The organism is Candidatus Electronema sp. JM, from assembly GCF_048287415.1.
Lineage (GTDB): Bacteria > Desulfobacterota > Desulfobulbia > Desulfobulbales > Desulfobulbaceae > Electronema.
In genome coordinates this window covers 1-90,285 of record NZ_JBLWEN010000012.1, presented here as the reverse complement: position 1 = coordinate 90,285, position 90,285 = coordinate 1, and the positions used below count along the sequence as shown (strand labels likewise).

The following is a 90,285-nucleotide window of genomic DNA, read 5'->3' as shown; positions in this document are numbered from 1 at the left end:
ACACAAAGATTTCCAGCACATATTCATGCTGTCACCTCGCATGGTTTTGAATTGAAGGTTTTTCTTTTTATCTTGGCTTACGGTATTGAAAAAACAATGTTATAGGTCACAACTTGGGTTATAATTAGGAGCAGGAGCGCGGCATGATCACCTTGCATCTTGACCAGCAGACCGAGCAGCTTCTGAGAAACACGGCGGAGCAGCTTGGACTGAGCAGATCGGAACTGATCCGGCAGAGTATCCTTGAGTATCTCAGCAGGCTCAGTCCGCCCAGCGCATGGGAGACCGGCCAGCATCTGTTCGGCAGATGCTCTAGTGGCTGCGGCGACCTGTCTGCCAGACGGAAGGAGCTGGTGAAGGAAAAAATCCGGGCCAAGTGGACATGCAACGAATCCTGATTGATTCAGGTCCGCTGATCGCCTTGTTCGATGCCTCAGACAAACACCATCAGGCATCGGTCAACTTTATCCGGGCAAACAAAAGTCGGCTTGTCACCACCTTGGCCTCTGTCACAGAAACCTTGCACATGCTCGATTTCAACCGGCAGGCCCAGCTTGATTTTTTGGAGTGGCTGCATAAAGGTGCTGTTGAAGTACAGAACATAGGCAACAGCGACTTTGGCCGCATCCGGGAGCTGACAGCCAAGTATCAAGACTTGCCGATGGATTTTGCCGACTCATGCCTTGTCTATCTTGCCGAAAAGCTCGGTCTTGATGCTGTTGCCACTGTAGACAGAGATTTCTCTGTCTACCGGATCAATGGCCGGAAAAAGTTCAAGATGGTTCTTTCATGAACAGCTCGTCTGAGACATCCGTAACGTCGTCAGGGAGATCCAGAATCAAGCCGGGAACGTCCATGACGAGACTCGGAACATCCAAAACCTCGTTTGGGACATCCCCGGACAGATCGCGGACGTGCCTACACCGCCTTGGAGGAATTGAAGTCAGCTTGCTATGATCAAAGAACTCGTCTCCGGCATCGGCGCGGCCTTCATTTTTCTGCTGTTTTTTGTGAACGGCGCGTTCTGGTGGCTGAGTCTGCTGCTGGGCATAGGCAGCTACGTCGGCATCCGCTTGCTCTTTCCGCCGGAGCACCGCAGGGTGCAGGCCGAGCTGCCGGAAGGCGTTTCGCAGGATGCGTTCAGGGAATACCTCGCTCAATGCAGGCTGGCCCTGTCCTTGGTGCGTGAGGACGCGGAAGCGATAAAAAATTTGCCGTTCAAAAGGACGGTGCTGCATCTTTGCGGGCTGGGCGACGAGCTGTTGGTCAATTTTATAAAAGAACCTCAAAATATGCGAGTTGCTCAAGCGTTGCCAGACCGCCTCCAACGGCTGCATGAGATTTTGACCGGCTATATTGACCTTGCCGACCAAAAAACTCAGTCACCGCAGACGGAGCGGGCCTTGGAGGCGACACAAAAAGCCGTCATCAAGGCGGTGGAAAAGTTTGAGCAGCTTCATCGCCGCCTGCTGGAAAACGACGCGATTGATCTCAGCACCAACGCGAAAACCTTCGACAACTTGCTTGACTTCGACTGAATTTGCAAGGAGGACTGTATGCAGAAATTTTTAGGATTGATTATCCTGCTGGCTGTGGCGGCTGTGGCGGCCTTCTTTATGTTCGGCAAGGAAAAGGTCGCCGAATTCAGCGGCGGCAAGCAAATTCCTGCTGAGAATTTGGTGACTGTGACCGGCCGGACCGGAAAAATTAATTTTATTCAATCCGACAAGGTGCAGCACTTCCTTGCCCGGCACGGACTGAAAGTGACCGTCAAAAAAATGGGCAGCGTGGAGATGGTGCAAGAAGTGGACAGCGATGATGACTTCCTCTGGCCAGCCAGCCAACTCAACGTGGAGCTGTTCAAAAATTCCAGCTCAGGTGCCAGACTCCAGCAGTCAGCAGAAATCTTCAATTCGCCTGTCGTGCTCTATTCATGGGACATAGTCACTGACGCGCTGATTAAGGCTGGGATAGTTCAGAACAAGGATGGGGTCTGCTACATCATTGACCTGCCGAAGCTGCTGGAGCATGTCATGGCCAAAACGCAGTGGAAGGACATTGGGTTGGCGCAGCTCTACGGCAGCATGATCATCCGCACCACGGACCCGGCCCGCAGCAATTCGGGCAATATGTTCGCCGCCTTGGCAGCCAACACCCTCAACGGCGGCGAAGTGGTGACGATGGAGAGCGTGGACAAGGTGCTGCCGAAGATCAAGGAATTTTATGCCCGGCTGGGCTATATGGAAAATTCCACCTCGGATTTGTTTAACAAATTCCTTCAGCAAGGCGTGGGAGCGTATCCGATGACTGTCGGCTATGAATATCAGCTGATTGAATATTCGCTCCAGCACAAAGAACATCTGCCCCTGCTCAAGTCCAAGGTGCGCATCCTCTATCCGGTGCCGACGGTCTGGGCCAGCCATCCGCTGCTTGCCCTGAACGACAAGGGCAAGAAATTGCTGGCCGCCCTGAAAGAGCCGGAACTTCAGAAATTGGCATGGGAGGAGCACGGCTTCCGCAGCGGCATGATGGGCGTGGAGAACGATCCGTCGGTGTTGGATGTGGTCGGCCTGCCCAAGAGCATAGATGCAGTCATGCCCATGCCGAGCGCGGCGGCAATGGACAAAATAACCAAGCAACTCAGCAGCTTTTAAACTGCATCCCGCTGACGCGGAGGATAGGACGATGACAGACAATTTGCCGGTTCTAAACCTGACAGACCAGAGAAGCAGCCTGCTTTGCAAGAAATTGGCGGAGAAGTCTCCGGCCAAGCTGCGGGCCGCGCAGGACATGGTGGCCAAGCTGGATTTCAGCCGCACGCAGGCCGTGCTGGCGTATGGCGTGAGCAGCCAGAAAGGGCTGGTGGATTTCACCGACTCGGTGTTGAGCAACATCCGTTCCGGCGAGGCCGGGCCTGCTGGTCAGCTCATGGCCGATTTGAAAGGAAAAATCCTTGATCTTGACGTGCGCGGTCTGCCGCAGAGCGCAGGCGGGGCCTTGAGCCGTTTTGTCGGTGCGCTGCCGGTCATCGGCGGCTGGCTGGCGGCGCAAGTGGACGCGGCCCGCGCCTTCATCCGCCGCTACGAGACCCTCAAGGTGCAGATCGACGACATCATCAGGAAGATGGAGGGGGAGAAGACCAATCAGATCACGCATCTCAACCGCTTGGATACGCTTTTTGAACGCAACAACGAGTACTTTGATCAGCTTGAGGTGATCATTGCCGCAGGCGAGCTGAAGATGATTGAGATGGAGGCGCAGTTCGAGCAGCAGCGGCAGAATCTGGCCGCCCAAAACGGCGTTGATGCCAAGGAGTTGCAGGATTTGAAAGACTTCGGCGACTGCATCCAGTCCTTGGATCGGCGGCTCTACAACCTCAAGCTGGCCCGCGCCTCAGCCACCACCTCCGGTCCGATCATCCGCGTGGCCCAGCAGGGTTCCAAGGCGATTGTCGAGATGATTCAAGATTCTATCCTGATGATGGTGCCGGAATGGAAGAAGCAGCTTGTCATCGCCATCTCGCTCTTTGACCAGAGGCGGGCGATGGCGATGGTCAATGAGACGCGCGAGATGACGAACAACCTGATGCTCTCCACTGCTGAAATGCTGGGCGAAACCCAGGCGGCGGTGAAGAAGGCGCAAGGAGAAGGCTTTGTCAAAGTCGAGACCTTGCAGCAGATGACCGACAAACTGATTCAGACCATCGATCAGGGCATCAAGATGGATGTTGAAAACCGGCAGAAGCGGGCCGAAGGCTTGCAGAAGCTCGCCGAGGCCGAAGAAAAGCTGAAGGCTGCGTTGAAGTCCGCCAGCGAGGCGGTTTTGACGGCGTGATGTGGCCGTGAAGTTTTGGGATATTATGCGGCCTGATTGAGACAAATCAATGCTGATGGTTTGTAAAAATCAATATACTATCTATTCAGGAAACACCTTCCCCGGATTGAGAATGCCGTTGGGATCGAAAAGCTGCTTCAGTCTGCGCATGAGGGCAAGCGTTGGCGGGTCAATCTCCAGCGGCAGGAATGCGGATTTGGTGATGCCGATGCCGTGCTCGCCGGAGAGCGTGCCGCCCAAGCTGAGGACAAAGCGGAAAAGCCGCTCCTTGGCCTCAAGGCCATTGCGATGTTCGTCGGGCTTGCTTTTGTCGAGCATGATGTTGACGTGAATGTTGCCGTCGCCCGCGTGGCCGAAGGTGAGGATGAGCAGCTTCAGCTCTGCGGCCAGCCGCTCGGTGAAGGCGACCAGATCGGGGATTTTTGAACGCGGCACCACCACATCTTCCGCGATTTTGTGTGGCCTGAGCGAGAGCACCGCTGGCGAGATCGAACGCCGGGCCAGCCACAGCTCCGCCGTCTCCTGCTCGTCCGTTGCCTGGCGGAGAACGCAATTGCCCTTGGCGTGAACAAAGGCGGCGAAGCGGGCCGCCTGCTGCGCCACCTCCTCCCTGCTGCCGTCGAATTCCACCAAAAGCAGTGCCGCGACATGTTCCGGCAGCGGCTGCTTCAGCCGGTCACGCACAGCGGCGATGGCGGTCTTGTCCATGTATTCCAAGGTGCAGGGCAACAGGCCAGCGGCGAGAATTTCCGCCACTAACTTGGTTGCTTCCGCCAGCGCGACGAAGTGCAGGAGAAAAGTGCGCTTCGCCTCCGGCAGCGGCAGCAGGCGCAGGATCAGCTTGGTGAAGACCGCCAGCGTGCCTTCCGAGCCGACCAGCAGCCGGGTCAGATCATAGCCGACCACGCCTTTTTCCGTGCGCACGCCGGTCTTGATGATCTCGCCGGTGGGCAGGACGGCCTCCAGACCGATGATGTAGTCGCGGGTCACGCCGTATTTGACCGCGCTGGGGCCGCCCGCGCATTCCGCCGCATTGCCGCCGATGGAGCAGAATTTCAGGCTGGCGGGATCAGGCGGATACATCAGGCCGCGCTTCTTCAGGGCCGCCTGCAGCTCGCCGGTGATCAGGCCCGGCTCAACCACGGCGATCATGTTGGCGGCATCAATCTCCAGAATTCGATTCATCCGGCTGAAGACGAGCACGAGACCGCCCGCTGTCGGCAAGGCACCGCCGGTCACGCCGCTGCCCGCGCCGCGCGGAATGACGGGAAAACGATGCTCGTTGGCCAAGCGCAGCACCGCCGCGATCTGTTCCGCCGTCTGCGGCAGGGCTGCCGCGTCCGGGAGAAAGCTCTGCCCGGTCGCGTCATAGCTGTAGCAGGCGCGGTCTTCCCAGCTTGTCAGCAGGCCGTCCGGGCCGAGAATGCGCCGAAGTTCTGTGATGAGCTTACTGTTCATTGCGTCCTGCTCATCCCGGCTGCGTACTGCCTGAATATATCAACTATCAGCCTCTCACCCGCATAATTACTTCAACCGTTTCTCCGCCAGCCAGATCAGCCCCAGCACGGGCAGGCCGAGCAGCGCAGTGGCCAAGAAGAAGCGTTCATAGCCCCAGGCTGTGACCATCGTACCGGAGTAGCCGCCGAGCAGCTTGGGCAGCAGAGTCATCAGCGAGCTGAAGAGCGCGTACTGCATGGCGGTGAAAGAGATGTTGGTCAGTCCGGCAAGGAAGGCGACGAAGGCGGCGGAGGCGATGCCCGCGCTGAGATTGTCTGCGGCGATGACGACGCAGAGCAGCGGCACGTTGGCCCCAGCGGCGGAGAGCAGGAGGAAAAGCAGATTGGTCAAACTGGAGAGGAGCGCGCCAAGAAAAAGAATGCGCAGCACCCCGTAGCGCACGGTCAGCGTGCCGCCGAGAAAGCCGCCGAGCAAAGTCATGATCAGGCCGAAGGTCTTGGTCACGCTGGCGATGACTTCTTTCGAAAAGCCGATATCCTGATAAAAAAGATTGGAGATCACGCCGAGCAGGATGTCAGAAATGCGGTACACGCCGATCAGGGCGAGGAGCAGGCAGGAGGTCTGGAGGCCGTAGCGGCGGAAGAAGTCCAGCACCGGGCTGATGTAGGTCTCGCTGATCATGCCGCTGTCGGCGAGATTGGCGCGGATGAGCAGGACAGCGGCGAGCAGGGCGTAGAACGCGGCAAGCAGCATACGGCCTGTCTCCGCCAGCGCGGACGAGAACGGAGCCAGCTCATTGCCAAGAGCGGTGCTGAAAAAGCCTTTGAACAGGCCGTTCAGCGTGGTCACCACCCCGCCGCTGAGGAAGAAAACCCCGGCGAAGACGGCAGCGGCGCAGATAAAAAGCAGCAGAAAGCGCAGATAATATTCTGCCGGATAATAGACATTTTTTTTATTGCCCGCCGGTTCCGGGATGAGCAGGGTTGTGGCCACTCCGGCGAGCATCACGGCGGCCATGATCAGATAGCTGGCCTGCCAGGCGGCGTAGTTGTAGGCGTTCATGTTCGTGCCGAACCACGCGGCGAGATACAGCGCGCCTGCCCCGGCGGCCAGCATTCCCAAGCGGTATCCGGCGATGTAGGCGGACGAGAGCAGGGCTTGCAGCTCCTGCTCGGCGCATTCAATCCGGTAGGCATCAATGACTATGTCCTGCGTGGCCGAGGAAAAACCGAGCAGCACAGCGGCAATGGCCATCATGGTCAGCGTGCGCCCACCCGCAGCGGGGTCGGTCATGGCCATCAGGCAGATGGAGCCGATCACTGCCAGCTGCGCCGCCAAGAGCCAGGCCCGCCGCCGCCCCAGCTTTTTGGTCAGGAAGGGCAGGGGGAGAGTGTCAACCAACGGCGCCCAGACGAATTTGAAGGAATAGGCCAAGGCCGCCCAGCTGAAATAGGTGACGGTGGAGCGGTCAACGCCCGCCTCGCGCAGCCAGAGCGAAAGGCTGGAAAAAATCAGCAGAATGGGCAGACCTGCTGACAAGCCGAAGAGGAGCATGGTCAGCACTCTGGGATGCAGCCAGGCCCGCATGGTCTCGCGCCAGCTTTTTTTCTTATCAGCAGTTCCGCTGCTCATAGTCTTGTTCCTTGCAGACAGCTATGTTATGCTGGGGGAAAACGGTCAGCCCCGTGCGCCTTCACAGCATCTTTTATAACACGCTGCCCAAAAAACTGCCATGAGTGAAACGCAGCCCACCTTGTCCGACAGCATCCGTTTTGGAGAACAGCTGATTGAGAGCGCAGCTCTGCCAGAACAGATTTTAAATCAGCTTTTCGCCGCGTTGCTGCTGACAGCGGCAGGCGTGTTCATCGGTGCGAATCTGCTGCTGCTTCATCTGCCGACTCTGTTCAGCTCGGCGTGGATTGCTTCGGCCTGCTTCGGCCTGCTGCTCCTGTTCTATATGCTCTCTCGGCAGACTGGCAGCCTGCTTTGGGGTGTCGTGCTGACCTGCGGAGCCGCCTGGCTCACGGTGTTCAGCCGACAACCTTGGCTGGTGCTCGTTGTGCGAGCCGCTTCCATTGGCTCTCTGCTGTATGCGCTGCGCTTTCTCCGAGTTGCCCGTCATGAGCTGCCGACACTTTTTTTAATGGCTGCCGCAGCCACAGCAGCCATCACCGGCATGGAGGCCTATACTTCTTTTGACATGCTGCCGCGTCTGCACAGTGGCGAACTGCATCAAGACACGTTGTTTCTTGCCAGCATCGCCGCGATGATTAAAAAATACGGTGTGGTCTCAACCGGCCTGCATGGTTTGGTGAACACGCCGTACCATGTTTTTTCTCATACGCTGATGGCCTGCATCAGCCTGCTTTCTGGTGCAAGCGTGCTTGAGACATATGGTGTGGCCAATCCGCTGCTGCTTGCCCCTCTGCTGATCTTCAGCGTCACTGCTTGCTGCGCCACCCTTGATCGTTCCCGCCATCTATCACTGCCTTTGTTGTGGGGGACAGTGGTCATGCTGCTGGCGGCGCTGCCGGTGCTGTTTGGCTGGTGGATGATTCTGCAACGACCATTTTTTATCTCGGAATCCTATGTTTTTTCGTTGAGTTTATTTTCTCTCAGCCTCATTTTGCTATACCAGCGGCAGCTCTTTTGGAGCGATATTTTACTGACAGTCATTCTGGCTGCGATGATCTCGAATGCTAAGGCTTCAACCGGCTTGTTTTTTGCAGGACTTTGGCTGTCGCGTCTTCTCTTTGTGCGCGGCAACAGCCTTTGGCGTGATGCAGCAGCAACGCTTGCCGCTGCTGCTGCCGCAGGCTGGGTCATGTTTGCTTCGGCGCAGGCTGTCGTTTCTGGGAAAGCAGTTGCTTTCAGTCTGTGTTCTTTCGTGCGACAATTCTCTCTCTTTGGCAGCCATCTTGATGCCGCCATTAACGCGCTGCACACGATTTCGATAAAGACAGCTTTGCTGGCAGCTGCAGCATTAATTAGTTTTTTCAGCTTCCATTTTCTCCTTTCTTGGACGGTGATAGGCATGACATCTCACCGCTTCGGCATGAAGGGTTTGCTGCGGACTCCTTTGGGCGTTTACTCGTCGGCAGCTCTTCTCGCCGGAGTGCTTGTTATTTGTATCTTGTGGTTCCCAGGAGGTTCGGCAGGCTATTTTTCCAATGTTGCCTTTTTCACCTCATTGCCGGGCGCAGCAGCGCTGCTGACCAAATGTATGCAGCGGCATATTCTTCCACAGAAAATGCTGTTCATCGCGCTGGCTGTCATCTGCTGCTTGGAATGGAATGGATTTTTGAAAACTGGCGGAGCATCGCATCGGCGATATACAGACGGCAGCCAGAACAGGCTGATCAGCCATCTGGTCGCGCTGCGTAACAGCTCACCAGCGCATATTGTCCTTCGAGCTGATGACGATGATTTGACGAATAATCCAGTGCAACGCTGCACAGCCCGCCCTTTTATTTTTCCAGCCGTATCAGAGCGGGCATGGACTGGCGTGCTGGAAAAAGGCTGCGCCTATGTCTATTACGGCTACGCTTCGTATGGCATCACGGATGAGCAGGCGACACTCAAAATTCCACCTGTGCTGCTGCCCGGCATGATTCTTCAAGACGAGAACATCAATAAAATTCCAGAATGAAATTACCCAGCATGACGAAAGAAACGCTTCCAGATATTCAGAATATGGGTGATTCACGAGGCATATCTATCAATAAAGTTGGCATCAAGAATTTTCGGCTGCCAGTTTATGTACAAGATCAGTCAAGTAAGGGCCAGCATACGGTTGCAAAATGCAGCATGTATGTCAACCTGCCGAGTGATTTCAAGGGGACGCACATGTCACGATTTGCAGAAATTCTCAATTCTGAGGAATTTGAGATCACCTTGCAGTCACTGAAGGGCACGCTGCGGAAAATGACGGAGCTGCTTCATGCCAGAGATGCTTATCTTGAATTTTCTTTTCGGTATTTTATTAAAAAAAATGCGCCAGTTTCCGGCATAGCCAGCATGATGGATTACAAGGTGACCTTGATTGGCGAGCTGGTTGATGGAAGATATGTTATTTTTGTTAAAACAGTTGTGCCAATCACCAGCCTGTGTCCCTGCTCAAAGGAAATATCGCAATATGGTGCGCACAATCAGCGTTCGTATGTCACGGTGACAGTGGAGCTGAAACGATTTGTTTGGATTGAGGAAATTATAAAAATTATTGAACAGGCTGGTTCGTGCGAGGTGTATGGCGTGCTCAAGCGGCCTGATGAGAAGTATGTGACCGAAAAGGCGTATGAAAATCCGAAGTTTGTTGAAGATATCGTTCGGGATGTCGCTGTCAAGCTCAATCAAGATGACCGCATTGCAGCTTATGAGATAGAGTCAGAAAATGTTGAGTCTATTCATAATCATTCTGCGATAGCAGTTATCACTCGTGATAAAAGAAAAATATAGGCAGTGATTGCGGATTTGCGGATAAAAACTCTGCATGAATTCGCAGGAGGGTGCAAATGGGCGATGAATTCCACAGCAAGGACGGCGAGCAGAACATCGCTCAAGGCGAGAACGCCATCGGCAAGCAGGAGAACGCCACGCAGCCGGTGAGCGGGGATGGCAACATCTTCTCCGGCACGGGCAATGTGACGGTGAACCAAGGCGTGCGGGTGAAGACGCGCACAGTACTGCTTGGTGCGGGACTGGCAGCCGTGCTGATGGGCGCAGGTCTTGCCGGGTGGCACTTCCTTGCGCCGAAGCCGCCGCCGGTGCAGCAGAACATCATCTCGGTCACAGGCAACAATCACGGTGAGCAGAATATTGCTGCGGGCACAGGAGCAATCGGCAAGCAGATCAACAACTACTCCGGCGGCTACAGCATCTCCTTAGACCTCTTTGAGAAGTATGTCAAAGAGCTGAATGTGACGGACACTGCCTTGGTCAGCTTCTTCAAGATCATGGAGAAGGCGCAGGTGCCGCGTGCGGACTTGGACAGCAAGCTGCGGGAGATTGCCGCTCAGTACAAGGAACTGCTGGTGCGGCTGGACAGCGTGAAGTCCGAAGACCCGCAGGTGGTGAAGCTGAAGAAGGAGGCTAAACAGGCTATCGAGGCAGGCGATTATGCCAAGGCAGAGGAGCTGCTGAACCAAGCAGAGGCACTTGACCTGAAGGCCATTGAGCAGATGGAGAAGACGGCCAAGCAGCGGCGCATCTCCGCTGCGGAGACCAATGCTGATCAAGCCAGTCTCCAGCGTATCCAGTTGCATTACGCCAAGGCTGCTGAGTATTGGCAGAAGGCAGCCGCCCTGCTGCCGGAGGAGAGCAAGAAGGAACGCTCGCTCTATCTGAGCAACGCAGGCTATGACCTGCACCGCATTGCCAAGTACAAGGAGGCACTGCCGCTGTTTGAGCAGAGCTTGGCTATAGACCAAGAGCTGGGAGAAAGGAAAGGCGAAGGCACGACGCTGAACAACATCAGCCAGATTTACAAGGCGCGGGGTGACTACCCCACTGCCCTGAAGTATCTGGAGCAGAGCCTGCGCATCAGGCAGGAGATTGGCGACAAGGCAGGCGAAGGCACGACGCTGAACAACATCAGCCAGATTTACGATGCGCGGGGCGACTACGCCACCGCCCTGAAGTATCTGGAGCAGAGCCTGCGCATCCACCGGGAGATTGGCGACAAGGCAGGCGAAGGCACGACGCTGAGTAACATCGGTGCAATCCATTATAGCAAAGGTGACTACGACCAAGCCCTTTCCTTATTTGAGCAGAGCGTGGCTATATTCCGTGAGGCGGGCAGCAAGGCGCAGGAAGGTGCGCTGCTGAACAACATCAGCCAGATTTACGATGCGCGGGGCGACTACGCTGCCGCCCTGAAGTATCTGGAGCAGAGCCTGCGCATCAGCCGTGAGATCGGCGATAAGGCACACGAAGGTGGAACGCTGAACAACATCAGCCAGATTTACGATGCGCGGGGCGACTACGCTGCCGCCCTGAAGCATCTGGAGCAGAGCCTGAGCATCAGACAGGAGATTGGCGACAAGGCAGGCGAAGGCACGACGCTGAACAACATCGCCGGAATATACCGAGCACGAGGCGACTACGCCACCGCCCTGAAGTATCTGGAGCAGAGCCTGCGCATCCGCCAAGAGATTGGCGACAAGGCAGGCGAAGCAGTGACGAGCTGGAATATCGGTATGCTCTACAAGAAGCAGGGCAACTTAGCCAAGGCAGAGCCATACTTTAGCCGCGCTGTGCAGCTTGAAGAGGAAATAGGCCACCCTGATTTAGAGAAAGACCGCAAAGCATTGGCAGCAGTTCGCGCCAAGCTGCGGGGAAACGCGGCGCGGCAATAATGGAATACAACACATGAGCGAAATACTCCCTGATCATCCCCAAAGCCGCCTGCATCGGCTCTTTGACCGCAACTTCCTCGACTACAGTGCCTACGTCATCCGCGAGCAGGCCATCCCGGACATAGACGACGGCCTCAAGCCATTGACAACGCTTGTCCGGGCAGGTATTACTGCACTGATGCAGCTATAGAGCAAAGAACAGGAGATCAGTTATGGACACAGCAACCATCTCACGGAAATACCAAGTGGTCATTCCGCAGCGGATCAGAAAGGCCCTGCGGCTGGCTCCCGGTCAGAAGATGCAGGTGATTCAGCACGGGAACAGGATAGAGCTGATTCCTGAGCAGGATATCCGGGAGCTGCGCGGCTTCCTGAAAGGCATCAGCACGGCATTCGAGCGGGAGGAGGACAGACTGTGAACCTGCTCGACTCCTCAGGCTGGCTGGAATACTTCGCTGACGGGCAGAACGCCGAGCATTTCGCGGAGCCGCTGGAGCATCTTGACGAGCTTGTTGTGCCGACTATCTGCCTGTACGAAGTCTTCAAAGTCGCGCTCAGAGAAGCAGGAGAGGCCAAAGCACTTCAAGCCGCAGCAATGATGCGGCGAGGAAAGGTGGTTGCGATCAGTGAAGATATAGCCATCAGGGCGGCGAAGATCAGCCATGAGCAGAAACTCCCCCTTGCTGACAGCATCATTCTGGCAACTGCGCAGGTTTATGAAGCTGTCATCTGGACACAAGATGCCCATTTCGAGGGCAAGCCGCAGGTGAAGTATTTCGCTAAATAAAGCGGCAGTCGTCCTCTACGCCCCACCCCAGCTCCCTAACCACCCACCGCCTCCGGGCTGAATGGACTGTTTCAGCATCGGAGAGGCAAAAAAACGCATGACTGACATCATTGTCCCTGAGCATCCCCAAAGCCGCCTGCACCGGCTCTTTGACCGCAACTTCCTCGACTACAGCGCCTACGTCATCCGCGAGCGGGCCATCCCGGACATAGACGACGGCCTGAAGCCGGTGCAGCGGCGCATCTTGCAGACCCTGCGCAACATGGACGACGGGCGGTATCACAAGGTGGCCAACGTGGTCGGTGAGACCATGAAGCTGCATCCGCACGGCGACCAGTCCATCTTCGCCGCGCTGGTCAATTTAGCCAACAAGGAGCTGCTGATAGACCGGCAGGGCAACTTCGGCAACGTCTTCACCGGCGACCAGGCCAGCGCGGCCCGCTATATCGAATGCCGCCTCACGCCGCTGGCCCGCGAGACGCTGTTCAATCCCGACCTGACCGCGTTCGTTGATTCCTATGATGGCAGGATGCAGGAGCCGGTGACGCTGCCTGCCAAGCTGCCGCTGCTGCTGCTGCTCGGTGCGGAGGGCATTGCTGTCGGCATGGCCACCAAGATCATGCCGCACAACTTCGGCGAGCTGCTGCAAGCGCAGATTGACTGTCTCGAAGGCAAGGACTTCACGCTCCTGCCGGATTTCCCCGGCGGCGGCATAGTGGATGCCTCGGACTACCAGAGCGGCAATGGCCGTCTGCGCTGCCGCGCCCGCATGGTGCTGAGTGACAAGACCATCACGATCACCGAGCTGCCCGCCACTCTCACCACTGAAAGCCTGATTGAGTCGGTGGAGCGGGCGGCCAAGGCGGGCAAGATCAAGATCGCTTCCATCAGCGACTACACCGCCGAGAAGGTGGAGATTGAAATCAAGCTGCCGCGCGGTGTGTATGCGGAAGAGGTGGTGGCCGCGCTCTATGCCTTCACCGACTGCGAACTGAGCGTCTCGCCCAGCTTGGTGCTGATCAAGGACAACATGCCCTGCATCATGGGCGTGGAGGAGGTGCTGCGCCACAACACCGACAAGCTGCGCCGCGACTTGGAGCAGGAGCTGCGCATCGAGCAGAGCCGCCTGCTTGACCGCCTGCACGCCGCGACCTTGGAGCAGATATTCATCGAGGAGCGGCTGTACAAGCAGATCGAGGAGGAAAGCAGCGCCAAGGCGGTGAGCGATGCCGTGCGCCATGCCCTGGAGCCGTTTGCGGCGCGGCTGATCCGCAAGCCCAGCAAAGAGGACATCGAACGCTTGCTCGACATCCGCATCAAGCGCATCTCGCGCTATGACATCAGCAAGCAGGAGAAGGAAATCCGCAGCATAGAACAGGCCATTGCTGCGATAGACAAGCACTTGCACGATGTGACCCTCTTCACCAAGAACTACCTGCGCGGCTTGTTAGACAAATACGGGGCGCAATACCCACGCCGCAGCGAGCTGAAGGCCTTTGATCAAGTGGACGCACGGGAGGCGGCTATCTCCAACCTGCTGGTGGTCTATGATCGGGCCAGCGGCTTCCTTGGCCATAAGGTGAGCAGCACCCAAGCGGAAATCGAAGTGCCCTGCTCGGATTTAGACCGCATCATGCTCATCTTCCGCGACGGCCTCTACAAGGTGATCCCGGTGCCGGACAAGCTCTTCATCGGCAGCGAGCTGCTCTGGGCAGGCGCGGTGCGGAAGCAGCTCGTCTTCAACCTGATCTACCGGGCCGGGGCTGTCAACCTCAGCTACATCAAACGCTTCCGAATGCCGAGCTTCATCCTCAACAAGGAATACCGTCTCTTCGAGGAGCATAAACGCTCGGTCATTCAGATGTTCGCCATAGGCGAGAGCGGCATTCGGGCGAGGGTGAGCCTAGCTCCTTCCGCACGGGCGCGCAGCAACACGCTGGAGCTGGACTTTGACGAGTGCCTGATCAAAGGCGAGGCGGCGCAGGGCAAGCGGGTCAGCGAGCGGGCTGTGCGCAAGGTGGCGGATATTACTGGGCAGCCGAAGCAGGAGCTGCCTGCCGCGCCGGTGCTGCCGGGGATTGCGCCATGAAAAACCGCATCATTGTGGTCGGTGCCGGTGCTGCCGGGCTGATGGCTGCTGGGCAGGCTGCGGCGAACGGCGCAGAGGTGGTGCTGCTGGAGAAAATGGCCCAGCCGGGCCGCAAGATACATATTTCTGGCAAGGGCCGCTGCAACCTGACCAACGTCGCTCCTCTGCTTGAGTTCCTTGCTCATTTTGGCAAGAACGGCAAATTCCTCCGCCAGTGCTTTCAGCAGTTCTTCAGCCCGGAACTGCTTCGTTTTTTTGAGGAGCACGGTTTGGAGACCGTCACGGAACGCGGCGGCAGAGTTTTTCCTGCCCAAGGCAGGGCAGGGGATGTGGTCGCGGTTTTCAAAGATTGGCTGGCTGGGCTGCCGGTTTCGCTGCGGCCTGCATCAGCGGTTGAGGGCCTGCTGCTTGAGCAAGGACAGATAGGCGGGGTGCTTTGCAACGGCCAGCCCGTGCAGGGCCGGGCGGTGATTCTTGCCGCAGGCGGTTCGTCGTATCCGGCCACTGGCTCCAGCGGCGACGGCTGCCGTCTGGCGGAAAGCGCAGGCCACAGCATTGTGCCGCTTCGTCCTGCATTAGTGCCGGTGGAGACTGGCGGTGGACTGGCGGCGCGGCTGGCCGGGCTGCATCTGCGCAATGTCGGCGTGCGGCTGCTGCTCAACGGCAAAAAGCGGGCGGATGCCTTTGGCGAACTGCTTTTCATGAAATACGGACTGTCCGGGCCGGTGATTCTCACCTTGAGCAGCCTGATGGTGGACGCGCTGCGGGCCGGTGACACGGTCAGCGTGGTGCTTGATCTCAAACCGGCCTTGGATGAACAGAAATTAGAGGCCCGCCTGCTTCGTGATTTTGCCGAGCGGCGCAAGGAGAGTATGGATTTGGTGCTGCGCGGCCTGCTGCCGGAGCAGATGGTGCCGGTTTGCTTGGAAGAAATTGGCCTAACGGCGGAACGGCTGGCTGGAGAAATCACAGCGGCGGAGCGCAAACGGCTGCGCGGCTGGCTGAAGGCCGTCACTCTGCCGGTCACAGGCTATCGCGGCTTCAAAGAGGCGATCATCACCGCAGGCGGGGTCAGTCTGGCTGAGGTTGATTCGCGCACCATGCAGTCGAAGCTGTGCAAGGGCCTGTATTTGGCGGGCGAGCTGCTTGATTTGCAGGCTGACACTGGCGGCTACAACCTGCAAGCCGCCTTTTCCACTGGCTGGTTAGCTGGGCGCAGCGCGGCAGAGCAGCTTCGGCATTCAGGAGGCAGTTGCTGACAACCAAATGCTTGTGACACTCCTTTGGCTCTGCTGGTGCGCCCTGCACAGCCTGCTGATTTCCAGCCCGGTCAATGCTTGGGCGCAGCGGAGCAGTTTGCGGCGCGGCACGTTCCGGCTGGCCTATTCGCTCTTTGCGGCCTGCACCCTGCTGCCGCTGCTCTGGCTGCAATGGAGCCTGCCGCAGCAGGTGATTTTTTCGTGGTCAGGCTGGCTGCGCCTGCCGCAGGCCCTGCTCCTGCTCTACGCGCTGCTCCTGCTGGTCGGCGGAATACAAGTTTATGATCTCAGTTATCTAATCGGCATCCGTCAATGGCGGAGCTGGCGGCAAGGAACCGAGCTGCCGCCGCTGCCGTTCACCTGCGGCGGGGTGCTGGCCTATGTCCGCCACCCGTGGTACAGCGCGGGCCTGCCCATCCTCTGGACCATCGGCCCGATCACCGATGCCAATCTTCCGGCCCGGCTCATCCTCACTCTGTATCTGCTGGTCGGCACGCTGTTGGAGGAACGTAAGCTCCGGCGCGAGCTGGGCGCGCCGTACCGCAGCTACTGCCGCCGTGTGCCGATGCTGTTTCCGTGGAAAAGCCTGAACAACCAGTGAACGCTCATGTCCCGCTTGCCGTATTTTTTCTCTTCCTCGTTGGGCAGAAAATACATCATGGCCCTGACCGGCCTGCTGCTTGGCGGCTTCCTTGTGGCGCACGCCGCAGGTAACAGTCTGATTTTCCACAGCCGGACTGCCTTCACCGCCTATGCTGACCACCTGCACTCGCTGGGATTGCTCCTGCCAGCCGCCGGACTGCTCCTGCTGGCGGTGTTTCTGCTGCATATTGTCACCGGCTTCAGCCTGGCTTTGCACAACTGGCGGGCCAAAGGCAGCCTGCGCCGCTCTGCCGCCGGATGGCGCGGCTGGCCCGCCCGGATGATGCCGTACAGCGGCGCGGCGGTGCTGGCTTTTATGCTGCTGCATCTTGCCACTGTCCGGTTTGCTGACCAGACCGTGCCTGTGGCGGAGCGGATCAGTCAGACGCTGACGGACCCGCTGCTGGCCGGATTGTATGCTGCCGGAATCGCGGCTCTCGGCCTGCACATCAGCCACGGCTTCTGGTCCTTGACGCAGAGCCTCGGCCTCAATCATCCCCGCTGGAACTGGCTGCTCAGAGCTGTCGGCTGTTTCTGCGGCAGCTTGAGCATCAGCGTGTTTGCCGGGATCATCCTGCTGCATTTTGCATAAGCAGGGGCGAAAAATTTTTCGCCCCTACATCAGGCCGCATACGCTGTTTTGCGGTACTCAGTCCCGCACCAATATTCACCGAAATACTCCTCCAGCAGCCAGCGCACACCGAGCAGCAGCAGGGATTTGTCGTCGCCAGAAGCAATGGCGCGGGACTCCATCGGCGCAAGCGGCTGCTTCAGCTTGATCCGGCCCGCAAGCAGCTCGCGGCGGAACATGTCCACGTTGTACAAGGCGAGGATGAACTGCTGCATCTGGGCGCGAGTTGGACGGAAGCCTGCCCGGACTTTGGGATGCTGAAGAAGCTGAAGGAGCTGGTCGTTGAAACGGTAGTATTCGGTCAGACCTTGGGACTGAAAATAAGCAGGCACGGACAGAGCGGCCCCAAAGGTGAAGCCCTTGCAGTGCGGCTCCCGAACCAGCACAAACTGCTCGCTCACGGTGCCATCCACCCGGCGCGAGGCCCCGCGTCCCGCAGGATAGGCGCGGCAGGCGGTGGGCCGGTCGTCATAAACGCGGCAGCCCTGCTCGCTGACAAAGACGCAGCTCGCTTTGCCGTCGTCCACCATAGTCAGAAAGCAGTGCGGAAAACGCATTCCCTCTTCCCATTCCACAATCACGTAACGGTCGAGAAAGGCGGCGGAATCCAGCTTGAGCCGTTTTTTCAGCCGCAGCACGTCATAAGGAGTGAGGACAAGATCAATCTGGCGGCAGCATTCGTTGAAGCAGGGCACTTCCGTGTGGCAGGAAAAGGTGAATTTCTCGCTGGCGGTCATCGGACGGCAGGGATCGGTCAGTGTGGCACTCATAGGTTTGCAAAAAGATAACGTTAAAAAAGGGGTGCTTGATGCAGGGGCGAAAAATTCTTCGCCCCTGCATCTTAATAGAATTTTCACCAAACCGGATGCAGCTTCAGCTCGGTACGTGCGCCGCAGGAAGCACTTTCTTCCAAGCGCACCCGCTCTGCCGGAATGCCCAGCTTGCTGACGACATGATCACGCACCACCTCAGCGCGGGCGCGGGCCAAATCGGTCAGGGCACTGTCTGGCAGCTCGTCCTGCGGCTGCGGCAGAGGCTGCAAATCAGGCCGGGCCTTGATTTCCGGCAGCAGGTCTTTGACGATCGGCAGACCAGCCTTGTTTAGGGTCATCTGGCGCAGCACCTCTTGGGCAAGGAGGCGATCCAGCTCCTGCTTCCGGCGGGCATTCTCCGCCTCAATCTTCTCATCGCCGCTTTTTTTGGCTTGAGCGAGCAGAGCCTTCCGGTCGGTTTCTTGATCATAGCAGCCTGTCACCGACCAGCCAAGATGCGGACGGCTGCTGAAGAGGGTGCGGAAACTGTCCATGCCTTCCATGAAATCCGGCAGCTTTTCTCCAGGGAGAAAGTCAATCCGCTCCGCCTTGGGCAGATTGGGCACCAGCTTTTCCAGCACCGTCCACGGCGGGGTGTCGCGCAATTTTTGCAGCATCTCCGCTGCGGCTGCGACAATGGCCTCGTCTGCGGCAGACAGGGGCAGAGCTTGCAGCGGCAGGGAAAAAGCACCGTCCTTGTCGGTCAGCACAGCCAAGGCAAGGGCGTAGTCTGACTTCGGCTGAGGTGTGAAGCCGGAAAAATCCAGCCGGTCATCTTTCGTCGAGACGGTGCGGCTGAGACGACCCCGGCTGCTGTCGAGGGCCAGCCGCTTGGCCAGCTCTTTGGCCGCGTTGTCTAAGGGCAGCCGCTCCACTGTCAGTTTGTCCAAGGCCGCGCCGCTCTTCTCCGCTGTGCCGCTGGCTGTGAACGGACTGCCGCTCATGGTGCCGTTGAAGGAAAATGTCGCTGCGGTTCCAGCTTTAACCGGTTTGATTTCTCCCTGCACCCCGCTGAAACTACTGCCGCCGCGCTGGAGGCTGCCGTTGCTGATCAGGCATTGATCCAAGGCGATGTTGGGCGGCGCAGCGAGGAGCGCGAACATGGCCGCAGGCAAACTGCCTTCAGCTCCGGTCAGCCGCAACTGTGGTTCGTGCATACGGAGCTGCTCGGCAGCGGCAGCAAAAGGGGAAAAGACGAACGCAGCCTTGTCCGCTGCGGCCTGCTGCCAGCTCAGGCTGTCGCCCCGGCTGCTGGCGGCGGCAACATTGTCGAGGCTCAGGCTGCCGCTGTAACGACCCTCTGGCAGGCGGAATTCCCCTTTGCCGCTCAGGCTGCCCTGTTTGATGGTCAGCTCATCGCGGAAAAGGCTGGCCGCTGCCTTGCCGAAAAGGCGGAGGTCAAGCCGTTCTGCTGTCAGGGCTGCGGTGCCGCCGCCATCCTTGCGAAGCTGGCCGTCGGCCTTGAGGCTGCCTTGCCCGACTGCTGCCGCAAAATGGAAGTTGTTCTGCGGCACTTGCGGCCCGTTTAGATCAGTGACACGCAGCTGCAAACCGGAAAGCGGCAGCAGGACGGAGCCAACTGGCAGCAAGGCCGATGAATTGCTGATGTCAACGCTGCTGGCTGACAAGCGGCTGCTGCCTGCCGCTGCTTTGAAGAAAAAGCCGGGCGCGTCCGCCGCAAAATCTCCCTGCTCAACTGTCAGCCTGCCGCAGCTCATGTTGCGGGCCAGGCCATTCAGGAAGCAGTCCGCGCCGCTGGCCGTCTTGCCGGAGAGCAGGGCCTCATCGCCGCGCTGAAGGCTGAAGTCGCGCACCGCCACAGTTCCGCCGGAAAGATGCAGTTTGGCTCCGCTGGCATCTGCGCTGAGACGGCCTGCGCCGCTGATCTCCGCGCTGCCCTTGCTGAAGTGCAGCTCATCGCCGAGATACGGATTGAGCAAGGCGGCCTCGGCATTGCGCAGGGTCAAGCTGCCAGCAAGGCTCAGGCCTGGCTCTTCTTTGGCCGCTGTGCCGTTGAGTTCGAGTTTGCCAAAAGCTCCTGCCGCAGCGGTCAAGCTGACTTGACCGGGCAGGCCGCTCAAGCTCATGTTCAGGCTGGACAGCGGCAGAATTGTCCCGCCCAGCAGCAGCCGAGCCGAGGCATTTTTCAGCTCGACAGCATTGGCGGCAACACGCAATTTTCCGGCAGGAGCCAAGAAAAAGCCGGTGTCAGCAAAGTCTGTGCCATCCAATGTGACCTTGGCGCAATTCATCCGCTGGCTGCTGTCGTCCAAGGCGCAGTCTGCGCCGCTAGCCGTCTTGCCGGAGAGCAAGGCCATGCCGCCGCGCTGGAGGTTGAAATCACGCACCGCCACAGTCCCGCCGCTGAGGTTCAGGGTCGGCCCGCTCAATTTGCAGGTGCCGCTGAGATCAGCATTCCCTTTGCTGAAGGCAAGTCCTTCGCCCAAATAGGCTTGCAGCAGGTCCGCGTCAACATTGCTCAGGTGCAGCGTGCCAGCAAGAGCCAAGCCTGCTTCTTCCCGCGCTGCCGTTCCACTCAACTCCACCGTGCCTGCGCCCGCCGCCGCTTTCAGGCTGATTTCGCCGGGCAGGCCGCTCAAGCTCATATTCAGATTGGCCAGCGGCAGCGCAGCACCGCCCAAGGGGAGCTTGGCGGCGGAATTTTTCAGCTCCACCGCCTTGGCCGCAATCCGCAGCGTCCCAGCAGGAGCCAAGAAAAAGCCGGAATCCGCAAAATCCGCGCCATCCAGCGTGATGCTGCCGCAGCTCATCCGTCGGCTGCCGCTGTCTAAGGCGCAGTCTGCGCCGGTGGCTATTTTACCCGCAAGCAGCGGGCGGCCTTCGCGCTGAAGAATGAAATCACGCAAGGCAATTGCGCCCCCGGACAGGCTCAAATTCTGCCCGTTCAGGGTGAAGTTGCCGCTCAGATCAGCACTGCCTTGGGTGATGCTGAGGCCCTCGCCGAGACAGGGCTGGAGGAATTCTGCTCCGCTGCTTCGCAGATTCAGTTTGCCGGAGAGCAATGGGCTGCCATCTTTGCCCGGAGCCGCTGTGCCGCTGAGGGACACTTTGCCTTTTTTGCCGACTGTTCCTTCCAAGCTGATCTGGCCGGGCTGCTGCTCTTTTGCCGCAGTCAGGCTCAGATTAAGGCCAGAGAGCGGCAGCATGGCCGGGCCGAAGGGTAGCTTGGCGGCAGAATTTTTCAGCTCCAGGCTGCCGCAGGCAAAGCGCAGTTTACTTTTCTTGCCGCTGGGCAGGAGCAGGCTGCTGTCAGCAAAATCTGCGCCGTCCAGCACTGCCGTGCCGCAGCTTATGCTTTTGGCTGCGCCGTCAAGAAGGCAGTCCGCGCCATGCAGCGACTTGGCCACCAGCAGCACATTTTTTTTCTGCTGCACCGCAAAATCCTGCACAACAACTGTGCCGCTATTGACCGTGACGAGCGGCCCGCCCTCCGCCTGCTGCTCCAGCCGCAGCTCGCCGCTGATGTCCGCGCTGCCTTTGCTGAAAGACAGGCTGTCCTCCGCGCTCAGATACGAACGGAGCATATCCGCCCGCATGTTCTGGAGCTTGAGGCTGCCGCTGAGATTGCCTGCTGGGGCCAGCGCGCCGTTGAAGGCTATTGAGCTGCTGCCGTTGAGGGCAGACAACGACAGAACAGAGGCCGCCGTCTCCTTGCTCAGTTCCGCCGCCTTGCTGTTCTGAAAGCCGGTCAGCTCGACCTGCACTGCTGTCCATTCTTTTTTGCCGCTTTTGGCCCGGCCATTGTTCAGGGACAGCTTGCGCACCGCCAAGCCAATCTGTTCTGGATTGAGCAGGGCAGCGGCTTTGACGGCCAGCTCTGTCCCATCAAGCAAGGCTTCTTGGCTGGGCGGCAAATCTAACTGCGACTGATCCAGCAACAGTTCCTCAACCGTCCAGAGCTTCTGCGCTGGATTAAAACGGACGATGACATGCGCGGTGGGCGCGGCTAATTTGAACGCCTGCTCAGGCCGCTCCTCATGATCAGCAGACTGAGCTACTAAACCGGAAAAGGTGACAGACCCGGTCACAGCCAGCCCTTTGCCCGCATCTTGCAGAATGATTTCCAGCACCGCGTCGGTCCGCTCCGCGCTCAAGGCCACGGTTTCAGCTAAACCCGGCACCAAGCCGAGATACTGCTGCGGATCAAGCTCATCCAGCTTGAGGGTGAGGCGGGTATCTTGACCGCTCGCTTGCTTGCCGCCGGTGAGTTGCAGCGGGCTGGAGTTGACCACCGCGCTCAGGGACGGCTCAAGCCCCTGTCCGGCAGGCGGCAGAACCAATTCAATATGCTCCAGCAGATGTTTTTTACCGCTGGGCTGATCAAAAAAATGCGCGGTGCTCCGGTGGAGCTGGAAGCCTGCAACCTTCAGCCAGTCTGGAAAATAGCTGAGTCCGCCGGAGAGCTTGGCCCCTGGCGGCAGCAGATTGAGGCTGCCGTCTGTGCGGCGGAGCAAATTGGCCCGCAGCCGGTCAACTTGAAGATCATCCAAAACTGCCTGCCCTTGCAGCAGCGCCAGCGGACGCAGCCGAGCGGCGGCAGACTCAATCCGAGCCAGCTCCGCTTCTTCCGGGTGGTCAGCAGCAGGGCCGATCGTGATCTCGTTCAAGCGCAGGTCAAAGCTGAAGGGCGACATGCTGGCTTGGCCAACAGTCACCGGCCTGCCTAACTGACGGCCCAGCCGCTCGGCCAGCGGCCCTTTGATGTAGCGCGGCAGGATGTACAATGCTCCTGCCAGCCATGCAAGCAAAAGTGCCGCCAGCAGCAGCGGCGGAATAAGCAGGAAAAGGCCGCGTCTGCCGCCAGCGCGAGGAGCTTTTTTCCGCTGCTCGGTTTTTTCCGGCGGCGGAGCAGCAGGCTTTGGCGGTTTGGCGGGCTTAGGCTCTGGCTGTGCGCTGCTGCGGGGACGCGGGCCGCTGTTTGGGCTGATCTGTATTTCACCAAAATCAGGCCGCTTCGGGGCAAGATGCTTTTTTTCGTCGGTCATAGTCTGCTGCGCTGAGTGCATGTCGGTCGGTGCAAGGAATTGTACCGCCTTGCCCAAAGAAATCAAGCGGCAGGAAGGCCCCGCTTCATGCGCTGACTCGCTCTGCAGCCCAAACCGCCAGCTTCTCCCGGAAGATTTTGGCATTATGCCGGATATCTACCGGAAAGGACGGATGAATCAGGAAGGTCTCAATCGCAGCAGTAAGCGGATGGGCAAGAGCCAGCTCGCGCAGTTCAGCAAAGAGCCGCCGCTCGTCCGGGGCCGCCTCGCGCAGCTCTACGATGAGTACCGGCTTCTGCTCGCCGACTTTGCCCACACCGACAAGGGCCGAGCGCAGCACCAGCGGGTGCTCGTTGAAGATCGCCTCGCAGCAAATGGTGTGCATCGGCCCGGCGGGCGTGAGCACACGGTGGGCCTTGCGGCCGCAGAACCAGAGTCTGCCCTGCCCGTCCATGTAGCCGACATCACCCATGCGGTGCCAGAAGCCGCCGCCGTCGCTGATCTTGGCTAACCGCGTCTCAGGCTCGTTGCCGTCATAGGCCCGCGTCACCACCGGCCCTTTGACCACGATTTCACCGATATGGCCCGCAGACAGCTCCTTTGCCGCGCTCCAGTCCGGCAGCGGCCCGTCTGTCACCTTGATGACCCGCACGCTCATGCCCGGCAGCGGCCTGCCCACGCAGGCACCTTTGCCGATGCGCGTCTGCGTCCATGTCTCGCGCAGAATCTCCTCGCCGGTGATGGAGACCGAAGGCAGGCTCTCGGTCGCGCCATACGGCGTATGGACAACGCCTCCTGCGGGCATGATGCTCTGCACGCGACTGATCAGCTCGCCGGAGACGGGCGCGCCTGCCATCAGCACTTTCCTGACCGGGAGAGTGATCTTCGCAGCAAGGCAGTGGCGGCTGACCACGTTCCAGATCGCCGGCGAGCCAAAGGAATAGGTCACCTGCCAGTCGAGCATGGAACGGACGAACTTGGCCGGGTCAACCTGCGCGGGCCGCGTGGGATCCATGTCCGGGATCACCGCCGCAGCGCCGAGGGCCGCAGCAAAGAGGCCGAAGAGCGGAAAGCCGGGCTGGTCGATGTCGCCAGGCCCGATGCCGTAATAGTCGCGTATCAGTCTGAGCTGATGGAAGAAGATGCCGTGGGTGTACTGCACGCCCTTTGGCGGCCCGGTCGAGCCGGTGGTGAAAATGACCGCCGCAAGCTCGTTCTCGGCGGTCACGGCGGGGCTGAAATCCGCGCTCATGCCCTTGCAGGCCGCTGTCAGCGTGCTGCCGCCGATGCCGAAAGAAGGCCCGACGCAGACGCGCCGCCGCACAGTTTTGAACGGCCCGGAGAAGATGCGCGAGAAGAGCTGCGCCGCCGGTATGCCGATCAGCGCCTCCGGTTTGACCGCGCCGATGCAGCGGAGCAGGTTGCGCCAGCCCATGCCCGGATCGATGAGGATCACCACCGCGCCGAGCTGGAAGAGGGCAAAGGTGAGGGCGATGAAGTCCATCGAGGGCCGGACCATGAGCATCACCCGCTGGCCGCGCTCCACGCCCTGCCCTTGCAAGGCATTGGCATAGCGGCAGCTTGTGGCCAGCAGCTCGCGGAAGCTCTGCTGCGTGTACTGCCCGTTCCGGCCCGTGACCAGCGCGAGCGCGTCAGGCCGCGCCGCCGCCGACTCATGCAGGGCCGCGCCAATGTTGCAGTTGGTCATGAATAGACACTATGTCGAATTTCAGGTTGCAATATTTTAAAATTTAAGGCCCAAAAAAGCAAACAGGCGAAGAGGACATAAAAATGACAAATTACACGGAACTTTCTGGGGAAACCAATAAATTCATTGCGATGACAGGACTGTTTGCTGACGAGTTCGATTCTCTTCATCTTTTTTTTCAAAAAAGATGAAGGGGAAAGCAAATTCTTCTTCTTTAGAAGAAGAAAGGGGAAATAAACACGATGTTTATAATAATTCTCCGATAAAATGCTCTGCTTGCATGATTTTGTTTATTTTAATATATAACAAAAATTGTGCCTGTAACATTGTTTTTTTTCAATGCCATAAGATAAAAGAAAAAATCTTCAATTTAAATCCACCATAGGTGACAGCATGAATATGCATTGTAAAACATTGCGCAATGACGCTGAATGCCAATTCGGTACATTTTCTGATAAACTTGACTCCATCTCCTGTAAATGACTCCTGTTTTCTTTTCGAATTATTCTTCCTGACAGGATTCAAGTGAATATATGACTGTTCAAGTTCATCTTCAACATTATAGGCATTATATGCTTTGGTCTCCATAAACGGCACTTCCGGCAGGAGATAATAGTGAACCGTGAGTTATCAATGAAATTAAAACGCTCATTATGATTATGAATAAATATCCATACAGATTCAGTTAAGTTCTCTATGCTTCTCGAGAACGACAATGCTCCCTTCAGAAAGGGAGTCCCACAGGGCGGCAGCTCCGGCATCATCTCTTTTTCCGACATGACATCTGGCTGCAAGACCTGTTCTCCTCCCGGCAGCAAGCCACATCCATGTGCCGTTCTCCTTGCTTCTGGCAAACGTCAGCATTTCGTCAGCCTCTATGAATATTTTCCATTTTCCTGACATCTGGAAAGTCTGCTTTATGACTTCATTGCGTTTTTTTAACATAGTCCTGGAGCCATCTTTTTGAGATTGAGACTGCTCCAGCAATTCCTGCCATGGATATTTTTTCAAAAAGAATCCTGTCAGCTATCCGCCATTCCGCATCAGAAATTTTTTCTTTCCATTTGCTGTGGAATCGTTTCTTACAATAGTTTCTTACAATATTCAAAGAGCCGCATTCCTGGCATTGAACAGCTTTCTTCTTCATAATTTTAAAAAATATCAAAATGATTTCAGCCCGCATCCGTTCCTTGCGGAAAACTGGCAACGGACATCAAAGCAAGACTGAGCCTTTCAGATATTATATTTATTTCATAATAAATTCAATATCTTTCTGAGAATCTTCAGCTTTATCACTCATAATTCACCACCCCCCCCTATGCTGGTGGGTGCTGCAAATCTGTTCAGGTTGCTCCGCCAGCACCTTGCCTTTCCTTGCTTGGCATCTTGACAGCCGATACTGCCTGCGGTAGCCTGTGCTTATGTCAGCGCAGACAAGCATCGTAAACGCAGAGCTTGCCACTGAGCAGCGGACGGCCAAAGCCGCGTTTAAAAGCATCCTTGACAGTGTGCCCGCCAAGCCGCCTTTGCTCGGCGATGAACTGCCGGAAAAGATGAATGACGAAAAAGCTGCTCAGACATGAGCAGCCTTCGCCAGCACCGCAGCGGCCCATTGATTGATGCTCTTGCCGCTGGCCTCGGCGGCAGCGGCCACTGCCGCGTGAATCTCTGCCGGAATTCTCAGCATCAGGTTGCCGGAATACGGCTTGCAAGGCACCTGCCCCAGCTCTTTGCAGGCGGCAAGGTAATTGTCCACCGCCTCGTGAAAAGCGGCCTCCAGTTCAGCGACCGATTCGCCGTGAAAGCCGACCACATCGCGGATGCCGATGATGCGCCCAGTGAAGATGCGGTCTTCGGCATCAAACTCCACCTTGGCGAAATAGCCTTTGTAGTTCAAGCTGCTGCTCATGGTTTCTCTCCCAATTTGGTCAGAAAATCGCGGGCATCTTTAATGCGGTAGCGCAAGGCCGCTTTGGCCGGATGAGGCCGGTGGAAATACGCCCTGATGCCGTCCCGCTCAAAGGTGACGCTGGAGCCTGCGCCCTCAATCTTTCGGCAGCCAAGAGCGATGAAGAGGGATTCAATTTTCTCCCATTCGATGTTGCCGTTGACTGGTTCTGCGAAAATGGCGGTCAAGGTCTTCTGGTGCTTGGCTTTCGTGCTTGAATGATAGCAGGCTGCAGCAGAGAATGCAATCAAGATATGATTGCAGAGCAATGCGCTGTCAGGAAACAGCAGCCTGCGCATTCCCTTTGCCTTCAACGCCGGAACGCCGTATAGTGGCAGCATCATGCGCATAACCTACCCACCCAACCTCCCCATCTCCGCCGCCAAGGATGCGATCATCCAGGCGGTTCAGCAGCATCAAGTCGTGGTTGTCGCGGGCGACACCGGCTCCGGCAAAACGACGCAATTGCCCAAGATGTGCCTGGAGGCAGGCCGGGCTGCTGGCAGGAGTCTGATCGGCTGCACCCAGCCCCGCCGCATTGCCGCCATTTCAGTGGCCGAGCGCGTGCAGGAGGAGCTGGCCGCGCCGGAGCTGGTCGGCTGCAAGATCCGCTTCAGCGACCGCACCGGCCCGCAGAACAAGATCAAGTTCATGACCGACGGCGTTTTGCTGGCCGAGACGCAGGGCGACCGCGACCTGCGCCGTTATGACACCCTGATCATTGACGAAGCGCATGAGCGCAGCCTGAACATAGACTTCCTCCTTGGCTACTTGCACCAAGTGCTGGCCCGCCGCAGCGATTTGAAGCTGATCATTTCATCCGCCACGATAGATACGGAGAAGTTCAGCAGGCATTTTGGCGATGCGCCGATAGTGCGGGTGGAGGGTCGCACCTATCCGGTCAGCATCGAATACTGTCCGCCGGGTTCTGCTTCTGAGGAAGATGATGAAGTCAAAGATGTCAGCGAATTAGTCATCGAGCAGGTGCGGCGGGTGATGAGCAGGCCGGGCGGCGACATTCTCGTTTTCATGCCCACCGAGCGTGACATCCTTGAAACCACGGATGCGCTCAAGAAGCAGCTTGAGGGCCAAGCGCTGGTATTGCCGCTCTTTGGCCGTCTGCAAGGCGGCGAGCAGCGGCGCATCTTTCTGCCCGCGCAGCAGCGCAAGATCATTGTCGCCACCAACGTGGCCGAGACCTCCATCACCGTGCCGGGCATCGAGACGGTGATAGACACCGGCCTGGCCCGCATCTCGCGCTACAGCCCGCGCTCCGGCACCACCAGCCTGCCGGTGGCGCGTGTTTCGCGGGCGAGCTGCGACCAGCGCAAAGGCCGCTGCGGGCGCGTCGGGCCGGGACGCTGCATCCGCCTTTACAGCGAGGAGGACTACCTCTCGCGGCCAGAGTTCACCCTGCCGGAGCTGCTGCGCTCCAACCTTGCCGAAGTCATCCTCCAGATGACCGCGCTGCACCTGCCGCCGCCCAGCCAGTTTCCTTTCCTTGATCCGCCCGCAGCGCAGTCAATCAGCGACGGCTACCGGACGCTGCGGGAATTGGGCGCGCTCACTTCTGAACACCGCCTGACCGAGCGCGGCAAGATCATGGCCCGGCTGCCGCTGGATCCGCGTATTTCCGGGATGATCATTGAGAGCGCGGACCTGGGTTCGCTGCGCGAGGTGAGCATCATCGCGGCGGCCTTGGCCATTCAAGACCCGCGCATCGTCCCGGCGGAGAAGAAGGAGAAGGCACGGCAGGTGCATTTGCAGTTCGCCGCGCCGGGGTCTGATCTGTTGACGCTGGTGAATTTGTGGGATGCCTGTAGGGGCGCAGCATGCTGCGCCCCTACATCCTCCGCACTTCGCCGCTTCTGCACCGCCAACTTCTGCTCCTGGCAGCGAATGCGGGAGTGGTTCGACATCCATGAGCAAATCCTGCGCATTATCAGCCAGCATGAGGAGTTTGCCCCAGCCTTGATGCGGATGAGCGCGGACGGGGCTGCGCCTGCCTCGCCGGAAGCGGTGCATCAGGCGGTCACTGCCGGTTTCCTGCGCAACATCGCCACGAAAAAGGAGAAGAACAGCTACCTCATCAGCGGCAACCGCGAGGCGGTGATTTTCCCCGGCTCCACCCTGTACAACAAGGGCGGCCAGTGGCTGGTGGCGACAGACTTTGTTCAGACTTCGCAGCTCTTTGCCCGCATGGCCGCGACCATAGACGTGGCCTGGCTGGAACGCCTCGGCGGTGACTTGTGCAAGCGGTCGTACTCTGACCCGCACTGGGAGAAGAAGGCCGGGCAGGTGGTCGCCCTTGAAAAGGTCTCGCTCTTCGGCCTGATCATCGCTGCCGACCGCAAGGTGAACTACGGGCGCATCAGCCAGCAGGCGGCTGAGGAGGCGCGGACCATCTTCATCCGCGACGCGCTGCTTGCTGGCGAGCTGGAAGGCGCGTATCCCTTTTTGCAGCACAATCTCGACTTGCTGCGGCGGCTGGAGGAGCTGGAGGAACGGCTGCGGCGGCGCGGAATGCTTGTTGACGAGCAGGCCCAATATGACTTCTACGAGCAGCGGCTTGGCCTGGTTTATGACCGCTTCACCCTCAACCGCTTTCTCCGCGACAAGGCCAGGCAGCCGGGCGCGGAGGCGGACGCTTTTCTGCGCATGAAAGAGGAGGATGTCTGCCGCAACCAGCCCGACAGCGAGGCGCTCTACCGCTTTCCTGAGACCCTGCACACGCCGCAGGGCCGCCTGAAGCTGCACTACTCCTTCCAGCCGGGGCAGGAGGACGACGGCGTGACCGTGGACATCCCCGCGTCCTGCTGCGCGGCCCTCTCGCCCGCGCTGTTTGAATGGCTGGTGCCGGGCCTGCTGCCGGAGAAGGTGCTTGCCTTGCTGCGCAGCCTGCCCAAGCGTCTGCGCCGCCAGCTTGTGCCGCTGCCGGACGCGGCGGATGCCATTTTGGACAGCCTCAGCGTCGGGCATGGCTCGCTCTATCCCGCCTTGGAGCAGGCGATACTCCGCCGCTTTCAGATGACCGTGACGCGGGCGGATTGGCAGCTCGACGCTTTGCCGCAGCATCTGCGGATGCGTTTCCGCTTGTGCGACGAGCAGGGACAGCCTGTGCTCTGCACGCGCAGTTTCCAAGAGCTGGCGCAGCAGTGCATCTTGCCGAAAACAGCCAGCGTGAAAGGCAACGCCCCGGCCAGCAGCGGCGCACATCTGCCATCAAGCAAGGGCCTCACGAGCTGGGAGTTTGACACGCCGCCCGCGCCCATGCCGGTTCATGACAGCCAGAAACGCATGACCGGGCTGCATCATCCTGCGCTTTTTCTTGAGGAAAAGAACGGCCAGCCGCAGAGCGTCGCACTCCGCTACATCCCTGACCCGGAGCAGGCGCGGCAGCTCAACCGCGCCGGGCTGCGCTTCCTCTTCGGACTCCAGTTTCCGGGCGATATTCCGGCGATAAGCAGGGAGTGCAAGGCGGCAGTGGCCGGGCAGACGGCTTCGTGGCTCTCGCTGGGCTTGAAGGGCGGTGCAGCAGCGGCCAACGAGCTGCTGCGTGCCGCTGTCCTTGACCGCTTGTTTCAGTTGGACAATTTAGATGGCCTGCCGAGCAAGGTGCAGTTTGCCGCCACGGTCGCCGCCCTGAAGGAGCAGGGATTGCTGCGGCAGGCACGTGCCCTGCTCAACCAGATTGTGGACTTGCTCGCAGTGCGGCGGCAGGTGCAGACCGTGCTGACGCAGAGCCGCCAGCGCAGCGGCAATCTTGGCGGCGGACATGTCCGTTTTGCCGAATATCAGCAGCTGCTTGAGGGCCTGATGCCGCAGGATTTCCTCGCCGCGCTGCCCTTGGCGGAGCTGGCCGAGCGCAAACGCTGGCTGCTTGCCCTGGCCAAGCGCATTGAGCGGGCCGAGCACGCTCCGCTGAAGGATGCTGAAAAAGCCAAGCGGGTGCAGCCGTTTCTCGAGCAGCTACGGCGGCTGACGCAGGAGAACAGCGGCCCGCGCTGCCCTCCCTGCCGCGAGGAGCTGGCCCTGTTCCGGCGCATGGTGGAAGAATTCAAGGTCTCGGTCTTTGCCCCGGAAATCGGCACCGCATTTCCCGTGTCAGAAAAACGGCTGGATGCGCAGAGGAAGCAGGTCGAGGAGGTGTGTCGGAGGGTGGAGTGAAACAATTTGTAGTTATGGATTATCGTCGTTATCAGCTTCTATAAAAGCCTTTACGCCAGCAATAACGACTTTTGCCGCAGGATGATCAATCATATTATCTAACGCTTCTTCTCCCATAGCTTTAAGTGCAGATTTAATTTTTAAAACCAAAAATTTGTTCCTTTTGATACGGTTAACAACAACTTCAGCCGCTTCTGTTACCAGCATCTGTCTTATTTCATGCGCTGGAGACCATATCCTGATCAATTTATTTCTATTGTTCTTTGATCGTGAACATAACTTGTTGATGCACACTGTATAATATCCATCGTATGGCTCAACTAATCCCGCTTTTTTATCAAAAGTGTACATCGCCTTGCCACATTCTGGGCAATTAGATGTTTTTTTAATATTCTTTTTTAATTTTTTTTCGTAGTTTTTATCCAAACATTCATAATACAGCCCTTTCTCCTCAGAATGTTTTCCTGGCCATGAACATGCTGGGTTGACGCATACTGTCCAGTAATTATCATACGGCTCGACAAAACCAAGGTCTTTATCAAAAGTATATGTTGGCTCGCCACATTCTGAACAAGGGATGGTTTCTCTGACTCTTTCCTTCAGCGTTGGCTCCTGCATTAGTTTTTGCCTTAAAATAGGAAGAAATATAGCTTCACTATTCAATGCGTAATTCATTTCATCATTAATAACAGTTAATTTTTCACAATTTCGGCAAAAAGTTGCGGAAATAACTTTCCACATTCAAGATTATTTCCAAGATATATTCCATTGCTCCCGCATATATTGCACTGCTGATCAGTATAACGTATCTCACCTCGTGGTTTGACTTGAAGGAGATTGTTCCCATTATTCATCATGACAGTGCAGCTATTTATAAACTCAAGCTGCCATCCTTCATATTTCATTTTCTCCTCCTATTGGGATATTTTACAGACAGAAAAGGTGCCTTAAATTAAGGCATCTATCCCCTTCCTGTCCATCAAATCCAGCAGCTTCCTCGATGCCCCGGCAGGCTTCTTCTGCCCCTGCTCCCATTTCCGCACCGTGGACAGACTGATATTGAAAATGCTGGCAAGGGCCGCTTGACTCAATTTAAATTTCTTCCTGAGCGAAACAATCTGCGCAGGGCTGTACTCCTGAACATCAAGCAGCAGCGATATTCTCTGTCGACAGACTTGCCAAAATTTTTTTGAATTGCCTTCAAGGCATGAAGCTCTCTTGCGACACAGTAGCATATATCTCTAAAAAAAACAATGTATCAATTGTGACTTATGTCTCTATTTCTCCCCAACAAATCCCTTGTTCTCGCCTCGGCCTCGCCCCGGCGCAGACAGTTCCTCAGCGACCTTGGCCTGCAATTCACTGTTGTTCCGGCGGAACTTGACGAAATCCCGATGCTTGGCGAAATGCCAGCCGCCTTTGCTCTACGTATGGCAGCGGAAAAGGCGGCAGCAGTCGCCCGGCTGCGCCCGGAAAGCTGGGTGCTCGGCGCGGACACCGTGGTGACGCTGGCGGGCGAAATCATCGGCAAGCCTGCGGATGCCGCCCATGCGCTGGAAATACTCCGCAAGCTCCGGGGCAGGACGCATGAGGTCATCACCGGCGTGGCCCTGAACTGCGTGCAGGAGCGCTGCGCGGAATGCGTCACTGAAACTACGCAGGTCACATTTGCCGATTTTTCTGATGCCGTTCTGGCAGCTTATGTCCGCACCGGCGAGCCGCTCGACAAGGCCGGAGCCTACGGCATTCAGGCGGGCGGCGCGTTTTTAGTCAATGCGCTGCGCGGCTCCTGCTCCAACGTCATCGGCCTACCGCTGCATCGTTGCATTGACCTGCTGCTCCGGCATGGTGTGATCAGCCCGCGACCGTAACGAGAAAAACGAGTTGGTCTTTTAAAAAAAGCATGTTATCCTTTTAGGCGAAGGCGCAGTGCCGCCTGTTCAGGCGCAAGACGACCATCCAACCGACACAGCCCTATGAACGCCACTTGGAAAGCAGCTGACTCTGACCCGACCGCTGAAGCAACAAACGCGTCTGCTGAACAGCCAAACGCGGACAAGCCTTGTCAGGAGGAGAACGGCAACAGCACTCTGCCGGAAACCATCTGCGCTTTGCTGGCGGAAAAAAATGGCCGTGAAGTTGATGCCATGCTGGAGCAGCTTGCTGCCGGGGTGCAGATCGGCAATCCGAGAATGCGGCTGAAGGCGGCCTGCTATCTGACCGACACCTTGGAGCTGCTCATTGCCCATCAGGAATGGCAGCGGATGGACAAACTCCTGCCTGCTGCGGAAACCGCTCTGAAGGCGGCGGTTGACAATGAGGTCGGCGCATGGCAGCTCATCACCGCTTTGTCCGCCTTTGCGGCGTATCAAATTGAAATGGGCCGCTACGCCTCCGCCCGGCGCGCCTTGCTCATCTTTGCCGCCGCTGACGCGATCCCTGCCGCTGCGGATAAACTGCGCGAGCGGACTGAGCAACTGGTCAGCGATCTGGCCACCCGGCCTCTGCTGGAGCTGCTGCTGGTTGAATACCTCTTTGATAAAGAGAAAGGGCATGATGCAGGACGGCTGTTCGCCGTGTTCGGCAGAGCGGCGGCGGAATTTCTCTTGGAGCCGCAAAATCTCAGGCAATGCCAGGATCAGGCGGATGCCCTGCTCAGGCTCTTCGGCGAGATCGGCCTGCCTGCGGAAAAAAGCCTCTGCCAGCTTCTCCGCCAGACTGCGGACTGGTATCTGATCCGCAACATCATTCGCCTATTGGGCGAAAAAGGCAGCTCCGCCTGCTTGGCTGAGGTGACTCCGTACCTTGAGCATGAGGACATCCGGGTCAAGGGCGAAGTGCTGCGGGCGGCCAGCCGGATTGACGCGCCGGGCAAAAAAGATTTCTTCCTCAAGGCCCTGAAATCCGTGCCGAGGCAGTTGGTTGAACTGGTGGTGACGCTGCTCGGCGACATCCCGGACAGCAGCCTTGTCGCGCCGCTGGCTGACCTGCTTGACGAGGCCGCGCAGATCAAAACTAAAACCGGCCTGAATTTGCAGACGGTGATCTGTCAAAGCCTTGGCAAAATCGGTTCGGTCAAGGCGGTGCCGACCTTGCGCAAAGTGATTGCCGCCAATGCGGGCGCGGCGGGCGGGCCGACGGAACAGCTCCTGCTGCGGACGGCGGAGCAGGCGATTCAGCTTATCAGCCACGGCGGCAAGCATAAACGCCCTGCTGCGCTCCTTTCGTCGGAAGTGCCGACCCAGAACAACCCCTTCGCGGCCCGCGAGGCAGGCATCATCCGCACCGCGATGTCCGGCGACCGGGCCACTGCCGCCCGCCAGCTTTTCGAGCTGATCAGCGAATGCGTGACAGAAGGCGATCTGCTGAACGCGGAACGGCTGCGCGAACGCTTCAGCGAGATCAATCCCAATGCCATCGCCGAAATTATTCAATCTGCCGAGCTGATTGAGGAAGCAAAAAGCGGCGTGCAGGTGCGCGGTTATCTCGACATCTGGTCCAACCTGCTGCATGAGCTGAGTTCCGAGGAGTTCAGCGCCATCTACCACGAGCTGGAAAACCGCTCCTTGGAGCCGGAAGAAATTCTTGTCCGCCAAGGCGAGCGCAACGACGAGCTGTTTTTCATCAATCACGGCACGCTGCGGGTTTTTTATAAAAAAAACGACCGCAAAATTTACATCAAGAGCCTCAGCGACGGCGATTTGGCGGGCGAAAATTTTTTCAGCACCTCAGTTTGGACCGTGAGCATCAGCGCGGTCACGGAAAGTCGAATTTCTATTCTCAAACGAGCCTGCTTTGAGCGCTGGAAGGAAGCCTATCCCGGCCTGGAGAATAAGCTGCGTGATTTTTACAATCGCAGCAACAATATCCGTGACCTGCTCCAGCGCAAAGGCCTCAACCGCCGCGCCTATGACCGCTACGCCTTATCGCGGAAAGTGGATTTTCAAGTCCTTGACACGCCGGGCAAACCCATCGGTCAGAAATTCAAAGGCAGGCTGGCGGATGTGTCGCGTGGCGGCCTGTCCATGGTCTTCCGCATGGCCCAGCAGAAGCACATCCGCGTCCTCTTAGGCCGCAACATGCAGATCACCATCCCTGTGATCGGCAATCCTCCAGAATTGAATGTGCAGGGACAGGTGCTGTCCATTCAGCCTGCGGATGAGGAAATGGGCGAGTATAAAATCAGCTTGGTCTTTGATGACGCGCTGGAGCAGGAAGAGTTGCAGACCGTGCTCGGTTAGGCCAACAGACGGCCACGCCATGCCCGTTGGCCTACAGGATAAGAAAACTCCAGCCAGTCGGCGAAAATTCCGGCCCGCAGGCCTTGACTGAGGTGTAGCTCGCTGCGGTTTCTGCCATTATGGGCCGCTTCAATGAGCAGAAGAATATGCTCATAATCAGCCCGGCTGCCGAGCCGCCACAGCAGCAGCTCGACCGTGCGCCGCTGCAAGGCGGGCGGCAGGAGGCGAAATGGCTGCCGCAGCAGGCGCAGCGTGCCGCCTTCTTCTTGAAGCACCTTTTCCGCCGCTTCAGCACTGAGTTCTTCCAGCAGAGCCTCGTCTGCCGCCAAACTGTCGGCGGTTTTCAGCAGGGCATTCCGTATGCCAGCGTCAAAATGCTGTTCCAAAAAAGGCAGCAGCTCGTGCCGCACCCGGTTGCGGAGAAACTTCCGGTCCTTGTTGGAGGAATCGAAACAGTGCGGAATGCCGCGGTGTTCCAGCCAATTGAGCAGCTCCTGCTTGCTGGTGCGCAGCAATGGGCGGATGAGCGTGCCGCTTCTCATGCTCATGCCCGCCAAACCCTTGCGACCGCTGCCCCGCAGCAGACGCAGCAGCACTTCCTCTGCCTGATCGTCGGCAGTATGGCCCAGCGCGATCAAGTCTAAACCGCAGGTACGGGCGGCTTCATGCAGAATTGCGTAGCGCAGCTCGCGGGCGGCATGTTCAATGGAAAGACCGTGTTCAGCGGCAAAAGGAGCGACCGCCGCCTGCCGGAGCAGGAACGGGATGCCTAACTGTTCTGCCGCTGCTGCGACCGTCTCTTGTTCCAGTGGAGTTTCCAGCGGGCGCAGGCCGTGGTCAATCCAAACCGCCGCCAGCTCAAGCTGCAAAGACGTTCTGGCCGCCGCCAGCAGATGGAGCAGAGCCATTGAATCCGGGCCGCCCGAAACCGCCACGGCAATGCCTGTTCCCGCTCGGACACCGCAAGGGCCGGTCAGCAGCCGCCGGAACTGCTGCTCCAGCCTCATCTGCCGCTGGGTGGCGGCGGCAGCATGACGGTCTCAAACCAGTAGGAATGCAGCCGTTTAACCGCCTCCATGTAGCCCTCAAAGCTGACCGGTTTGGCCACGTAGCTGTTGGCCCCGTATTTGTAGCACCGCTCCACGTCACGTGGATCCGACGAGGTGGTCATGACGATCACCGGAATGTCCTTCAGGTTGTCGTCGTGCTTCATTTCTTCCAAAACTTCGCGGCCATCGGTGCCGGGCAGGTTCAAATCCAGCAGCACCAAGGCCGGGCGCGGCGCAGCCCCAGCTTCAGCGAAGCGGCCACGCTGATGGAGAAAATCCAAAGCCTCGTCGCCGTCCCCGCAGCGGAAGACCCGGTTATGCAGCCCGCCTTTTTTAAAGGCCCTGAGCACGGTTTCATAATCCACCTCGCTGTCTTCAACCAGCAGAATGTCCTGGCCATCCTCAAGCTGCCCGCTCATGACATCGTCCTCCCGCCCCAGTATGATGCGCCGTCCTGCCAGAGCAAATGCTCCTCCTGCTCGCTCAGGGTGAAGAAAAAGACAGTGCCTTCTCCTTCCGCGCTTTCCAGCCAGATATGGCCGCCATGCCGCTCAATGATTTTTTTGACAATAGCCAAGCCTGCGCCCGTGCCGCCGCCGTATTTGCCGCTGCCGTGCAGCCGTTTGAACATGGTGAACACTTTGTCCGTGTGCTTGTCGCGGATGCCGATGCCGTTGTCGCAGACATAGAAAACCGTCTGGCCCGGATCGTTCCAGCGCTGCAGCACGCCGATTTCAATCCACTTGTCCGCTTTGTCGTTGTATTTGACAGCGTTGCTGATCAGATTGTAATACACCTCCCGCATCCGCACTGCGTCGCAGGTGACTGTAGGCAAGGGTTTGGGAATATGCACCTTGACCTTCTCCCGCTCTATGCTGACCATCAGGGTGTTCAGCACATCGTCAACAAGCTGATGCAGACTGACCGGGCGGTGAGCCAGCTCCAGCCTGCCCACCCGTGAAAAGGTCAGCAGATCGTCGGTGAGATTGGTCAGCCGTTCGGCCAAATCGCCGATAGTCTTCAGCTTGTCCCGGACTTCACCGCCGAACTGCGCTCCGTAGTCTTCCAGCAAAAAGGTGCTGTAACTCATGATGCCCCGCAGCGGTTCCTTGAGATCGTGCGAGGCGATGTAGGCGAAATCATCCAGCTCCTTGTTCGAGCGCACCAGCATTTCTGTGCGCTCGCGCAGAGATTCTTCCATTTCTTTGCGGGCTTGGATGTCCTCAATCACGGAGATGTAATATTTGGGTTTGCCCTGCTCGTCCCGCACCAGCGAAACGGTGTGGTTGACCCAAATCACCGCCCCATCTTTTCGGATATACTGCTTTTCCATCGAATAGGTGGTCAGTTCCGGGTTGCTGACCAGCTCCATCGCCTTGGCGAGACTCCGTTCCAAATCCGCCGGATGGGTGACATCCCGGATGTTCATCCGCAGCAGCTCCTCCGCAGTATAGCCAAGGATGCCGCACAGTTTGCGGTTGACCAGCAGCCAGCGGCCTGACGGCGCAGGCGCGACATGGCCGATGCCGACCGCCGCCTGCTCAAAGGTGGCTTGAAACGCCTCGTTGGCTTCACTTAAGGTGCGCTCAATCTGCTTGCGCTCGGTGATGTCCGCTGCGGCGGCCAGCACGCCGGTGATTTTGCCGCGCTTGTCCCGCAAGACCCGGCCTGACCATTCAACAACGCGCTCGCTGTCATCAATCCGGCGCAGCCGGAATTCTTTGCCGTCAACATGCTCCTGCGCGCCAGAGCACAGCAGATTGAGCGCCTGCTCCGCCGCCTGCTGATCCCCTGACTGGACGCAGTGCCCGGCCCAGAACAGCCCGGCCAGCCCTTCCTGCTCGCCGCCGAGGATTTCGCAGCCCTTGCGGTTGATGAGCTTGATTCTGCCGTTCTCATCCAAAACCGTGATCATCGTGCCAGCAATGTCGAGGTAGTTCTGCGCCCGCATCTTTTCCTCCTCCAGCCGGCTGAGGAAGGGGTTGAAGCGGAGCAGAACGAGCAGGCCAGCCAGCACGGTCAGCAGGGCTGCGCCGCAAGCCTGCGCGGCGGCATGAACGAGCGGCTTGCGCACTTCGGCAAGGTCAATCTTGGCCACCAAGCCGATGTTCATCTCCGGCACCCACTGATAGGCGGCCAGCACAGTCACGCCCCGATAGTCAGGCCCGGTCATGCTGCCGGTCTGGCCGACCAAGGCACGGCGCATCGGCGCGGCTAAAGGCGACTGCATGGGCACTGAAGCAGGCAGTGTTCCTTGCAGACGCTCCAGCCCTGGCCAAAAGATGATCTGACCCTGCTCTGATCGGCCAATAAGAAATTCACCGCTGTTCCCAAAACACTGTTTGTGCAGGTGGGCGTTGAACACACTGGTCAGCACGGTTTCTAAGGTGTCCTGCGGGCTGACTGCATTGAACCGTTCAGCGGCATGAAAAAATTCTTCAATCAGCACTGCATGGCTGTGCGTGATCTCTTCCAGCCGCTGCGTCTCAAGCCGCAGCGTGGTGCGGTAGATCAGGCAGACTGTCACGATGGCAAAGCCGCAAAGGGCCGCGCTCAAAACTGCTGCCGACAAAAACAATGTTTTCTGTTTGTCCGTCATGCCGAGCCTCCTCAGCTCTGGTGGCGGGCTACTTCAGTGAAGGTCAAGACCACCCCGTTCAGCTTGCTGTTTTTTGCGGACAGCGTTCGGGCGTTGACCGTGAGAAAATATTCCTGCCGCCCGGAGTTGCCCTTCAAGCGGATGACTAACGGCTCGCCTTTGTCTGCGTCCGTCCCGGCCAAACGGACAAAATCCGCCGCCTCGGAAAAGATGGTGCCGTCAAGGTCCGTGAAACTGAACTGGCGGGAGCAGAGCGGCAGCCCGACCAAGTCCTTGGCAGGCGCGCCGAACAGGACCGAGGCGACCTCGTTGGCGAAGCAGATGATGCCTTCTTCTGTCACCATCATGGTCGGCGCAGGGCTGGCGGCTAAAATTTGCTCCAAAATCTCGCTCGACTGGCGCAGGGCTTCCTCGGCCCGTTTCTGCCCGCTGACATCGACGATGGAAATCACCATGCCGCTGACTTCGTTGGTGTCATCAATATACGGAATAAACTGCACTAAATACCAGTTGTCCGCATCATGCCGCACCACCTTTTCCCGTTTTTTCCGCGTGCCGAGCAAGCTGTTGAATTCATGCTCCACATCGCCGAGCAGCGGCGCGGCCATGTCGCTGATCCAGCGGCCCACATCCTGCTCCATCAGGTTGATCACCCGGCAGACAGCCGGAGTATATTTGCGGATGCGGAGCTGGCGGTCAACAAAAATAAAGCCGATGTCGGCACTGCAAAACAGGTTGTCAATGTCGTTGTACAGCTCGGTCAGCTCCAGAATTTTGCTTTGATATTCGGTATTGACCGTGCTCAATTCCTCGTTGACCGAGTTTAGTTCCTCATTGGTGCTCTGCAATTCCTCGTTTGATGCCAGCAGTTCCTCGTTTGATGCCAGCAGCTCCTCATTTGAGGTTTGCAGCTGCTCGTTCGCAGCTTGCAGGCTTTCGCGGGTGAATTGAATCTCCCGCTCCAGATCAAGAACATGCCGCCGGATTTCTTCGTCCGCCTTTTTGATGCCGCCGTCTTCGCTCTGACTGCTGGCAGGCAGTTCCTCCAAAGCGATCAAAATGCGGTCATCCTCCGGCAGGAACACGGCCCGAAGCAGGCAACGGCAGCTGTGTTTGCCGCTGACCCGAATGCTGTCGTACACCACTTCGCCGTATTCCTCCTGCCGACACGCCCGGATCGCGCTGGTGACTGGCAGCATCAGCTCCGGGGCCAGCATCCGGCTCAGGGTCAGCGTGATCCGGCCCGGCTGCGGTTGGAGAAGCAGGTCAGTGCGGCCAAAAGTCTCAATAATCTCACCGCTCCTGCTGACCACCAAACAGGCCGAGGCCAGCCTGCTGATGACCCGCTGATAGTAGGCTTCGCGCAGCTCCAGTCTGCGGGCCAGATCAAGATGCCGCTGGCCGAGGCTGCTGTCTGGCGGCTGAATTTTTCCGGCTGGGGCAGCTTTGCGGATGCTGCGGATTTTGCTGGTCATCGGCAGATTGCCCCGGCCTGTGTGCCGGTAGATTTTGATCTGCCGGTCCATGGCAGTAAAGCATTCTGCCGCGTCCATCACCGTCTCGTTGCTGCCGAGAAAAAGAAAGCCGCCTTCTTTGACCGCAAAATGAAAAATGCTCAACACTTCCTTCTGCTGGGCTGGCAGCAGGTAGATGAGCAGATTGCGGCACACCGCCAGATCAAGGCGGGTGAAGGGCGGATCACTGAGGATGTTCTGCCGGGCAAAAATTACCAGTTCGCGGATATGCCGCCGGACGACAAAGCCGTTTTCAACCCGGCTGAAGTAGCGTTCCAGCAGCTCATGCGGCAGATCGGCCGCAATGCCGTCAGGATAGAAGCCTCGGGCCGCCTTTTCCACCGCGAGCTGGTCTAAATCGGTGGCAAAGACTTTGATCTTAATTTTCTTTTCTGCCAACCGGCGGGTCTGAAAATCATGCAACAGCATGGCGATGGTGTAGGCTTCCTCGCCAGTGGAGCAGCCTGCGTCCCATATCCGAATTTCCTCCCTCCCGTCCGCATTTTCAAAAATCAGCGGGATGATTTTTTCCCGAAAATATTCAAATTCGCGTCGGTCGCGGAAAAATTTGGTCACGCCGATCAGGAGATCGCGGCAAAGCAGGCTCACCTCGCTGGGCCGGGGGATTAGAAATTCGGCGTAATCATGCAGGCTGGCGCAGCGGGCCAGAGCCATTCTCCGGGTGATCCGGCGGATGACGGTGAAGGGCTTGTACTGGGTGAAATCAATGCTGGCTTGACTGCGCAGCAAGGCGACGATTCTGGTCAGGGCCGCTTCCTCGTCGGAAGAAACGGCATCTGTCCGCCGCCGGATAAAAGGATGGCGGATGTATTCGGCGATTTTGGCAGGCATTTCCGCTGCTGGGCAGATGTAATCGGCAAGGCCGGTGGCGGCGGCGCTGCCCGGCATTCCGTCAAAGCCTGCATCCGCCGGTTCCTGCACGAGAATCAGACCGCCGCCTTCACGGATTGACGGCAGGCCACGGCTGCCGTCGCTGCCCGTGCCGGAAAGGATGACCGCCACCGCTTTTTCTTTTCGGTCTTCGGCAAGGCTGCGGAAAAAATAATCTATCGGCAGGTGCATGCCACGCTGGCCAGCAAAATCATCCAGCAGCAGCTTGCCGTTGAAAAGATTAAGATGGGTCTGCGGCGGCTGGAGATAAATGCAGTTCGGCTCCGTCATCATGCCGTTTTCCGCAGCGAAGATCCGCATCACAGTGTGGCTGGCCAGCAGTTCGCCCATCATGCTCCGGCAGTTGGGCGAGAGATGCTGCACCACCACAAAGATCATGCCGCTGTCCGCTGGCATCTGGCTGAAAAAACGGATCAGGGCTTCCAAACCGCCTGCGGACGCGCCGATGCCGACCACATGGGTGTCGTGCGGCAGAGCGCCGCTTTGCAGAAAGGACAAGCTCTCCATGCCGTCCTCAGCCGCCGACCTGAATCTGCCGCTCGATAGCGCTGAAGAAATCCTCCAGCACCAGCGGCTTGCTGACATAATCATCCATGCCGGAGGACAGCATCCGCTCCCGGTCGCCGCGCAAGGCATGTGCGGTCATGGCGATCACCGGCAGATGGCCGCCGCTAGCCTTTTCGCGTTCCCGGATGATCCGAGTGGCTTCAAGTCCGTCCATTTCCGGCATTTCCACATCCATCAGCACCAGATCGTACCTGCCGCCTTCCAGATGGCGCAGGGCTTCTCTGCCGTTGGCGGCCTCCTCCACCTTCCAGCCGCGCTGCTCCAGCAGGTATTTCGCCAGCATCCGGTTGGCCTCGACATCATCCACCAGCAGCACCGCCAGCCGTTCGCCAGCCGCAGGCCGCCGGACAGCGAAGCCGCCGCAGCCGGACTTGACTGAAGACGTTGCTCTCTGCCGCGTGGCCGTAGGCAGCACTAAGGTGAAAAAGAAGCAGCTTCCTTTGCCGGGCGCGCTGTCCACCTCGATGATTCCGCCCATCAGATTGACTAATTGCATGGAGATGGACAGGCCGAGACCGGTGCCGCCTTTGTCTTTGCGCGACTGCTCAAAGGCTTCAAAAATTGCCGCCTGCTTGTCCTCCGGGATGCCGGGGCCGGAATCGCTGACCACAAAACGCACCCGCGCCGGATCAGGCGGCCCGGCAGGCAGTGGCTCCAGCAGCTCGACCGTGAAGACCACGCAGCCCTCGTCGGTGAATTTGACCGCGTTGCCCAGCAAGTTGACCAGCACTTGGCGGAGATGGCCAAGGTCGCCGAGCAGGTCCTGCTCCAGCCGTCCTTTCATGACGAAATGCAGGTACAGCCCTTTCTGTTCGGCAAGCACCAGTATTTCGTCGCAGATTGCCCTCATGCTCTCCTCAAGGCAGAACGGGACTGGCGACAGACTGAGTTTGCCCGCCTCAATCTTCGACAAATCAAGGATGTCGTTGATCAGGTCAAGCAGCCGTCCGGCGGAATTGCGGACGATGCCAAGGAAGCGCCGCTGCTCCTCGTTCAGGCTGGTTCTGAGGACTATGTCGGTCATGCCGAGAATGGCGTTCATCGGCGTTCTGATTTCGTGGCTCATGGCGGCAAGAAAACGGCTTTTGGCCCGATTGGCCTCCCGTGCCTCCTGCGCCAGCCGCTTGGCCTTGTTGGCAGCAGTCATCAAGGCCATATTGGCGTGCTCGGTGCGTTTTTTCGCCTGCCGCAGCTCTTCTTCCGCGTGTTTGCGCTCGCGGATGTCGCGGAGAATTTGCACGAGGAGCTGAGTTCCCTCAAATTCAATAATCGCTGTGCTGACTTCCACTGGAATAGAGATTTTCCCCTGCTGGGTGAAAATCGCCGTCTCAATCATCCCGCCGTTTTCCTCTGGCCGGGCGCAGAACTGCCGCACCCGCTCCGCCGAGAAGATGCCGTCCAAACGCGTTCCGATCAGGCTGCGCACTGGCATGTCCAACAGCAAGGCTGCCCGCTCGTTGGCCTCAACAATCAGGGTGCTGCCCACCTGACTGACTAAAATGGCATCGCTGGCGTGATTGAGGAGCAGTTGGTATTTGCGCTCAGAAACCTCCAGCTCGCCGGTGCGGAACTCAATCTGCTTGATCAGCTCGGCGCGGGAATTAAGCAGCACCTGCTCCGCCGCTTTTTCGGATTCAATATTCCGCAGCGAGCAGAGCAGAATTTTGCGGCCCTGATCGTAGTCATCAATCAAATCCATGCGCAGCCGCGCCCAAAACTGCTGTGCCGGAGTGATGCGGAGACGCACGTCAACTTGGGTGATTTTTTGCGCGCCGCTGATCACGGCCTGTCGGGCATCAGTATAGTCATTGAAGGTTTCCGGGCTGACAAAGGAATCCAGCGTCCGCTTGGCCAGCATCTGCCCGGAGAGGCCGAAATATTCTCTGGCCAATTCATTGAATTCACGAATTTGCCCTTCAGGGCTGAGGACAAGAAAGCCGATGGGCGCGTGCTGGAAGAGGTCTGTCAGATGCCGCCGGGAGTTTTCCAGCTCCACCTGCGTGCGGCGCAGCTCCTCATTCTGCATCTCCAGCTCAATGTGAAAAATGTTCAGTTCCTCAATCAGGCTTTTTACATCCGGGGTGCTGGCGACAGATTTCCGCTCCAAACAGGCAACAATTTCTTCAGCCCGCTGCCGCAGTTCGCTGCTGCGCACTGTTTCATTTTTGTTGGCAAAATGTTTCATCACGTTCCGGCGGATAGAGTGAAATAAAAAGTCGTGCCTTGGCCAAGCTCCGATTGCAAGGCGATCTGGCCGCCGTGCCGTTCAATCACCTGCCGGGCGATGGTCAGGCCCAGACCGGTGCCGCCCCCGTATTTGTCTTGGCCGTGCAGTCTTCTGAATATACCAAAGATTTTTTGAAAATGCTTCTCAGGAATGCCGATGCCGTTGTCCCGGATGAAAAAAACTGGCGCAGCGGCAAGCGGCGCGTCCGGCGGCAGCCTGCCGGGCGGATGCCAGCCGACGGTGATGATTTTCTCCGCCCGCTCGTTGTAGATGATGCCATTGCTGATCAAATTATGGAACACTTCGCGGACATACTCGGCATGACAGAGCAGTTCCGGCAATGGTTCAGGCCGCTCAATCCGCACCTTGTTCGCGCTGATCAGGTCGCGCAGGCTGTCCAATGCTTCATCCAGCAGCCGGTCAAGATTGACCGGACGCAGCTCCAAATCCAGCCGGGCGATGCGGGAATATTGGAGAATGCCAAGCACCTGCGCGTCGAGCCGCCGGGCCATCCGCATAATGCCGTCCAGCATTTCGCGACCGTCCGCATCAATCTTGTCGCGGTAATCCTCGGCAAGAAAATGGGCAAAATTGTGCATTCCCCGCAGCGGCTCGCGCAGGTCGTGCGAGATGCTGTAGGCGAATTCATTCAGCCGCTGATTGACCGCCTCCAGCTCGCTGTTTTTTCTCTCTAAATCATGCGTTCGGTCGCTCACCTGCTGTTCCAAGCCGCTTTTGATCTGCTCCAGCTCCATCTGCCTGCGGTTCAGTTCAAAAAAAAGCAGCCGCTGCGGCGTGGTGATGCCGGTGCGGATGAAGGCGCGAAAAACAAAATAGGTTGAGCCAAGGTTGAAGAGATGGCCAAGCATGTTGGCCGGGCCATTCACTTTGGTGTAAAAGATAAACATCAGACCGGCGGCGATGGTGAGCAAAAGGGCTGTGAACAGCAAGCGCAGCACACCTCGGTCCATCTGTTCCCGTCTGTTCCACGTCAGCAGCGCAGAAGAAGCAAGCAGGAAGGCCGCAGTGATCTCACCGGTCTTTTTGAACAAGGTCAGCCCTTCTCCTTCGATAAAGCAGGCAGGAAAATGACGGCTGAAAATCAGGACTGTGCAGAGCACGGTGAATCCTCCCCAAACAGCGGCGGGCAAGGTCGCCTTGATTTCCAGTTCAGGCCAGAAAAGACAGAGTGAAGCTGCGAAAAACGCCAAGGCCTGCTGACTGCGGGCAGCCACCCAGAGTTGGGTGGCTAAATCAGGGGCGCAGAAAGAAAACACGCCCATGCCTTTATAGGCCAGCATGTGAAGAAGATTGAGGAAGCCGATGAACAGGCAGGCCACACCGAGGATGCAGAGATAGCTGTTGCGCATCAGGTGCCGTGCGCTCCAGGTGACAAAAAAAATCCCCCACAGCACCGCAATGCCGTAGATTTCGGCCAAGTTATGGAAAAGCAGATAATTATACTGGCTGACTGCGATCAGTCCAGTCAACGAAATGAGCAGAGCAATCCGTACACAGACACGCTCTTCGTGGCTGCCGGAGGACATGCCCTGCGCTGGCGGCCCGAACGGCACGTTTTCAACGAACCGTTCCGAATCCACAATCAGGGAAGAATGCGGCGGATGCAGGTGATCACCTCGTCAATGTCGAAGGGTTTGGTGACGTAGGCTGCCGCGCCCAGCTCCAGCGCCTGCCGTTCGGATTCCTCCCGCACCAGCACGGTGAAAATGACCACCGGGATATCCCGCAGAGCAGAATCAGCTTTGAATTGGGCCAGCACCTCGAACCCGTCCTCGCCAGGCATGAAAAAATCCAGCAGGACTAAGTCTGGCTGCGTCTCGCGGGCCAGCCGCAGCCCGGCGCAGCCATCGCCAGCCAGAACTGCCACATAGCCGTTGCGCTTCAGCAGGAGCTGGAGCACCCGGCGGTTGGCGAAATCGTCATCAATGACCAAAATAGTCTGCGGCCTGCCTTCTGCCATGCTGTCACCGTCCTTGTCGCAGCAAGTTCCGTTTATGGCGGAGGTCTTGTCCGGGCGGAGCCTGCGCAAGACCTCTGCCCTCCTTTCATCATACGGCGGGCGCAAGGGGATGGCAAGGCGCAGACTCAGGACGGCGGCAGGACAAACCACCACGTCAGGCCGATGCCGACGGCAAGCACCGCCAGCCCGAAAATCGCCAGCAAAAAAAGAACAATCGCTGTCTGGCCATACATTCTGCGGGGCATTTTTTTCTCAACGTTGTCAGCGGGCATCTTCTCGTGAACAGCGGCCTTGTCATTACCAAAAAAATCCCCCCTTGTCAAACCGGCTGCGGTCTCATTCGGCAACTGGTCAATATCGCTTGAAGACTTGCCTTGACGTTTGCTGTTCTGGAACGCTATACTGTGCTGCGGAAGGAATACCGCTTCCGCCCCGCCTGCTCAGGAGAACTGCCATGACCAGTCAGAACGCTGCAAAAGTATGGACCAAACAGCTTGTTCAAGAGCACGCGCAGGCTGCCGCCGCCGTCGAGCTGTACACCCTGCCGCTGTACCTCACCGCAATGACCTCAATCAAGGACAGAAGGAGCGAGGCCGCACAAATCATCTTCAGTGTGGCGGCAGAGGAAATGCTGCATCTTCAGCTCGCCGCCAATCTCTGCGTCGCCTTGGACACACCGCCAAATTTCAAGCCGCCGCAGTACGGCGCGGACGTGCCGCACATCAAGCCCTATGACCCGGAGACCGGCGAGCGCGGTTTTCTCAATGCGACGCTGGGGCCGCTGGACGACGAGCGGCTGAACATCATGCTGGACATCGAAAATCCAGAGGAAATCCCGGAAGGCATGGCGGTTGACCACAGCACGCCGCAGCATCCTTACAGCTCCATCGGCGAGATGTACGACGGCCTGATTATCGGCATCCGGCAGGTGGGCGCGGAGCAGTTCAGCTGGGACACCCGGCATCAGCAGGCGCACTGGCCGGAGCAGCATTTTCCCCAGATTATATCGAATTACGCGGATGCCCGCAACGCGGTGCAGGCAGTGACCAATCAGGGCGAGGGGCATATTCTTGACGGCGTGCTGAAGTCGCCGCCGTGGACGGAGCACAATTTTCCCATCCCGCCCTACTACCGCCTGCTGCACGATCCCAACGACCCGGAGCCGTACAATGGCTACGCGCATTTTGGCCGCTTCCTCAAACTGAAAAATGGCAGGCTGCCGGAGGTCTTCAGTGGTGTGGAGCGGCCAAATGACCCGATAAATAAGCCATTACAGCAGAATTTCTTTCAATTTTTGCTGATGCTGGAAACGCTCTGGACGAATGGCGGAGTCAATTTTGGCGGCAGCGACGCGCTGTGGGCCGCAGTGCAAGGCGTGATGAAAAATTTGGTCGCCAATGCGCGGGCTTGCTGGAAGGCCGGGGTGATTCCAAACTGGTTTGATCTGGCGGCGGTTGGCGAATGATGCAGTCGCCGGAAGAAATCAGCAAATTTCTCAGCTTGGTGCTGCGGCACAAGCCGGAGCTGATCGGCCTGCGGCTCGACGCTGAAGGCTGGACTGATATCAATGAGCTGATTGCGAAAGCGGCGGCAAAGAACATCGTCCTTTCGCACGAGGTGATTTGCAGCATCGTGCAGACGAATGACAAACAGCGATTTTTTCTGACAGCAGACCGAACCTGCATTCGGGCGAATCAAGGTCATTCGATCCCGGTTGATCTGCATTTGCCGGAACAAGTGCCGCCGCCTTGTCTGTTTCATGGAACAGCGAGCAGATTTTTGCCATCTATCAAAGAAAAAGGACTGCTGCCCGGAGTGCGGCAGCATGTGCATTTGTCAGCAGATGCAGAAACCGCCTTGCAGGTTGGCGCGCGGCATGGAAAACCGGTGATTCTGCGAATTGATGTGGCAAGAATGCACAAGGATGGCTGCGCATTCTTTTTGTCAGAGAACAAAGTTTGGCTGACGCGGCATGTTCCTGCCGAATATATCAGCGTTGCTGGAGAGCAATAGAAAATGCGCAAAACAATCTTGCAGCAGAGCAAAAGTTACAGTTTTTTTGATTATTTCAACTTCAGTTATCCGACCAAGGACATTGCCGCTGAATTCGGCTATACGTATGAGCTGCGGAAGATCAATTTGCCGAAGAGCAAGACAGCAGCGGACATAGAGAAGCTCAAGGCTTCTTTGTATAAAAAATTGCCTCGGATATCGCTTACCTCTGAAGCGGCGAAACGAGAAGTGCTGATCGCCCCTGTTCTGCTAGAGCTGATGGACTACGTTGATATGAATATGGATATTGAATATCCTGTTTATGTCAACGAACAGCTAAAAGGAAATATTGACTATCTCATTCGCTCAAAACAGGAATTTATTGTTATTGAGGCAAAGAATGCCGATATGGAGAAAGGCTTCACGCAGCTTGCAGTTGAGCTGATTGCGCTGGAGAAATATTTTGAGGATATTCCGCAAGATGTTCTCTACGGAGCGGTGACGGTCGGCAATATCTGGCAGTTCGGCAGCCTTGAGCGGGAAAAGAAAATCATCGCAAAAGACATTGATGTTCTGCGCATTCCTTCTGACATGGAACTGCTGTTCCGCATCTTGATCGGCATTCTGGAGCCATAAGCAGGACTGCTCTTGCATGAGTCGGCAGTAACGCTGCGGGATGACAGCGGCGGGGCAAAATTCATGCTGGCATGGAGCAGAAGCTGCCTGTTGCGTTGTGGGGTTTTCGCTGTTGATTTGGTATGCTCTGTAAGCTGGCTGGTTAGGACACTGTAATTTTTCTGTATATCATCCTGAACCTGCAGGACATATGGTTCTGTATAATTCTTTATTTGGCGGCGGAGTGCTTACGAGGAATGCTTGATTTTCTTGAAAAGGTGATTTTGAACACCGTCGGCCCAGCCGTATCACTTGTGCTGGCTGCGCTGATCGGCCAACGAATCTCGGCGAAATGGGCCGAGCGACAGAAGAAACGAGAACATGAACTGGCACTTGTCAACACCTTTTACTCCAGCTACGGCGAGTTCTGCGCGATATGGAAGGACTGGAATCACACGCTGATGGAAGGCGAGTCCTCACCGGATGAATTGAAGACTCGCCGCCAAGAACTCCGTGAACGTGCGTGCCGAGCCGAGGGAGCTTTGGAGTCGGTTCTGCTCAAAATCGCTGCTGAACGCATCCTGACCCAACATGAGCGCGTAGATTTGGGTAATCTCCGGCAAGCCTACCAAGTCCTTCGTGAACGAATCGAAGAACGGGTGAGGATATCATACGGGGCATCGGATCATCCAGACTATTTGGAGTTCAAGAGATTAGCAACACTGCTCGGAGTAATGTTAGCGCAACATAGCGTCCGCGAGCCTTCAGCGATAGAAGCCTTCGAGTCATTCCGCGAGATCACCGACAACAGGCCAGAATCACGCTGGAAGCGAATGGGTCGCTCTCGGTCGTGACGCTTACGCCCAAACCAAGCATTTCCGCTCTTGTTCTGATGAACCTCCTCTCCCTGATCGGCAACACGCCCATAGTCCCGCTGCGGCGGCTGGCATCGCCTGAAGGCGGCGCAATCTACGCCAAGCTGGAAGCCATGAACCCCGGTGGTTCGGTGAAAGACCGGCCCGCGCTGAACATGATCGAGACTGGTGAGGAAAGCGGCCTGCTGACCCCGGACAAAATCGTGCTCGAAGCCACCAGCGGCAACACCGGCATCGGCCTTGCCATGGTCTGCGCGGCCAAGGGTTACCGCTGCTGCTTGGTCATGCCGGAATCGGCGAGCATGGAGCGGCGGCAGATCATGCGGGCCTACGGCGCGGAACTGATCCTCACTCCGGCCCGGCGCAGCACCGACGGCGCGATTGAGAAAGCCTATTCCCTCGCCCTTGCCCAGCCGGAGCTGTATTTCCTCACCGACCAGTTCAACAATCCGGCCAACTGGCAGGCGCACTGCAAGAGCACGGCCCCGGAAATCTGGCGGCAGACCGAGGGCAAGGTGACGCACATCGTCACCACGCTGGGCACCTCAGGCACGGCAATGGGGCTGTCGCGCTGGTTCCGCGAGCATCACCCGGAAGTGCGGGTGGTCGCGGTGGAGCCGTACTACGGGCACAAGATTCAGGGACTCAAGAACATGAAGGAGTCCTACCGGCCTGAAATTTTTGACAAGACCCTGCCGCATCAGATCGTCAATGTGGCGGACGAGGATGCCTTCCGTACCGCCCGCTTGCTGGCGCAGCGCGAGGGCCTCTTGGTCGGCATGAGTTCTGGCGCGGCGATGTTTGCGGCCATGGAGCAGGCGGCCAAGGACAAGAGCAGCTATGTCGTGGCGATCTTCCCGGACGGCGGCGAGCGCTATCTGAGCACGACTCTCTTTGTCCGCAAGGAGAAGGAGGAAAGCCAGGAAGGGAAAATCCGCTATTGCAACTCGATGAGCCGCAAGAAGGAGGTCTTCAAGCCTGCGGATGCGAAAAGCGTGACCTTCTACGCCTGCGGCCCGACCGCCTGCGAGCCGCCGAATTTGGCGCACTGCCGCCGCATGGTGACAGCGGATTTGATGATCAGACATCTGCGCTTCAGCGGCTTCGAGGTCAAATCGTTCATGAACTTCACCGATCTGGACGACAAGACCATTGCGGGTGCTGAGAAAGCCGGGCAGCCGCTGGCCGCCTTCACCGAACGCCATATCTCCCTTTTCCGCGAGGCGATGGGCATTCTCGGCATCAACGACTTTTCCGGCTATCCCCGCGCCTCAGAGCATGTGGCCGAGATGATTGAGATCGCGCACAAGCTCATCCACAAGGGCTATGCTTACGAAAAGCACGGCTCAATTTATTTCGACATCTCGAAATTCAAGAAATACGGGCGGCTGTCCGGGATTGACCTGAGCAAGATCCAGACCGGCTGCACGGTTGACCTCGACAACTACGACAAAGACAATCCCCGCGATTTCACCCTGCTCAAGCGTTCCACTCTTGGCGAGCTGAAGAAAGGCATCTTCTTCGCCACGGACTGGGGCAATGTGCGGCCCGGCTGGCATATCGAATGCACAGCCATGTCCACCCGGCATCTTGGCGAGACCATTGACATCCACACCGGCGGCCAAGAGCTGCTCTTCCCGCATCACGAGAACGAAATCGCCATTGCTGAGTCGCTGACCGGCAAGCCGCTGGCGCAGTATTGGCTGCATTCCGGCCTGCTGCTCCATAATGGCAAAAAAATGGCCCAAGAATCCGGCAACGTGGTCACGCTGCAAGAGGTGCTGGATAAAGGCTACAGCGGGCGGGAAATCCGTTTCATGCTCTTGGGCGTGCATTACCGCAAGTCCATCGAATTCAGCTGGAGAAAGCTCGATGCCTTCCGCAACGCCCTGAAACGAATTGATGAATTCACCCGCAAGCTGCTCTGCCTGCCGCCCGGCCTGCCAAATCCGGCACTTGGCCCGCTCACCGCCGAGCTGGAGGCGCAGTTCGCAGCGGCTCTGCATGATGATCTCAATATTTCCGGGGCCATCGGCGCATTGTTCGAGTTCATCAAAAAGGCCAACCCGGCCCTGCTGACGCGGACGATTGATCTGGAGCAGAAGAATGCGGTCTTCGCCTGCCTGCGCCGGATGAATCTGGTGCTCGGCTTCCTGCGCTTGGACGAATGCGCCTTAGCCCCGGAGATCAACCGCCTGATTCAGCAGCGCGAAGAGGCCCGCCGCCGCAAGGACTGGGCTGCCGCCGACGCGGCCAGAGCCGAGCTGCTCCGCCGGGGCGTGACCGTGCACGACACCGCCAGCGGCCCGGTCTGGGAGCAGAACGAAGCCTGCCGCGCCTGCGGCAAGGCAGACCGAAATGAGGGTTGATTTTCGCTGACCAGCGCGGTATATTTGTCTCCAGTTCATCCCGCCCATCCGCGCCAATAGCTCAGCAGGATAGAGCAACGGCCTTCTAAGCCGTAGGTTGCAGGTTCGAGTCCTGCTTGGCGCACCAAGTAATATCAAGAGGTTAGCTTCACTTCTCGTTTTTCATCAACAAGCAGCTCCCCACCATATTCCCCACATTTTTCCCTGTTTTCGCTTTACGGGGAATCGCGGGCTGAAGAAAAACGAGCTGGCCCGGCAGCGCATCCGGTCAGCCTTCGCCTGCCAGAACAAGAATCCGCTGCCTCTCTTCGGCGGAAATCCACATGCCCGCCTTGCTCAGTCAGACAGAGGGTTCAACGGCATCAGTCAGCCCCTGCGCCTTGGCTTCCAGCAGTTCGCCTCTGACCGCGCATCAGGTGCCCATATTTCCTTGAACAGAGCGGCAGCCAGTCTGCGGCCCCAATTCGGTGCAGGTAGAGCAGCGGCGAAGTGTTGCTGACAGCTTCAGGCATGTTTCGCCTCCAGCTCATCCAGTTCCGCCGCCAGCAGCACCTTGTCAGGAATGCCGACAGTGATTTGCTGAGAAGCCATTCATGCACCTCTTTTGAAGAACGTCGGCTGCTGAGGGGAACTTGAAATTGCTATTTTTCAGCTTGCTTGCCCGGCTCTTTGTTTTCATCGTCGCTGCCAGATGAATTCTGCTCCGCCATAATGTCCTGATACATTTTCAGAAAAGACACCATAGGCAAAGTTACAGCACCCCAAGGGCCGCGTGAACTTATCGTTATCAGAAACTCTCTGGCGGCAGCATAAAGAATTGTTGAGCCATTAATAAACAAGAGTTTTTCAGGCTCTGGCCAGTCTGGCTGCACTGCAAAGAAACCCAAGGAAACAAGATGGATTGAATATGGAACAGGACTTTTCTCCTCTTCCTGAAGCAGGAGAATTTCAACAGAAACCTGATACAGGCCATTTTCATTCTTTGCAACTGATGGAGCAATTTTGAAAATCGGTTCCTGATGTTCTTCGATACTCCTATATTCCGGGTTGGCGACAACCTGAACTACAGGAAAAAAGTAGTTGTCAAGCCTCAAAGGCGTATTCATCATAACCGTCAGAAGTAAAAGTATTCTTTTGCTCTGCTGTTATTGAAGCGGGCGGCATGGTCACGCTCCATTCTCCGACCGGTTTTTTCTTCTTCCCCCCGGTTTCGACCAATCGGAGATGAGAGCGATTCCATGTCTGGGGCGGCACGTTAATCAACTTGTTTTTCTTCGGACGCACTTCAACAACGATGCCCGCCTTTGCCAAAATGCTGACTAATGCGTCAATGGTGAACTTGCTGATTTTGCCAGTTGAAATATCACTGATGCGCGGCTGGCTGACCCCTAACACTTCAGCAGCCTTTTCTTGTGTGAGATTTTTCCGTTTCAGGTATTGACGGATTTCATCCATCAGCCCGCTTTTGATCTCCAGCACGGCCTTTTCTCCTGGATCATCAAACAGCGCATCCCATACATTGCTGAATCTTTCTCCCATATTATTTCCTCCCGGCAATTTCTTTGTACCGCTCCTTAGCTGTCTCTATGTCTTTCTTGCTGGTTTTTTGAGTTTTTTTCTGAAATGCGTGAAGAACGTAAACAATATCTTCAAACTTAGCAACATACATCACCCGGAAGATGTTTTTATCTTCCTCAATCCGTATCTCGTTCACTCCTGAACCGACGGTCGGGAAGGGCTTCCAGTCGTCCGGTTCTTCACCCTTTTGCACCTTGCCAAGCTGGTATCCTGCATCCTGCTTTGCAGCATCAGGAAACTTTTTAATGTCTTTCAAGGAGGAGCCGAGAAACTCTAACTTTTTTTCTGTCACTGTTTATTATATAAAATTTTATATATTTTTAAAAGTGCAAATATGAACCATCATTGCGCAGGAAAGACTCACGCCGCCTTATCATACAAATACCCCTGAAAATCAATAAACGAGCTGCGGATTGCGCTGATGCTGCCCAGCCGCTCCACGGCATCGGCCACCTGCATATATTTGAGCTGCAGCAGGCTGGTCAGCTTGTCCGTGTCCAGCTCGGCAACACCCGCCTGAACATATCTCGACAGGACAAATTCAATGAATTCCTGCTGGCTGGCATCCAGCAGAGGCATGACCTTGCGCCGGGCGTGGTCAGCCCGCGCTGTTCGTGAAACAGGCGGCTCGGCATAGGCGACATACTCCAGCACGTCAAACAGGTCACTGTCTTCCGCTCTGATCAGCCGTTGCTCTCGCCCTGTCCACAGAATCTCTCGCACCAGCAGATCATCTGGCGTGAAGCTATTGTTTGTCGTTATTCCTTTGGGTAAAGTTTGTAACACGCAGCTTTGATTAACCTTGCACTGAGCGGACTTGTTTCATCTTTTGCATATTTAAGAACACACTCGCTGCTGTTCTTGATTCCAATTATTGCGGACTTTTTCTTTACCTCACTTTGATTAGGGAATTCTTTCCGGCATATTTGCATTGTCTCACTTGCTACTGTATCGTTTTTCACCCCAGGCATTTTGTCCAAAATACATTCAAAATAGTTTGACGGGCCGAACCATCCTTTAAACCAGCCACCTTTTGCCTCTTTATTATCAGGCGGTTCAGGAATATTTACTGACGATAGAGACAGGTTGTTTTCTGCAATATCTTTTTCTACTCTTTTTCTGAATTCTTCAAGATGATCAGGTTCTTCAGTTTTGCTTTGCGTGGCGTAGTATTGATCCAAGTTCCCGGAATCAACAGCGTCAGATACTATTTTTTTCCAATCAACAGGAGGCATTTTTTTCAATGAGTTATTGTTAGATGGATGTTCGTACCGAACAGATAGCCTTGTTGGCCCGCTGCTTGACACTCTTTCTCGGCCGACTTTCTCTTGCCGAGAAAAAGCCTCCTCCTTATTTGCACTCATTATATTTGCCGAATTGATATTGTCTGTGTTCATATCGGAGACGATATACAGCTTTCCCATATACTCAACATCAAGCTGTTTAACATGGGACAGGGGGATTCGGTCATCAAGATTTCCATTCCTACAGATTAGGGTTCCGTTTGTAATTGTTAATAAATCACATCGCAGGTGCTGTTCTCGCCCTTGCTCATCCGCCTTAACCCGAAACTTTGTATCCAGATCGGACAGAGCCAAGGCGTTTGCCGGGGCCATCAGTGCTGAGAGTATTATCAATGCACAAGATATTTTCATGATAACCTTTTTCGATAGAGTATTATACCAACGCGCTCAATATGCTCTTTCAGCTTCTCATGCTGGAGCGTGTCAAAAATCAGCACATCAATGCTGTACGGCAACAGCAACTCATCCAGCTCATCGTTTATCGCCCACAGCTCCTGCAAGGACAACGCGGCCCCGTGCAGGCTCAAATCAATATCCGAGCCGGGCTTGTAATTCCCCTTCGCCCTTGAGCCATACAAAACCGCCCGCTCAACCGCCGGATGCCGGGCAAACACAGCGCAGATTTTGCCGACCGTCTCACTGCTGAGGCCATGCGGATTCATTCGCCGCTGGCCTGCGCCGCCAATGCGCTGAACGTGCTGGCCAGCCGCTCAAAGACCGGGTGAAACTGCTCAAGCACAGCGGCAACGATTTCCTCAGCAGTTTCTTGGTTGTAGGTGTGCAAGCTGAGATTCCGCGCCCTGATCATGTCCATGAGCGTTTCCGCGTCCGCCGCATTGATCAGGCCATTTTTAAACGCCGAGCGCACCGCGTTTTTCGAGCCAATAAGCCCAATTACGCCCTGCGCCTCCAGATAATCCTTGAGCAGATTCCAGCCCAGCTCATGGGTGAACTCAAAATCTTGCACCAGCCCCTGCTTTTCCAGCTCAGAGAGCCTGCGCTGCTGCGCCAGCTCCGCCGCCTGCCGCAAGGTCTGCAAGGCCCGGAGAAAATTGTCAAGCCGCTGCTGCCAGCGCACATCTTCAGACATGGCATTGCTCCTGCCCATTTTCCAGCAGCCCGCCGATCTTCGCCAATATCTCCGCCGCTTCCTCATCAAGCTGCCGCATCTCCTCCAGTATCTCCTGCGGCTCCCGCAGCGCGGCCTCATCCTTCCGGTTCGGATTCTTCACGGAAAGATCAAAGGCAGCCTTGTCCACGGCGGCAACGTCCACCGTCCAAGAGTTCTCTGAATCCGCCTTGCTCTGCTCCAGCTCGACAAATTCCGCCAAATCGTCTTCAGAAAGCGGCCTTGTCTTGCCGAGCTTCCTGTCTAAATTGAGCTGGTAATACCATATTTTCTCAGTCGGCCTGCCTTTCTCAAAGAAGAGCACCACAGTTTTAACACCTGCGCCAGTAAACACGCCACCGGGCAAATCAAGCACCGTATGCAGGCAACAATCCTCCAGCAGCTTGCGCCGCAGACTCACAGAAGCGTTGTCTGTATTTGAAAGAAAGGTGTTTTTAATGACTATGCCAGCTCTGCCGCCTGCTTTGAGCACTGCAATAAAATGCTGCAAAAAGAGAAAGGCTGTCTCTCCGCTCTTGATAGGAAAGTTTTGCTGCACTTCAGCCCGCTCTTTGCCGCCAAACGGCGGATTTGCCAAGACCACGTTGAAACGGTCTTTCTCTTGCAAGTCACGGATATTCTCTTGCAGCGTGTTGACATGGGCAATGCTGGGAGCCTCAACACCGTGCAGAATCATGTTCATGATGCCGATGACATAGGCCAGCGATTTCTTTTCCCTGCCAAAAAATGTCCGCTTTTGCAGCGTCTCCAAATCAGCGGAACTCAGCTCGCCATGATGCCGGAGATATTCAAAGGCTTCGCAAAGGAACCCGGCGGAGCCTGCCGCGCCGTCATAGACGGTTTCCCCGATTTTCGGCCTGACCACCTTGATGATGGTCTTGATCAGCGGGCGCGGCGTGTAGTATTCGCCGCCGTTGCGCCCGGCATTGCCCATGTTCTTGATTTTGTCCTCATAGAGGCAGGACATTTCATGCTTTTCCGCATGGGAGCGGAATTTCAGCTCGTCAACCCGCTCAATCACTTCCCGCAGCGTGTGGCCGCTCTGAATCTTGTTTTTGATCTCGCTGAAAATTTCGCCGATTTTATATTGAATCGTGTCCGGCCCTTCGGCTTCCGCCTTGAACTGCTTGAGATAGGGAAAAAGCTGATGGTCAACAAACTCCTTCAGGTCGTCGCCGCTCAAGGCCGCCCGATGATCTATCTTGCCTGCCCAGTCTTTGGGAGCCGCCCACGCCTTCCATTGAAATTCCGGCTTGAGGATGGGAGCGCAGCTTTGCCCCGACAGCTCGGCTCTGTCCTGCCGCTCCTGCTCAAAGTCATCAAGATACTTGAGAAAAAGAATCCATGAGGTCTGCTCCACGTAATCAAGTTCACTGGAACAGCCAGCGTCCTTGCGGAGCGTGTCATCTATATTCTTGAAAGTTTGTTCAAACATGGGAAATCAGGCGGCGGAAGAAAGGGGGAACAAAAATCAAAGCTGCGCGGTGCGCTCAGACGGCTGCGGACGCATGGCCGCCGGTTTGATGGTCTTCAATATTTCATCTTCTTCCTGCATGGCAAAATACATGTCCCAGCGCAACTGCACATTCATCCAGAAATCGGCAGAGACTCCAAAGAATTTAGCCAGCCGCAAAGCAGTGCTGGGAGTCATGCCGCGCTTCCCGTTGACAATTTCATTTATCCGCTGATAGGAGACATTGACGGCATCGGCAAGCTCACGCTGTGTCATGCCCATTGGCTGAAGAAACTCTTCAAGCAGCATCTCGCCGGGATGCGTCGGGGTTCTGTGCGTCGGTATTCGTATCATGGCAGTCTGCGGATTCAATGATAATCAGTTATTTCAACATCAGCCGGGCCTTGTTCCGTCCAGCGGAAGCAGATGCGGTATTGATCGTTGATGCGGATGCTGTGCTGTCCCTGCCGGTCTCCGGCCAGCAGCTCCAGCCTGTTGCCGGGAGGCATCCGCAAATCCTCAAGCGCAGCCGCAGAATCAAGCTGATCCAGCTTTCTGCCCGCAATTTTCCATAAATGTTCCGGGCAGGCTTTCCTTGCCGCCTTGGTTGACCTGCCGTTGAACACCGCTTCGGCGGCTTCATGTTTGAAGGACTGGATCATGAAACCATGATAACACAAGAGCCATGCTGTCCGCAATCTTCTCAGTCACGCGGCATTTCTCCCGGCATCTTGATCAAGCCCGCGCCGCCGCCTGAGCAGGATTCTGGAGGCGAGCTGCGCAGTCCGCTGGTTCGAGTTCGGGGCTGCGTACTTCATCCGAACTTCACCTCGAACTAAATTTTTATCTACAATTTTTATAACCTTTTCAGTAGATTAACAGTGTACGCATTCGGCAGCCGCTGGATGATTCAGGCATTTTTTGCGCGTGCGAACCTCGCTGCGTACTTCACTGCGTACCAAATTTTTCAGCGTGACTGACCGGCCCGGCGTTGCGATTGCGAAAGCCGCAGGGCTGCGGCTTTACCTGCGGCTTTGCTTCCGCCGTCCGGCTCGGCAAGAAGTCTGTGCGCTTCCACGCTCCCGGAAAACCCACAATCTGGAGGTGAAGTACGCAGCCCGCTGGTACGAACTACGAGGCGTAACAGATGCCTCGCAGTTCACCTCGCACTAAATTTTCATTTGCAAATCTTATAAACATTCCAACAGATTGACAGTATCAGCATTTGACAGCCGCTGGTGCGGGTTCAGCATTTTTTGACGGTCGCACTTCGCACCTCGCACCAAATTTTTCAGCGTGACTGACCGGCTCGGCTTTGCGTTTGCGAAACCTTCAGGGGTGCAGGTTTGCCTGTAGGTTTGAGCCGCACAGAGCTGGCGAGGGAACCGGCAGACTTGAAAACTGCATCCGCCGCCGCAAATGCCCTCAAAATCAATTTTCGGAGCGGAACGCCCTGCCTTTTTGCTGCCGCTGCTCTGATCGTTGCGCCTTGGGCCTGCTGATCTCGGCTTGCGCTTGCGGAAGGCAGCAGCCCTGCAACCTTGCTGCAACCATCTCCGGCCCGGCAAGCTCCTGATCAGTCAAACGCCGCATTTTCGACAGCTTGCGAAAGCCGCTGCCCTTACGCCTGACCGTTGAGTTATTTTGCGGAAGCAAAAACGCTGCTAATGTTGCTAAACCTGCTAACGTTGCTGATATTGTTCAGCATTCGTTTGCTAACCTTTTGCTAAACTGCTGCTAACTTTTTTTGCGGAACATCGTTGCCCCAGCCCGGCGGGGCATGTTACAGTAAAGGAAGACGCGGGAAGATAACTGACAGGATGGAGGAAGAAATCATGGCGACCAAAATCAAAGAAACCCCTGTGCTGAAAGGAGAGGCGGCCCGCCGTTTTCTTGCAACTATCCGGGAGAACGAGCGGAAGAAGGTGCCGAAAGAAGACTATGAGCGGGCAAAGGAAGCGTACCGGAATTTCAAGGTAGTCTGCTGAGGAATCCTATCTGCAATTCTTTTCAGTTAAACTTCATGTCTATTTTTTTAGTTATAGCAGGTTGTGTTGTTTGCTGCTTCGTAATCACATTAACTGCAACATATATTATTGACCCGCTAATTCTCTATATTGAAAATGGCTTGCTGGCAAGTTGGATAAAAAATGTTTCGTTGCATGTTAAAAAACCGGCTTGGAAATATCGTTATTATTTGATTTGTCCAACAGGAATTCCTGCTGTTTCTTATTTTGTTTATGGATATAGCAGCAAGAGTCTTTTGTTGTCTGGTGGAATATTCCAAGCGATAGGAACTTTAAAGGCAGCTTGCAGTATATATGCTACCGCAACAAAAATATTTGACAAAAATCCTATAAGGGAATGGATACAATTCTTTCCAAGGATAAAACTAAAGTTTCGTCCATGCCCACCCTGTTTAGCAATACAGGAATCATGTGGGATAGCTTCCCTTTGTCTTGATATTGTTGAAGATAATAAGAATTCGTCTATAGACGACAGATTATATGTTATCTCTTTAAATCAAAAGATGATAAAAGAAACAGTTAATTATTTATGCAAAAGAGAAGAAAGGTATAGATTTTTAGAAGAAAGAATAGATGAAAAAATAAAAAATAAAACTTATGAAGCTGAAATAAATATTAAGTCACAACTTGAAAAAATACATCTTTCTGATTTCACCCCAACTATCATTGGTCTGGTTTGGATTGCAATTGGCGTAATTCTTGCCACTATCGGTTCATTGTAGCAACCAGCACTGTTTCACTTCCGCCGCTGCGCCTTAATCTCCTGCCATTTCCGCCAGTCATCCGGGTTGAAAATCTCGTTGACGTGATGCTCCAGCTCCTCATCTGATGCGCCCAGTTCAAGCGCGGTCTCAAAAGGCGACTGCCCATCCTGCCACCAGCGGTATTTTGGCTCGCAACCGCAGGGAATCCGCAGCCTGCCCTGATCGTCAAGATATGGAGCTTTAGGCCGGGCGGCGTGCAGCTCCTTGACCTTCCTGATGGTCTCCTTTGCCTGACCCCATTCCGCCCATTCTTTAGGGCTGGTGTTCGCCTCATTCGTAAGTCCGTCAATAACGCATTCAGGTGCGCCCAGCTCCAGCAGCTTCCTGATGCCGATCAATCCCGCCTTGATCATGGAGCCGACAACCGGCTTGTGCTTCAAGACGAATCTCTCCGCCCGCTCCCGCTCTTCGCTGCCCGCAACAGCTTCCATCAGGCGGGTTTCCCAATCAGCGGAAAACACGCCGCTTGCCGCGCTTGAGCAGGCCGCTGTCTGTTCCTGACCGGCCTTTTCGCTCTCACCCCTGCTGAAGCTGCTAACCTTGCTAACGTTCCCATCAGTGCTGACTTTGCAGACTGCTGACCCGTTGCTGACCTCTGCTGACCTTGCATCTAAAACAAACCGTTTCCGCCCCAGTCCGCCCGCCGCGTTGCGCCGATCAACAGCAGGCTGCGGCATCGCAGGAGGAATTGCGCCGCCTTGGTTCAGCCTGAACCGTTTTCTGTATGCCGTTTCCATGTCCATTTCTTTGTTTCTGCCAGCTCACCCCTGCTAAAGCTGCTAATCTTGCTAACGTCCGCATCAATGCTGGCTTTGCGGGCTGCTGACCCGTTGCTGACTTTTTGGCTGGAATGCCGCTTTAGCAAAAAGTTAGCAAAGGTTAGCAAAAGGTTAGCAAACGGATGTTGAACAATATCAGCAACGTTAGCAGATTTAGCAACTTTAGCAGCGTTTTCGCATCCGCAGAAGAATCAGTCCGCCAAAAAGCTGCTGTTTGATTCCGGGTGAACCTCCCACCATTCGCGGCTTTTCTTCCCGCTCTGGCAGGTGACAGGAGGCTTTTTCTCTCCTGCCGCAAGCTGCGGCTCCAGCAGGTGGTTGTGGGCCTTCAGCGTCTCCACCGCCTTTCGCGCTGTTCCTGCCGAGCGCACCGGGCCGCGCTGGTACATGTCCGGCAAGGCGACTGTCTTCAGCTCGCTCTCATGAATCCAGCGCAGCACCTTTTCCGCATCCAGCAGATGCGCCGCCGGATTGGACGCGCCGCAAATCCGCAGGGCCTCATCCAGATACCATGCCATAGCCTGAATGCCGCACTGCATGGCCCATTTCTCCACGGCCACTGCCGCCGGGTTTTCAAAGAGCTGCACCGTGCCAGCTATCCGGGCCGCGTGTTCCGCCGCCTTGTTCGCCAGTCCGCGCACCGGCTCAAGGGTCTGCTTAGGGCCTGTTTCCGCCTCAACCTGATTGTAGAAGGCAACCCATGCCTGCTTTGCCTCACGGCTCAAGGTCATTGCAGGCGGCTGCAATTCCTGCTTGTTGCTGTCTTCCCGGTATTGCGCCTGCTGTGACAGCAACACCTCGATACGTTCATGAAGACGCTGCACTCCTGCTGTCTCAAGGACATTGACCGCGCTGTATGCCCTGCCGCCCGCCGTGCTGGTCGGCCATGCGGCCAGCATCCGGGAGCCAAGGCCCTGATCCCGCAGAATGGGATTGCTGAAGAAGTCCAGCCCCACCTTGTCCAGCATCATCAGATGCACAGCCAGCCGCCGCCCGCGCAGGCTGCTGGCCCCGTCCATGACCCGGATTCTGTCCACCGGAGAACCGTCCCAGAACTTGGACAAACCCGCTGCCGTGGCAAGGATGGTTTCCTGCCGCATTCCGTGGCCTCCTGTCACCTGCCCGCCCTCATCGGCAAACAGGCCCTTGGACGGCACACCCGCCTGAAACAACTTGTACATGCCCTCAAAGGTGAAGTCAGAAACGAGCCGTTTCTGATCAAGCGGCTTTTTCGGCTTTCGCCGCTGCAATTGCTCAAGGGCAAACTGCTTTTCTTCGGCACTCCGCTTGCCGTCATTGATCAGAACAGACTTTTCCTTGTCCCATGCCGCCAGCTCCATTTCATAGAGGGCGCACAGGCTGTCCATGTCCTTGTCCGCCTGATATTCCGCTTCCCGGTGCGGCCTCAGCACCACCTGATCAACAGCGGACTTGCGCTCGCCGGTGGCGGCTATGGTCAGCAGGAAGAGGGAGAGCGGAAAGCCGCGCCCGTCAATAAGCATGTCCCGCAGCGGCTGCGCGGCAAGATTGGCCGAAGCAAGCACGCATTGAGCAATCAGGGCATCAGGAGCCTGCACCGCCTGCTGAATGTCCCGGCAGGCCGCCTCCATCACCGGCCCCAGCACATGAAAAGGGAAAGGTTCAGACAGCTCATTTTTCTTGATCAGCGGCAAGGGACTGTCCGGCTGCTCTTTAGCATGTCCAACCATGCCGCCCAGCCGCTCCAGAACAGCCTTGCCCGCCTGTTCCGCCTTCTTGAACTGCTCCTGTATCGCTTCGGCGGACAGGTCGTTGAAATCCTTTTTAACGGGCTTGTCCGTGAAGCAGGAATCATCAGGAACAACAAGAAAAACGGACATGTATTTATTGCTGTTCCTGACACGCTCCGCCGCTTTCAATGCCGCCCGCTGCCCGGTGAAGGTTGTGTCCGAATCAACCAGAACAAAAACTTGGCTGAACCTTCCGTGCATGTTCCCCATTTCGGCAAGGTTGCCCGCATCGCCGCAGACCATGCCGCTGTAGCCCATAGCCAGCATTGCGGAAAGCGTGGTTTCTAAACCTTCGCCTATGACAAGGCTGCGGCTGTCGTTGTACAGCAGCACGGCAAGGCCCTTTTTCGCCCCCTGATAACGGGTTTCGCACTTCCGGCCCTCAGCATCCAGCAGGGTTAAATGGACGGCTTCCGGGGCTTCTGCGGCCTCTGCTGCAAAAGGGTGCCGCATGGCGCAGACTATGGAGAGCTGGCCTTTATGTTCGTTCAGGCGCATATTCAGGGGAATCTCTTCCAGCTCAATTCCCCGCAGAGCAAACGCCTTGCGGATGATCTCCGCCGCTTCCTTATCGTGTCTGGAATTGCTCCAGATATGAGCGGGCAGGTTGTTGTTGTCCTTGGCTTTGCCTCCAGCCGGGCTTACGGAGCCATTCAGCGGCCTGCGCTGGCCGTTCGCTAGCTCCCACTCAGGCAGCAGTCCTCTGGCCCGCAATTCATCTTTCACGGCCTGATAACCGCAGCCCGCATGACAGTGAACCGTTATGCCGTCTGCGCTGTCCGTAATCGACAGAGACGGGTTCTTGTCTCCATGCGCCGGGCAGCAGGTCAGCCAGCCGCCCCCGTTCTTCTTCTCCTTGCCATTGCCCAGCGCGTGGGCTATGTTTTCCGCCAGACTCATGCTGCCGCCCTCCTTGTATCCTTTGACATTGAGGAAAGAGCAGAGTAAACAGAGAACAACCTTGTCCTGCAAAGGAACTGGCGAGCGTTCCGGGGCCGAAGGCCTGGCAGCGAGACAGCCTCGGAACGCGCTTTTCCATTGCAAAACCGGTTGATTACCTGTATAATATCTCTGCGTTCAAGTTGACTTCGTTGTTTTGGCCGCTGATCTCTTCCCAGATCATGCGGCTTTTCTTTGGCCGTCATGCCTTCCCTCCTGCTCCCGCTTCGGAATAATCCGGTGCCCTTCCATGAAGGCAACTACGTCCTCAACCTTGTAGCGGATGGATGACCCTATTTTTGAATAGGGGATGCCCTTGCACTGGCAGCGGTCGTTCCGCAAGCTCTGCACGGCCCGGCCTGTCATCGTGGAAACTTCCTTCTCGTTAATCCATTTCGGGGTTGTCATGGTTTCACCTTGTGTTGAGTGAGTGTTCAGGCAGCTCTGCCTTGTTCCTTCGTATTGTATCGTTATACTGCTGAGAGGCTGAAAAAACCGTTCCCTTAATACGGACGTAATAAATTACATGAGTAAAATTAAAATGTTGCCTGATTTTAACCTTGAAAAAAATGTGCTAGGCTTTTGCAGAGCTGAATTGCCCAAGCTGTGCGAGCGGAAAAGGAAGGGGATAAGCGGGGAGTAAAGAACAGTGCGTTCAAAAGGTTATGGCTTTTTGGAGGGTATCAAACTTTTCCAGTAATTTTCTAAAATTGCGGCCCTCTTTTTCCTCGGTTGATATAGTTCGTTAAGTTTTTCCAATTCTTCATGAAGCTCATAGAGAGCATAATTAAGGTCGTTGCGATTGCGCCACCAGTTTTTAACTTTGCGTAATTCTGAATAAAGGGACTTTCTCGCTGAATCAATACTGCTGTAGGGAAATTCCTGCTGCACTCTTTTAAGAGCTTCTTCCCGACTCTTTCCTTCGTTGCGAACCAGGCGGACATATCTCATGTACGCCTGACGATGGTCAGTGGTCTGTCTGTTTCCCTTCTTTCCGCTGCTCAGGCCCAATGCCTGCACCACCCGCGCATTCCGTTCATGCGAATCGTCGTCATCATTTATTTTTTTGTAGGCTTCACGGGCGGCGGCAAGCTGCTTTCTTAATTCTTCATTTTCTTTCATCGCCTTACTGAAATAGTATTTATCAAGTTCTGCATCCATAGCATATTGTTGGATAGTGTCCCGTAACGGCTCAGGAAGGCTGGAAAGATGCTTGTCTCTTGTCCATAAAGGTGAGACTATTGGATATTTAGGGCGTTCTATCGGAGGATTTCCAAAAAATATTTGATATTCCCTTAGAATGTTTCTGACTGGTTGCAGGTATCCCGGCAGGAGATCAAGCATTTCTTCCCGCGCAGCACGGAAGCTGTCGTCCAGCTTTATTTCATAGGGATAAATACAATTTATTTTGTTTGCTTTTAAATATTCGCATGTAATTTCTCCGTTACTTACACGCTGGTATCTCTGTAAACACTGATTGCACATATCATCAAGTTTTTGCCTGAATTCTTCAGACACCTGCCCGGTCAGCTCCATGTATTCATGAGTTGCCTTGTCTAAAAAATCATGATGCTGTGCGGCAGCCTTGAGCACTGCTTCTTTTTTATCCATGTATTCCATAGCAATGTTCCCCCCTTCAGTTCCCTGCTTCTTTTTTGTCCTTTCCCGCCAGCGCATCTTCCAATATCCCGCTGACCTCATTTGAGGCCCGCTGCATGGCCTCATCCCTATAATGAGCATACCGCTGCGTCATCTGCGGGCTTTTGTGCGTCATCAGCTTTTGCAGCGTGTACATGTCCACCTTGCCGCTGCTGGCAAGCATGGTGGCGTACACATGCCGCAGCCCGTGCAGCGGGCGGAAGCTCTCCGGCAGCCCGGCAGCCTTTTTGATCTCCCTCGACTCTCTGGCTATGTCCTTGCGCGGCCCGCCGTCTCTGGCCGGAAAAACATATTCGCCGCCCTGCTTCGGAATGGATTGCAGCAGCTCCCGTGCGCTGCTGTTCAGCGGGATTTTCTGGCTCTTGCCGCCCTTCGGCTCCCGGATATGAATGAATCCCCGCTCAAAATCCACGTCCTGCCATTGCAGCTTGAACAGCTCGCCCCGCCGCATTCCGGTGAACAACGCCAGCCGCATCATGTTTGCCGCCGCAATATGATGCGTTTCATCCAGCACCTTAAAAAGCCGCTGAAGCTGCTCAGGGCTGAGGTCTTCAGTCTTGATGTTGTCCACTGCTGGCATTTCAATCTTGAACGCCAAGGGCGCAACCCAGCCGTGGCCACAGCCGAAATTGACAATCCGCTTGAGCAGGGTCAAAACATGCTTGACGGTCTGCGGCGAATGCGTCTTCAGCAGGCTGATCCGCAGCCGGTCTATGTCCAGCTTGGAAATTTTGCCGGGTTCTTTGTCGCCGAAGGGCTGTTGCAAATGGTTCTCATATCTGCCAAGATCAGAACGGGCGGACATGTTGTCCCGCAGCTGCGCCCGGTATTCCTCCCACAGCCTGCCAAGCGTCCAGCAATGCCTGACTTCCTCAGCAGCTTTGCGGGCCTCCCGGTTGCTCGGCTCTCTGCCCTCCATCCGTTCGGCGCGAATGCCCGCAGCTCTGGCCGGGGTCATGTCATCCTGATATTGACGGCCCGCCTTCTCTTCAATCAGCTTTCCGTCCTTCCGGTAGCGGATGTAATAAATCCGCTCCGGCCTGCCCGCCTTCGCCGCTGTCCCTTCGATGTAGAACACTCCGGCATATTTAGTTTTGCACCTCTTCATGCTCGCCATAGCTGATTCCTGCTGCTATCCTTTTTTGAGGCGGGGGAGATGCTCCCCATATCATTCCCCACGAACATGCTTAATATACTTGCATCCTCCGGTAAGTCAAGAGAAAGAAATAATCCTGTAGTTACAGGTTATAGTATAGAACAAGAGAAGGAGGGGTAAAACGAGGGAGGGGGTATTTATCGGCCTTCTAAGCCGTAGGTTGCAGGTTCGAGTCCTGCTTGGCGCGCCAGTGATCAGCTTCCGATCTATTTCTCACATTTTTTCGTGGTGCTGCCTTATGTTGGCCGCCTCGCCGCCGCCCGCAGCAGCCCTGCCGCCCATTCCGGCGCACCCGGAGCAAGCACGTGGGTGTACAGGGCCAGCACATTGTTTTTCAGCAGGCCGTCGCGTTTGCTCTGAAAACCAGTGCCCCGCTCCATGCGCAGGGCCAAATTTTCCGGTGCGCCGTCCCAATTTTTGACAACGGAATAGCGGAATTCATGCCCCTTGATCTGCGTGCCGACGGGATAAAAGGGGTTTTTCCGCTCAACCGTGAAGGCGGTGTAGCCATGCGCCTGCGGCTTGTCCGACATGGCGAAAGTGACCGGAAAGACCCCGGCCAGCGGGTATTCTGTCCCATCGACGATGATCGAGCGGCCAAGGAAAATCAGGCCGCCGCATTCGGCGTAAATCGGCAGGCCGCGTTCCGCCGCTTGGCGGACAGATTCGCGGAAGGATGCATTTTCCGCCAGCCGTCCTGCGCTGGTTTCCGGGAAGCCGCCGCCGATGTAGAGCGCGTCCAAACCGTCGGGCAGGCGGTCGGCGGTCAGGGCGTTGATTGTGATCAAGTCCGCCCCGCCCTCGCGCAGAGCATCAAGATTTTCCTGATAATAAAACTGAAAGGCCGCGTCGCGGAGGATGCCGATGCGCACTTTGGCCGTGCCGCTGGCCTCCTGCAAAACGGGCGGCGGCTCGAAACAGCGCGGCTCCGCCAAGCGGGTGATCAGGTCGAGATCAAAATGCGCCTCAGCCAGCGCGGCAAGCTGACTCACCGCCGTCTCAGCGTTCGCGTCGCCGTACTCTTGATGCGGAATTACGCCAAGATGGCGCATGGGGAAGATGTCCTCAGTCAGACGCGGAATGACCCCGGCCACCGGAATGCCCGTGTCCTGCTCCACCGCCTGTCGAACAACCTGTTCATGGCGTGGCGAGGCGATTTGATTGAGAATAACCCCGGCGATGCGCACCCGCTTGTCCAATTCGCGGCAGCCCAGCACCATCGCCGCGACCGTGCGCGTCGCTTTGCTGCAATTGACCACCAGCAGCACCGGCAGGTCGAGCAGCACCGCCAGCTCGGCGGTGGAGAACTCGCCGTCAGCGGTCACGCCGTCGTACAAACCTCGGTTGCCCTCAATCAGGGCGAAATCCGCGCCCGCCGCATGACGGCGGAAGGATTCCGTAATCGCCGCCGCGCTCATCAGGAAGGGGTCGAGATTCCAGCAGGGCTGGGCAGCGGCGGCGGTCAGCCAGCCAGCGTCGATGTAATCCGGCCCTTTTTTGAACGGCACAACCCGCTGGCCGCGCCGCCGCAAAGCCGCCGCCAGCGCGACCGAAGCTACCGACTTGCCGGAGCCGCCGCTCAGTCCAGCGATGATGAAGCAGCGGGTTGCAGAACTTTTCTTGTTCATCTCTTCCTTAATGTCCATCCCGGCCAAACTCGCCCCACAGCCGCCGGTACATGCTGTTCAACGCGTCCTCAAGCTGCTGCCGATATTTTTCCACCGTCTCAGCGGTCAGTTCCGGCTCAACCCAGATCGGCTCGCCGTATTCCAAAATCATCGGGCTGAAGGGCAGAGGAATGAGAGTGCGGTCCCACGAATTGAAGGCCTTGCAGCGTTTCGCCGCCCAGACGATGGGCATAATCGGCGCGCCGGATTTTGCAGCCACGAGAATCGCACCCGGCTGCGCTTTCAGCGGCGGGCCTTGCGAGCCGTCAGCGACGATGCCCGCGTTTTTCCCCAGCCTGACCTGATCCACCATGCCTTTCAAAGCGCGCACGCCGAAGCGGTTGGACGAGCCGCGCACAGTCTCGAAATTGAGCAGATGAGCCACGCGGGCGATGTATTCGCCGTCCTTGCTCGCGCTGACCATCGTCACGCCCGGATGCCGCCGCATGTGGTGGAGCGAATACAATACAGAATAATGCCATATAGCTATGATCGCTGCGCCGTGTGCTTGCGCCGCGTGCAACTGCTCCTGGCCGCGCAGTTCAAGACGGCAGGTGCGGAACCAAAGCGAGGACAGGGCAACATACAGCCGTGGCACAACGGCTATTGAGGTTTTGTAGAGCAGATCAGACAAGTTTGTTATTTAGGGCAATATTTTTCTGTAAACTGCTTGGTGATCGCTCCAAGCCGCGCATCCAAGATAGAATACACCTTTTCCTCAATCCAAGCAGGAACGCCTCCGTAAAAACTCTCGGCTATGCCGCCGGTGATGCAGGCAATGGTGTCTGAATCGCCGCCAAGCGAAATGGCATTGCGGAGCGCATCTTCAAAATCTGTCGCATCCAGAAAAGCGCGGATGGCTTGCGGCACGGTTTCCTGCGATGATTCAGTAAATTTATATGTTGGCCTGATTTCATCTATATGACAGCTCATGTCATAGCCGAAACTTGTCTCGACATACTTGCGGATTTCTGCTTTTGTCCTGCCAGTGCGGGCAAGGAATATCGCGGCGGCAGTCGCCTGTCCGCCTTTGATGCCTTCAGGATGATTATGCGTGACCGCCGTGAATTCCGCCGCCTTTTTCAGCACCGTGTCTAAGTCATCAAACGCCCAGCCTGCCGGACTGATCCGCATCGCCGCGCCATTGCCCCAGCTGTTGTACGGTTCAGGATTTTTACTCTGCGCCCATATCATAAATCTGCCTCCGTATCCGGCGGTTGGATACAGATCGCAGAAGGTTTGGAGATTTTCGACATACGGCGTGCCGGTGAGCAGGGTGTCGGCTAAGGCAACAGTCAGCACTGAATCATCCGTGAAAAAGCATTTCTCTGTAAAGAGAGGAACATCTTTCGATTTGACATTATGCCATTCGTAGATGGAACCGGCTATGTCTCCTGCAAGTGCGCCAAGCATTTCATCCTCCTGTGAAAATACATTGAATTTCATTTGTCGCTGTTCCCGGCCAACTTCTCCTTCAGCCGCTCAATCGTCCACTCCAGCCGCTCCTCAATGGCCCCTTCTTGGCCCGGCACGCGGCAGGGTTTGAGATGAGCGCGGATATCTTGCAGCGTCGTCACATCCTCCTGTTTGCCAGTATATTCCAAATTCCACAGGGCAAGGTCAATGGCTTGGAAGGCGGTGTAGGGGAAGGGCGAAGGCAGGTCTGCTGGGTCGAAATCTTGGTGCGCTTGGATGATTTTGCCGATCAGGGCAGCATCAGCTTTGGCGGCGAGAGCGCGTACAGCTCCTTGCCGGACGTAATGCAGCGGATGGCCGAGCAGCTTAATGCCGCGCTCTGTTGGGGCGATGCGGGCCAGTGCGCTGCCGAGGCGGTATTCCCTTTCCTGCCACCACGCATCATTTTTGTCCGCGATGCCGCCGCTGTTGTGGTCGCGCTGCTCACGCCATTCCGCTTTGGCCTGCTCCAGCTCGTTCAGCTCCTTTTCCATATCTCTGAGGGCTGGTTCATAGTTCATGCGGCCAAGCCAGAAGAGGCAGCGTGAGCGCAGGGCTTCCTCCTTGCTGCGGTCGAATTTGGGCAGCAGTTTGAGCAAGAATTGTGCGCATTCTTCCCGCCCGGTATTGCCAAGGGCATCGATGGCGGACAGGCGGGTGCTGGTTTTCTGCTGCTGATCGTTGATCAACCTGGAAAGAGCGTTGCGGACACGCTGATCCAGCTCTGAAAAATCTGCCGCCTTTTTCTCGCCCCGGAAGGAAATGAGCTGGCCAAGGCTGGTGACAGCCGTTTCCCGCATGTCCAGATCAGGATGCTGAAGCAGGGCCAGCAGTTTGTCTGCCGACATCCATTCAGGATAAAATTCAGCAGCAAAGCCAATGGCTCTGGCCGCCTCCTGCGCCACATCCTGATCCGCATCATCCATGAGCTGGGCAAGCAGCTTTGCGGCCTGTTCGGTGAAAACAGGAGCAAGAAGTTGGGCCGCCTCTTTTCTCTCGTCAAAATTGCTGACAGCTTGTTTTTTCAGTGCATCCTTGAATGCCTGCTCCTGCCAGGCCTGAAGCTGAGGAGAAAAATTATTCATCCTGGCCAAAGCAAGGGCTGCTTGAAGCAGCACGTCGTCTGAATTGCTGTCTGCCAAGAGCCTGACGATCTCCGGCGCAGCCGATTCCGCCTTCAGCTGGCCAAGGGCTGAGGCTGCCGCACTCCGCACGTCTTTATAACTGTCCTCTTGAAATTCTTCATTCAGGAACCTGATGATCTCGTCTGAATTATCATACGTCAAGCTATCTGTCAGCAGCCTGATGATCTCCGGCACAGCCGATTCCGCCTTCAGCTCGCCAAGGGCTGAGACTGCCTCACTCCGCACATCTTTATTACTGTCCTCCAAGAGCTTGACGATTTCCGGCGCAGCGGATTCCACCTGCAACCGGCCAAGGACTTCCGCTGCCGCATTCTGCACGCTTGACTCGCTGTCCGTCAAGAGCTTGAAAATTTCCGGCACAGTCTTGTATGCCTTCAGTTGTCCGATGGCTTTGACTGCCTCACTCCGCACGTTTGAATTGCTGTCCTCCAAGAGTTTGATAATCTCCGACACAGCCGATTCTGTCTTTAGCTGGCCAAGCGCTGAGGCTGCCGCACTCCGAACTTGCCAATCGCTGTCCGTCAACAGATTGACAATCTCAGATTCAGCCGTGTACGCCTTCAGTTGGCCGAGGGCTTTGACTGCCTCGCACCGCACATTTGAATCGCTGTCGGCCAAGAGATTGACAATCTCCGGCACAGCCGTGTACGCCTTTAGCTGGCTAAGGGCTTTAACTGCCGCTCTCTGCACTTCCCAATTGCTGTCCGGCAAGAGCTTGACGATCTCCTGCGCAGCCGTGACCGCCTTCAGCTGGCCGAGGGCTTTAACTGCCTCGTGCCGCACTTCCCAATGGTTGTCCGCCAAGAGCTTGACGATCTCCGGTGCAGTCGTATACGCCTTCATATGGCCGAGTGCAGAGGCTGCCGTACATTGAACGTATGAATCTACATATGAATCGCTGCGGTACATCAAAAGTTTGACGATCTCCGGCACAGCCGTGTCCGTCTTTAGCTGGACGAGGGCTATAATTGCCGCTGTCCGCACAGGTGGATATGCGTCCGGCAAGAGCTTGACGATCTCCTGCGCAGCCATGTGCGCCTTTAGCTGGCCGAGGGCTAAGGCTGCCGCGCTCCGCACTTCCCAATCGCTGTCCTTCAAGAGATTGACGATTTCCGGCACAGCCATGTCTGCCTTCAGCTGGCCAAGGGCTGAGGCTGCCGCACTCTGCACATTTTTATCACTGTCCTTCAAGAGTTTGACAATCTCCGGCGCAGCCGTGTCCGCCTTTAGCTGGCCGATGGCTTTGACTGCCGCACTCCGCACGTCTGAATTGCCGTCCTTCAAAAGCGTGACAATCTTTGAAACGGCATTCAGTTCAGCAAAGGCTGCGACAACCGCTTTCTTCAGCTCCGCGCCGCTCTGCTTTTCAAGCACCTTCGACAGCAGGGCGAGACTGGCCTTTGTCCGCGCCTGCGCAAAGTGTTTTGGAAGCAGATTTATGTTATCCGTTTTGTTATCCTGCAAAATTGCTTCAGCAATATCTCTCCCTTTTCCGTACAGTCCCGCCTCAATATATAAAGGAATGCGGGAAGCAAGCGGAACTTTTTTGGTCAAATCCAGCTGACTGCTGCGCTTGTCTTCAATTATTCTCCGGTCAAACTTTTTGTCCGCTTCAATCTCAGAGCGGGTAAAATAAACTTCATGGAGAAACCTCCGCTGATGAAATATATCCCGGCCTGTCATTGAGCCTTTATACACTTCAATCCGATCAGAAATGCTTTCCTTCGGACTGAGCTGTAAATACCGGCCATAATAATTCACCCGCCAGTTGTTGCCCGCAAAAAGCAGTCCGCCTGCAATCAGCACCGCCGCGCTGCCAATCGCCAGCCGTTTCCTTCGCTGCCGGTGCTTGAATTCCCGGTTCCATTTATCAATGGATTCAGAAAAAATATCGTGATACAGCTCGTACCAAAACTCCTCACCCCGCTTCTGCCGCCGCAGCACCGCACAGTCTTGCAGCTTATCCAAAACAGCTTGCAGCTCGTGTGCGGCAGCGCGGGTCAGCTCGGCCAGCCGCGCCAGCGGATGCGCCACCTTGGTGGCCCGCTGCCCGATAAGATGATCAAAGGCGGCTGAGGCAAGAGCCTGATCTTTCTTGCTGAATCGCTGAATTTTGCTCAGGAAATAGCTCTCTAAAATACCCTTGGCCCGGCCAGCCTGCTCATAGGCCTTCTGCGTGATCTGCTTGGCCGCCTCGTCCCGGTGATGCTGCCACAGCTCTTGGCAGACGATCTGCAAATGCGGCGGCTCCACCAGCAGCGGCAGCTCGTTCAGGTTGAGCAGCTCCTGCACGCCGAACTGCCGCTCCTGCTCGCGCTTGGCCAAATCGTTCAGCACCTCCTCCAGCAGCGATTTGCCGCCTTCCTGCTGCTCAAAACGCCAGCCAGTCGGCTTCAGCGGCTCCTCAATCGCCAGCCGGGCCTGATCGCGGGTCAGCTTCTCCAAACGGAAATAGCTGTCAAACACGCCGGGCAGATAGGGCTTGAAGGCGTTCAGCTCCAAGGCGAAATCCTCGCGCATGGAAAAGACAAAGGAGGCAGGCAGACTGCGGTCAAGAACCGCCGCACTCAATTCCTCGATGAAGGGCAGAAACTCGGCCCGAAACCGCTGGTAGTTGAAAAATTCCTCGAACTGATCGAGCAGAATGATCTGCTGGCCACTGCTGAAGAGCGTGCAGGCGCGGAGGATGTTTTTCAGCGAAACATTGTCCTTGTGCGGCTCGCCGTAATGCTCGCTCACCGCCTGTTTGAAGGCCTGCGGCGAAGCGGCCCAGTCGCGGTGATAGATCAGCTCGATGTTGCTGTCCTCGCGCAGGACAGGCATGATGCCCGCTTGCAGCAAAGAGCTTTTGCCTACGCCGCTGGCCGCTAAAAGCAAGGTCAGGCGGTTGGCGCGGATTTTATCCAAGAGAATGCTGATTTCGCGGTCGCGGCCAAAGAAGCGGTCTTTCTCCTGCTCAGTGAACGGCTTCAGGCCGATATACGGCTGAAAATTGGCATCTGCCTGCGGTAAGGAATTCATAAGGCGGCCTCCAAGTTCTGCACAAACTCGGTCAAAGCAAGATCGTGAACTTTCACTTTTTTCGCCTGCCAGAAATTACGGGCAAACTCAGAACTGTTTTCCTGCACAACAAGGGCCGAGGCATCCGGGTGCTGCATGTCGCGCAGAAATCTGACCAGCAGACGTTCCTCCCAGCTCTCTGGGTGATGCCCCAGAAACCACAGGGAGCAGAGAGAGCTTTTCAGCCTGCTGCTGATGTAGTCAGGAAAGAGCTTCTGCTGCTCCATCACCTTGTTGAACATGAAATAATCCCGCTCCGCCAGCAGCAGGTGCTCCTGCCCGCCGACTATGCCGCCGCGCAGCCGGTAGATGACTGCTTGGCCGTTCTCCAGCGGCGCATGGGCGGAAACGTTCTCCGGGGTGCAGACGCTTGCTGTTCCATCCGCTGCGGTCAGCAGGCATTTTCCTTCTTCCATATTCGGGTAGATTTCAACAAAGCTGCGCCGCCGCGCCCGCAGGCTTTCCTGAAGCAGGCAGTCGTAGCAGGTTGAAATGACGATGAACGGCTTGTCCAAGCGGGCCAGCAGCTCGTGCAGACTGACAGCAGGACTTTTTTTGTTCAGCAGCTCACGCAGCGAGTCAACCAAATCCTTCCGATTGCTCTCCGGGGCAATCAGCTTCTGCTCGCAGAGTTCGGACAGCGGGCCGGGAAAGTCCTCTTGGCAGAGATGCCGTTTGATCTCAGCAGTGGAAGGCAGCAGTGCGCCGAGCAGATGCGAGGTTTCCTGGCCAAGACAAAGGATGACTTCGCCTCTGGCAAGCTGTTTGGCCAGCCGAGGATAATCAGGCCCGGCGACCGCGTTTTTGCTTTTTTTATCCAATGATTCCAAAAAACGGACAAGCGTTGCCCATTCCTCAGCTTCCGCCGCCGCATTGCCTATTTTTTCCAGCAGCTCCTCGTCGCTGGAGCCGATTCCTTCCTCCTCCATCCGTTTGAATTCGCTGCGGGCGATGTCGCAGAGGCTGTCGGCAAGCTCGAAATCCATAAGCAGGCTGCGCAGCTGTTTCTTGGCCCGCGCAATGCTGTCAGCAGGTGCTGCGTCAGGACGCAGCGCGGCAAAAGCAGGAATAAGCCGCTCAATCTCTGGGTAAATGCTTTTCAAATTGGAGACAGCCACTGCATGGCCGCGCTGGCCAGCGGCAGGATCAGCATTATGGCTGACAACCGCGATCAGCCCGCCTGCCTCATCGCAAAGCGGCGAGCCGCTGTAGCCGCCTTGGAGCTTGGAAAATTCATCGTCGTCAACATGAATGTCCCACGCCTCAATGCTTTTGAGGCCCACCGCCTTGAACGCAATCGGTTTTCCCAACCGCCCGCGAATATCCCGGAGTACGTAATTTTCCCGCGCTCCCAGATGCGGGCCGTAGCCGAAAATCTGAAACGGCAGCTCTGGCTTTCCTTTCGCTGGCCGATTGAGCAGTGGCGGTGCCTCGCCGTTCCATGCAATACGCAGCAGAGCAAGATCAACCGCGTTAGATGCGCCTACAGCCTCAATTTCAGCTTCATGCGGAACAGCATCCTCGCCGCTGGCGATGACTCTGCCGCCAAGCTGCTCCACCACATGGGCGCAGGTCAACAGAAGGAGCTTTCCTTCTTGCTGCGCCACAGCAAAGCCGGTGCCGAAGGCTTTTTTGCTGCCGTCAGCACTGGTCAGGAGGAAAATTGCCCGCTTGTCGATTGCCATTTTCAGGGCTTATCCGCTTTTGGCGAAATAGACAGCTTGATCTTCAGATTGGCACTGCCGTTCGCCTTGGCCAGAAAAACTGAGCCTTCAGCGGAAAAACCAAGCTGAAGTTCGACTTCCGCGCTGGTGATGGACATTTCTTTGTTCAGCTCGCTCCAAACTGCTGTTAGCGGATGACAGACTTTGAGCAGCAGCGGACGAACGCTGTCAATTGTTTTGTCAACTTTCTCCGGTATTCCGCCAGAAATTTGCCGCACTTGATCGGGCGGCAATTCCACTTCTACAAGAAATTGGTCTTCAAGTTCAACAAGCTGATTGGACATGATGCAGGTTCTCCTTTGAAGTTAATGCGAAAGTGTCATTCAACAGGCTCAGGGCGCGTTTGTTATTGCTGCTCTGTTTGATGTCTTTTCCTTGACGGCGCCAGCAGCCCGCCGGGCCGAAAAATCATCATCAGAACCAAAGTTGCGCCGAAGGCCAGCATCCGGTAGTCGGCCAAGGCGCGCAGATATTCCGGCAGGAGGATGAGCAGCAGGGCGGCGATGATCACGCCGGGAATGGAACCCATGCCGCCCAAAACCACGATGCAGAGTATGACCGCCGATTCCATGAAGGTGAATGAGGCCGGGTTGACAAAGGTGGTTTTGGCGGCGAAGAGCACTCCGGCCATGCCAGCCCAGAACGCGCCGGAGGCAAAGGCGGCCAGCTTGATCTTGGTTTTGTTGATGCCCATTGCCCGGCAAGCGGTTTCATCCTCGCGCAACGCGGCCCAAGCACGGCCAATGCGGGAATTTTGCAGGCGGCTGGTGGCGAAGACGGTGAGGATGACCATCAGCAGCATCAGATAATACAGATACGTCAGGGACTGGTCGAGCGTCATCTTCAGGCCGAAAAAGCCGGGCCGGGGAATGCCGGAAATGCCGCTCGGCCCTTGCGAGAACGCTGTCCAGTTTTCCAGCACAAGGCGGATTATTTCGCCAAAACCAAGGGTGACGATGGCAAGATAATCGCCGCGCAGCCGCAGCACCGGAAAGCCAAGCAGGATGCCGAAGAGTGCCGCCAAAAGGCCGCCAATCGGCAGGGCTGTCCAAAAGCCGATGCCGAAATGCAGGTTGAGCAGGGCATACGAATACGCCCCGACCGCGTAAAAAGCGACGTAGCCGAGATCAAGCAGTCCGGCCATGCCGACCACGATATTCAGGCCAAGTCCCAGCAGCATATAGAGCAGGGCGGTGCTCATGATATTGACTTGGTAGGTCGAGACCAAATGCGGGAAAACGGCTGCCGCCAGCAGCAGGGAGGCGAGCGCGGTCAGGCGGACTGCCGTTTTGTCGAAGAGCCGCAGCTGTTCTCGCGGAGCGGCGTATTTTTTCTTTGCCTTGACAGCCGCAACGGCATGGCCTGCCAATGAGCCGAGAAATCCAGCAGCGGCGGCATAGAAAAGATTCTGCCACCGCCAGATGATAACACGCTCATCAGGATTGACCTTGATCACCAGCAAAGGAAAGGTGAGGAAGGCGAACCAGAGGGCAGTGAAGGCGGCTTTTTTCAAATGAGCGAGCAGCATGGTGATCAGATGCTTTCTTCCAGCTTTTTTTGCACCGTTGGGAAGAGCCGCATGTCGGTGTGCGGCAGGAAGAGCGCGGCCATGTAATGCTGCATGAAGTCCTGATTTTCGGACAGCTCCATGTTGGTCATGAGCTGGCGCACGCCCTCGCGCTCGCGGAAGCGGCTCATGTCGCACATGCTGATCTGGCAGCCGAGGAGCGAGGCGTTGCCGAGATAGTAGAAATGCTCGCGGTCTATGTCCGGCAAAAGGCCGATGCAGATGGCCTGCTCCAGATCAAGATACGCCCCGAAGTTGCCTGCGAGGATGACCTGATCCAGATCGGCGAAGCTGAGGCCAACTGATTCCAACAAAGTCTGGTAGCCCGCATACATCGCGCCTTTCGCCCGCATCAGGTTGTCTATGTCCACCTCGGTGAGGATGATATCCTCGCCGATCATCGAATTGTGCTTCCAAGCAAGGACATACTCCCAGCCGCTGCTGCCTTGACGGACGCGGGGCGTGTCGAGGTCATGGCGGAACTTGCCCTGCTGATCAATGACCTTGTTTTCGAGCAGCTCGGCGACAATGGCGATCAGGCCGGAGCCGCAAATGCCGCTCGGCTTGGTTTGCCCGACCGTGACCAGCATCGGCTCCAGCGTTTCCGGGTGAATCTGGAATTTCTCAATCGCCCCGGCTGAGGCCCGCATTCCGTACTGAATGCCGCCGCCCTCAAAGGCTGGCCCGGCGGAACAGGCCGCGCAGACGAGCCAATCCTTGCCGCCGACGACAATCTCGCCGTTGGTGCCGATGTCAATGAACAGACTGACTTTGTCCGATTTGGCTATCTGGCAGGCGTGCGCGCCGGAGACAATGTCGCCGCCGACATACGAAGCCACGCAGGGATAGAGAAAAAGCCGGGTGGACGGATGGGCGTGAATGCCCAGCTCCGCCGCGCGGGTGAGGGGAAATTCGCTGACGCTGGGCACATAGGGAGCCTCGCGCAGGTATTTCGGATCAATGCCGAGCAGCAGATGCGACATCACCGTGTTGCCTGCGGCCATCATATAGGCGATGTCCGACGGGCTGATGATCAGCTGGCGGCAGATATCCTCGATGATGCTGTTGATGGTGGCCACGACCTTGGCCTGCAAGGTTTTCAGGCCGCCGGGCCGGGCCGCATAAATGATGCGCGAGATGACATCTTCGCCGAAGCTGATCTGGCCGTTGTAGGCCGAGGATTCGGCCAGCACCTCGCCGCTGTGCAGGTCGAGCAGCACGCCGGAGCAGGTGGTGGTGCCGATGTCAATCGCCAGGCCGTAGAGCTTGCCGGTGGTGTCGCCCGCCTCAATGTCGATGATGCGGAACGGATCGCCTTTGTGCCGCCCGCGCAGGAAGAGGAGCGTCACCTTCCAGTCCGCCTCGCGCAGGGTTTTGGGCAGATAGGTGATGAGCTGCGGCAGGTCATAATACGGATCACGCGGGTCAGGCCAGTGCTGGCGGATGCCGCGCATCACCCGCTGCATGTCGGCGATGTTGTCCTCGATGGTCGGCGACGGCAGCTCCAGATAGAGCTTGCTCACCGGCGGATCAACGCTCCATGTGCCGACCAAGCTGTCCAAGGCTTTGGCGGAGATGGCGCGGGTGGTCTTCGGCTTGCGCTTCAGCGCCTTGCCGCCTTTCGTGGTCAGCTCCGGGATCGTCACTTCCACGTCCGACTCCACCACCGAACGGCAGGCCAGCCGGAAGCCCTTGTCCCAGTCCTCCTGCTTGAGGTTGGCCTTGTCCGAGCGGACTTCGCCCTTGACCAGCACCTTGCATTTGCCGCAGACTCCGTCGCCGCCGCAGCAGGCATGGACATAGACTCCGGCCCGCGCGGCGGCGTTCAACAACGTGTCGCCTTTGTTGACAACGGCGGTGATATGGTCGGGCAAAAACGTGATCGTGTGCTTCATGCAAGGCTCCGTTAGTGTGCGCTGAAGAAAGAAACTGTTGCGGAAACAAGAGAGTATAGCATGACACAGGCGGTTCGGCAACAAGGGAAGGAGCGCGGCGGTTTGGCCACAGCGCTGATGAAGTGCTGAAGCCCTTGCGCACGGTGCGCAGCCAGACATCCGGCTCGGCGGTCAACGGCTCGACATCAGTGAAGTTGGAGATGTGAGGCAGGTCAAGCAGGGCAATTTCAACATATTGCCGACCAACAGGGGCGTAGCCTATACCTGTTGAGAAATGCTGCGTTGCCAGCCGAGAACGTCGCCTGAGGAAAGGTCGGCAGAAATAAAAAAGAGCGGCTCGCAAGAGCCGCCCCTTTGCTGTTCACCTTGGGATTGTAAGGATCACCTGCTGGTCAGCTTGACCCGCATGGAAAAGGAGTCCCACCCTTTTAGGGCGAGATAAGAATCTCTCTATGGGCAGAATGAAGATGCTACGGCACGACGTAAGTGATTACGAGCTTATCGTGCTATTCCTGTTTGTCGCGGTCAAGCAGTGGGCAGGATGGACAAACGACTGTTTGCCCACGAAGAAGCTGACCGGCGGGCAAGCAAAAAGACGCTTGTCCACCCTACAGTGCTATGTGACTACCGCCGTAGTCCATAATCATGTTTAGATGCAAAAAAATTAAAAATAGGTACAATCATGTATATTAGACGTTAACCCATATGTGTTTAATTTCTGCCATGCACCATTTTTCTTTTTAAACCGAGTAAATGCTCTTTCACTTGTATATTCAGAACGATAGAATCCAACAAAGCTCATCCCAATTAATTTACTTTCTTGAATTCCATTCAAATTGTCAGCCTTTGAGACTTCTTGAGTCCGTACACATGTAATCGCAACGTCGCGACATCCTTTTTCTTTGCAAGAAGAATGTCCTTTCTGTATCGAAGCAATCCAGCTATTAAGCAATTCATCATCAACTTTTACTTGTGACTCCGAACATCCGGTCAAGATTAAAATAGAACTGATTGATATTATGATTCTATAAAATTTCATCATCCTGTCCATATTATTTGATTTAATGCCAACGCGAAAGCCAATCTCACCGATACACTTCTTTCCTGTGCCTGATGCGGACAATGGTAACATACTCAGCAGCCTCTACCACTTCGTACACAATCCGGTAATCTCCCACGCGGATACGATAGATGAATTCGGTGCCCTGAAGTTTCTTGGCACCAAGCGGCAGCGGCTCCCAGGCCAGTTGCTCCACCGCCGCCACAATTCTGGGAATCATCTGCCGATCAATCTTCCGCAGCTCTTTCGCCGCAGATGCCCGCCATTCAAGCCGGAAGGATGCCATCGGCCTGCAATTCCTTGAGTAGCTGCGCATGTAAAACCGTCTGCTCCTTCCGCCGTTCGGCAGCGGCAGCCAGATCAGCCAAGTCTTCCATCAGCTTTTCGTAAGCAGCAAAGGGAAGAACCACAGCTTTCTTCCGTCCCTTTCCATCTACTATGAATTTGGGGCGCAATTGCGACACAGTATTCATGTCAGCCTCCTCGTGAAGTTTGTTCAAACAGCGTAGAACAAGATGCGGGTTCTGTCAACAGAATCTCTCACACCCTCAGCAGCCTATAAACCGCCTCCATGTCCAACTGCCGCCGCAGCACATCCGCCAGACGGTCAAGGGCAGGCTCGATGTCGTACCGTGCGCCCGCGCCGTCCAAGGCAGCCAGCCCTTTGCGCAGGCGGAGGCGGTTGAGCAGCCAGCGGCGGAAGGAGTCGCTGTCGAAGATGCCGTGCAGGTAGCTGCCCCAAGTTCTGCCGCTGGAATCCGCGCAGCCGCAGGCAGCACCGTCCTCAAAGGAAAGCAGGGCCGCCGCGCCTGTCCCGCTCAAGCCGTGATGAATCTCATAGCCGCGCACCGGCAGACCGGAAGGCAGATGCACGCCCTGTCTGCGGATCAGGGTTTTCTCCGCCGCCAGCTCGGTGCGCAGGTCGAGCAGGCCAAGGCCGCTGCTGACGCTGCCTGCTTCGCCTTCCAAGCCGTGCGGGTCAGCCACGGCCTGGCCGAGCATCTGGAAGCCGCCGCAGATGCCGATGACCTCCGCTGTCCCGGCCAGCCTGCGCACGGCCTCGGCCAAGCCGCTTTCCTTCAGCCAGGCGAGGTCTGCCGGAACATTCTTTGATCCCGGCAGAATGACGCAGTCGGGCCGACCCAAGTCCTCGGCCTTGCGCACGGTGCGCAGCCAGACATCCGGCTCGGCGGCCAGCGGCTCGACATCAGTGAAGTTGGAGATGTGCGGCAGGTCCAGCAGGGCGATTTCCACATGCGGCCCGGCAGGTTTGGAGCCGTCGTACATGCCCGCCTTGAAGCTGACCGAATCCTCCTGCGGCAGGCCGAGATCAGGCAGCCAGGGCACCACCCCGAAGACCGGCCTGCCCGTGCGCTGCTCCAAGAAGCGGTGCGCGTCCGCCAGCAGGCTGGCATCGCCCCGGAAGCGGTTGACGATGAAGCCCGCCAGCAGCCTGCGCTCCCACGGGGCCATGACCTCGACATGACCGACAAAGGAGGCGTACACGCCGCCTCGGTCTATGTCGCCGACCAGCAAGGCCGGCGCCTGAGCGTGCCGGGCCATGCGCATGTTGACGATGTCATGCGCCTTCAAGTTGACCTCGCCCGGACTGCCCGCGCCCTCCAAGATCATGCAGTCGTGTTCCGCAGCCAGCTCGTCATAGGCGGCGCAGACGGTGCGCCACGCCTCCTCCTTATAGCGCACGTACTCGGCCACGCGCATGTTGCCGACCGGCTTTCCCAGCACGATCACCTGGCTGCCCACGTCGGAATTCGGTTTCAGCAGGACAGGATTCATGCGCACGTCCGGGTCGAGGCGGCAGGCCTGCGCCTGCACCACCTGCGCCCGGCCCATCTCGCCGCCGTCCTTGGTCACGCCGGAGTTGAGCGACATGTTCTGCGCCTTGAACGGGGCCACGCGCAGGCCGTCTTGCAGGAGGACACGGCACAGCCCGGCAGCCAGCACGCTCTTGCCGACATCCGAGCCTGTGCCAAGCAGCATCAGGGCCGGAGTGCGCTTGCTTGCCGCGCAGCGGGCTGTCCGCTCTGTGGAAAGCAGGCCGCGCAGCGCCTGAGCAAGACGGCTGTTCTCGTCCTCCTCGCGCACGGCGACGCGGAAATACTGACTGCTGAGACCTTCGTAGTTGCCGCAGACCCGGACAGCAATCTTGCAGTCATGCAGGAGCCGGTCGGCTATGTCAGCGGCAGTCGGCGGCCAGCTCAGGCGGACAAGGAGGAAGTTGGCCGCGCCGTCAAAGACCCGCAGCCGGGGAATGGCGGCCAGCTCAAGGCGCAGCGCCTCCCGGTTGCGGCGCACCAGTTCCTGACTGCGGCGGACGTAATCAGCATCGCCGAGCGCGGCGGCTCCGGCGGCCTGCGCCAGCGTGTTCACCGCCCAGGGCGCGATCTGACTGCGGATGCTCTCGCAGTGCTGCTCGGCAGCGGCAAGGAAGCCTAAACGCAGTCCCGGCACCGCGTAGAGCTTGGTCAGCGAGCAGAGGGTGATGATGTTCTCGCGGCAGCAGGCCACGCTCTCGTATCCTGCAATAAAACCGGCGAAGGCCTCGTCGATCAGGAAGAGCGTCTCCGGGCAGCGGTCAGCCAGAGCCAGCAGCTTGCTGCGGTCGCACATTCTGCCGGTCGGGTTGTTCGGCTGGCCGAGGATGAGCAGGTCGCCGGGGAGGAGCAGGCTGTAGAGCTGGCGCATGTCCGGCTGAAACTCCTCCTCCTCGGCCAGCGGCACGGACATCACCTTGACTCCGGCACTGGCGCAGGCCTGGCGGTAGTCCACATAGGCGGGCACCGGAATCACGGCCCGCTTGGGCTTGAGCGCGCGCACTGCGGCGTGAAGCAGCTCGGAGCTGCCGTTGCCGACGATGATCTGGCCGGAGCCTATCCGCCACTGATTGGATATGGCCTTGACCAGCTCCGCCGCGTCCGGGTCGGGGTAGTGGACGATGTCCTGCATCCGCGCCGCCAGCAGGTGCCAGAGCTGCTCAGGCGGGCCAAGCGGGTTGATGTTGGCGCTGAAGTCGAGTATCTCGTCAGGCTTGCAGCCGCAGCGGGCCGCAAGGTCGCGCAAGTTGCCGCCATGCGTGCTGTTCATGAGCGTGTCAGATGGAATGAAGTGGAGAGGCAGCGGAGCTGGCCCGACGGCAGTGCAGGACCATGCGCATCTGCCGCAGCACTGTACCGCTTCTTTGCGCCGACGGCAAGCCGCTGTTCTCAAGGGTGACTGTCAGACAAACTGGTGGGTACCCATCAGCGTGTCTGGTGGGTACCCATCTGAATGCCTGATGGGTACCCTTGAGAAAATCTGAAGGGCACCCACTAACGTCTCTGATGGGTGCCCACCAGATTTTCCGGCAGCGCAGGGGCATGACATGTCATGCCCCTACTTCCCCCTCTGCGTGGCAAGTATACGTTTGAATGCCTCGCTGAGGTTGAAGCTGACCCCGAAGACGCTTGGCTTCAGCTCAAACAGGCTGTTGAATGCTTCCGAGCCGGACTCCTTCTCATCCTGCTGCGCCTTGATCATCCGCAGCAGTTCAAGCAGCTGATCTTCCCTGTCCGGCTCAATCGTGCCGAGAAGCTGGCGCACGCTGTACTCCTTGTCCGAGCCGTCAGGAATATACATGTCGTTGCCTCGCTGGGCGTACTTCACCAAGGTCTGATAGTCCGCACTGCACGCCGGATCATCCGGCATCGGAATCCGCTCGCTCACGGCCAGCTTCTCAAAGCTGTTGTTGATCTCCCGCAGCGTGAACCAAAGGAAGCTGAGGAACTCCTTGCGGCGCGGGCCGTTCACCCAGAGATAAATGCGCCGTGCCTCCGTATCTGCCTTGATCACCGCTTCCGTGCCGCTGGCCTGATCGTGCAGCACCGCGCCGGTGCGCCAGCAGAGACCCGCCTTGATCTGCTTATGCCGCTTGACCAAGAAGCGGGGCATGACCGAGGGCGGCAGGAAGCTGTGATAATGCAGGACGAAGCCCAGCGCGTTCTTGTACTCAAAGGTGAACTTCGGCTCCGGCACAGGGAGAAGCTGCGGGATAAGCACAGCCTGGCTTTCGACCGGGTAGCACAGCTCGAACTTCTTCATCAGTTCCAGCAGATACACATGCGTATGCGCTGGGTAGCAGTGCTTCTCCCCGTCTTGCTGCTTCAGGATGCCGTCCAAGCAGTCCGCGTGCAGCACGCCCTTGCTGTCCGACATCTTCTCGGCAGTGATGATCTTGTACACCGCATTGGTCACCCAGACGGGATCGAGCACGTGCATGGCCTTGAGGATGAAGTCCTTGAAATGCACGGCCACGCCGAGATCATGGAGGAAATCCACCAGCGTCTCGCGGTTCTCATCCCCGGCAATGCCCGCATCGGCGCACAGCTCGCCGTAGTCCTCGCGGCTGATGTAGGGCGTGCTCATCTGCTCGATGCGCTGCTTGACCGCAAACCAGGTCTTCGGCCAGCGGATGCCGATCATCGGCACCTGAGCCAGCTCCGTGAACAGGCTTTCTTTAAACTGGGCAATGCCTGCGCCGCTCTTGCACGAGGTGCGGAAGAAGCCGCGTATTCCCTTGTACTTTCCTTGCAGAAAAGGCCGGTTGATGTCAAACGAGGGGTTGCTGTCCTGCTTGTTGAGCACCACCAGCACGGGCGAGTCGCCGCCAAAGCTCTCGATGTGCTGGAGCCAGTATTCGGGCCGCTCGTCCTTGCGGCCATCGAGCACGAGGACGTACAAGCTGCGCTTGGAGAGGAAGAACTGGTGCGTGGCGTGCATGATCTCCTGCCCGCCAAAGTCCCAGAGATTCACCTTGATAGGCTGGCCGCCCGCCTCCACATCCCAGCCCCGGATGCTGATGCCGTGCGTGGTGTCTTCGTCCTTGTCAAATGCCTCGCCGAGGAGCTGCTTGACCAGCGAGGTCTTGCCTGCTGCGCCGTCACCAACGAGGAGGACTTTTATCTCGTTGAGGGCGGACTCACCGGCTTGGAGATTGGCGAAATACTCCCTGATTGCATCAATACCCTTAATGGCTATTTCATACGGCGGGGAGGTGAGGGGATTGAGGTCAAGGAGAAGATATTCTAACTTGGGAAGCTGGCAGATTTCTGGCGGCAGGGTGGTGAGCTTATTACCGTAAAGGTCAAGCCCCGTCAAGTTCGTAAGCTGGAACAGCTCTGACGGCAGGGCGGTGAGCTGATTACCGAAAAGGGAAAGCTCCGTCAGGTTCTTGAGCTGGCAGATTTCTGACGGTAGGGCAGTTAGCTTATTATTCCATAGGGCAAGTTTTTGTAGATTCCTAAGCTGACCTATCTCAGGCGGCAGGGTGGTAAGCTGATTATCTCTGAGGTCAAGCCTCGTCAGGTTCTTGAGCCTGAACAGCTCAGGCGGCAGGGCGGTGAGCTGATTACCTCTGAGGTAAAGCTCAGTTGCCCCGCTTGCCTTCGCCTCCTCTATCACCTTCAGCAGCTCTTTATTCGTCATCGCCTGCGCACCTGTGGTGGTTGTGGGGTAGGGGCGGTTCGCGAACCGCCCTTATGGTTGGCATCCTCAAGGGAACCCTGCCGCCAAAGCAGAGGGTGCCTGCCAATTTCCCGGCAAGGCTCCTCCCTGTTCCACGAGAAGGAACCTTCTCGCTTGACTAGAAGGCTCCTTCTCATTCTGTGGGAAGGATAGGGTCGGTTCACGAACCGACCTTACGGGAATCATCCTCAAAGGAACCCAACAGATTTGCCGCTGCTCTTCAGCAGGCGTTCTTTTCAACAAGCTGCCCGGCAAGATACTTATGCACTATCTCCTGAACAAATAACTGGCATTGAGTGCCTTTGTGCGCCGACCGCCGCATAATCTCAGCCATGTCCGAGAGTTCCATAGTGATATTCAGACTTGTTTCTTTGCTCACAAAGTTGGCGGCAGCCTCCCGGAAAAGCTGCTGCTGTTCTGGAGTTACAGGAGGAAGATTTTTTGTGTCCATTTGCTCAAGCGCTTCAAACAAATCCTGCTCTTCCTGATCAAGCGGAATGGTCGTTTTAGGTGGAGTCATTTTTCAGCCTCTAATAAATACAGGAATTCCCTGTTTGGAAAGATGGTTTTGAGAAAGAGTCGTGTTCCGTCTCGAACATAGGGCACACAATATGTGTAGCCATTCATCTCTACAACTAAAATACGCTGATGTGGATAGCGTTTCGTATTGGGATGAGGGAAGTCAGCCAATGCTCCTTCGCTGAGGAGAGCCGCAATCACCTCCTGAAAGGTAACGCCCCGCTCGCGCAGCAAAAGCTGATTCTTTTCTTCGTTGAAATCAAATTGCATCGCCTGCGCACCTGCGTTTGTGGTGGTGTAGGGGCACGACATGTCGTGCCCCTGCGGGAAAAAACCTCAAAGGAACCCTGCAACCAATCTGGTGCTGCGCCAGATGAACCAGCATACCCCTCGCGCCATTCTTTTCAACAGGATAATTGCCTTGCGCCTGCTGCGCACTGTTCACGGGCGCAGCTCCAAGGCCGCGAAAGGCGGCAGGTGCAGAATCTCCATGAAGCTGCTGACATGCCAGCGGGCCTCCAGCTCCGGGCTGCGGAAGGCGATCAGATCAACGCCAGCGGCTGCGGCGTGCGCCTGATCCACGCTGGAGTCGCCAATGAAGACCGCCTCGTCGGCAGCCAGGCCGAAATGCTTGAGGATCACATGCAGCGCGTCCGGCGCGGGCTTGGGCTTCGGCGCGTTGGCTGCGGTCATGACAATCTCGAACCAAGGGCGCAGGCCGAAGATGTCGAGGATCAGGTCCATCGAGGTGGTGCGGTTGGTGGAAATGGCCCGGTGGCAGCGCCGGGCGATGATCCGCAGGAAGTCGAGCAAGTCCGGGGCCATGAGCATGTGCCGCAGGTAGGGCGTGTAGTCCAGCGACTGCGAATGCCTGCTGACTTCCTCAAAGCTGAGGTGCGGATGCCTGCGGAAGATATGGCGGATGGAGTCGGCCACATTGTGCATGTGGACGTAGTCCATCTCCTCGTTGTCCATCGGCGGGCAGCCGAAATGGGCGAGCAGGTCGTTGTAATAGACCCGGTTGGCTTCGCGGGAGTCGAACAGCACTCCGTCGCAGTCAAAGACGGCAAGTTTGAGCATGGTGTCTGTTTGAACAGTTCCGTGAGGTTGAAGGTGATGAACGGGGGATTGGACGTGATCTCAACAGTGCTGATGAGATCGAGCGGAGCGCTATGCCTTTGCCGAGGACAGCATGATGCTCCGCGCCAAGGCAAGAGCTTCCTCGTTATTGCTGACCACGCCGTCAAGCTGGGCCTCCAGCGCGTGGCTGAGAAGCTGCTTGAACTGCGGCCCAGTCTGGAAGCCCAGCTCCAGCAAATCTTGGCCGGTGAGCAGCGGGCGGACATCGCGCAGGGTGGTGACGTAGCGCGAGACCGCTTCTTGGATGTGCTTCTTGCGGGCGATGACCATCAGACTGAGCAGAGCCTCGTTGTCTAATCCGCGCAGCAGCCAGTAGATTTCGCTGGGCCGCAGCACAGGACGGCGCAGCAGCTCGGCGGCCAGCCGCTCGGCCTGCCGTTTCCATTCCACCAGCAAGGCGCGCAGCTTAGGCGGCACCTCAAAGCGGTCGCAGAAGCGGCGCAGCTCCAGCTCCCGCGAGCGGCTGAAGAGGGCCAGCAGCCGCACGGTCCAGCATTCGCAGCGTTTGCGCTCTTCCGGCAGATACAGCAGGCGGAGCCAGGAGATAGCTTTCTCCGCCTGGGTCATGAGGTGGACAAAGCGGCGGTCTATCTTCAGGTTCGGGCGCAGGTCAGGCCAGAGCAGCGGGAAGAGGCCGAAGCTCTCCAGCCGCCGCAAGGCGGGCAGCGGCTGGTCTTCGGAGAGCACCAGCCGGATCTCATTGAAGAAGCGCAGGCCCCGGAACTTCTCTGCCGGGTGCATCTGCACCGCGCTGCGGATCAGTTTCTCCGAATGACGGTTGATGCGGAAGTCCAAGCGCAGCTCGAAGCGCACCGCCCGGAAGATGCGCGTGGGGTCTTCGACAAAGCTGAGATTGTGGAGCACGCGCAGCTGCCGTTCTTTCAGGTCATTCTGCGAGCTGAAGTAGTCCACCAGCAGGCCGAAGCGGTCGGGATTGAGATGCACGGCCATCGCATTGACCGTGAAATCGCGGCGGAAGAGGTCGAGCTTGAGCGAACTTTTCTCCACCACCGGCAGGGCGGCAGGCTCGGCGTAGTATTCAAGGCGGGCTGTGGCCACGTCCACGCGCTGCTGATCCGGCAGGATGACTGTGGCGGTGACGAATTTCTCATGCGTGCGCACAGTCGCCTGCTTGCGGGAGGCAAAGGCTTGGGCAAACTGAATGCCGTCGCCCTCGATCACCACGTCAATGTCCAAGTTGCGCATCTGTAGGAGCAGGTCGCGGGCAAAGCCGCCCACCGCATAGGCCCGCATTCCCAAGTCCTGCGCGGTCTCGCCCAGTTCGCGCAGGAGCAGAATCAGCTCGCGGCCCAAGGTGTCGGTCATCAGCCGGGCGATGTTGCGGGTGCGCTCCGCAGCGGGCTGCTCGTCCTCATGCAGTAGACTGCGCGGCTGGCGGGACGGATCATGGGCAAGCAAATGGAGCAGGTCAGTGCGCGTGACCACACCGCAGAGCCAGTCCTCGTCGTTCTCGCTGCGGACGATGGGGATCAGCCGCTGCCGCCGGGTGATGATCAGCTCCTGAATTTCGGCCTGGGTGCCGCGTTCCGGCAGCGTGGCAATGTCGGTGCTCATGAACTCGCTCACCGGCGCGTGGCCAAGCTGGTGGGCAATGGCCTTCTCCGTCGTCCGCCGCGAGATCAGGCCGAGCAGTCCCTTGGGCCGCTTGCGGTCGGCAAGGTTGCGCACCACTGGCAGCATGGTGATGTTGTAGCGGGTCAGCACGCTGCTGGCCTCGGCGCAGCTCATATCCGGCGTGACCGCCAGCACCGGCGCGGACATCAGCTCGCCCGCCATCGCCTTGGGCCGGACATGGCGGTAGAGTTGCTGGAGCAGCTCCTCCTCAGCCTCGAAGATGCTCTTGTCCGCAATCACGGCTGAAGCTGCTGCGGCATGACCGCCGCCGCCAAAGGCGCGGGCAATGTCGCCAGCATTCACCTCGGCAATGCGGCTGCGGCAGATGAGGTAGAGACGGTCGTCCATGCCGACTAAGGCAAAGACTGCGTCCAAGTTCTCCATCACCATCATCCGCCGCACCAGCACCGAGAAGTCGTCGGCATAATCAGGCAGATTAAGGCGGCTGACCGTGACTGCCACCGCATTGATGGTATATACGGTCGAGTTTGTCAGCAGCTGACTGAGCAGCGAGACCTGATCCGCCGACAGCTCGCGGCTGACAAAGTGGTTGATCAGCTCCAGCTTGGCCCCTTGCTCCAGCAGCCAGGCGGCGGCATGAAAGTCGGCGGGCGCAGTGCCTGCGTAGAGAAAGGAGCCGGTGTCCTCGTGGATGCCGATGCTCATCAGCGTGGCCTCGTCCGGGGTGAGCTGGATGCCGCGCTCCTGCAAAAGCCGGGCGAAGATGGTGGTGGTCGAGCCGACCTGCTCCACCACTTCCAGCGTGCCGCGCAGGTCGCCGGGCGCGTCCGGGTGGTGATCGTAGAGATGGATTTCCAAGCCGGGATTGCGCAGGCAGTCTTGCAGCCTGTCCAAGCGGTCGGCCTGGCGGGTGTCCACAACGATTAAACGGCTGACTTCAGTCAGATCAAGGGTCTTGAGCTTCTGGAAGCCGTAGAGGCAGCGCAGGTCGGCGGACAAATAGGCCAGCAGGCGGCGTTCAGCAGAGCCTGCAAAGACCAAGGCCGCGCCCGGATAGAGCTTCCGCGCCGCGATCATCGAGGCCAGGCCGTCGAAGTCGGCGTTGATGTGGGTGGTGATCAGGTTCATGCCGCGCAGTGTACCTGATTTGGCAAGAAGGGGAAAGGGGCGGCAGAGGCTGTTTCACGGCCTGAGCAACTGGAGGGTGCCCACCAGTTTTTTTCCTGCTCTGCCTGCCTGTTTCAAGCTGCCCTGTATCAGGTGCAAGGTAATTATCCTGTTGAAAAAAATGGCGCGAGGGGTATGCTGGTTCATCTGGCTCCCAGCCAAAGGAGCCATGCTGCGGGCGGGCGCAATGCCTTCCCCTGTTCAACAAACACCACAGGAGGGGAAGTCATGACGAATAAAAAGCTGTTGGAGAAGATACAAAAGGCTGCTGAAAGAAAGGCACCTGCTCTTGACCTGAGCAACAGCGGGATAACTCAGCTACCTGTCAAGTCCCGATAGAATTTTTTCGGCTGACCAGTTTGACATCTGTCAACCTTAGCTGGAACCAGCTAACCGCTCTGCCGCCGGAAATTAGCCAGCTAACTAATCTGATAGATATTACCTAATGTGCAACTCTTTAGACACTATATCGAATTTTAGGTTGCAATATTTTAAAATTTATGTTACTTGTTGTTTTACTTTGTTAATTTAAAATTTAAGCCCCAAAAAAGGCAAACTGGCGAAGAGGACATAAAAAT

The 90,285-nt window shown here is 57.0% G+C and carries 81 protein-coding genes and 1 tRNA gene; 29 read left to right on the top strand and 53 right to left on the bottom strand.

Annotated elements, in window-relative coordinates; translation table 11 throughout:
- Nucleotides 1–143 precede the first annotated feature (143 nt).
- The 5 genes from ACNKH6_RS03000 (at nucleotide 144) to ACNKH6_RS02980 (ending at nucleotide 3,834) form a co-directional block, all read left to right on the top strand.
- A complete protein-coding gene (locus ACNKH6_RS03000) occupies nucleotides 144–398 on the top strand; it encodes a DUF6290 family protein (RefSeq protein WP_417914066.1) in 255 nt (84 codons plus the stop codon).
- On the top strand, nucleotides 383–793 hold the full coding sequence (locus ACNKH6_RS02995) for a type II toxin-antitoxin system VapC family toxin (RefSeq protein WP_417914067.1): 411 nt from the start codon (nucleotides 383–385) through the stop codon (nucleotides 791–793). The genes ACNKH6_RS03000 and ACNKH6_RS02995 overlap by 16 nt, the downstream gene beginning before the upstream one ends.
- 160 nt (nucleotides 794–953) lie before the next feature.
- Entirely contained in the window at nucleotides 954–1,538 is a 585-nt protein-coding gene (locus tag ACNKH6_RS02990; protein ID WP_417914065.1) for a 5-bromo-4-chloroindolyl phosphate hydrolysis family protein, read from the top strand.
- A gap of 18 nt (nucleotides 1,539–1,556) precedes the next feature.
- The gene (locus ACNKH6_RS02985) at nucleotides 1,557–2,654 is read left to right on the top strand and encodes a hypothetical protein (RefSeq protein WP_417914064.1); all 1,098 of its coding nucleotides are present in this window, start codon (nucleotides 1,557–1,559) and stop codon (nucleotides 2,652–2,654) included.
- A 31-nt stretch (nucleotides 2,655–2,685) separates the two neighbouring features.
- Nucleotides 2,686–3,834 (top strand): toxic anion resistance protein, encoded by a 1,149-nt coding sequence (locus tag ACNKH6_RS02980; RefSeq protein ID WP_417914063.1) that lies wholly within the window; start codon nucleotides 2,686–2,688, stop codon nucleotides 3,832–3,834.
- An 81-nt stretch (nucleotides 3,835–3,915) separates the two neighbouring features.
- Here the strand turns inward: ACNKH6_RS02980 and ACNKH6_RS02975 are convergent, their stop codons facing one another.
- Both ACNKH6_RS02975 and ACNKH6_RS02970 read right to left on the bottom strand, forming a co-directional pair.
- Complete coding sequence (locus ACNKH6_RS02975) at nucleotides 3,916–5,292, bottom strand: FAD-binding oxidoreductase (protein ID WP_417914062.1); 1,377 nt, start codon at nucleotides 5,290–5,292, stop codon at nucleotides 3,916–3,918.
- A gap of 66 nt (nucleotides 5,293–5,358) precedes the next feature.
- Nucleotides 5,359–6,924: an AmpG family muropeptide MFS transporter gene (locus ACNKH6_RS02970; RefSeq protein WP_417914061.1), complete on the bottom strand. Its 1,566-nt coding sequence runs from the start codon at nucleotides 6,922–6,924 to the stop codon at nucleotides 5,359–5,361.
- Nucleotides 6,925–7,024: 100 nt separating this feature from the next.
- Here ACNKH6_RS02970 and ACNKH6_RS02965 point away from each other — a divergent pair, with 100 nt between their 5' ends.
- The 10 genes from ACNKH6_RS02965 to ACNKH6_RS02920 all read left to right on the top strand — a co-directional run bounded on the left by ACNKH6_RS02965 (nucleotide 7,025) and on the right by ACNKH6_RS02920 (nucleotide 17,014).
- The gene (locus tag ACNKH6_RS02965; protein ID WP_417914060.1) at nucleotides 7,025–8,941 is read left to right on the top strand and encodes a hypothetical protein; all 1,917 of its coding nucleotides are present in this window, start codon (nucleotides 7,025–7,027) and stop codon (nucleotides 8,939–8,941) included.
- Between the two features lie 11 nt (nucleotides 8,942–8,952).
- Nucleotides 8,953–9,747, top strand: a complete 795-nt coding sequence (gene folE2, locus ACNKH6_RS02960; protein WP_417914059.1) for a GTP cyclohydrolase FolE2 — start codon at nucleotides 8,953–8,955, stop codon at nucleotides 9,745–9,747.
- A 56-nt stretch (nucleotides 9,748–9,803) separates the two neighbouring features.
- Entirely contained in the window at nucleotides 9,804–11,645 is a 1,842-nt protein-coding gene (locus tag ACNKH6_RS02955; RefSeq protein WP_417914058.1) for a tetratricopeptide repeat protein, read from the top strand.
- A 13-nt stretch (nucleotides 11,646–11,658) separates the two neighbouring features.
- A complete protein-coding gene (locus tag ACNKH6_RS02950) occupies nucleotides 11,659–11,835 on the top strand; it encodes a hypothetical protein (RefSeq protein WP_417914057.1) in 177 nt (58 codons plus the stop codon).
- 22 nt (nucleotides 11,836–11,857) lie between these two features.
- Nucleotides 11,858–12,064 (top strand): AbrB/MazE/SpoVT family DNA-binding domain-containing protein, encoded by a 207-nt coding sequence (locus tag ACNKH6_RS02945; RefSeq protein ID WP_417914056.1) that lies wholly within the window; start codon nucleotides 11,858–11,860, stop codon nucleotides 12,062–12,064.
- Nucleotides 12,061–12,432 (top strand): type II toxin-antitoxin system VapC family toxin, encoded by a 372-nt coding sequence (locus ACNKH6_RS02940; protein ID WP_417914055.1) that lies wholly within the window; start codon nucleotides 12,061–12,063, stop codon nucleotides 12,430–12,432. The genes ACNKH6_RS02945 and ACNKH6_RS02940 overlap by 4 nt, the downstream gene beginning before the upstream one ends.
- A gap of 97 nt (nucleotides 12,433–12,529) precedes the next feature.
- The gene (locus ACNKH6_RS02935) at nucleotides 12,530–14,521 is read left to right on the top strand and encodes a DNA topoisomerase IV subunit A (RefSeq protein ID WP_417914054.1); all 1,992 of its coding nucleotides are present in this window, start codon (nucleotides 12,530–12,532) and stop codon (nucleotides 14,519–14,521) included.
- Nucleotides 14,518–15,780, top strand: a complete 1,263-nt coding sequence (locus ACNKH6_RS02930; RefSeq protein WP_417914053.1) for an NAD(P)/FAD-dependent oxidoreductase — start codon at nucleotides 14,518–14,520, stop codon at nucleotides 15,778–15,780. Before ACNKH6_RS02935 ends, ACNKH6_RS02930 begins: the two co-directional genes overlap by 4 nt.
- Nucleotides 15,781–15,787: 7 nt before the next feature.
- On the top strand, nucleotides 15,788–16,381 hold the full coding sequence (locus tag ACNKH6_RS02925; protein WP_417914052.1) for a methyltransferase family protein: 594 nt from the start codon (nucleotides 15,788–15,790) through the stop codon (nucleotides 16,379–16,381).
- A 6-nt stretch (nucleotides 16,382–16,387) separates the two neighbouring features.
- A complete protein-coding gene (locus ACNKH6_RS02920) occupies nucleotides 16,388–17,014 on the top strand; it encodes a succinate dehydrogenase (protein WP_417914051.1) in 627 nt (208 codons plus the stop codon).
- A gap of 29 nt (nucleotides 17,015–17,043) precedes the next feature.
- Here the strand turns inward: ACNKH6_RS02920 and ACNKH6_RS02915 are convergent, their stop codons facing one another.
- The 6 genes from ACNKH6_RS02915 to ACNKH6_RS02890 form a co-directional block, all read right to left on the bottom strand.
- Nucleotides 17,044–17,823 (bottom strand): YkgJ family cysteine cluster protein, encoded by a 780-nt coding sequence (locus ACNKH6_RS02915; protein ID WP_417914050.1) that lies wholly within the window; start codon nucleotides 17,821–17,823, stop codon nucleotides 17,044–17,046.
- An 83-nt stretch (nucleotides 17,824–17,906) separates the two neighbouring features.
- The gene (locus ACNKH6_RS02910) at nucleotides 17,907–22,871 is read right to left on the bottom strand and encodes a DUF748 domain-containing protein (RefSeq protein ID WP_417914049.1); all 4,965 of its coding nucleotides are present in this window, start codon (nucleotides 22,869–22,871) and stop codon (nucleotides 17,907–17,909) included.
- Between the two features lie 85 nt (nucleotides 22,872–22,956).
- Entirely contained in the window at nucleotides 22,957–24,579 is a 1,623-nt protein-coding gene (locus ACNKH6_RS02905; RefSeq protein WP_417914048.1) for a fatty acid CoA ligase family protein, read from the bottom strand.
- Between the two features lie 336 nt (nucleotides 24,580–24,915).
- Nucleotides 24,916–25,167, bottom strand: a complete 252-nt coding sequence (locus tag ACNKH6_RS02900; protein WP_417914047.1) for a hypothetical protein — start codon at nucleotides 25,165–25,167, stop codon at nucleotides 24,916–24,918.
- A 93-nt stretch (nucleotides 25,168–25,260) separates the two neighbouring features.
- Nucleotides 25,261–25,482, bottom strand: coding sequence for a hypothetical protein (locus ACNKH6_RS02895; protein ID WP_417914046.1), 222 nt, complete (start codon nucleotides 25,480–25,482; stop codon nucleotides 25,261–25,263).
- A gap of 22 nt (nucleotides 25,483–25,504) precedes the next feature.
- Entirely contained in the window at nucleotides 25,505–25,762 is a 258-nt protein-coding gene (locus ACNKH6_RS02890) for a hypothetical protein (protein ID WP_417914045.1), read from the bottom strand.
- Between the two features lie 238 nt (nucleotides 25,763–26,000).
- Between ACNKH6_RS02890 and ACNKH6_RS02885 the strand changes: the two genes are divergently transcribed.
- Nucleotides 26,001–26,162: a hypothetical protein gene (locus ACNKH6_RS02885; protein WP_417914044.1), complete on the top strand. Its 162-nt coding sequence runs from the start codon at nucleotides 26,001–26,003 to the stop codon at nucleotides 26,160–26,162.
- Here the strand turns inward: ACNKH6_RS02885 and ACNKH6_RS02880 are convergent.
- Together ACNKH6_RS02880 and ACNKH6_RS02875 are read right to left on the bottom strand one after the other, a co-directional pair.
- The gene (locus tag ACNKH6_RS02880; RefSeq protein ID WP_417914043.1) at nucleotides 26,153–26,488 is read right to left on the bottom strand and encodes a type II toxin-antitoxin system HicB family antitoxin; all 336 of its coding nucleotides are present in this window, start codon (nucleotides 26,486–26,488) and stop codon (nucleotides 26,153–26,155) included. The genes ACNKH6_RS02885 and ACNKH6_RS02880 overlap by 10 nt on opposite strands.
- Nucleotides 26,485–26,871, bottom strand: coding sequence for a type II toxin-antitoxin system HicA family toxin (locus tag ACNKH6_RS02875; RefSeq protein WP_417914042.1), 387 nt, complete (start codon nucleotides 26,869–26,871; stop codon nucleotides 26,485–26,487). Before ACNKH6_RS02875 ends, ACNKH6_RS02880 begins: the two co-directional genes overlap by 4 nt.
- On the opposite strand from ACNKH6_RS02875, the gene hrpA reads away from it, so the two are divergent.
- Entirely contained in the window at nucleotides 26,870–30,694 is a 3,825-nt protein-coding gene (gene hrpA, locus ACNKH6_RS02870; RefSeq protein WP_417914041.1) for an ATP-dependent RNA helicase HrpA, read from the top strand. The two genes, ACNKH6_RS02875 and hrpA, sit on opposite strands and share 2 nt — an antisense overlap.
- Before the next feature lie 12 nt (nucleotides 30,695–30,706).
- On the opposite strand, the gene ACNKH6_RS02865 is transcribed toward hrpA, so the two are convergent.
- Nucleotides 30,707–31,435 (bottom strand): hypothetical protein, encoded by a 729-nt coding sequence (locus tag ACNKH6_RS02865; protein ID WP_417914040.1) that lies wholly within the window; start codon nucleotides 31,433–31,435, stop codon nucleotides 30,707–30,709.
- Between the two features lie 206 nt (nucleotides 31,436–31,641).
- The gene (locus ACNKH6_RS02860; protein WP_417914039.1) at nucleotides 31,642–31,929 is read right to left on the bottom strand and encodes a helix-turn-helix domain-containing protein; all 288 of its coding nucleotides are present in this window, start codon (nucleotides 31,927–31,929) and stop codon (nucleotides 31,642–31,644) included.
- Between the two features lie 36 nt (nucleotides 31,930–31,965).
- On the opposite strand from ACNKH6_RS02860, the gene ACNKH6_RS02855 reads away from it, so the two are divergent.
- Both ACNKH6_RS02855 and ACNKH6_RS02850 read left to right on the top strand, forming a co-directional pair.
- A complete protein-coding gene (locus ACNKH6_RS02855; protein ID WP_417914038.1) occupies nucleotides 31,966–32,565 on the top strand; it encodes a Maf family protein in 600 nt (199 codons plus the stop codon).
- A gap of 105 nt (nucleotides 32,566–32,670) precedes the next feature.
- The gene (locus ACNKH6_RS02850; protein WP_417914037.1) at nucleotides 32,671–34,935 is read left to right on the top strand and encodes a cyclic nucleotide-binding domain-containing protein; all 2,265 of its coding nucleotides are present in this window, start codon (nucleotides 32,671–32,673) and stop codon (nucleotides 34,933–34,935) included.
- On the opposite strand, the gene tilS is transcribed toward ACNKH6_RS02850, so the two are convergent.
- Genes tilS through ACNKH6_RS02815 form a run of 7 tightly spaced genes read right to left on the bottom strand, consistent with a single transcriptional unit; the run spans nucleotide 34,932 to nucleotide 45,853 of the window.
- Nucleotides 34,932–35,942, bottom strand: a complete 1,011-nt coding sequence (gene tilS, locus ACNKH6_RS02845; protein ID WP_417914036.1) for a tRNA lysidine(34) synthetase TilS — start codon at nucleotides 35,940–35,942, stop codon at nucleotides 34,932–34,934. The two genes, ACNKH6_RS02850 and tilS, sit on opposite strands and share 4 nt — an antisense overlap.
- Nucleotides 35,939–36,403, bottom strand: coding sequence for a response regulator (locus ACNKH6_RS02840; RefSeq protein ID WP_417914035.1), 465 nt, complete (start codon nucleotides 36,401–36,403; stop codon nucleotides 35,939–35,941). The genes tilS and ACNKH6_RS02840 overlap by 4 nt, the downstream gene beginning before the upstream one ends.
- Complete coding sequence (locus ACNKH6_RS02835; protein WP_417914034.1) at nucleotides 36,400–38,583, bottom strand: sensor histidine kinase; 2,184 nt, start codon at nucleotides 38,581–38,583, stop codon at nucleotides 36,400–36,402. The genes ACNKH6_RS02840 and ACNKH6_RS02835 overlap by 4 nt, the downstream gene beginning before the upstream one ends.
- Nucleotides 38,584–38,594: 11 nt before the next feature.
- Nucleotides 38,595–41,516 (bottom strand): chemotaxis protein CheB, encoded by a 2,922-nt coding sequence (locus ACNKH6_RS02830; protein ID WP_417914033.1) that lies wholly within the window; start codon nucleotides 41,514–41,516, stop codon nucleotides 38,595–38,597.
- 7 nt (nucleotides 41,517–41,523) lie between these two features.
- Nucleotides 41,524–43,761, bottom strand: a complete 2,238-nt coding sequence (locus tag ACNKH6_RS02825) for a response regulator (RefSeq protein ID WP_417914032.1) — start codon at nucleotides 43,759–43,761, stop codon at nucleotides 41,524–41,526.
- Nucleotides 43,761–45,404: an MASE3 domain-containing protein gene (locus ACNKH6_RS02820; RefSeq protein WP_417914031.1), complete on the bottom strand. Its 1,644-nt coding sequence runs from the start codon at nucleotides 45,402–45,404 to the stop codon at nucleotides 43,761–43,763. The genes ACNKH6_RS02825 and ACNKH6_RS02820 overlap by 1 nt, the downstream gene beginning before the upstream one ends.
- 2 nt (nucleotides 45,405–45,406) lie before the next feature.
- Nucleotides 45,407–45,853 (bottom strand): response regulator, encoded by a 447-nt coding sequence (locus ACNKH6_RS02815; RefSeq protein ID WP_417914030.1) that lies wholly within the window; start codon nucleotides 45,851–45,853, stop codon nucleotides 45,407–45,409.
- Nucleotides 45,854–46,238: 385 nt separating this feature from the next.
- Here ACNKH6_RS02815 and ACNKH6_RS02810 point away from each other — a divergent pair, with 385 nt between their 5' ends.
- The 6 genes from ACNKH6_RS02810 to ACNKH6_RS02785 all read left to right on the top strand — a co-directional run bounded on the left by ACNKH6_RS02810 (nucleotide 46,239) and on the right by ACNKH6_RS02785 (nucleotide 51,762).
- Complete coding sequence (locus ACNKH6_RS02810; protein ID WP_417914029.1) at nucleotides 46,239–47,249, top strand: ferritin-like domain-containing protein; 1,011 nt, start codon at nucleotides 46,239–46,241, stop codon at nucleotides 47,247–47,249.
- Entirely contained in the window at nucleotides 47,246–47,797 is a 552-nt protein-coding gene (locus ACNKH6_RS02805) for an RNA 2'-phosphotransferase (protein WP_417914028.1), read from the top strand. Before ACNKH6_RS02810 ends, ACNKH6_RS02805 begins: the two co-directional genes overlap by 4 nt.
- A 3-nt stretch (nucleotides 47,798–47,800) precedes the next feature.
- Entirely contained in the window at nucleotides 47,801–48,412 is a 612-nt protein-coding gene (locus ACNKH6_RS02800; RefSeq protein ID WP_417914027.1) for a hypothetical protein, read from the top strand.
- 236 nt (nucleotides 48,413–48,648) lie between these two features.
- Nucleotides 48,649–49,245 carry a hypothetical protein gene (locus ACNKH6_RS02795; protein ID WP_417914026.1) on the top strand — a complete coding sequence of 199 codons (597 nt, stop codon included), beginning with the start codon at nucleotides 48,649–48,651 and terminating at the stop codon, nucleotides 49,243–49,245.
- A gap of 38 nt (nucleotides 49,246–49,283) precedes the next feature.
- Nucleotides 49,284–51,635, top strand: coding sequence for a cysteine--tRNA ligase (gene cysS, locus ACNKH6_RS02790; protein WP_417914025.1), 2,352 nt, complete (start codon nucleotides 49,284–49,286; stop codon nucleotides 51,633–51,635).
- 50 nt (nucleotides 51,636–51,685) lie between these two features.
- A tRNA-Arg gene (locus tag ACNKH6_RS02785) sits at nucleotides 51,686–51,762 on the top strand.
- A 235-nt stretch (nucleotides 51,763–51,997) separates the two neighbouring features.
- Here ACNKH6_RS02785 and ACNKH6_RS02780 read toward each other — a convergent pair.
- The 11 genes from ACNKH6_RS02780 to ACNKH6_RS02730 form a co-directional block, all read right to left on the bottom strand.
- Nucleotides 51,998–52,147, bottom strand: coding sequence for a hypothetical protein (locus ACNKH6_RS02780; RefSeq protein ID WP_417914024.1), 150 nt, complete (start codon nucleotides 52,145–52,147; stop codon nucleotides 51,998–52,000).
- Nucleotides 52,148–52,276: 129 nt separating this feature from the next.
- On the bottom strand, nucleotides 52,277–52,744 hold the full coding sequence (locus ACNKH6_RS02775; protein WP_417914023.1) for a hypothetical protein: 468 nt from the start codon (nucleotides 52,742–52,744) through the stop codon (nucleotides 52,277–52,279).
- A complete protein-coding gene (locus ACNKH6_RS02770; RefSeq protein WP_417914022.1) occupies nucleotides 52,719–53,174 on the bottom strand; it encodes a helix-turn-helix domain-containing protein in 456 nt (151 codons plus the stop codon). The genes ACNKH6_RS02775 and ACNKH6_RS02770 overlap by 26 nt, the downstream gene beginning before the upstream one ends.
- Before the next feature lies 1 nt (nucleotide 53,175).
- A complete protein-coding gene (locus ACNKH6_RS02765; RefSeq protein WP_417914021.1) occupies nucleotides 53,176–53,469 on the bottom strand; it encodes a type II toxin-antitoxin system RelE/ParE family toxin in 294 nt (97 codons plus the stop codon).
- Between the two features lie 104 nt (nucleotides 53,470–53,573).
- Nucleotides 53,574–53,936, bottom strand: coding sequence for a type I restriction-modification enzyme R subunit C-terminal domain-containing protein (locus ACNKH6_RS02760; protein ID WP_417914020.1), 363 nt, complete (start codon nucleotides 53,934–53,936; stop codon nucleotides 53,574–53,576).
- Between the two features lie 35 nt (nucleotides 53,937–53,971).
- Nucleotides 53,972–54,829, bottom strand: coding sequence for a hypothetical protein (locus ACNKH6_RS02755; protein WP_417914019.1), 858 nt, complete (start codon nucleotides 54,827–54,829; stop codon nucleotides 53,972–53,974).
- Between the two features lie 35 nt (nucleotides 54,830–54,864).
- Nucleotides 54,865–55,179 carry a nucleotidyltransferase family protein gene (locus tag ACNKH6_RS02750; RefSeq protein ID WP_417914018.1) on the bottom strand — a complete coding sequence of 105 codons (315 nt, stop codon included), beginning with the start codon at nucleotides 55,177–55,179 and terminating at the stop codon, nucleotides 54,865–54,867.
- A complete protein-coding gene (locus ACNKH6_RS02745) occupies nucleotides 55,176–55,607 on the bottom strand; it encodes a nucleotidyltransferase substrate binding protein (RefSeq protein WP_417914017.1) in 432 nt (143 codons plus the stop codon). The genes ACNKH6_RS02750 and ACNKH6_RS02745 overlap by 4 nt, the downstream gene beginning before the upstream one ends.
- Nucleotides 55,600–57,081, bottom strand: coding sequence for an N-6 DNA methylase (locus tag ACNKH6_RS02740; RefSeq protein ID WP_417914016.1), 1,482 nt, complete (start codon nucleotides 57,079–57,081; stop codon nucleotides 55,600–55,602). Before ACNKH6_RS02740 ends, ACNKH6_RS02745 begins: the two co-directional genes overlap by 8 nt.
- Before the next feature lie 36 nt (nucleotides 57,082–57,117).
- Complete coding sequence (locus ACNKH6_RS02735; protein ID WP_417914015.1) at nucleotides 57,118–57,453, bottom strand: HigA family addiction module antitoxin; 336 nt, start codon at nucleotides 57,451–57,453, stop codon at nucleotides 57,118–57,120.
- Nucleotides 57,454–57,467: 14 nt separating this feature from the next.
- The gene (locus tag ACNKH6_RS02730) at nucleotides 57,468–57,761 is read right to left on the bottom strand and encodes a type II toxin-antitoxin system RelE/ParE family toxin (RefSeq protein ID WP_417914014.1); all 294 of its coding nucleotides are present in this window, start codon (nucleotides 57,759–57,761) and stop codon (nucleotides 57,468–57,470) included.
- A gap of 6 nt (nucleotides 57,762–57,767) precedes the next feature.
- Here ACNKH6_RS02730 and ACNKH6_RS02725 point away from each other — a divergent pair, with 6 nt between their 5' ends.
- A complete protein-coding gene (locus tag ACNKH6_RS02725; RefSeq protein ID WP_417914013.1) occupies nucleotides 57,768–57,938 on the top strand; it encodes a hypothetical protein in 171 nt (56 codons plus the stop codon).
- Nucleotides 57,939–58,020: 82 nt separating this feature from the next.
- Entirely contained in the window at nucleotides 58,021–58,272 is a 252-nt protein-coding gene (locus ACNKH6_RS02720; RefSeq protein ID WP_417914012.1) for a hypothetical protein, read from the top strand.
- 258 nt (nucleotides 58,273–58,530) lie between these two features.
- Here ACNKH6_RS02720 and ACNKH6_RS02715 read toward each other — a convergent pair whose 3' ends face one another.
- The gene (locus ACNKH6_RS02715; RefSeq protein ID WP_417914011.1) at nucleotides 58,531–58,692 is read right to left on the bottom strand and encodes a hypothetical protein; all 162 of its coding nucleotides are present in this window, start codon (nucleotides 58,690–58,692) and stop codon (nucleotides 58,531–58,533) included.
- 242 nt (nucleotides 58,693–58,934) lie between these two features.
- On the opposite strand from ACNKH6_RS02715, the gene ACNKH6_RS02710 reads away from it, so the two are divergent.
- Both ACNKH6_RS02710 and ACNKH6_RS02705 read left to right on the top strand, forming a co-directional pair.
- A complete protein-coding gene (locus ACNKH6_RS02710; protein WP_417914010.1) occupies nucleotides 58,935–59,087 on the top strand; it encodes a hypothetical protein in 153 nt (50 codons plus the stop codon).
- A gap of 35 nt (nucleotides 59,088–59,122) precedes the next feature.
- On the top strand, nucleotides 59,123–59,848 hold the full coding sequence (locus tag ACNKH6_RS02705) for a hypothetical protein (protein ID WP_417914009.1): 726 nt from the start codon (nucleotides 59,123–59,125) through the stop codon (nucleotides 59,846–59,848).
- A 14-nt stretch (nucleotides 59,849–59,862) separates the two neighbouring features.
- On the opposite strand, the gene ACNKH6_RS02700 is transcribed toward ACNKH6_RS02705, so the two are convergent.
- The 22 genes from ACNKH6_RS02700 to ACNKH6_RS02595 form a co-directional block, all read right to left on the bottom strand.
- On the bottom strand, nucleotides 59,863–60,627 hold the full coding sequence (locus tag ACNKH6_RS02700; RefSeq protein ID WP_417914008.1) for a hypothetical protein: 765 nt from the start codon (nucleotides 60,625–60,627) through the stop codon (nucleotides 59,863–59,865).
- 233 nt (nucleotides 60,628–60,860) lie between these two features.
- Nucleotides 60,861–63,338, bottom strand: a complete 2,478-nt coding sequence (locus ACNKH6_RS02695) for a DUF3987 domain-containing protein (protein ID WP_417914007.1) — start codon at nucleotides 63,336–63,338, stop codon at nucleotides 60,861–60,863.
- Between the two features lie 219 nt (nucleotides 63,339–63,557).
- Complete coding sequence (locus ACNKH6_RS02690) at nucleotides 63,558–63,785, bottom strand: hypothetical protein (RefSeq protein ID WP_417914006.1); 228 nt, start codon at nucleotides 63,783–63,785, stop codon at nucleotides 63,558–63,560.
- A 296-nt stretch (nucleotides 63,786–64,081) separates the two neighbouring features.
- A complete protein-coding gene (locus ACNKH6_RS02685) occupies nucleotides 64,082–64,321 on the bottom strand; it encodes a hypothetical protein (protein WP_417914005.1) in 240 nt (79 codons plus the stop codon).
- A 692-nt stretch (nucleotides 64,322–65,013) separates the two neighbouring features.
- Entirely contained in the window at nucleotides 65,014–66,144 is a 1,131-nt protein-coding gene (locus tag ACNKH6_RS02680) for a tyrosine-type recombinase/integrase (RefSeq protein WP_417914004.1), read from the bottom strand.
- Nucleotides 66,145–66,428: 284 nt separating this feature from the next.
- Nucleotides 66,429–67,820 carry a cobyrinate a,c-diamide synthase gene (locus tag ACNKH6_RS02675; protein ID WP_417914003.1) on the bottom strand — a complete coding sequence of 464 codons (1,392 nt, stop codon included), beginning with the start codon at nucleotides 67,818–67,820 and terminating at the stop codon, nucleotides 66,429–66,431.
- 7 nt (nucleotides 67,821–67,827) lie between these two features.
- Nucleotides 67,828–68,493 (bottom strand): lysophospholipid acyltransferase family protein, encoded by a 666-nt coding sequence (locus ACNKH6_RS02670; RefSeq protein WP_417914002.1) that lies wholly within the window; start codon nucleotides 68,491–68,493, stop codon nucleotides 67,828–67,830.
- 5 nt (nucleotides 68,494–68,498) lie between these two features.
- The gene (locus tag ACNKH6_RS02665) at nucleotides 68,499–69,272 is read right to left on the bottom strand and encodes an ADP-ribosylglycohydrolase family protein (RefSeq protein WP_417914001.1); all 774 of its coding nucleotides are present in this window, start codon (nucleotides 69,270–69,272) and stop codon (nucleotides 68,499–68,501) included.
- A 29-nt stretch (nucleotides 69,273–69,301) separates the two neighbouring features.
- Complete coding sequence (locus ACNKH6_RS02660) at nucleotides 69,302–73,480, bottom strand: HEAT repeat domain-containing protein (protein ID WP_417914000.1); 4,179 nt, start codon at nucleotides 73,478–73,480, stop codon at nucleotides 69,302–69,304.
- The gene (locus ACNKH6_RS02655) at nucleotides 73,477–75,204 is read right to left on the bottom strand and encodes a trypsin-like peptidase domain-containing protein (RefSeq protein ID WP_417913999.1); all 1,728 of its coding nucleotides are present in this window, start codon (nucleotides 75,202–75,204) and stop codon (nucleotides 73,477–73,479) included. Before ACNKH6_RS02655 ends, ACNKH6_RS02660 begins: the two co-directional genes overlap by 4 nt.
- A gap of 2 nt (nucleotides 75,205–75,206) precedes the next feature.
- Nucleotides 75,207–75,527, bottom strand: coding sequence for a CU044_2847 family protein (locus ACNKH6_RS02650; protein WP_417913998.1), 321 nt, complete (start codon nucleotides 75,525–75,527; stop codon nucleotides 75,207–75,209).
- A 62-nt stretch (nucleotides 75,528–75,589) separates the two neighbouring features.
- Nucleotides 75,590–76,771 carry an ABC transporter permease subunit gene (locus ACNKH6_RS02645; protein WP_417913997.1) on the bottom strand — a complete coding sequence of 394 codons (1,182 nt, stop codon included), beginning with the start codon at nucleotides 76,769–76,771 and terminating at the stop codon, nucleotides 75,590–75,592.
- 5 nt (nucleotides 76,772–76,776) lie between these two features.
- Entirely contained in the window at nucleotides 76,777–78,705 is a 1,929-nt protein-coding gene (locus ACNKH6_RS02640; RefSeq protein ID WP_417913996.1) for an ASKHA domain-containing protein, read from the bottom strand.
- A gap of 664 nt (nucleotides 78,706–79,369) precedes the next feature.
- Entirely contained in the window at nucleotides 79,370–79,837 is a 468-nt protein-coding gene (locus ACNKH6_RS02635) for a hypothetical protein (protein WP_417913995.1), read from the bottom strand.
- Nucleotides 79,791–80,051 (bottom strand): type II toxin-antitoxin system RelE family toxin, encoded by a 261-nt coding sequence (locus tag ACNKH6_RS02630; RefSeq protein WP_417913994.1) that lies wholly within the window; start codon nucleotides 80,049–80,051, stop codon nucleotides 79,791–79,793. The genes ACNKH6_RS02635 and ACNKH6_RS02630 overlap by 47 nt, the downstream gene beginning before the upstream one ends.
- Nucleotides 80,032–80,238, bottom strand: coding sequence for a hypothetical protein (locus ACNKH6_RS02625; RefSeq protein ID WP_417913993.1), 207 nt, complete (start codon nucleotides 80,236–80,238; stop codon nucleotides 80,032–80,034). Before ACNKH6_RS02625 ends, ACNKH6_RS02630 begins: the two co-directional genes overlap by 20 nt.
- A 67-nt stretch (nucleotides 80,239–80,305) precedes the next feature.
- The gene (locus ACNKH6_RS02620; protein WP_417913992.1) at nucleotides 80,306–82,870 is read right to left on the bottom strand and encodes a cobyric acid synthase; all 2,565 of its coding nucleotides are present in this window, start codon (nucleotides 82,868–82,870) and stop codon (nucleotides 80,306–80,308) included.
- Nucleotides 82,871–83,158: 288 nt separating this feature from the next.
- Complete coding sequence (locus ACNKH6_RS02615; protein WP_417913991.1) at nucleotides 83,159–85,246, bottom strand: COR domain-containing protein; 2,088 nt, start codon at nucleotides 85,244–85,246, stop codon at nucleotides 83,159–83,161.
- Between the two features lie 259 nt (nucleotides 85,247–85,505).
- Nucleotides 85,506–85,805, bottom strand: a complete 300-nt coding sequence (locus ACNKH6_RS02610) for a hypothetical protein (RefSeq protein WP_417913990.1) — start codon at nucleotides 85,803–85,805, stop codon at nucleotides 85,506–85,508.
- Nucleotides 85,802–86,116, bottom strand: a complete 315-nt coding sequence (locus tag ACNKH6_RS02605; RefSeq protein ID WP_417913989.1) for a hypothetical protein — start codon at nucleotides 86,114–86,116, stop codon at nucleotides 85,802–85,804. Before ACNKH6_RS02605 ends, ACNKH6_RS02610 begins: the two co-directional genes overlap by 4 nt.
- 129 nt (nucleotides 86,117–86,245) lie before the next feature.
- Nucleotides 86,246–86,884: an HAD family hydrolase gene (locus tag ACNKH6_RS02600; RefSeq protein ID WP_417913988.1), complete on the bottom strand. Its 639-nt coding sequence runs from the start codon at nucleotides 86,882–86,884 to the stop codon at nucleotides 86,246–86,248.
- 90 nt (nucleotides 86,885–86,974) lie between these two features.
- Complete coding sequence (locus tag ACNKH6_RS02595) at nucleotides 86,975–89,668, bottom strand: CBS domain-containing protein (RefSeq protein WP_417913987.1); 2,694 nt, start codon at nucleotides 89,666–89,668, stop codon at nucleotides 86,975–86,977.
- Nucleotides 89,669–90,285: the final 617 nt, after the last annotated feature.

What these genes read in the sequence shown, in the direction of transcription:
- ACNKH6_RS03000 (WP_417914066.1), top strand. Translation starts at nt 144, where the DNA reads ATGATCACCTTGCATCTTGACCAGCAGACCGAGCAGCTTCTGAGAAAC.
- ACNKH6_RS02995 (WP_417914067.1), top strand. Translation starts at nt 383, where the DNA reads ATGCAACGAATCCTGATTGATTCAGGTCCGCTGATCGCCTTGTTCGAT.
- ACNKH6_RS02990 (WP_417914065.1), top strand. Translation starts at nt 954, where the DNA reads ATGATCAAAGAACTCGTCTCCGGCATCGGCGCGGCCTTCATTTTTCTG.
- ACNKH6_RS02985 (WP_417914064.1), top strand. Translation starts at nt 1,557, where the DNA reads ATGCAGAAATTTTTAGGATTGATTATCCTGCTGGCTGTGGCGGCTGTG.
- ACNKH6_RS02980 (WP_417914063.1), top strand. Translation starts at nt 2,686, where the DNA reads ATGACAGACAATTTGCCGGTTCTAAACCTGACAGACCAGAGAAGCAGC.
- ACNKH6_RS02975 (WP_417914062.1), bottom strand. Translation starts at nt 5,292, where the DNA reads ATGAACAGTAAGCTCATCACAGAACTTCGGCGCATTCTCGGCCCGGAC.
- ACNKH6_RS02970 (WP_417914061.1), bottom strand. Translation starts at nt 6,924, where the DNA reads ATGAGCAGCGGAACTGCTGATAAGAAAAAAAGCTGGCGCGAGACCATG.
- ACNKH6_RS02965 (WP_417914060.1), top strand. Translation starts at nt 7,025, where the DNA reads ATGAGTGAAACGCAGCCCACCTTGTCCGACAGCATCCGTTTTGGAGAA.
- folE2 (WP_417914059.1), top strand. Translation starts at nt 8,953, where the DNA reads ATGACGAAAGAAACGCTTCCAGATATTCAGAATATGGGTGATTCACGA.
- ACNKH6_RS02955 (WP_417914058.1), top strand. Translation starts at nt 9,804, where the DNA reads ATGGGCGATGAATTCCACAGCAAGGACGGCGAGCAGAACATCGCTCAA.
- ACNKH6_RS02950 (WP_417914057.1), top strand. Translation starts at nt 11,659, where the DNA reads ATGAGCGAAATACTCCCTGATCATCCCCAAAGCCGCCTGCATCGGCTC.
- ACNKH6_RS02945 (WP_417914056.1), top strand. Translation starts at nt 11,858, where the DNA reads ATGGACACAGCAACCATCTCACGGAAATACCAAGTGGTCATTCCGCAG.
- ACNKH6_RS02935 (WP_417914054.1), top strand. Translation starts at nt 12,530, where the DNA reads ATGACTGACATCATTGTCCCTGAGCATCCCCAAAGCCGCCTGCACCGG.
- ACNKH6_RS02930 (WP_417914053.1), top strand. Translation starts at nt 14,518, where the DNA reads ATGAAAAACCGCATCATTGTGGTCGGTGCCGGTGCTGCCGGGCTGATG.
- ACNKH6_RS02925 (WP_417914052.1), top strand. Translation starts at nt 15,788, where the DNA reads ATGCTTGTGACACTCCTTTGGCTCTGCTGGTGCGCCCTGCACAGCCTG.
- ACNKH6_RS02920 (WP_417914051.1), top strand. Translation starts at nt 16,388, where the DNA reads ATGTCCCGCTTGCCGTATTTTTTCTCTTCCTCGTTGGGCAGAAAATAC.
- ACNKH6_RS02915 (WP_417914050.1), bottom strand. Translation starts at nt 17,823, where the DNA reads ATGAGTGCCACACTGACCGATCCCTGCCGTCCGATGACCGCCAGCGAG.
- ACNKH6_RS02910 (WP_417914049.1), bottom strand. Translation starts at nt 22,871, where the DNA reads ATGACCGACGAAAAAAAGCATCTTGCCCCGAAGCGGCCTGATTTTGGT.
- ACNKH6_RS02905 (WP_417914048.1), bottom strand. Translation starts at nt 24,579, where the DNA reads ATGACCAACTGCAACATTGGCGCGGCCCTGCATGAGTCGGCGGCGGCG.
- ACNKH6_RS02900 (WP_417914047.1), bottom strand. Translation starts at nt 25,167, where the DNA reads ATGGAGACCAAAGCATATAATGCCTATAATGTTGAAGATGAACTTGAA.
- ACNKH6_RS02895 (WP_417914046.1), bottom strand. Translation starts at nt 25,482, where the DNA reads ATGTCAGGAAAATGGAAAATATTCATAGAGGCTGACGAAATGCTGACG.
- ACNKH6_RS02890 (WP_417914045.1), bottom strand. Translation starts at nt 25,762, where the DNA reads ATGCGGGCTGAAATCATTTTGATATTTTTTAAAATTATGAAGAAGAAA.
- ACNKH6_RS02885 (WP_417914044.1), top strand. Translation starts at nt 26,001, where the DNA reads ATGTCAGCGCAGACAAGCATCGTAAACGCAGAGCTTGCCACTGAGCAG.
- ACNKH6_RS02880 (WP_417914043.1), bottom strand. Translation starts at nt 26,488, where the DNA reads ATGAGCAGCAGCTTGAACTACAAAGGCTATTTCGCCAAGGTGGAGTTT.
- hrpA (WP_417914041.1), top strand. Translation starts at nt 26,870, where the DNA reads ATGCGCATAACCTACCCACCCAACCTCCCCATCTCCGCCGCCAAGGAT.
- ACNKH6_RS02875 (WP_417914042.1), bottom strand. Translation starts at nt 26,871, where the DNA reads ATGATGCTGCCACTATACGGCGTTCCGGCGTTGAAGGCAAAGGGAATG.
- ACNKH6_RS02865 (WP_417914040.1), bottom strand. Translation starts at nt 31,435, where the DNA reads ATGTGGAAAGTTATTTCCGCAACTTTTTGCCGAAATTGTGAAAAATTA.
- ACNKH6_RS02860 (WP_417914039.1), bottom strand. Translation starts at nt 31,929, where the DNA reads ATGCTACTGTGTCGCAAGAGAGCTTCATGCCTTGAAGGCAATTCAAAA.
- ACNKH6_RS02855 (WP_417914038.1), top strand. Translation starts at nt 31,966, where the DNA reads ATGTCTCTATTTCTCCCCAACAAATCCCTTGTTCTCGCCTCGGCCTCG.
- ACNKH6_RS02850 (WP_417914037.1), top strand. Translation starts at nt 32,671, where the DNA reads ATGAACGCCACTTGGAAAGCAGCTGACTCTGACCCGACCGCTGAAGCA.
- tilS (WP_417914036.1), bottom strand. Translation starts at nt 35,942, where the DNA reads ATGAGGCTGGAGCAGCAGTTCCGGCGGCTGCTGACCGGCCCTTGCGGT.
- ACNKH6_RS02840 (WP_417914035.1), bottom strand. Translation starts at nt 36,403, where the DNA reads ATGAGCGGGCAGCTTGAGGATGGCCAGGACATTCTGCTGGTTGAAGAC.
- ACNKH6_RS02835 (WP_417914034.1), bottom strand. Translation starts at nt 38,583, where the DNA reads ATGACGGACAAACAGAAAACATTGTTTTTGTCGGCAGCAGTTTTGAGC.
- ACNKH6_RS02830 (WP_417914033.1), bottom strand. Translation starts at nt 41,516, where the DNA reads ATGGAGAGCTTGTCCTTTCTGCAAAGCGGCGCTCTGCCGCACGACACC.
- ACNKH6_RS02825 (WP_417914032.1), bottom strand. Translation starts at nt 43,761, where the DNA reads ATGAAACATTTTGCCAACAAAAATGAAACAGTGCGCAGCAGCGAACTG.
- ACNKH6_RS02810 (WP_417914029.1), top strand. Translation starts at nt 46,239, where the DNA reads ATGACCAGTCAGAACGCTGCAAAAGTATGGACCAAACAGCTTGTTCAA.
- ACNKH6_RS02805 (WP_417914028.1), top strand. Translation starts at nt 47,246, where the DNA reads ATGATGCAGTCGCCGGAAGAAATCAGCAAATTTCTCAGCTTGGTGCTG.
- ACNKH6_RS02800 (WP_417914027.1), top strand. Translation starts at nt 47,801, where the DNA reads ATGCGCAAAACAATCTTGCAGCAGAGCAAAAGTTACAGTTTTTTTGAT.
- ACNKH6_RS02795 (WP_417914026.1), top strand. Translation starts at nt 48,649, where the DNA reads ATGCTTGATTTTCTTGAAAAGGTGATTTTGAACACCGTCGGCCCAGCC.
- cysS (WP_417914025.1), top strand. Translation starts at nt 49,284, where the DNA reads ATGAACCTCCTCTCCCTGATCGGCAACACGCCCATAGTCCCGCTGCGG.
- ACNKH6_RS02780 (WP_417914024.1), bottom strand. Translation starts at nt 52,147, where the DNA reads ATGCCTGAAGCTGTCAGCAACACTTCGCCGCTGCTCTACCTGCACCGA.
- ACNKH6_RS02775 (WP_417914023.1), bottom strand. Translation starts at nt 52,744, where the DNA reads ATGATGAATACGCCTTTGAGGCTTGACAACTACTTTTTTCCTGTAGTT.
- ACNKH6_RS02770 (WP_417914022.1), bottom strand. Translation starts at nt 53,174, where the DNA reads ATGGGAGAAAGATTCAGCAATGTATGGGATGCGCTGTTTGATGATCCA.
- ACNKH6_RS02755 (WP_417914019.1), bottom strand. Translation starts at nt 54,829, where the DNA reads ATGGCCCCGGCAAACGCCTTGGCTCTGTCCGATCTGGATACAAAGTTT.
- ACNKH6_RS02750 (WP_417914018.1), bottom strand. Translation starts at nt 55,179, where the DNA reads ATGAATCCGCATGGCCTCAGCAGTGAGACGGTCGGCAAAATCTGCGCT.
- ACNKH6_RS02745 (WP_417914017.1), bottom strand. Translation starts at nt 55,607, where the DNA reads ATGTCTGAAGATGTGCGCTGGCAGCAGCGGCTTGACAATTTTCTCCGG.
- ACNKH6_RS02740 (WP_417914016.1), bottom strand. Translation starts at nt 57,081, where the DNA reads ATGTTTGAACAAACTTTCAAGAATATAGATGACACGCTCCGCAAGGAC.
- ACNKH6_RS02735 (WP_417914015.1), bottom strand. Translation starts at nt 57,453, where the DNA reads ATGATACGAATACCGACGCACAGAACCCCGACGCATCCCGGCGAGATG.
- ACNKH6_RS02730 (WP_417914014.1), bottom strand. Translation starts at nt 57,761, where the DNA reads ATGATCCAGTCCTTCAAACATGAAGCCGCCGAAGCGGTGTTCAACGGC.
- ACNKH6_RS02725 (WP_417914013.1), top strand. Translation starts at nt 57,768, where the DNA reads ATGATAACACAAGAGCCATGCTGTCCGCAATCTTCTCAGTCACGCGGC.
- ACNKH6_RS02715 (WP_417914011.1), bottom strand. Translation starts at nt 58,692, where the DNA reads ATGCGGCGTTTGACTGATCAGGAGCTTGCCGGGCCGGAGATGGTTGCA.
- ACNKH6_RS02710 (WP_417914010.1), top strand. Translation starts at nt 58,935, where the DNA reads ATGGCGACCAAAATCAAAGAAACCCCTGTGCTGAAAGGAGAGGCGGCC.
- ACNKH6_RS02705 (WP_417914009.1), top strand. Translation starts at nt 59,123, where the DNA reads ATGTCTATTTTTTTAGTTATAGCAGGTTGTGTTGTTTGCTGCTTCGTA.
- ACNKH6_RS02700 (WP_417914008.1), bottom strand. Translation starts at nt 60,627, where the DNA reads ATGGAAACGGCATACAGAAAACGGTTCAGGCTGAACCAAGGCGGCGCA.
- ACNKH6_RS02695 (WP_417914007.1), bottom strand. Translation starts at nt 63,338, where the DNA reads ATGAGTCTGGCGGAAAACATAGCCCACGCGCTGGGCAATGGCAAGGAG.
- ACNKH6_RS02690 (WP_417914006.1), bottom strand. Translation starts at nt 63,785, where the DNA reads ATGACAACCCCGAAATGGATTAACGAGAAGGAAGTTTCCACGATGACA.
- ACNKH6_RS02685 (WP_417914005.1), bottom strand. Translation starts at nt 64,321, where the DNA reads ATGTCCGCCTGGTTCGCAACGAAGGAAAGAGTCGGGAAGAAGCTCTTA.
- ACNKH6_RS02680 (WP_417914004.1), bottom strand. Translation starts at nt 66,144, where the DNA reads ATGAAGAGGTGCAAAACTAAATATGCCGGAGTGTTCTACATCGAAGGG.
- ACNKH6_RS02675 (WP_417914003.1), bottom strand. Translation starts at nt 67,820, where the DNA reads ATGAACAAGAAAAGTTCTGCAACCCGCTGCTTCATCATCGCTGGACTG.
- ACNKH6_RS02665 (WP_417914001.1), bottom strand. Translation starts at nt 69,272, where the DNA reads ATGCTTGGCGCACTTGCAGGAGACATAGCCGGTTCCATCTACGAATGG.
- ACNKH6_RS02660 (WP_417914000.1), bottom strand. Translation starts at nt 73,480, where the DNA reads ATGAATTCCTTACCGCAGGCAGATGCCAATTTTCAGCCGTATATCGGC.
- ACNKH6_RS02655 (WP_417913999.1), bottom strand. Translation starts at nt 75,204, where the DNA reads ATGGCAATCGACAAGCGGGCAATTTTCCTCCTGACCAGTGCTGACGGC.
- ACNKH6_RS02650 (WP_417913998.1), bottom strand. Translation starts at nt 75,527, where the DNA reads ATGTCCAATCAGCTTGTTGAACTTGAAGACCAATTTCTTGTAGAAGTG.
- ACNKH6_RS02645 (WP_417913997.1), bottom strand. Translation starts at nt 76,771, where the DNA reads ATGCTGCTCGCTCATTTGAAAAAAGCCGCCTTCACTGCCCTCTGGTTC.
- ACNKH6_RS02640 (WP_417913996.1), bottom strand. Translation starts at nt 78,705, where the DNA reads ATGAAGCACACGATCACGTTTTTGCCCGACCATATCACCGCCGTTGTC.
- ACNKH6_RS02635 (WP_417913995.1), bottom strand. Translation starts at nt 79,837, where the DNA reads ATGTTACCATTGTCCGCATCAGGCACAGGAAAGAAGTGTATCGGTGAG.
- ACNKH6_RS02630 (WP_417913994.1), bottom strand. Translation starts at nt 80,051, where the DNA reads ATGGCATCCTTCCGGCTTGAATGGCGGGCATCTGCGGCGAAAGAGCTG.
- ACNKH6_RS02625 (WP_417913993.1), bottom strand. Translation starts at nt 80,238, where the DNA reads ATGAATACTGTGTCGCAATTGCGCCCCAAATTCATAGTAGATGGAAAG.
- ACNKH6_RS02620 (WP_417913992.1), bottom strand. Translation starts at nt 82,870, where the DNA reads ATGAACAGCACGCATGGCGGCAACTTGCGCGACCTTGCGGCCCGCTGC.
- ACNKH6_RS02615 (WP_417913991.1), bottom strand. Translation starts at nt 85,246, where the DNA reads ATGACGAATAAAGAGCTGCTGAAGGTGATAGAGGAGGCGAAGGCAAGC.
- ACNKH6_RS02610 (WP_417913990.1), bottom strand. Translation starts at nt 85,805, where the DNA reads ATGACTCCACCTAAAACGACCATTCCGCTTGATCAGGAAGAGCAGGAT.
- ACNKH6_RS02605 (WP_417913989.1), bottom strand. Translation starts at nt 86,116, where the DNA reads ATGTCGTGCCCCTACACCACCACAAACGCAGGTGCGCAGGCGATGCAA.
- ACNKH6_RS02600 (WP_417913988.1), bottom strand. Translation starts at nt 86,884, where the DNA reads ATGCTCAAACTTGCCGTCTTTGACTGCGACGGAGTGCTGTTCGACTCC.
- ACNKH6_RS02595 (WP_417913987.1), bottom strand. Translation starts at nt 89,668, where the DNA reads ATGAACCTGATCACCACCCACATCAACGCCGACTTCGACGGCCTGGCC.